63 protein-coding genes and 4 pseudogenes are annotated in these 85,831 nt (G+C 73.5%); 26 read left to right on the top strand and 41 right to left on the bottom strand.

What is annotated here, in order from left to right:
* Positions 1-110: 110 nt before the first annotated feature.
* Complete coding sequence (locus tag ACZ6D7_RS21655) at positions 111-878, bottom strand: ArsR/SmtB family transcription factor (RefSeq protein WP_469493058.1); 768 nt, start codon at positions 876-878, stop codon at positions 111-113.
* A gap of 146 nt (positions 879-1,024) precedes the next feature.
* Here ACZ6D7_RS21655 and ACZ6D7_RS21650 point away from each other — a divergent pair, with 146 nt between their 5' ends.
* On the top strand, positions 1,025-1,558 hold the full coding sequence (locus ACZ6D7_RS21650; protein ID WP_469492826.1) for a GNAT family N-acetyltransferase: 534 nt from the start codon (positions 1,025-1,027) through the stop codon (positions 1,556-1,558).
* A gap of 55 nt (positions 1,559-1,613) precedes the next feature.
* Here ACZ6D7_RS21650 and ACZ6D7_RS21645 read toward each other — a convergent pair.
* Positions 1,614-2,303 (bottom strand): annotated as a pseudogene (locus ACZ6D7_RS21645) (hydrolase); the annotation flags it as partial.
* A 216-nt stretch (positions 2,304-2,519) separates the two neighbouring features.
* Between ACZ6D7_RS21645 and ACZ6D7_RS21640 the strand changes: the two are divergent.
* A complete protein-coding gene (locus ACZ6D7_RS21640) occupies positions 2,520-2,783 on the top strand; it encodes a GlsB/YeaQ/YmgE family stress response membrane protein (RefSeq protein ID WP_469492824.1) in 264 nt (87 codons plus the stop codon).
* Positions 2,784-2,870: 87 nt separating this feature from the next.
* On the opposite strand, the gene ACZ6D7_RS21635 is transcribed toward ACZ6D7_RS21640, so the two are convergent.
* Positions 2,871-3,830, bottom strand: coding sequence for an SDR family oxidoreductase (locus ACZ6D7_RS21635; RefSeq protein WP_469492821.1), 960 nt, complete (start codon positions 3,828-3,830; stop codon positions 2,871-2,873).
* A gap of 175 nt (positions 3,831-4,005) precedes the next feature.
* Here ACZ6D7_RS21635 and ACZ6D7_RS21630 point away from each other — a divergent pair, with 175 nt between their 5' ends.
* Complete coding sequence (locus ACZ6D7_RS21630; RefSeq protein ID WP_469492819.1) at positions 4,006-4,713, top strand: TetR/AcrR family transcriptional regulator; 708 nt, start codon at positions 4,006-4,008, stop codon at positions 4,711-4,713.
* Between the two features lie 118 nt (positions 4,714-4,831).
* On the opposite strand, the gene ACZ6D7_RS21625 is transcribed toward ACZ6D7_RS21630, so the two are convergent.
* Both ACZ6D7_RS21625 and ACZ6D7_RS21620 read right to left on the bottom strand, forming a co-directional pair.
* The gene (locus tag ACZ6D7_RS21625) at positions 4,832-5,608 is read right to left on the bottom strand and encodes a GNAT family N-acetyltransferase (protein WP_469492816.1); all 777 of its coding nucleotides are present in this window, start codon (positions 5,606-5,608) and stop codon (positions 4,832-4,834) included.
* 41 nt (positions 5,609-5,649) lie between these two features.
* Positions 5,650-6,039: a MerR family transcriptional regulator gene (locus ACZ6D7_RS21620; protein ID WP_469493055.1), complete on the bottom strand. Its 390-nt coding sequence runs from the start codon at positions 6,037-6,039 to the stop codon at positions 5,650-5,652.
* Positions 6,040-6,097: 58 nt separating this feature from the next.
* On the opposite strand from ACZ6D7_RS21620, the gene ACZ6D7_RS21615 reads away from it, so the two are divergent.
* Positions 6,098-7,309 (top strand): MFS transporter, encoded by a 1,212-nt coding sequence (locus tag ACZ6D7_RS21615; protein WP_469492814.1) that lies wholly within the window; start codon positions 6,098-6,100, stop codon positions 7,307-7,309.
* A 92-nt stretch (positions 7,310-7,401) separates the two neighbouring features.
* On the top strand, positions 7,402-7,878 hold the full coding sequence (locus ACZ6D7_RS21610) for a nucleoside deaminase (protein ID WP_469492811.1): 477 nt from the start codon (positions 7,402-7,404) through the stop codon (positions 7,876-7,878).
* A gap of 64 nt (positions 7,879-7,942) precedes the next feature.
* Here ACZ6D7_RS21610 and ACZ6D7_RS21605 read toward each other — a convergent pair whose 3' ends face one another.
* A complete protein-coding gene (locus ACZ6D7_RS21605; RefSeq protein WP_469492810.1) occupies positions 7,943-8,665 on the bottom strand; it encodes a chaplin in 723 nt (240 codons plus the stop codon).
* 298 nt (positions 8,666-8,963) lie between these two features.
* Between ACZ6D7_RS21605 and ACZ6D7_RS21600 the strand changes: the two genes are divergently transcribed.
* Positions 8,964-10,550 (top strand): alpha/beta fold hydrolase, encoded by a 1,587-nt coding sequence (locus tag ACZ6D7_RS21600; RefSeq protein ID WP_469492807.1) that lies wholly within the window; start codon positions 8,964-8,966, stop codon positions 10,548-10,550.
* 6 nt (positions 10,551-10,556) lie between these two features.
* On the opposite strand, the gene ACZ6D7_RS21595 is transcribed toward ACZ6D7_RS21600, so the two are convergent.
* The 5 genes from ACZ6D7_RS21595 to ACZ6D7_RS21575 all read right to left on the bottom strand — a co-directional run bounded on the left by ACZ6D7_RS21595 (position 10,557) and on the right by ACZ6D7_RS21575 (position 30,660).
* Positions 10,557-11,333 carry an alpha/beta fold hydrolase gene (locus tag ACZ6D7_RS21595; protein ID WP_469492804.1) on the bottom strand — a complete coding sequence of 259 codons (777 nt, stop codon included), beginning with the start codon at positions 11,331-11,333 and terminating at the stop codon, positions 10,557-10,559.
* Between the two features lie 63 nt (positions 11,334-11,396).
* Positions 11,397-12,533: an alpha/beta hydrolase gene (locus ACZ6D7_RS21590; protein WP_469492800.1), complete on the bottom strand. Its 1,137-nt coding sequence runs from the start codon at positions 12,531-12,533 to the stop codon at positions 11,397-11,399.
* The gene (locus tag ACZ6D7_RS21585) at positions 12,530-14,932 is read right to left on the bottom strand and encodes a thioester reductase domain-containing protein (RefSeq protein ID WP_469492797.1); all 2,403 of its coding nucleotides are present in this window, start codon (positions 14,930-14,932) and stop codon (positions 12,530-12,532) included. The genes ACZ6D7_RS21590 and ACZ6D7_RS21585 overlap by 4 nt, the downstream gene beginning before the upstream one ends.
* Positions 14,933-15,007: 75 nt before the next feature.
* Positions 15,008-28,810, bottom strand: coding sequence for an SDR family NAD(P)-dependent oxidoreductase (locus ACZ6D7_RS21580; RefSeq protein ID WP_469492794.1), 13,803 nt, complete (start codon positions 28,808-28,810; stop codon positions 15,008-15,010).
* A gap of 140 nt (positions 28,811-28,950) precedes the next feature.
* Positions 28,951-30,660, bottom strand: a complete 1,710-nt coding sequence (locus ACZ6D7_RS21575) for a fatty acyl-AMP ligase (protein WP_469492791.1) — start codon at positions 30,658-30,660, stop codon at positions 28,951-28,953.
* 312 nt (positions 30,661-30,972) lie between these two features.
* Between ACZ6D7_RS21575 and ACZ6D7_RS21570 the strand changes: the two genes are divergently transcribed.
* Together ACZ6D7_RS21570 and ACZ6D7_RS21565 are read left to right on the top strand one after the other, a co-directional pair.
* On the top strand, positions 30,973-32,067 hold the full coding sequence (locus ACZ6D7_RS21570; protein WP_469492789.1) for a baeRF3 domain-containing protein: 1,095 nt from the start codon (positions 30,973-30,975) through the stop codon (positions 32,065-32,067).
* Between the two features lie 65 nt (positions 32,068-32,132).
* Positions 32,133-33,158 carry a Gfo/Idh/MocA family protein gene (locus tag ACZ6D7_RS21565; protein WP_469492786.1) on the top strand — a complete coding sequence of 342 codons (1,026 nt, stop codon included), beginning with the start codon at positions 32,133-32,135 and terminating at the stop codon, positions 33,156-33,158.
* A 13-nt stretch (positions 33,159-33,171) separates the two neighbouring features.
* Here the strand turns inward: ACZ6D7_RS21565 and ACZ6D7_RS21560 are convergent, their stop codons facing one another.
* Positions 33,172-33,585 carry an SsgA family sporulation/cell division regulator gene (locus ACZ6D7_RS21560; RefSeq protein WP_469492784.1) on the bottom strand — a complete coding sequence of 138 codons (414 nt, stop codon included), beginning with the start codon at positions 33,583-33,585 and terminating at the stop codon, positions 33,172-33,174.
* A 349-nt stretch (positions 33,586-33,934) separates the two neighbouring features.
* Between ACZ6D7_RS21560 and ACZ6D7_RS21555 the strand changes: the two genes are divergently transcribed.
* Entirely contained in the window at positions 33,935-35,365 is a 1,431-nt protein-coding gene (locus ACZ6D7_RS21555; protein WP_469492782.1) for a PP2C family protein-serine/threonine phosphatase, read from the top strand.
* A 63-nt stretch (positions 35,366-35,428) separates the two neighbouring features.
* Here the strand turns inward: ACZ6D7_RS21555 and ACZ6D7_RS21550 are convergent, their stop codons facing one another.
* The gene (locus ACZ6D7_RS21550) at positions 35,429-36,931 is read right to left on the bottom strand and encodes a DNA-binding protein NsdB (protein ID WP_469492780.1); all 1,503 of its coding nucleotides are present in this window, start codon (positions 36,929-36,931) and stop codon (positions 35,429-35,431) included.
* A 232-nt stretch (positions 36,932-37,163) separates the two neighbouring features.
* Between ACZ6D7_RS21550 and ACZ6D7_RS21545 the strand changes: the two genes are divergently transcribed.
* Together ACZ6D7_RS21545 and ACZ6D7_RS21540 are read left to right on the top strand one after the other, a co-directional pair.
* Entirely contained in the window at positions 37,164-38,303 is a 1,140-nt protein-coding gene (locus ACZ6D7_RS21545) for an aminoglycoside phosphotransferase family protein (protein ID WP_469492778.1), read from the top strand.
* 139 nt (positions 38,304-38,442) lie between these two features.
* The gene (locus tag ACZ6D7_RS21540; RefSeq protein WP_469493052.1) at positions 38,443-40,512 is read left to right on the top strand and encodes an N-acetylmuramoyl-L-alanine amidase; all 2,070 of its coding nucleotides are present in this window, start codon (positions 38,443-38,445) and stop codon (positions 40,510-40,512) included.
* Positions 40,513-40,522: 10 nt separating this feature from the next.
* On the opposite strand, the gene ACZ6D7_RS21535 is transcribed toward ACZ6D7_RS21540, so the two are convergent.
* The 7 genes from ACZ6D7_RS21535 to ACZ6D7_RS21505 all read right to left on the bottom strand — a co-directional run bounded on the left by ACZ6D7_RS21535 (position 40,523) and on the right by ACZ6D7_RS21505 (position 46,444).
* Positions 40,523-41,020 carry a hypothetical protein gene (locus ACZ6D7_RS21535; protein ID WP_469492775.1) on the bottom strand — a complete coding sequence of 166 codons (498 nt, stop codon included), beginning with the start codon at positions 41,018-41,020 and terminating at the stop codon, positions 40,523-40,525.
* 105 nt (positions 41,021-41,125) lie between these two features.
* Positions 41,126-42,028, bottom strand: coding sequence for a universal stress protein (locus ACZ6D7_RS21530; protein ID WP_469492772.1), 903 nt, complete (start codon positions 42,026-42,028; stop codon positions 41,126-41,128).
* A 124-nt stretch (positions 42,029-42,152) separates the two neighbouring features.
* Complete coding sequence (locus tag ACZ6D7_RS21525) at positions 42,153-42,395, bottom strand: DUF397 domain-containing protein (RefSeq protein ID WP_469492769.1); 243 nt, start codon at positions 42,393-42,395, stop codon at positions 42,153-42,155.
* An 82-nt stretch (positions 42,396-42,477) separates the two neighbouring features.
* Positions 42,478-43,644 carry a thiolase domain-containing protein gene (locus tag ACZ6D7_RS21520; RefSeq protein WP_469492766.1) on the bottom strand — a complete coding sequence of 389 codons (1,167 nt, stop codon included), beginning with the start codon at positions 43,642-43,644 and terminating at the stop codon, positions 42,478-42,480.
* Positions 43,641-44,684: a thiolase domain-containing protein gene (locus ACZ6D7_RS21515; protein WP_469492764.1), complete on the bottom strand. Its 1,044-nt coding sequence runs from the start codon at positions 44,682-44,684 to the stop codon at positions 43,641-43,643. Before ACZ6D7_RS21515 ends, ACZ6D7_RS21520 begins: the two co-directional genes overlap by 4 nt.
* Entirely contained in the window at positions 44,681-45,622 is a 942-nt protein-coding gene (locus ACZ6D7_RS21510) for a Zn-ribbon domain-containing OB-fold protein (protein WP_469492762.1), read from the bottom strand. The genes ACZ6D7_RS21515 and ACZ6D7_RS21510 overlap by 4 nt, the downstream gene beginning before the upstream one ends.
* Before the next feature lie 21 nt (positions 45,623-45,643).
* Positions 45,644-46,444 (bottom strand): crotonase/enoyl-CoA hydratase family protein, encoded by an 801-nt coding sequence (locus ACZ6D7_RS21505; RefSeq protein ID WP_469492760.1) that lies wholly within the window; start codon positions 46,442-46,444, stop codon positions 45,644-45,646.
* Between the two features lie 243 nt (positions 46,445-46,687).
* On the opposite strand from ACZ6D7_RS21505, the gene ACZ6D7_RS21500 reads away from it, so the two are divergent.
* Complete coding sequence (locus ACZ6D7_RS21500) at positions 46,688-48,307, top strand: acyl-CoA synthetase (protein ID WP_469492757.1); 1,620 nt, start codon at positions 46,688-46,690, stop codon at positions 48,305-48,307.
* 18 nt (positions 48,308-48,325) lie between these two features.
* Here ACZ6D7_RS21500 and ACZ6D7_RS21495 read toward each other — a convergent pair whose 3' ends face one another.
* From ACZ6D7_RS21495 to ACZ6D7_RS21470, 6 genes are all read right to left on the bottom strand, one after another.
* Positions 48,326-49,180 (bottom strand): alpha/beta fold hydrolase, encoded by an 855-nt coding sequence (locus ACZ6D7_RS21495; protein WP_469492755.1) that lies wholly within the window; start codon positions 49,178-49,180, stop codon positions 48,326-48,328.
* Positions 49,181-49,244: 64 nt separating this feature from the next.
* Positions 49,245-50,738 carry an acyl-CoA synthetase gene (locus ACZ6D7_RS21490; RefSeq protein WP_469492752.1) on the bottom strand — a complete coding sequence of 498 codons (1,494 nt, stop codon included), beginning with the start codon at positions 50,736-50,738 and terminating at the stop codon, positions 49,245-49,247.
* A gap of 180 nt (positions 50,739-50,918) precedes the next feature.
* Positions 50,919-51,212: a hypothetical protein gene (locus tag ACZ6D7_RS21485; protein ID WP_469492750.1), complete on the bottom strand. Its 294-nt coding sequence runs from the start codon at positions 51,210-51,212 to the stop codon at positions 50,919-50,921.
* A 358-nt stretch (positions 51,213-51,570) separates the two neighbouring features.
* Positions 51,571-53,124, bottom strand: a complete 1,554-nt coding sequence (locus tag ACZ6D7_RS21480; RefSeq protein ID WP_469492747.1) for an acyl-CoA synthetase — start codon at positions 53,122-53,124, stop codon at positions 51,571-51,573.
* Complete coding sequence (locus ACZ6D7_RS21475; RefSeq protein ID WP_469492744.1) at positions 53,121-54,230, bottom strand: NAD(P)H-dependent flavin oxidoreductase; 1,110 nt, start codon at positions 54,228-54,230, stop codon at positions 53,121-53,123. The genes ACZ6D7_RS21480 and ACZ6D7_RS21475 overlap by 4 nt, the downstream gene beginning before the upstream one ends.
* 84 nt (positions 54,231-54,314) lie before the next feature.
* Complete coding sequence (locus ACZ6D7_RS21470) at positions 54,315-55,877, bottom strand: phytoene desaturase family protein (RefSeq protein WP_469492741.1); 1,563 nt, start codon at positions 55,875-55,877, stop codon at positions 54,315-54,317.
* Positions 55,878-55,927: 50 nt separating this feature from the next.
* Here ACZ6D7_RS21470 and ACZ6D7_RS21465 point away from each other — a divergent pair, with 50 nt between their 5' ends.
* Positions 55,928-56,764 carry an NUDIX hydrolase gene (locus ACZ6D7_RS21465; protein ID WP_469492740.1) on the top strand — a complete coding sequence of 279 codons (837 nt, stop codon included), beginning with the start codon at positions 55,928-55,930 and terminating at the stop codon, positions 56,762-56,764.
* A gap of 64 nt (positions 56,765-56,828) precedes the next feature.
* Here the strand turns inward: ACZ6D7_RS21465 and ACZ6D7_RS21460 are convergent, their stop codons facing one another.
* From ACZ6D7_RS21460 to ACZ6D7_RS21445, 4 genes are read right to left on the bottom strand one after another with little or no spacing between them, the layout of a single operon-like run.
* Positions 56,829-59,072, bottom strand: a complete 2,244-nt coding sequence (locus tag ACZ6D7_RS21460) for a serine/threonine-protein kinase (protein ID WP_469492737.1) — start codon at positions 59,070-59,072, stop codon at positions 56,829-56,831.
* Positions 59,073-59,129: 57 nt separating this feature from the next.
* Positions 59,130-59,975, bottom strand: a complete 846-nt coding sequence (locus ACZ6D7_RS21455; protein WP_469492733.1) for an oxygenase MpaB family protein — start codon at positions 59,973-59,975, stop codon at positions 59,130-59,132.
* Positions 59,972-60,520 (bottom strand): hypothetical protein, encoded by a 549-nt coding sequence (locus ACZ6D7_RS21450; RefSeq protein ID WP_469492731.1) that lies wholly within the window; start codon positions 60,518-60,520, stop codon positions 59,972-59,974. Before ACZ6D7_RS21450 ends, ACZ6D7_RS21455 begins: the two co-directional genes overlap by 4 nt.
* A 4-nt stretch (positions 60,521-60,524) precedes the next feature.
* Positions 60,525-61,199 (bottom strand): hypothetical protein, encoded by a 675-nt coding sequence (locus tag ACZ6D7_RS21445; protein WP_469492728.1) that lies wholly within the window; start codon positions 61,197-61,199, stop codon positions 60,525-60,527.
* A gap of 138 nt (positions 61,200-61,337) precedes the next feature.
* On the opposite strand from ACZ6D7_RS21445, the gene ACZ6D7_RS21440 reads away from it, so the two are divergent.
* Entirely contained in the window at positions 61,338-61,571 is a 234-nt protein-coding gene (locus ACZ6D7_RS21440) for a hypothetical protein (RefSeq protein WP_469492724.1), read from the top strand.
* 180 nt (positions 61,572-61,751) lie between these two features.
* On the opposite strand, the gene ACZ6D7_RS21435 is transcribed toward ACZ6D7_RS21440, so the two are convergent.
* Positions 61,752-62,930, bottom strand: coding sequence for an acyl-CoA dehydrogenase family protein (locus ACZ6D7_RS21435; protein ID WP_469492722.1), 1,179 nt, complete (start codon positions 62,928-62,930; stop codon positions 61,752-61,754).
* A gap of 109 nt (positions 62,931-63,039) precedes the next feature.
* Between ACZ6D7_RS21435 and ACZ6D7_RS21430 the strand changes: the two genes are divergently transcribed.
* A complete protein-coding gene (locus tag ACZ6D7_RS21430) occupies positions 63,040-63,870 on the top strand; it encodes a hypothetical protein (RefSeq protein WP_469492719.1) in 831 nt (276 codons plus the stop codon).
* A 100-nt stretch (positions 63,871-63,970) separates the two neighbouring features.
* Here the strand turns inward: ACZ6D7_RS21430 and ACZ6D7_RS21425 are convergent, their stop codons facing one another.
* Positions 63,971-64,345 carry a four-helix bundle copper-binding protein gene (locus ACZ6D7_RS21425; RefSeq protein WP_469492717.1) on the bottom strand — a complete coding sequence of 125 codons (375 nt, stop codon included), beginning with the start codon at positions 64,343-64,345 and terminating at the stop codon, positions 63,971-63,973.
* A 129-nt stretch (positions 64,346-64,474) separates the two neighbouring features.
* On the opposite strand from ACZ6D7_RS21425, the gene ACZ6D7_RS21420 reads away from it, so the two are divergent.
* Positions 64,475-64,840, top strand: a complete 366-nt coding sequence (locus ACZ6D7_RS21420; RefSeq protein WP_469492715.1) for a DUF6479 family protein — start codon at positions 64,475-64,477, stop codon at positions 64,838-64,840.
* 27 nt (positions 64,841-64,867) lie between these two features.
* Here ACZ6D7_RS21420 and ACZ6D7_RS21415 read toward each other — a convergent pair whose 3' ends face one another.
* Positions 64,868-65,755, bottom strand: coding sequence for a fructosamine kinase family protein (locus ACZ6D7_RS21415; protein ID WP_469492712.1), 888 nt, complete (start codon positions 65,753-65,755; stop codon positions 64,868-64,870).
* A gap of 128 nt (positions 65,756-65,883) precedes the next feature.
* Here ACZ6D7_RS21415 and ppk2 point away from each other — a divergent pair, with 128 nt between their 5' ends.
* Together ppk2 and ACZ6D7_RS21405 are read left to right on the top strand one after the other, a co-directional pair.
* Entirely contained in the window at positions 65,884-66,687 is an 804-nt protein-coding gene (gene ppk2, locus ACZ6D7_RS21410; RefSeq protein WP_469492709.1) for a polyphosphate kinase 2, read from the top strand.
* Positions 66,688-66,794: 107 nt separating this feature from the next.
* Positions 66,795-68,750 carry a PAS domain S-box protein gene (locus ACZ6D7_RS21405; protein ID WP_469492706.1) on the top strand — a complete coding sequence of 652 codons (1,956 nt, stop codon included), beginning with the start codon at positions 66,795-66,797 and terminating at the stop codon, positions 68,748-68,750.
* On the opposite strand, the gene ACZ6D7_RS21400 is transcribed toward ACZ6D7_RS21405, so the two are convergent.
* The 4 genes from ACZ6D7_RS21400 to ACZ6D7_RS21385 all read right to left on the bottom strand — a co-directional run bounded on the left by ACZ6D7_RS21400 (position 68,734) and on the right by ACZ6D7_RS21385 (position 73,500).
* Entirely contained in the window at positions 68,734-69,711 is a 978-nt protein-coding gene (locus ACZ6D7_RS21400) for an ATP-grasp domain-containing protein (RefSeq protein ID WP_469492704.1), read from the bottom strand. The genes ACZ6D7_RS21405 and ACZ6D7_RS21400 overlap by 17 nt on opposite strands.
* Positions 69,712-70,069: 358 nt before the next feature.
* Positions 70,070-72,457 (bottom strand): phosphoketolase family protein, encoded by a 2,388-nt coding sequence (locus ACZ6D7_RS21395; RefSeq protein WP_469492703.1) that lies wholly within the window; start codon positions 72,455-72,457, stop codon positions 70,070-70,072.
* Positions 72,458-72,614: 157 nt separating this feature from the next.
* A complete protein-coding gene (locus ACZ6D7_RS21390) occupies positions 72,615-73,070 on the bottom strand; it encodes an RpiB/LacA/LacB family sugar-phosphate isomerase (protein WP_469492700.1) in 456 nt (151 codons plus the stop codon).
* Positions 73,071-73,080: 10 nt separating this feature from the next.
* Positions 73,081-73,500, bottom strand: coding sequence for a MerR family transcriptional regulator (locus ACZ6D7_RS21385; protein WP_469492698.1), 420 nt, complete (start codon positions 73,498-73,500; stop codon positions 73,081-73,083).
* Between the two features lie 28 nt (positions 73,501-73,528).
* On the opposite strand from ACZ6D7_RS21385, the gene ACZ6D7_RS21380 reads away from it, so the two are divergent.
* On the top strand, positions 73,529-74,323 hold the full coding sequence (locus ACZ6D7_RS21380) for a methyltransferase domain-containing protein (protein WP_469492697.1): 795 nt from the start codon (positions 73,529-73,531) through the stop codon (positions 74,321-74,323).
* 223 nt (positions 74,324-74,546) lie between these two features.
* Here the strand turns inward: ACZ6D7_RS21380 and ACZ6D7_RS21375 are convergent.
* Positions 74,547-74,777, bottom strand: a pseudogene (locus tag ACZ6D7_RS21375) (IclR family transcriptional regulator domain-containing protein); the annotation flags it as partial.
* Here ACZ6D7_RS21375 and ACZ6D7_RS21370 point away from each other — a divergent pair.
* From ACZ6D7_RS21370 to argB, 6 genes and pseudogenes are all read left to right on the top strand, one after another.
* Positions 74,767-74,877: pseudogene (locus tag ACZ6D7_RS21370) on the top strand (4-hydroxy-2-oxovalerate aldolase); the annotation flags it as partial. The pseudogenes ACZ6D7_RS21375 and ACZ6D7_RS21370 overlap by 11 nt on opposite strands.
* Before the next feature lie 331 nt (positions 74,878-75,208).
* Positions 75,209-77,446, top strand: coding sequence for a sensor histidine kinase (locus ACZ6D7_RS21365; RefSeq protein ID WP_469492695.1), 2,238 nt, complete (start codon positions 75,209-75,211; stop codon positions 77,444-77,446).
* 179 nt (positions 77,447-77,625) lie between these two features.
* A complete protein-coding gene (locus ACZ6D7_RS21360) occupies positions 77,626-78,324 on the top strand; it encodes a response regulator (RefSeq protein ID WP_469492692.1) in 699 nt (232 codons plus the stop codon).
* A 299-nt stretch (positions 78,325-78,623) separates the two neighbouring features.
* Positions 78,624-80,036, top strand: a complete 1,413-nt coding sequence (locus ACZ6D7_RS21355) for a Tat pathway signal sequence domain protein (RefSeq protein ID WP_469492691.1) — start codon at positions 78,624-78,626, stop codon at positions 80,034-80,036.
* A 132-nt stretch (positions 80,037-80,168) separates the two neighbouring features.
* Positions 80,169-80,834 carry an isochorismatase family protein gene (locus ACZ6D7_RS21350; RefSeq protein ID WP_469492688.1) on the top strand — a complete coding sequence of 222 codons (666 nt, stop codon included), beginning with the start codon at positions 80,169-80,171 and terminating at the stop codon, positions 80,832-80,834.
* A gap of 18 nt (positions 80,835-80,852) precedes the next feature.
* Positions 80,853-81,746: an acetylglutamate kinase gene (gene argB / locus ACZ6D7_RS21345; protein ID WP_469492685.1), complete on the top strand. Its 894-nt coding sequence runs from the start codon at positions 80,853-80,855 to the stop codon at positions 81,744-81,746.
* Positions 81,747-81,786: 40 nt separating this feature from the next.
* Here argB and ACZ6D7_RS21340 read toward each other — a convergent pair whose 3' ends face one another.
* From ACZ6D7_RS21340 to ACZ6D7_RS21330, 3 genes and pseudogenes are all read right to left on the bottom strand, one after another.
* Positions 81,787-82,317: a GNAT family N-acetyltransferase gene (locus ACZ6D7_RS21340; RefSeq protein ID WP_469492683.1), complete on the bottom strand. Its 531-nt coding sequence runs from the start codon at positions 82,315-82,317 to the stop codon at positions 81,787-81,789.
* Between the two features lie 90 nt (positions 82,318-82,407).
* Positions 82,408-82,983, bottom strand: a pseudogene (locus ACZ6D7_RS21335) (amidohydrolase family protein); the annotation flags it as partial.
* Between the two features lie 137 nt (positions 82,984-83,120).
* Positions 83,121-84,461, bottom strand: coding sequence for a lysine N(6)-hydroxylase/L-ornithine N(5)-oxygenase family protein (locus ACZ6D7_RS21330; RefSeq protein ID WP_469492680.1), 1,341 nt, complete (start codon positions 84,459-84,461; stop codon positions 83,121-83,123).
* A 257-nt stretch (positions 84,462-84,718) separates the two neighbouring features.
* Here ACZ6D7_RS21330 and ACZ6D7_RS21325 point away from each other — a divergent pair, with 257 nt between their 5' ends.
* The gene (locus ACZ6D7_RS21325; protein WP_469492678.1) at positions 84,719-85,666 is read left to right on the top strand and encodes a methionyl-tRNA formyltransferase; all 948 of its coding nucleotides are present in this window, start codon (positions 84,719-84,721) and stop codon (positions 85,664-85,666) included.
* The last annotated feature ends 165 nt before the right edge of the window (positions 85,667-85,831 follow it).

Genomic DNA, 85,831 nt, shown 5'->3' with positions numbered 1-85,831 from the left:
AGAGGAGGAGAGCCGGACGGGCGGGCGGGTGGGCGGGTGGGGGAGCGCCGCCCCCCCCCCCCCCCCCCCCCCCCCCCCCCCCCCCCCCCCCCCCCCCCCCGCCCCCTGTCTCACTGCGCCGGCACCGACCACGGCTCCTGCGGCAGCGGCCGCCCGGTCTCCAGCAGCGACTTGAGGTTGGACAGCACGGCCGGCCAGCCCAGCGACACGTCCGCGAGGTCGCGCTCGGTGCGCAGGTCCTCGTGGGTCACGGTGAGCCGGACGATGTCGGCGTGCGGCCGGATGTCGAAGGTGACCCGGGAGTACATGTCCGCGCGCCCCTCGTTCTCGGGCTCGGTCCACGTGCTCACCAGCCGGGTCGGGCGCTCGCTCTCCACGACGGTGCCGACGACGTCGGCGATGCCGGAGCCGTCGATGCGCACATGCTCCCAGCGCGAGCCGGCCCGCCAGTCGGACACGTTGCTGTGTCCCCAGTAGACGGCGGTGAGGTCGGCGTCGGTGAGGGCGTCCCAGACCTTCTCGGGCGTGCTGGCGATATAGGTGACGTAGACGAATGTGGGCTTGTCGGTCATGGCTTCCTCGGCTCGTCGCTTGACGTCGGAGAGCACGCGTAGGCGCGGGCGCTCGAACTTGTCGATCCACCGCTCCTGGATCTCGTGGAGCGGGACCGGGTTGAGGTAGTGCAGCTTCTCCCGCCCCCGCCGCACCGTCGCGACCAGGTTGGCGGCCTCCAGGACGGCCAGATGCTGCGTCACCGACTGACGTGTCATGTCGATGTGCGCGCACAGCTCGCCCAGCGTCTGCCCGTTGCGTTCGTGCAGCCGGTCCAGAAGCCGTCTGCGTGTGTCGTCGGCCAGCGCCTTGAAGACCGTGTCCATACCCGTGCCCATGCCCGGGCCCGCCCCCGGGTCGTCTCCTGATCGCACACTCAACGTTAGGCAGGCAATTACCTGCATGTCAAGGAGCGTCACGGTGGCATGATCAACTCACGGACAGGTATGGGAGTTTCACCCTCCCCTCGGCGTTGCGGCTCGAAGGGGACGGGGTCACGCTGCGCAGCTGGACGGCCGACGACGTCGACGATCTGGTCGCGGTGTACGACGATCCGGAGATCGCCCGCTGGACCCCGGTGGTGTCGCCCTTCGACCGGCAGGCCGCCCGCGCGTACCTCGCACGGGCCGAGCGGGGCCTGGCCGAAAGGCGGACCGTACAGCTCGCGATCACCACGGGCGGCGTCCGCCCCCGGGGCGAGGTGCTGCTGTTCCGCAGCGAGGCCGACGGACGGGACGCCGAACTCGCCTACGGTGTGGGCCCGGCACACCGCGGGCAGGGGCTGGCCGGCCGGGCGGTGCGTCTGCTGGCGGAGTACACGGCGTGTGAACTGCGGCCGCGGCGCGTGGTGCTGCGCATCGAGAGCGGGAACACGGCGAGCGAGGCCGTCGCCCGCTCCTGCGGGTTCCGGCTCGCGGCCGAGGCTCCGGCCCCCCGGCTGCACAAGGGCCGGGAGATCCTCCTGCGCACCTGGTTCCTGGGCGCCGGGGAACCGGACGGGGAGTGAACACGCGGGCCGGGCCGCCCCGTGGGGGGCGACCCGACCGCTCGCGCGTGAGGCGTCAGCCGACGGCGAGTGCCGTGTCGTCGATGACGAAGGAGGTCTGGAGGGTGGAGCCCTCGGTGCCGGTGAACTTCAGGGTGATGGTCTGGCCGGCATAGCTCGCCAGACTGAAGCTGCGCTGGGTGTACCCGCTCGCGGCGTTGAGGTTGGAGTAGGTCGCCAGGGTGCCCAGGACCGTGCCCGAGCTGTTGAGGACCTGGACCTTCAGCGTGTCGTAGGCCGTGCTGGTGGTCGTCTCCGCCGTGTCGATGTGGAGGTGGAAGCTGAGGGTGGCGGTGGTGCAGGCGGACGGGATGGTCACCGACTGGGAGAGCGTGTCGGTGGTCGCGGTGCCGTAGCCGGCGAGCCAGGCGTAGTACGAACCCGTACGGGGCGACTGGCTGCTGGAGTTGGTGATGACGCCGCTGGTGGCGCTCCAGGTGGTGGCGCCGGACTCGAAGCCGTTGTTGCCGAGGAGCTGGGCGGAGGTGCAGGTGCCGCCGCCGTCGCCGCCGTCGCCCCCGTCGCCCCCGTCGTCACCGCCGTCGTCGCCGCCGCTCGCGCCGGAGAGCCACTCGGTGGCGTTGAGGGCGAGGGCGGCGTTGGTGGCGCCGGTGTCGTTCCAGCCGTCGTAGAGCGTGTTGCCGGACTGGCCGGTGCCGTCGTCGATGGGTGAGCTGTCGCCCCAGAAGGCGACGCGGCCGATGCCTACACGCGTGGATCGTTTGAACGGTACATGACACAACTGCGGAATGAACATCAAGCGCGGGCAATATGCGCGGGCCCGGTCGGATACGGGCGACCGGATGCGACCCCTACGCGACCCCTACGCACCCCTACGCGACCGGATGTGACCGGAACGGGACTGCCCCACCCCCGGCCGGGAACACGCACCGTATCGGGGTCTCACAGAGGAGGGGCGGAGATGGAGATCGACGGCATCATCAGTGCCATCGTCATCGGCATCGTGATCGGCGTCCTGGGACGGCTCGTCGTCCCGGGCCGTCAGCGGATCGGCGTTCTGTGGACGATCGCCGTCGGCATCGTGGCCGCGCTGATCGGTTCCGCGATCGCCGCGGGGTTCGGCGTGGCCGACACCAAGGGCGTCGACTGGATCGAGTGGCTCATCCAGATCGGCCTGGCGGCCGCCGGGGTGATGGCCCTGGACCGGAGGAGGGCGGGGCGCTGAGGAGACCCCCTCACGGCGGTACCTCGCACAGGGTCCCGGACGGCCCGCCACCACCGGCCGTCCGGGACTCTGTGCGCTCCGGGCGGATCACCGCCCCGCGAGCAGTTCCCCATACCAGGCCACGGTGGCGTCCAGCGTCTCCTCCAGGGGAGTCGGCGCCACCCCGAAGGCCCGCTCGAACGCTGTGGAGTCCACGATCTGGGGCTCGGTGTGCTGGTAGAACATCTCCGCGTACTCGGCCATGAACTGCTCGTCGAACGGCCCGAAGGGGCGGGGCTCCTCGAGGACCACCACGTTCAGTGACCGGCCCGCCCGGCGCTCGATCATCGCGTGGATCGCGCGGGTGGTGACGGCCGGGGCGGTGGGCAGGTGCCAGACCCGGCCGTCACCCTCGGGGCGCTCGCCGAGGGTGGCCAGCCCGGCGGCCACGTCCTGGATGCTCGTGTAGCTGTGCGGCAGGTCGATGTCGCCGAGGGCCAGCACCTCGCCGCCGGTCAGGGCGCCCGGGAACGCCGCGCCGCCGAGGGAGGAGTTGAGGACACCGGGTCCGACGAAGTCGGCGGAACGGCCGAGGACCACCCGGGCCCGGCCCTCGCGGTGCGCGGCGAGGTACTTCTCGTCCAGCTCGGCCCGCATCCGGCCCTTGCGGCTCGTCGCCTTCCACGGGGTGTCCTCCGTCATCACCGCTCCCCCGGTCTCGCCGTACGGGTAGAGCGTGTCGAGGACGACCAGCCGGGCGCCTGACGCCTCGACGGCCCCGAGCACGGCGTCCTGGATCCGCGGCATCACCTCGACCTGGAGGTGGTAGCCGACGTTGACGCAGTGGTACACGACCTCCGCCCCGGCCACGGCGGCCCGCGCGCCCTCGGGGGTGCTGACATCGGCGGCGTACCGCTCCACCCCGTCGATCACGGGCCCCTCACCCTTGCGGTCGACCAGCCGGACGGGGTGTCCCCGGCGGACGAGCTCACGGGCGAGCGCGGTCCCGGCCGGGCCGGCGCCCAGTACGGCGTGCAGGGCCTGGTTCTCACGGGTGACGGCAGACATGACGATGTCCTCTCACTGGATTCACGGCCCTCAGATTTCTGATGGCCAATCGCTTCTGTTAGAGACAGTAACTCTTTCGAGAGTGCATAGCAACAGCGGCTCCTTCGGCCGTTCGTTAGGGTGTGTCACAGACGTCGAGGTGTCACACACAGACATCGAGAGAGGGGAGCCGTTCATGGCCGGCAGTACGCAGAGCCCGAGGGCGCGGTACCGCGAGCAGACGCGCGCGGAGATCAAGGACATCGCGCTGAGACAGCTCGCCGAGGGCGGTACGGCGGCGGTGGCCCTGACCCGCATCGCCAAGGAGGTCGGCCTGTCGGGCCCCGCCCTGTACCGGTACTTCGACAGCCGGGACGCCCTGCTGACGGACCTGATCCGGGACGCGTACGCCGATCTGACGGCGGCCGTCACCCGGGCCACCGACGCGCTCCCGGAGTCGGCGGCGCCACGCGCGCGGCTTCAGGCGCTGACGGGGGCCTGCCGGAGCTGGGCGGTGGCCCAGCCGCACCGGTATCTGCTGATCCAGGGCACGCCGGTGCCGGGATACACCGCGCCGCCGGACACGCTGGACAGCGCCCGGGCAGTGCTCGGGCCGTTCCTGCCGGCCTTCGCGGCGGCCGAGCCGTCGGCCTCGGTACGCCCGGTGGTGGCGCAGATGACGGAGTGGGCCGCGAAGGATCCGGCGGTGGCCCAGTGGGCCCGCACGCAGGTCCCGGCGGGCGCGGAGGGCACCGCCCTCGCCGGTGGCGTGCTCGGCTGGACGCACGTGCACGGCGCCGTCGGCCTGGAGGTGTCCGGCCAGTTCGAGGGCATGGGACACACCGGGGACACCCTGCTCACGGCCCAGATCGACGCACTGGCGGACGCATTCGGGCTGGCCTGAGGACCGGCCCGGGCGGGAAGGGGCGCGCTACGGCACGTGTGCGTACACGCACATGTACATGTACACGTACACGTACACGTACACGTAGACCTACACCTACACGTACATGTACGGGCCGCTACGGCACGTACACGTAAGGCGTCGTCGTGCTCAGCGCGGCGAAGCCGAGCCGCTCCAGGATGGGCCGGCTCTGGTCGGAGGCGTCGACCTGGAGGTAGCGGTAGCCGCGCTCCGCGGCGACACGGGCGCGGTGGGCGACGAGGGCGCGGTAGACGCCACGGCCGCGCCATTCCTCGACGGTGCCGCCGCCCCACAGGCCGGCGAACCATGTCCCGGGGATCAGCTCCATCCGCGCGGAGCTGACCGGTACGTCCCCGGCGAGGGCGACCAGGGCGACGATGCCGTCCGGGTCCCTGGCGAGCCGGGCGAGCACGAGGTCCCGCAGCCGGCCGCCGTCGAGACCGAACGCCTTCGCGTGGACCTCGGCCATGAGGTCGACGCCCGCACGGTCGGTGACCGGGACGATCCGGATCCCCTCGGGCGGCTCGACGTCGACGAGCTGGTCGGCCGTCTCGCCGATCATCAGGGTCTCCTCCGGCTCGGCCGTGAAGCCGGCCGCCGTCAGCCGTCGCCCGAGGTCGGCCGGCCGGTCGTGCCCGTGCAGCTTCCACTCGAACTCCCGGCCGAGGCCGGAGAAATACGCGACCTGCGCGGCGATCGCGGCGTCGGCGTCCGCGGAGTCCAACCCGGACCACAGGACGCCGTTCCAGCCGCCCTCACCGCCGATGTGCCGGACCAGGCCTCCGGTCCGTTCGACCCGGGCGTCAGGGCTCTCCGGGCGAGCGCCTTCGCGCATGTCCCGGTCGTACAGGGCGAGTACGGCGGCATGATCCATGGAGCCCACTCCAGCATCCCGGCGCGGCCCCCACAACGGAATTACGCCCGTCGCCCCGCGTCCGGCACGTCCGGCCGCACCGCCGCCAGATACGCGGTCAGCCGGTCGCGGTTGCGGGCCAGGCAGTCGATCCGGGCCTGGATGCGGTCGATGTGGTCCTGAAGGAGGGCGGCGGTCCCGGGGGTCAGGTGCTCGGCGGGCAGCAGGATCTCGTCCGGGCCCGACAGATACGGCAGGATCGCGCGGATCATCTCCGTCGTCAGCCCCGAGTCGAGCAGGCCCCGGATCTGCTGGACGTCCCGGACCGCCGCCTCGCCGTACGCGCGGTAGCCGTTCTCGCCGCGCTCGGGGTGGAGCAGGTCCTGTTCCTCGTAGTAGCGCAACAGGCGGGTGGGGACGCCGGTGCGGCGGGACAGCTCGCCGATCTTCACGCCGGCCTCCGGAATCACGCTTGCCTTCACACTGATGTCAACGTTCGACGATGGTCCCATGTCCACCGCCTCCCTGGTCAAGGGCACCGCCGTGCCCGCCGCCCTGCCCTGGTCGGGGCTGCTCGCCCTGTCCACGGCCGCCTTCACCGCCGTCGTGACCGAGCTGCTGCCCGCCGGACTGCTGCCGCGCATGGCACCCGCGCTCGGTGTGTCCGAGGCCCGGGTGGGCTTCCTGGTCACGGGGTACGCGGCGGCGTCGTTCGTCGCGGCGATCCCGGTGACCGCGCTGCTGCGCGGCCTGCCGCGCCGCCCGGTCCTCGTCGGCACGCTGCTGGGCTTCGCGCTGAGCAACACGGTGGTCGCGCTGTCGTCGTCGTACGGCGTCACGTTCGCGGCGCGGCTGGTCGCCGGGGTGATGGGCGGCACGCTGTGGGCGATGCTCGCCGGGTACGCGGCCCGGATGGTGCCGGCCGAGCGGCGCGGGCGGGCGATCGCGGTCGTGCTCGCCGGCATCACCCTGGCGCTGTCGCTGGGCGTCCCCGCCGGGACCGCGCTGGCCGGGCTGGTCGGCTGGCGTGCGGCGTTCGGGCTGCTGGCCGGGGTGGCGGTGCTGCTGACGGTCTGGGTGCTCCGACGGGTGCCCGGCTTTCCCGGCGAGGCGCGGGCCGCGCGCGTGCCGCTCGGGCGGGTGGCCCTGCTGCCGGGGCTCCCCGTGATCCTGTCGGTCACGTTGTTCCTGCTGCTGGGCCACCAGGTGATGTACACGTACGTCGCCCCGTTCGCGGCGCACGCGGGTTTCGGGCGTACGGACGTGCTGCTGCTGGTGTTCGGGGCGTCCACGGTGGCCGGGATCTGGGGCACGGGCCTGCTGGTCGACCGGCGTCCGCGGGCCACCCTGCTGGGCGCGCTCGCCCTGTGCGCGGCGGTCATGCTCGCACTGGGCGGGTACGCCGGTGGCCCCGCCGTGCTGCCGGTGTCGGTCGCGTTGTGGGGCGCGGCGTTCGGCGGGGTGCCCACGCTCATCCAGACGGCGCTGGTGGACGCCTCGGGGCCGGCCGCCGCGGATGTGGCGACCTCGCTCCAGACGACGGTCTACAACGCGGGCATCGCGGGCGGTTCCCTGACCGGCGGGGTGGTGCTGGAGCGCCTGGGCCCGGCGGCCCTCCCCTGGACGGCCCTCCCGCTGGTCGCGGTGGCCCTGACGGCGGTGGCGCTGGGGCGGCGGCACGCCTTTCCGGCCGTCCGGCGCGCTGACCGTCCGGCGCGCTGACCGTCCGGCGGCCTGACCGTCCGGGGCGCCGTGGGCCGGGCCGCCTAGGCTGAGGCGAGAGCAGGAGCGGCAAGCCGAGGGAGCCGTACCTCATGGTCGAGGCCACCGAGCTGCCGTATCTGCGTCGTTGTGTCGAGCTGGCCGCCGAGGCGCTGCGGGCCGGGGACGAGCCGTTCGGGTCGGTGCTGGTCGGCGGGGACGGCACGGTGCTGGCCGAGGACCACAACCGGGTGGCCTCCGGCGACCGCACCCGGCACCCCGAGTTCGAGCTGGCCCGCTGGTCGGCGGCGCGGATGTCGCCCGAGGAGCGGGCGGCGGCCACGGTCTACACCTCGGGCGAGCACTGCCCGATGTGCGCGGCCGCACATGCCTGGGTGGGCCTGGGGCGGATCGTGTACGTCGCGTCGTCCGAGCAGCTCGGCACCTGGCTGGGCGAGCTGGGGGTTCCCGCGCCGCCCGTGCGGACCCTGCCGATCCGGGAGGTCGCCCCGGGTGTGGTCGTGGAGGGGCCGGTTCCCGAGCTGGTGACGGAGGTGCGCGCGTTGCACCGGAGGTTTCACGGCGTCTGATCACGGCCGCGGGCCCCCTGTCCGGTGCGACCGGCGGGGGCCCGCGGAACTCCGCGACGGTGGGTCAGCTCTGCGCGCCGGGGCGGTACCGGCGGTACAGGAGCGCGCCGGCGAGCAGCATGGCCGTACTGCCCAGGACGGCGGGCAGGGCCTCGCTGCCCGTGTTCGCGAGCGAGGAGACGGCCCGGGGCTCCGGAGCCTGGGGCTGGTGGGCGGGCGGGGCGGGCTTGGGCCCGGCCGGCTGGGGCTCGGCGGGCTGGGGCTCGGCGGGCTGGGGCTCGGCGGGCTGGGTGTGGCGCACCGGCGGCTGCGGCTGCGGCTTCGGCTCGGCGGGCGGGGTGCGCGGGGTGGACTCCTCGGCGGGCCCGTTCACGGACTCGTTGCCGAACACCGGGTTCAGGACGCCGACGACGTTCACGCTGTTGCCGCTGGCGTTCACCGGGAGTTGCACCGGCAGCTTGACGCCGTTGCCGGAGACGACTCCGGGCGAGCCGACCGCGTCGCCCTCCGCCTTCGCCCCGGAGGACGACGTGGAGGACGACCCGGAGGGCGCGGTGGCGGTGCCCCCGCCCTTGTTCGCGCAGGCGTTGCCTACGGTGGGGTTCAGCGCGCCCACCACGTTCACGGTGTTGCCGCACAGGTTCACCGGGAGGTGCACCGGCAGCTGGATTCCGTTGCCGGAGACGACTCCGGGCGATCCGGCCGTCGTACCGGCCGCGGTGGTGTCGGCGAATGCCGGCATGGTCACTGCCGCCATCGCGCCCGAGGCGGCTGCGACGGCGAGCACACCGTTTCGGGTAACCCGTCTCATGGGTCCCTGCCTTCCAGACTTGGTCGCGGGCACTCACCCGCACCCGTTAAAACGCGGGCGAACCAACCAAGTAATGGCCAAACAACCTTTCACCCCATCGGGTGTCACCCCAGTCGAACTGATCACAAAACCACCCAATGTGCCATCGAAAACCGTGGAGGGCGGAGGAGGTGACGCACGACCCCGACTCCGGAGGCGGGCCCCGCGGGTGCCGCCTATCGTGGGGCCCGAGGCGCCGTTCCCGGTCCGCTGAAAGGCGTCCCTGGAGGCACTCATGCTGGCCACGCTGTCCGCCCGGCCCGGGCTGCGCCGGTGCGCGCTCGCCGCGACCGCCGCGCTGACCCTGGTGGGAGCGGGCCTGTGGACGGCACGGGCGGAGGGGGACGACGGTCCCGATCTGTCCCGGTTCTACGACCAGAAGGTGACCTGGTCGAAGTGCGACATCGACGGGGTGCCCGACGACCTCCAGTGCGGCAGGGTGACCGTCCCGCTCGACTACGCGCACCCCAAGGGGGACTCGCTCGACCTGGCGCTCGCCCGCTACCGGGCGACCGGCGACAAGCGGGGCTCGGTGGTGCTGAACTTCGGCGGTCCGGGCGGTCCCGGGGTGCCCGAACTGGCCTACGGCGGCAAGCCGTTCATGGAGCTGACCGACGGCTACGACGTGGTCTCCTTCGACCCCCGGGGCGTCGGCCGCTCCTCGCCCGTGAGCTGTGGCGACGGGGGGCAGGACGGGCTCGCCTCGCTGGACGACGACGCGGCCCTCAGCGATCCCCGGACGGTCCTCGCCCAGCTGAGGAAGGCGGCCGCGGCCTGCGTCCGCAACTCGGGTCCGGTCCTGCCGCACATCGGCACGGTCAACGCCGCGCGGGACCTGGACGTCCTGCGTGCGGCCCTCGGCGACAAGAAGCTCAACTTCCTGGGGTTCTCCTACGGCACCCGGCTCGGCGCGGTGTACGCCGCCCAGTTCCCGGACAAGGTCGGCCGGATCGCCCTGGACGGCGTGGACACGCTGACCGAACCGCTCACCGAGCAGGGCATCGCGGGCGCCCAGGGGCAGCAGACCGCGCTGGAGGACTTCGTCGACTGGTGCGTGGAGGACATCGCCTGCCCCTTCGGCCAGGACGCCCGTTCGGCCCGCGAGAAGGTCGTACGGCTGGTGTGGTCGCTGGACGAGAACCCGGTGCCGACGGACTTCGGGGACGAGTTCACCGGCCAGGACCTGGTGGGCGCCCTCGGGCAGGGGCTGTACAGCAAGGAGCTGTGGCCGTCGCTGGAGCGGGCGCTGGCCCGGCTCATGGAGGACGGGGACACCAGCGGGGTCGTCGCGTTCGCGACGGGCGGCCTGGCGTTCCCGGTGCGGGAACCGGGCGGCGGCAAGCCCTCCCCGCTGGTCGACCCCGAGGACGTCCCCTTCGACAACCTGCCGGCCGCCCTGATGGCGATCAACTGCGCCGACGACCCCGACCGGCCCACCGCCGCGCGGATCACCGCCGACCTCCAGCGGCTGCGGGCCGCCTACGACGAGGCGTCACCGGTCTTCGGCCGCTACCGCCTCGCCGAGGTGCTGCTCTGCTACGGCCGCCCCAAGGGCACCGACTTCATCCGCGACGAGGTGAAGGACGTCGACACGCCGGAGATGCTGCTCGTCGGCACCCGCGGCGACCCGGCGACCCCGTACCGCTGGACCGAGGAGACGGCCGAGCGGCTCGGGGACTCGGCCGTGGTGCTGGACAACAAGGGCGAGGGCCACACCGGGTACGGCTCGTCGAAATGCGTGCACCGGAAGGTCGACGACTTCCTGCTCTACGGGTCGCTGCCGCCCAACGGCAGCTCCTGCGGGGCCGAGGACGACGACTGAGGTCCGTCAGCGGGCGGTCACGAACGCGTCGATCGCGGCGGTCAGTTCGGCCGGCTTCTCCACGGGCAGCTCGTGCCCGGCGTCGATGATGCGGACGGTGGCGTCCGGGTACGCCTTGGCCATCCGCAGCATCTGCCCCACCGGAAGCTGGATGTCGTGATAGCCGTGGATCATCAGGGTGGGCACCTGGATCTCGCCCACGCGGTCGAGGACGTCGAAGGCCCGCATGGCGCCGTACAGCGTCATGACGACCTCGCGCGGCGTGTCCGCGGAGGCCTTGACGTACCCGCGGATCTCCTCGCGCGGGTATCCGGGGGCGAAGGCGCGCTGGATGTTGGTGGCGACGAACAGCTTGAAGGGCACGAGCGTGGAGACGGCCATCAGCAGGTCGCGGCCCCGGCTGAAGGCCATCTTGGCGATGGAGTTCACCAGGACCATGCGCTCCACGCGCTCGGGGTGCGCGAGGGCGACGGTCTGCGCGATCATCCCGCCCATCGAGTGGCCGACCAGGACGCACCGGTCGATCTTGAGGTGGTCGAGCAGCGCGATCAGATCCTTCGCCAGCTCCGCGACGGTCCGGACGCCCGCGCCGCCGCTCTCGCCGTGCCCGCGCAGGTCGAACCGGACCACCCGGCGCGACTGGGCGAAGTGGGCCAGCTGGTGGTCCCAGCGGTGCCGGTTCGCCGTCCAGCCGTGCACGAACACCAGGGGCACCCCGCCGCCGTCACGCGGGCCCTCGTCGTCGTACGTCAGTGCTGCGCCGTCGACTTCGAGCTGCGGCATGGGTGCCTCCTGCGGTATGTCCGGGTTACTGACGCGTACGGTAACCGGCTCACGGGGTCGCCGTCACCGTCGTTCGCCGAGGAATTCCAGGATGTGTCCGAAGACGTCGAGGGCGGCGCCCCGGCCGAGGAAGGTGTCGAGGTGGCCGTAGCCCGGGATCTCGGTGTAGCGCACGTCGAGCTGGGGCTGCCTGCGGGCGAGTACGTCGCGGCAGAGCCGCTGGGAGTCCCCCCACAGTCCGTTCTCGCTGCCGGAGAGCAGCAGGACCGGGGTGTCGATGCGGCCGGCCGCGTCCAGGGCGTTGGGCGGCAGGGCCCGGTAGCGGTGGTCGGTGTCGTTCCAGCGGACCACCGTGCGGGCCAGCTCGATCCGGCGCAGATGGGGCAGGATCCACAGCGGGGCGGGGCCGAGCAGCTCGGCGAGCCGGTCATGGGTGGCCTCGGCGAGGTTCTCGTGCACGAAGAGCGAAGCACCCGTGCCCCAGGCGGAGTTGTGCAGGATCTGGCAGGTCGGGTCCGGGCAGCTCGCGTTGCGGGAGGCCAGCGCGAACAGCGGGGTGTACCGGGAGCGCAGGCCGACCTTGCGGAAGTCGACGGGGATGTGGTCGAGGCGGCTCCTGAGCAACTCCCCCGCCAGGGACATGCGCAGGGAGGTGCGGCCGGCCCACTTCGGTGTGAGGAAGACGCCTTGGGAGACCACACCCGCCAGTCCGGGTACGAGGCCGGCCGTGAGGGACAGGGAGAGCGCGAGGGAGCCGACGCAGTGGGCGACGACGAACAGCGGCCGGTCGCCGACGCGTTCGCGGACGCGCGCGACGGCGGCCGGGATGTCGTGGAGCGCCACGTCGTCGTACGTGTACCGCTGCCCGGTCTCGTTGTAGGGCAGCCGGCTGCTGCCGCGCCAGTCGAGGAGCCAGGGCTCGTAGCCGTCGTCGAGGAGGGAGTCGACGAGGTTGCGGGTCTCGGGCAGCAGGAACATGTCGGCGGACGCGGTGTGGCCGTGCAGGAGGAGCACGGCGGGGCGGCCGCTCTCCCCGGGGTCCACGCGGGTGAGGCCGAGCCGGACGCCGTCGGGCGCGTGGAAGGGGATCTCCTCGACCCGGGCCGGGTCGAGCCGGTGGCGCAGCGGACGCAGGGCCGGGGCGGTCCTGACCCTACGGAGTGCCGGACGGGCGGTCGCGCGGGTGGTCCTGAAGATCATCGGTGGTGCTCCGTGGGGTTCGGGGTACGGCGCAGGTCGAGCAGGTCCGCGCCGGCCCGGGCGAAGGGGCCGAGCAGTCCGCGGCCCATCTCGACGCCGAACCAGGCGAGCCAGGTCAGCTTCGCCGCGCGCTTCTCCTGGCCGGTGAGGTGCGGGGCGACCCTGATGCCGTCGATCTGGTCGCGGACGTAGGAGTCGGCGGGGACGACGACCTCCCCGGCCAGCGTGGCCGGTTCGCCCTCGCGGCCGATTTCGACGGTGAGCGTACGGGTCTGACGCCACAGGTCGCGGCGGGCGCGGGCGTACTTGTGGCCCTCCAGCCACCAGAGTTCACCGTCGGCGTCCCGCAACCGGAGTCGGTAGCGCAGGAGTTGGTGCTTCAGACCGTGGTGCTGCGGGATGCCCTCGTCCGGGCGGACCCAGACGTCGCCGCCGACGACGGTGAGGGGTTCGGGGTGGACGGCCGGGCAGTCGACCCGGCCGGTGACGTCCAGCCGGCGTTCCCGTACGAGCTGGTACATGCTCGCGAGGGAGAGGGTGAGGGCCATCGAGCACGGCGTGCTCTCGGTGCGGCCGTCGAGCGGGCGCACGCTGCCCCGCGTGCTCTCCTCGAACCACAGGTAGGGCTGGTCGTCCTGGTGCGGCAGCCGGGCCAGGCCGTCGGCGGCGAGCTGCTCGAACGTCCTGAGCTGGGCCCGGGCGTCGTAGCGGGCGGCGGGCGGCAGGCCGAGGGCCTCGACGAGGGCGGCGGTGCGCTCGCCCTCGGCGGCGGGGCCGGTCAGGGTGGCCTCGCACAGCTTCAGGGCGGTGGGGCTGTTCAACACCCGGGTGAGGAAGGAGAGTTCGGGGACCGGGTCGGCGTCCAGCCGGGCCAGCGTGTCGGCCCGCCACTCGTCCCAGTCCTGGACACGGACGTGCATCCCGCCGAACGCCATGTCCCGCACGACGTCGTCGAGCGTCTGGGGGACGCCGGTGAGGTTGTAGTCGAAGCCCCAGGCGTCGGGTTCGCAGACGACGGCGGCGGCGACCCGGCTCACCCAGTCGACGGGGGCCACGTTGAGGTGGCGGAACGCCGGTACGGTCCGGAAGCGGCCGAAGGCCGAGATCAGGCCACTGCTGAGGTCCTGGGCGTTGTGGGCGCCGGTCTTCGTGTGGCCGCCGATGCCGCCGGGGCGCAGGGCGGAGACGATCAGCCCGTGGTCGCGGGCGCGGCGCAGGGCCACCTCGGCGGCCCACTTGGACTGGTCGTAGCCCGCGACGAGCCGGTCGGCGTGGGCCAGCGGGTCGTCCTCGCCCAGGGAGGTGATGCCGACCTCGTTGAAGACGGCGATCGAGGAGATGTGGTGCAGCGGCTTGGGGCGGCCGGTGGCGGCCAGTTCGGCGAGGGTGAGGGCGCCGAGGACGTTGCTGCCGCGCAGCGACTGGTAGCCGCGCAGGAAGTCGACCGCCGCCGCGACGCCGACCACGCTGTCCAGTTCCTCGGCGAGGGTGTGCCACAGCTCGTCGGACAGGCCGAGGCGGGGCCTGCGGATGTCGCCGGGGAGCACGGTCACCCGGCGGCGGATCTCCGCGTTCCACGGCAGCCGGTGGCTGCGCAGGCTCTCCCCGAGCCGGGCGGTCGCCGCGTCCTCGTCGTCCGCGCGGACCAGGCAGTGGACGTGGGCGTCACTGTGCCGGAGCAGGTCGAGAAGCATATGGCCGCCGAGGAAGCCGGTCGCTCCGGTGAGCAGGATCCGGCGGGGCGGCACGGGCTCGGGCCGGCGGACGAAGGGCAGCCGGTCGGCGAGCGCGAGGTCGGCGAGGATCTGGTCGAGGTCCTCCCGACGGGCGGTGGTGGCGGAGGAGAAGGAGGACGAGGGGGTGCTCGGGTCGGTGCCAGTGCCGAGGGCGGTACCGAAGGCGGTGCCCCGGTCGGTGTCGGGCGGCGGGAGCACTGCCGGGGCTGCCGTGGCCCCGGTGAGCGCGAGGCCCGCCGACGTGCCGACCGTCTCCAGCCAGCGTCGGGCCAGCCCGACCGGGCGGGCGTCGGCGAAGACGTCGTCGAGGTCCAGCTCCACGCCCAGGTCGCGCTCCAGCTCCGCCGCCAGCTCCACGGCGTGCACGGAGCTGCCGCCGGCATCGAAGAAGTCGGTGTCCGGGGCGAGGTGTCCCTCGGGCAGATACCGTCCGGCCGCCTCCGCGATGGCGGCGGCCAGACCCGCCACGTCCGGGACGGGGGCGACGGGAGCGAGGCCGACCGGCGTCGGCGCAGGCGCAGGCACCTGCGCCGCCTCCGGTCGCCCCTGGCCGACCATGGCCAGCAGGTCCGTCACACTCAGGCCGGGGCCCTCTCCCCCGCCCCGCTCGATCGACTCGGCGATGGCCCGCTGTCCGGCGTCCGCCGTCGCGTCCTCGTTCATGTCACGCATCAGAGCCCTTCACGATGTGCACGTTCCTGTTCCGCCCCTTCGGTCCCGCGGCGCCGCCGCACGGCGTCACCGCTGCTCCCACGACCGGAACGCCCGCAGGTGTTCCGGTGTGGCCACGGCCTCCAGCAGTTCGTCGTCCTGGTCGCCCCCGCCGAGCGCGGCCACGATCCGCCGGGCGGGCGCGTTGCGTGGGGTGCGTTCCGCCGTCAACCGGACCTTCGCACAGCCGAGTTCGTCGGCACGGTCGGCCAGCCAGGTCAACAGGCGTTCCTCGACGCCTCGTCCGAGCGCGCGGCAGCTCATCAGCCAGGCGAGGACGTCGAGCCGGTCGCCCTCGGCGCGGATCGCGAGCAGGCCGATCTGGCCGTAGTCGCCGAAGCGGTCGCGGGCCGCCGCGGTCCACACCTCGCCCCGCCGCCGCCACCGGTCGAGGTCACCTCCGTCGGCCGAGCGGGCGCGGAGGGTGAACTGGTTGGTGCGGCGGACGAGTTGCTCGGCCCGCGGGACGTCGTCGTCACCCAGGCGACGGATGTCGACATCCAGCTCCAGCTGGGCGAGGAACTCCTCGAACCCGCCCTGCTCCGCCTGTTCCCGGACGGCGTCCCGCTCCCGCTCCTGGTCGTAGAAGCGTGCTCGCAGCACGTCCTCCGCCGTGGCGGCCGCCGGGACCAGCGGCCACAACCGGACCAGGAACTCCTCCAGTTCGGCCTCCGCCGGGCAGGTCACCGCCAGCACCTCGGGCAGCGTCGACCGCATCCGGCCGATCTCGGCCGGGTTGTCGTCGAGGAAGAGGAAGCTGTCCAGCCCGAGGCCGAGCGTGCGGGCCGCCTCCGTCAGCCGGGCGGGCTTCGGGCCCCACGCGGCGGACAGGACGCTGAAGTGCTCGGCCTTCAGCAGGCTGTCGGGGCGGTCGAGGACGGCCCGTACGGTCTCCTCGTCGTTGTTGCTGACGAGCGCCAGCAGCGCCCCGGCCTCGCGCCACCGCAGCAGCCGGCGCGCGAGCGCGGCCCGGGGCCCGGACAGGTCCACGGCGTCGGGGCCGATCTCGCCGGCCACTCCGCTCCACAGGGTCTCGTCGCCGTCGACGGCGATCACCTTGGGCGCGGGCCGCAGCACGGCCCGTGCGGCATCGGCGAGGCAGAGGGCCACCGCCGCCTGGAAGGGCGGGGTGAAGGGGAGGTGGGCGAGCCGCTCGGTGCGCTCGTCGAAGGGTTCCGCCACGGTGTGGTGCCGGGTCCAGTGGCCGGCGCCGAGCACCGCGATGCCGGGCCGGTCGACGAGTTCGGCGGTGACCTCGCGTTCCCAGCGGGCGAGGCGTGCGTCCTCGCCGGACGACGGCAGGAAGCCGACGATCAGCGGCTTGCGGGTACGTTCGGCCAGGGCCCGCAGCGCGGCCGGGTACTCGGTGCGCAGCTCGGCGAGGAGCGTGTCGTCGACCGGGCCGAACCGCTCCAGGTCCTGGGCCCGCAGCAGCACCACGCCCACCGCGGTGGCGGGGTCGGCGAAGACACCGGACGGGTCGCGCAGCGCCGCGAGCACATGGTGGTAGGGCGCCTCGGCGACCGTCGGGCCACGGCCGCCGTCCCCGAGGGCCGCCGCGCACATCAGGGGGAGGTTGCCGAGGGCGAAGGTGGCGGCCAGGGCGAGGCCGCCCGAGCCCACAGTCTCCTCAGCCGGCCGGACGGCGACGACGCCGTCCTCCACCGGCCGTACGGCGACAACCCGGTCCTGCACCGGCCGGACGAGCGCGGCCGCGTCCTGCACCGTCTCCCCCAGCAGCCGCAGGAGCTCCTCCCCCAACCCGGCCGTGTCCGCCGTGTCGAGGATGTCGAGGTTGTGGTCGAGCCGGATCCGGCCCGCGTCCGGGGTCATCGTGATCATCAGGTCGAGGTCGGAGTACCCGGTGCCGGCCGGCAGCACCTCCAGCCGGTCGAGGCGGCCGCCGTGGCGGACGTAGTTGAAGTACACCTCCACCAAGGGCGCGTCGGCCCGGTGCAGGCCCTGCCGTGCCAGCGTGGCCAGCACGTCCGAGAACATGGCGCCCTTGGTCAGGAGCCGGCGCAGCCGCAGGTCGGTGCGGCGCAGGACGTCCTCGACCGGCTCGCCCGCCCGCGCCTCGGCCGGGAACGGCACCGGGACTCCGTAGAAGCCCACCGCGTCGAAGGCGTCGGCGTGGATCCGGGTGTCCACCGGTACGGCGAGCACGAACCGTTCCCGCTCGCGCAGCCGCGCCAGCAGCACGGTGAGGGTGCCGAGGCAGAACGCGGCCGGGGTGACGCCGAGCCCGCTCGCGGCCGTGGCGACCCGCTCCATGAGGCCGTCGGGGATGTGCACCGTGACACTGCCGGCCCGGTAGGAACGCTCGGCGGGGCGCGGGCGGGAGAGCGTGAGATCGAGCCGCCCGCTGCCGTCGAAGGCCTCGTGCCACGCGGCGTCGGCGGTGCCCTCGCCCGACTGCTGGGCCTGGATCAGCAGGTGGACGTCCCGGTTGGTGACGTCGGCGGGGAGCGTGGCGCCGGACAGGCCGGCGTCCGTCTCGCCCGCCACCAGCAGCAGGGACTGCAGATCGCTCACGACGTGATGCGCGCCGAGGAGCAGGATCTGGCCGTCCGTCCCGCCGTCCAGCAGCTCGAACCGCCACAGCGGGGCGGCCGTCAGGTCGAACGGCGGTTCCAGCAGGGCGCGGAGGCGTTCGCCCGTGTCCACCTCACCTGTGACGGACGTCCATCGAAGCGGCGGCTCGGCCAACTCCCGGACCACGCACAGCTGTCGGCCTCGGTCGGCGCCGGGTACGACGGACGTCCGCAGGGCCGCGTGCCGGGCGGCGAGGCGGGTGACGACGGCGGTGAGCGCCTCGCGGGTGGTCGGCGCGGTGAGGCGGAAGGCGAGCCCGACGGCATGGGCCGCCTGCGGCATCTGGGGCCGGGCACTGCGCAGCAGGCGTACGACGTCCCGGGTGACCGGCAGCAGTTCGGTCTCCGGCACCTCCTCCACCGGGGCGTCGGCGGCCGGTGCGTCGACGGGCCGGTCGGGCAGGGCGGCGGCCAGGGTGCGCGCGAGGGCCTGTATGTCGGCGGTGGCGAACACCTCGGCGGTGGGCAGTTCGACGCCCAGTTCGCGGGCGAAGGCGTTGCGCAGCCGGACCAGCATCAGGGAGTCCAGGCCGAGTTCCTTGAGCGCGGTGCCGGCGGAGACGTCCACGAGGCCGCCGGAGACCTCGCCGACGCGGGCGCGGACGTACTCCTCCAGCCAGGTGACACGGTCCTCGGCGGTGGTGGCGGCGAACACCTTCCGCACCAGGGCGTCGGTGTCGCCCGTGCCCGTGGGCGCGCCGACGAGGTCGGCGAGGAGCGGGCGGGAGCGGACCGCGTCCGGGGCGAGCGCGAGCAGTTCCCGGTCCAGGGCGAGGGGGGCGAGCTGGCGGCGGGAGGTGTCCAGCACACGGTCGAACAGTTCGCCGCCCTCCTCCGGGGAGAACGCGACCAGCCCGGACCGGCCGGTCTCGGCGGCCCGGGTGCCGGACCCGGCGACCATGCCGACGCCGGACCAGGCGCCCCAGTCGAGGCTGAGCGCCCGGCGTCCGGTGCGCGAGAGATGGTGGGCCCAGGCGTCGAGGAAGGCGTTGGCGGCCGAGTAGGGGCTCTGTCCGGCCGAGCCGAGCAGACCGGCGGCCGACGCGAACAGCACCAGGTTCTGTGCCTCGGGGGCCAGTTCGGTGAGCAGGGCAGTGCCCAGCACCTTGGGGGCGAGGACCCGCAGCACCCGCTCGTCGGTGAGGTTCGGCAGGGTGGCGTCGTCCAGGACACCGGCCGCGTGCACGATCCCGGCGAGTGGCCCGGCCTCTCGTCGTACGGCGTCCAGGGCGGCCGTGAGTGCGGCGCGGTCGGCGACGTCGGCGCGCGCGAGGTGCACGGTGACCCCGCGCCGCTCCAGGTCCCGGATCCAGCGCTCGGCGTCCGGGGCGGGCGTGCCCCGGCTCATCAGGGCGAGCCGACGGACGCCGCGCCGGACCAGCCGCTCGGCGACGACCCGGCCGAGGCCGCCCAGACCGCCGGTGACGAGGTACACGCCGTCCGGTGTGCCGCCGCCTCCCGTGTCCGGGCGGGTGCGGGCCAGGCGCGGGACGAGCCGGCCCGGCTCCCGCAGGGCGACGAGCCGCTCGTCGTCGGCGTGCCACAGCTGGGTCCACAGGGCGTCCGCGCCGCCCACGGGCGGCAGGTCGACGAGGGTGACCGCCAGCTCGGGGTACTCCTGCGCGACCGCGAGGCCGAAGCCCCAGGCGAGCGCCTGCTGCGGGTGGGCGACCTGTTCGCTGGCGCCGGCGGCCTGGGTGCCCCGGACGACGGTGAACAGGCGCGGGGCGTGCCCGCGCGGCCGATCGGTGAGCGCCCGCACCAGGTGCAGCGTGCCCAGGCAGCCCAGCCGGGCCGCCTCCTCGGCCGTGCGGGGGTCCACGACGGCCGGCGCGTCCAGCGAGGTCAGCTGCACGATCCGGGTGGGCAGGGCGTCGGCGTACGCCTCGTCGAGCAGCCGGGTCAGGTGCGCGGGGTCGGCCGGGTCGAGGACGTACCGGCCGGGCCCCTCGACGGCGAAGTCCGTCCCCCGGCGGGCGACGACGTACGGCACGGTCGTCGTGTCGAGGCGGGCGATCAGTTCCTCGGCGGTCCCGGTGCTGTCGGCGAGGATCAGCCACCCGCCCTCGGCCGGGGGTTCCTGCGCGTCCGGGCGGGGCTGCCAGCGGGTCTCGAAGAGGGCGCCGTCGAGCGGGGAGAGCGCGGCCAGCCTGAACTCCTCGGCCTCCAGCAGGAGGTGCCCGTCCTCGTCCCACAGGCGCAGGTCGAGGAGGGCGGTGTCCCCGGTGACGGACCGCAGTGCGCAGCTCACCCAGGCGGGCGTGCCGCGCCGCCCGGTGTGTCGGACCCGGCCGAAGCCGGCGGGCACGAACGCCCGGCCTTCGGGCGCGTCGCCGGGCAGTGCGGCCGTGTGGAACGCGGCGTCCAGGACGGCGGGATGGATCAGGTGCCCGGCCGAGGGCCGCTCCGTGAGCCGGCCGACCGCGGCGGTGTCCGTGCGGTGGGCCGAGTCCAGGTTGCGGAAGGCGGGGCCGTAGTCGATGCCGAGGGCGCCCAACCGGGCGTACACGGGGCCGAGTTCGACCGTCTCCGCACAGCGCTCGCGGACGTCGTCCAGGCGTGCTTGCGGGGTCGGCCCGTCGGCGACGACCGAGCCGGAGACATGGAGTTCCCAGCGCTGCCCGTCGGCGGCCGCCGCGGAGATGGTGAACTCCCGCGAACCGCCGTCGTCGGCGTGCCGCAGCACGAGCTGGAGGCGTACCGGCCGGTCCTCGGTCAGGCGCAGGGGCTGGAGGAACCGCACGTCCGCCAGCCGTACCTCGCCGCCGTCGGTGAGGGTGGCGCCCGCCTCCAGGGCCATGGTGAGGAAGGCGGCGCCCGGCAGCCAGATCTCGCCGGCCACCCGGTGGTCGGTGAGGTGGGCGAACCGGCTGTCGCGCAGGTCGAGTTCGCTCTGGAAGAGGTGGCGGCCGGGTTCGTCGCTGGCCTCGACGTGGGTGCCGAGGAGCGGGGAGGCGCCGGGCGAGCCGGCCGGGGAGGGGGCGAGCCAGTGGCGTTCGCGGGCGAAGGCGTAGGTGGGCAGGTCGAGGCGGCGGCCCCGCGGGAACAGCGCCGTCCAGTCCGGCTCGTGCCCGGCGGTGTACAGCTCGCCGAGCCGGCGCAGCAGGACGCCGGGGCCGTCCTGGCCGCGGCGCAGCGAGCCGACGGCGACGGCGTCGACACCGGCCTCGGCGGCCACCGCCTCCACGGCGGCGGTGAGCGAGGGGTGCGGGCTGAGTTCGACGAAGTAGCGGTAGCCGTCGTCCAGCATCCGGCGCACGGTGTCGGCGAAGCGGACGGGCCGGCGCAGGTTGGCGAACCAGTACGCGGCATCGAGGCGGTCCCCGTCGACCGGCTCGGCGCGCACGGCCGAGTACAGCGGGGTGGGCGTCCGCCGGCCGCGGACGCCGGAGAGGCGGTCGAGCAGTGCGTCGCGCAGGGGTTCCATGCGCGGGCTGTGGGAGGCGAACGGCGTCGACAGGGGCCGTACGGCGACACCCCGCTGCGCCAGCAGGACGCGCAGCTCGTCGAGCGCGTCGGCGTCGCCCGAGACGGCCGTCGCACGGGCGCTGTTGACCGCGCCGACGAACAGCCGTCCCGCGTACGGCGCGAGCAGCTCCTCCACCTGCGCGCAGGGCAGTTCGACGGCGATCATGCCGCCGTGTCCGACGTACGGGACGACCGCTTCGGCCCGCCCGGTCACCACGGTCACGGCCTCGTCGAGACCGAGTGCCCCCGCGCTGTACGCGGCGGCGATCTCGCCGAGGCTGTGTCCCACGACGGCGTCCGGGGTGACGCCGAGGCCGCGCCAGGCCGCGGCGAGGGAGGCGTTGACGGCGAAGAGGACCGGCTGGAGGTACTCGGTGCGCTCCAGCGGGGAGAACTCCTCCGGTGCGCGCAGCGCGTTGAGCACGGACCAGCCGGCGTGCCGTTCCACGGCCGCGTCGATCCGGGTCAGCTCCTGACGGAACGCCTCCGAACCGGCCGCCGACTCCAGTCCCATGCCCGGCCATTGGCCGCCGTGCCCGGCGAAGACGAACGCGATCTTCCCGTCCAGCTCCTCGCGGGGCGCGGCCAGCGGCGCCCGGCCGGACGCCAGCGCGTCGAGGACGGTGCGCAGTTCGCCGCCGCCCCCGGCCACGATCGCCGCGCGGTGCTCGAAGTGGGTGCGGTGCCGGGCCAGGGTGTGGGCGAGGTCGGGCAGGGCGGTGTCCGCGGTCAGCCGGGCGGCGAGCCGCGCGGCCTGCCCGCGCACGGCGGTCTCGCTCCGCCCGGAGAGCACGAACAGTCGCTTCCCGTCGGCGGGTCGGGACGCGACGACGACCGGTGCGGTGGGATCGGACACGCCGACCGGCTCGGCGGGTTCGGGTACGGCGGGCGGCCCGGCGGGTTCGGGCAGGGTGACCGGCCCGGTGGGATCGGACGCCGTGACCGGCTCGGCGGTGGGCGCCTCCTCGACGATCACGTGCGCGTTGGTCCCGCTGATCCCGAAGGCGCTGACCCCGGCGCGCCGGATCCGCTCCCCCGTGCCCGGCCACGGGCGGGCCTCCGTCAGGAGCCGCAGTCCGCTGTCGTCCCAGTCGACGTGCCGGCTGGGCGTACCGGCGTGCAGGGTGGCCGGGAGGGTCCGGTGGCGCAGCGACTGCACCACCTTGATCAGTCCGGCCACCCCGGAAGCGGCCTGGGTGTGCCCGAGGTTGGACTTCAGCGACCCCAGGTACAGCGGCCGGCCGGCGGGCCGTCCGGCGCCGAAGACCTCGGACAGGGCGTTCGCCTCGATCGGGTCGCCGAGGGTGGTGCCGGTGCCGTGCGCCTCCACGTAGTCGATGTCGGCGGGGCCGAGCCCGGACAGCTCCAGGGCGCGCCGGACGACCTGCTCCTGCGCGGGACCGTTCGGCGCGGACAGCCCCTGGCTGCGGCCGTCCTGGTTGACGGCGGTGCCACGCAGCACGGCGAGCACCTCGTCGCCGTCCCGTCGCGCGTCGCCGAGCCGCTTCAGTACGAGCATGCCGGCACCCTCGGCCCAGATCGCGCCGTCGGCGTCGTCGGAGAAGGAGCGGCAGCGGCCGGTGGCGGAGAGTCCGCGCAGCCGGCTGAACTCGACGAAGGTCTGCGGGGTGACCATCAGGGTGACGCCGCCGGCGAGCGCGAGGTCGCACTCGCCGGAGCGCAGGGCCTGGGCGGCCAGATGGGTGGCGACCAGCGACGACGAGCAGGCCGTGTCGACGGTGAGGGCGGGGCCGTGCAGCCCGAGGGCGTACGCGAGCCGTCCGGAGGCCACGCTGAGCGCGGAGCCGGTGCCGACGTACCCGTCGAGCTGGTCCAGCCGTGAGCCGGACAGGTAGTCGCTGCCGAACATGCCGATGTACACGCCGGTGGTGCTGCCGGCGAGGGTGGCGGGCACGGTCCCGGCGCGTTCCAGGGCCTCCCACGCCGTCTCCAGCAGCAGTCGCTGCTGCGGGTCCATGGCGGCGGCCTCCTTCGGGGTGATGCCGAAGAAGCCCGCGTCGAAGGAGGCGATGTCGTCGAGGAAGCCGCCCTCCCGGGCGTACGACTTGCCGGGCGCGTCCGGGTCGGGGTCGTACAGGGACTCGACGTCCCAGCGGCCGGCCGGGAAGGGGCCGACGGCGTCGCGGCCGTCGGCGACCAGGCGCCACAGGTCGTCGGGGTCGTGGACGCCGCCGGGCAGCCGGCAGGCCATCGCCACGACGGCGATCGGCTCGTCGGTGGGGGTGGCGGCGCGTGCGGGCCGCGTGTCCGCCGTCGTCCGGGGCGCGCCGCCGAGCGTGGTGTCCAGCAGATGACGGGTGAGCCGGGCGGGCGTGGGGTGGTCGAACAGGAGGGTGGCCGGGAGCCGGGTCTCGAGGCGGGCGCCGATGCGGTTGCGCAGTTCGACGGCCGTCACCGAGTCCATGCCGAGGTCGCGCAGCGGCTGGTCGGTGCGCACGGCGTCCGCCGAGCGCAGGCCGAGGACGCGCGCGGCCTCCTCGCGGACGAGGGCGAGGACGCGCTCGGCGCGGTCGGTCTCGGGCAGCGCGGCCAGCCGGGCGGCGAGGCCGCCGCCCTGCCCGGCGGCGGTCCTGGGCGCGGGCAGCAGCGAGCGCCACAGCGCGGCGCCGCCCACGGACTCCCGGACGCGGGGCAGGTCCAGGGCCCAGGCGACCTGGTGCGGCGTACCGCGCCGCAGGGCGAGTTCGACCAGGTCACGGCCCTGTTCGGGGGTGAGGGCGCGGTGGCCGAGACGGGCCATGCGGGACAGGTCGGCGTGTTCGGCGGCGAGTCCCTCGCCGGCCCAGGCGCCGAAGGAGACGGACACCCCGGGCAGGCCCTGGGCGCGCCGGTGGTGGGCGAGCTGGTCGAGGAAGACGTTGGCGGCGGCGTAGTTGGCCTGGCCGGCGTTGCCCACGACTCCGGCGGCCGAGGACACCAGCAGGAACAGCTCCAGGGGCAGGTGCGCGGTGAGCCGGTGCAGGTGGGCGGCGCCGTCGACCTTGGGCCGCAGCACCCGGGCGAGCCGCTCGGGGGTCAGCTCGGCGAGCACCCCGTCGTCGAGCAGCCCGGCACAGTGCACGACTCCGCGCAGCGGCGACGCCTCGTCACCGGCGCGGGTCAGGAGGCCGGCCAGCGCCACCGGGTCACCGACGTCGCAGGCGGCCACCTCGGCGTCGGCGCCGAGCGTGGCCAGTTCGGCGACGGTCTCGGCGGCCCGGGGGTCCTCGGGCCCCTGCCGTGACGTCAACAGCAGGCGCGGTACACCGCGTTCGGCGAGCAGCCGGGCGATGTGGCGGGCGACGGCGCCCAGTCCGCCGGTGATCAGGACCGTGCCGTCGGCGGGCAGGCCGCCGTTCTCCTCGGCGCGGGCCCGGACCAGCCTGGGCACGAGCAACGCACCGGCTCGGTGGGCGAGTTCGGGTTCGTCGGGGTGGGCCACGGCCGCGCGCAGCGCGTCCACGTCCGCGGGGCCGTCGAGGTCGAGCAGGGTCAGCCCGAGGTCCGGGTGTTCCGCGCGGGCGCTGCGGGCCAGTCCCCACAGCACCGACTGGGCGAGGCCGGGCACGCCGTCCCCGTCGGCGGCGGCGACCGCGCCGCGGGTCACCCACACCGTACGAGCGGGCGGGTCGGCGATCAGCGCCTTCAGCTCGGCCAGTGCCGTTTCCGCCAACTCGCCTGCCGTCGCGGCGAGTTCCCCGTCGGGCCGCGGCCAGAACCGTACGACGATGTCGGCCCCCGCGTCCGCGCCCCGGGCCCCGGCCGCCGTGAGCGCACGCCGCGCGTCGGGGTCGCCGACGACCGTCCACTCCCGCTCCGGCGCGTCCACCGGGTCGAGCGCCGTCCACGCCACCTCGTACAGGTGCCGCGCGTTCTCCGCCCCGCCGCTCAGGTCCGCCGGGGTGACGGCGTGCAGCCGGACGTCCTCCAGCCGGCCCGCGGGGAAGCCGTCGGCGTCCCACAGCGTGACGTCGACAGTGGAGTCGCCGGTGCGCCGTACGGACACGGTCAGGTCGTGCGTGGCGGTGCCGATCAGCGTGCAGTGCCCGACGGCCACCGGCAGTGACACCCCGCCCTCGGAGGCGTCGAACGCGGCGGCGACGTGCAGCGCCGCGTCCAGCAGCGCCGGGTGGACCGGGTAGGGGTCGGCGACGTCCCGGGTGGCGGCCGGCAGGGACAGCCGGGCGAGCAGTTCGTCGTCGCCGGTGCGCACCGCCTCCCGTACGCCCCGGAAGGCGGGGCCGTAGCCGAGGCCCACGCCGGTCAGCCGCTCGTAGGTCTCCGGGGTCCAGGCCGGTGCGGCGTCCTGTGGCCAGGCCGGGGGCGGGCCGGACGCCTCCGACGGCCGCCCGGTGCCCGAGGCGGTGGCGTGCAGGGTCCAGCCCGTGCCCTCGTGGCCGCGCGGGCGGCTGTGCACGGTGACCTCCGGCACGGGACCGTCGGTGCTCACCTCGACGGACACCTCGACCGTGCCGGTGGCCGGCAGGGTGAGGGGGGCGAGCAGGAGCAGGCCGGTGAGGTCGGCGGGTTCGTCGGGGCGGGCCGTGGCGAGGGCGGCGCGGCAGAGTTCCAGCAGGGTCGTGCCGGAGATGACGGTCCTGCCGAACACGGTGTGGTCCGCGAGCCAGTCGGCGCTGGCCGGGGACCACTCGCCCCGGAAGGTCCAGCGGGACGCGTCGGCCGACTGGAGCTGGATGCCGAGCAACGGGTGCGCGGAGCGCTCGAAGAGCCCGCCCGCGCCGCCGGTGGAGCCCTCGGGTTCGATCCAGTACCGCTGGGTGTCCCAGGCGTACGTCGGCAGGTCCGCGGGCGCCGCGCGGGGGACGAGGCGGCGCCAGTCCACCGCCCCTCCCTGGACGTGGAGTTCGGCGGTCGCGCGGTCGAGGCAGGCGGGGCCGTCCGCGTCCCGGCGCAGGGAGCCGACGACGACCAGGTCCTCGTCGACCGTGCGCACCGCGGTCGTCAGGGAGGGGTGCGGGCCGAGTTCGACGAAGTAGCGGTAGCCGTCGGCCGCCATCCGCTCCACGGTGGGTGCGAAGCGGACGGGCTCGCGCAGGTTGGTGTACCAGTAGTCGGCCGCGAGTTCCTCGGTGACGGGTTCGCCGGTGACGGTCGAGTACCAGGCGACCGGGGCGGGGTAGGTGGTGACGCCGTCGAGTTCGTCGAGGATCTCCGCGCGGACCGCTTCGACCTGCGCGCTGTGGGAGGCGTAGTCGACGTCGAGACGGCGGACGAAGACCCCTTCGTGGTCCAGTTCGCCGAGCAGGTCCCGCAGCGGTCCGACCTCGCCGGCCAGCACCGTGGAGCGGCCGCTGTTGACGGCGGCGACGGACACCCGGCCGCCGAGAGCGGCCGTCCTGGCCTCGATCTCGGCGTGGGGCAGCGCGACGACGGCCATGGTGCCGGAGCCGGACAGTGCCGTCAGGGCCCGGGAGCGCAGGGCGACGACGGCGGCGGCGTCGTTGAGGCTGAGCGCTCCGGCGACGCAGGCGGCGGCGACCTCGCCCTGACTGTGCCCGATGACGCCGTCCGGGCGGATGCCCCGGGCCCGCCACACGGCGGCCAGGGACACCATCACGGCGAACAGGACCGGCTGGACGACGTCCACGCGGTCCAGGGACGGGGCGCCGGCGTCGCCGCGCAGCACGGCCGCGACGGACCACTCGGTGAAGGGGCGCAACGCGCCGTCGCAGCGGTCGAGTTCGTCCGCGAACACCGGGTCGGCGGCGAGCAGGTCGCGGGCCATGCCGGGCCACTGGGCACCCTGGCCGGGGAAGACGAAGGCGACCTTGCCGGGCGGGAGGGTTCGGTGCGGTCCGGCGGTGCGATCGGGGTCGGGCCGGCCGTCGGCCAACTCCTCCAGGGCGGCGAGCAGTTCGGTGGGGTCGGCCGCCTGGATCACGGCCCGGTGCGCGAAGTGGGTGCGGTGGCGGGCGAGGGTCGCGGCGACGGCGCCGAGGGCGAGGTCCGGCCGCTCCCGCAGCGTCGCGGCGAGCCGCTCGGCCTGTCCGCGCAGGGCGGGCAGGGACCGGGCGGAGAGCGGGAAGAGGACGTGGCGGCCGCCGGGAGCCGCCTGCGTCCGGGGCTCCCCAGTCGTCCGGGGCGCCTCCTGCGTGCGGGGCTCCCGCGGCGTCCGGGACGCCTCGTCCGTCCGGGCCTCCTCAGGCGTCCAGGGCGCCTCCTCCAGCACCACATGGGCGTTCGTGCCACTGATCCCGAACGCGCTCACGCCGGCCCGCCGTACCCGGTCCGCGCGGCGCGGCCAGGCCTCGGCCGTGCGCTGGATCCGCAGCCCGCTCCGCTCCCAGTCGATGTGCTCGGTGGGGGTCTCCGCGTGCAGGGAGGCCGGTACGCGCTCGTGGCCGAGGGCCAGCACGGTCTTGATCACACCGCCGATGCCCGCGGCCGCCTGGGCGTGCCCGAGGTTCGACTTCAGGGACCCGACGCCGAGCGGCCGGTCGGCGGGGCGGCCGGGGCCGAAGACGGCGGCGAGCGCGCCGCCCTCGATCGGGTCACCCAGCCGGGTGCCGGTGCCGTGCGCCTCGACGTGGTCGATGTCCTCGGGGCGCAGCCCGGCGGCGTCCAGGGCGGCCCGCACCACCCGCTCCTGGGCGAGGCCGTTGGGCGCGCTCAGGCCCTGGCTGCGGCCGTCCTGGTTGAGGGCCGAGCCCTTGATCACGGCGAGGACCCGGTCGCCGTCGCGGCGGGCGTCGGCGAGCCGCTTGAGGAGCACCAGTCCGCATCCCTCGGCCCACACCACCCCGTCCGCGTCGGCGGAGAACGGGCTGCACCGCCCGGACGGCGACAGCCCGCGCAGCCGGCTGAACTCGACGTGCCCGCGCGGGGTCACCAGCAGGGTGGCGCCGCCGGCCAGGGCGAGGTCGCACTCGCCGGCCGCGAGCGCCCGTGCCGCGAGGTGCAGGGCGACCAGGGAGGAGGAGCAGGCGGTGTCGACGGTGACCGCGGGCCCCTGCAGGCCCAGGGTGTAGGCGAGGCGCCCGGAGGCCACGCTGGGCGCGGTGCCGGTGCCGACGTGCCCGTCGAGCTGCCCGAGGGAGGCCCCGGCGAGGTAGCCGCTGTCGTACAGGCCGAGGTAGACGCCCGTGTCGGTGCCGGTCAGGGTGTCGGGGACGATGCCGGCGCGTTCGAGGGTCTCCCAGGCGGTCTGGAGCAGCAGGCGCTGCTGCGGGTCCATGGCGGCGGCCTCGCGCGGGGAGATGCCGAAGAAGGGCGCGTCGAAGCGGTCGATGGAGTCGAGGAAGCCGCCGCGCAGGGTGTAGGCGGTGCCGGTGGCCTCCGGATCGGGGTCGAGGAGGCCCTGGGTGTCCCAACGGCCCGCCGGAACCTCGGAGACGACGTCCCGTCCGGCGTCGAGGATCCGCCACAGCGCCTCGGGGTCGTCGGCCCCGCCGGGGAAGTGGCAGGCCATGGAGACGATCGCGACGGCGTCGTCGGTCCGGGTGGCCGGCGGTGGCGCCGGGACGGCGGGCGCCTCCTCGAACAGCGCGTCGGCGACGGCGGCGATCGTGGGGTGGTTGAAGATCAGGGACGGCTCCACCGGCCGGCCGGTCCGCTCCGCCAGCTCGGCGGCGAGGGTCACCAACTGGCGGGATCCCAGACCGAATTCGGCGATCGGCCGGTGCGGGTCGACCGCCGCGGGGTCGAGGCCGGCCGGCTCGGCCACGGCCGAGGCCAGCCAGTCGCGGACGTCCTCGGCGGTCGTCAGGGACGGGGCGGGTGTCGCGGAGCGGGAGGCGTTCGCAGGCATCGGAAGGGTGTCCTCGTGAACGGGGGTGCGCGGCGGATTCCCCGCGCCGTGTCTCGGGCGTACGGGGTGGACGGACTGCACGCAGTCCGGGAACGGGAACGGCCGCCGGCCCGGAACGGGCGGGCCGGCGGCGGCCGTCGTCATCCGGTGGCGGGTACGCCGACCGGGGAGAGCGCGCCGTCGAGGTAGGCCGCGCGGGAGGCGCGGCGCTGGATCTTGCCGCTGGAGGTCTTGGGGATGGTGCCGGGGTGGACCAGGACGACGTCGTGCGCGGACAGGCCGTGCGCCGCGCCGATCGCGGCCCGGATCAGGTCGGCGATCTTCTCGGCCTCGCCGGCCGCCTCGGGCGCCAGCTCGGCGACGAGGACGGGCTGTTCGCCCTCGGTGCCGCTGTCCACGGAGAACGCGGCGGTGCAGCCGGGCCGCAGGGCGGGGTGGCACAGCTCGGCGGAGAGTTCCAGGTCCTGCGGGTAGTGGTTGCGGCCGTCGACGACGAGGAGGTCCTTCAGCCGGCCGGTGACGAACAGCTCGCCGTCGCGCAGGAATCCGAGGTCGCCGGTGCGCAGGAAGCGGCCCTCGCGGCCGGGCAGGGTGGCGCGGAAGGTCTCCCGGGTGGCGAGGGTGTTGCGCCAGTAGCCGCGGGCGACGCTCGCGCCCTGGACCCAGATCTCGCCGGTCTCGCCCTCGACCAGCTCCTCCTTGCGGTCGGGGTCGGCGATGACGACGGTCATGCCCGGACCGGGCCGTCCGCAGCCGACCGCGGCGGCGTCGGGGTCGGCGTTCTCGCGCGCCAGGAGGACGGGGGCGGCGCCCACCGTGCCGCCGGTGACCATGACGGTGGCCTCGGCCAGTCCGTAGCAGGGGTAGAAGGCCTCGCGCCGGAAGCCGGCCGGGGCGAAGGTCTCGGCGAAGCGGCGCAGGGTGGCGGGCCGGATGGGTTCGGCGCCGTTGAAGGCGACCCGCCAGGAGCGCAGGTCGAGTCCGTCGAGGAGTTCGGGGGTGGCGTGCTTCAGGGCGAGTTCGTAGCCGAAGTTGGGGGCGCCGCTGGTGTGCGGGCGGTAGCGGCTGATCGCCTCGAGCCAGCGGGCGGGCCGCTGGAGGAAGTGCAGCGGGGAGATGAGGGTGGTGGTCAGGCCGAGGTGGACGGTGTTCAGGACCGGGCCGACGAGTCCCATGTCGTGGTACACGGGCAGCCAGCTGACGATCAGTTCGTGCCCGTACTCCTCGATGACGTCCGGGGTGTGCCCCATGCGCTCGGTGATGATCCGCTCGTTGTCCATGAGGTTGCCATGGGTGACGATCACGCCGCGCGGGGCGGAGGTGGAACCGGAGGTGTACTGGAGGAAGGCGACCGAGTCGTCCGTGAGGCCGGGTGCGCGCCAGGCCGTGGCCGCCTCGTCGGGGATGTCCTCCGTCACCACATGGGCGACGCCGTCGAGTTCGGGCAGGAGTTCGGCCATGGCGCCGAGGGAGGCGACGACCTCTCGGCTGCCGAGGATCGCCCGGGCGTCGGCGTCGGCGATCAGGCGCTTGGTCCGGGTCAGGGCCCGGTGGTTCCAGGAGTGGCCCTGCGGGGGTATGCCGGGCACGGCGACGACTCCGGCGGCCAGACAGCCGAGGTAGGCGCAGATGAACTCCAGGCCGGGCGGGTGGAGCAGCAGGGCCCGGGAGCCGGCGAGACCGCTCTCCTGGAGCCGGCCGGCGACGGCCAGGGCACGGGTGGCCAGGCGGGCGTAGGAGATTTCCTGGATCTCCCCGTCGCAGTCCCCCGTGACGAGGTGGCGGTAGGCGGTCCGGTCGGGCTGGTGCGTGGCGTGCGTGGTCAGCAGATCGACCAGGGAACGAGCCATGTTGACGAGTCTCACCTGTCTGGATACGGAGAAGAGGGACCCTGAAGGGGAACTCTAGTTCGATTTTCAACCGCTGGGGACTCGCGACGGTCCACCACCGGATGCCCCCTCGTTCAATGTGCTACCGATGAGTAACACCCTAGCAAGTCGCCTCGCACAGCGTGTCGAACAGATGTAAACCCTACGTATCCAACAGGGTTGACGGAAATCGAGCCGGAAACCCCCTGGCCACGGAGCCCTCACGGAGCCCCCGGCGTTCAGCCGGACGGAGCACGCCATGCCCGAAGGACGAATCAGTCCTATGGTGCTCATATGGAGCACGCACTCAGCCCCGCGACACTCTCCGAACTGCGGCGCCCCCGCCCCTATCCCGCGGTGTCCGTCCTGACGCCCACCCACCGCCGGGAACCCGAGAACAGCCAGGACCGGGTCCGGCTGCGCAATGTCGTGGCCGAGGCCAAGAAGCAGCTGGAGTCCGATCCGTCGGTCACCCGCGAACGGCGTGCCGACGTCGCCGACCAGCTCGACCGCGCCCTGGCCGAGGTCGACCTGGCGCACACCGAGGACGGCCTGGTCATCTTCGCCGCGCCCGGCGAGCACCAGGTGTGGTCCCTGGCCCGGCCGGTACCGGAGCGCGTCGTGCTCTCGGACACCTTCCTCACCCGCAACCTGGTCTCCGCACAGGCCGCCGAACGGCCGTTCTGGGTGCTGTCGGTCTCCCCGGACCGCGTCACGCTGTGGAACGGCGGCGTCGACCGGGTCACCGAGCAGCACTCCGCCGGCTTCCCGCGGGCCAATGGCCGCCAGAACTTCGACGCCGAGCGCCAGGAACAGATCGGCGACCTCCCGAGCGCGTTCCGCGACGAGGACACCCGCCACTTCCTGCGTGAGGCCGACGCGGCGATGAGCCGCCTGCTGCGCGCGGACCCGCGGCCGCTGTACGTCACCGGCGAACAGGCGGCCCTGTCGGCGCTCGAGGAGATCGGCACCGTCACCAGGGACGCCGTGCACGTCCCGCACGGCGGACTCTCGCACGGCACCCCCGACGCGGTGTGGCAGGCGGTACGGCCCCTGGTCGCCGCCGAGGCCGGCAGAAGCGTGGACACGGTCCAGCGGGAACTCGAATCGGCCCTCGGGCGCAAGCGGTTCGCGGCCGGCGTCGACGAGGTCTGGCAGAACGCGCGGGAGGGCCGGGTGCGGCTGCTGGCCGTCGAGGAGAACTACCGGGTGACGGTGCGCGACGACGGCGCCCATCTGGTCCCGGCCCTGAGCGGCGACCTCGACGCCCGCGAGGACATCGTGGACGAGATCGTCGAGCAGTGCCTGGAGACCGGCGCCGACGTGCGGTTCGTCCCGGACGGCACCCTCGGCGACGCCGCCGGGATCGCGGGCGTCCTGCGCTACTGACCACCGGCCCTCTCACTCCACCGGCGTACGCTACGGCGTGATCGTCGGCTGAGAGGGAGGCGCGCGTGGGTGACCTGCTGGGCGTGGCGGTACTGGGCGCCGGACACATGGGAGCCGACCACGTACGGCGCCTCGACCGCGTGGTGAACGGGGCTCGGGTGGCCGCGGTCGCCGACCCCGACGCCGCCCGCGCGAAGGAGGCCGTCGCCGGGATCGACGGGGCCTTCGTCCATACGGAGGCCGAGGCCGCGCTGGACGCGCCGGGCGTCGAGGCCGTGCTGATCGCCTCCCCCGGGCCGGCGCACGAGGAGGCGCTGCTCGCGGCCTTCGCGCGCGGACTTCCGGTGCTGTGCGAGAAGCCGATGGTGCCGGACTCGGCGGGCGCGCTGCGCGTGGTCGAGGCGGAGGCCCGGCTGGGGCGGCGGCTGGCCCAGATCGGGTTCATGCGGCGCTACGACGCCGAGTACCGCCGGCTGAAGGCGCTGCTGGACGACGGCCGGCTCGGGCGTCCGCTGATGCTGCACTGCGTCCACCGCAACGTCTCCTCGCCGCCGGACTTCACCAGCGACATGCTGATCAACAGCTCGGTGTCGCACGAGATCGACGCGGCCCGCTGGCTGCTGGGCCAGGAGCTGACGGCGGTGAGCGTGCTGCGGCCGCGCCCCTCCTCGGGCGCGCCCGGGGGTCTGCTCGACCCGCAGTTCGTGCTCTTCGAGACCGAGCGGGGCGCGCTGGTCGACGTGGAGGTCTTCGTCAACTGCGGGTTCGGCTACCAGGTGCGCTGCGAGGCGGTGTGCGAGCGGGGCAGCGCGCGGATCGGCGACGACCACGGCCTGCTGGTGACCGCCACGGGCACGGCCGGGGCGGAGGTCCCCCAGGACTACCTGGTCCGGTTCGTGGACGCCTACGACCGTGAGGTACAGGCCTGGGTCGACGCCACCCGGCGGGGCCGGGTCACCGGCCCGACCGCCTGGGACGGCTACGCGGCCTCCGTCGTCGCCGAGGCCGGGGTCACCTCCCTGGAGAACGGCGCGCGCGTGGCCGTGGACCTCGCCGCGCGCCCGGAGCTGTACGCGGTGACCGGCCACTGAGACCGGGCCCGCGTCAGACATTGCCGAGCAGCGCCTGCAGTCCCTGGTCGACGGCGGCGCCGACATCCTCCCGGCCCGCCGCGACCACGGCGTAGCTGCGCAGCAGGAACCGGTTGAGCGCGGGGGTGTCGAACTGGAGCAGGGCCATCCCGAGCGGTGAGTGGAACTCCACGACCGTCCGGGACCGGCCGCACGGCCAGATGTGCACGTCCCCGCTCCCGGCCGGCCCGCGCAGCCCCTCCTCCAGCAGGGCGCGGGCGAAGGTCCAGGTGACGCCCTCGCCGGCCAGGGAGACCTCCGGCGGGAAGTCGAGGTACACGGCGAAGGGATCGGTGGAGGCGTAGCGGAGCGTGGCGGGAACCGGCAGCTCCTGGTCCTCCCCGGTGATCAGGCGGGCGCGGACGGGCTGTTCGAGGGTGATGTCCATGCTTGTACGACCCCGATGGGGCCCTTCGCATTACGCGGAACCACGGATGAATTATGTGACCTGTGTCACGCTGTCCAGACAGGGGAACACACGACCGTCGAACACCCGACTGACGACCACCCCAGACCCCCCACAGGTCCCTCAAGTCACGTACGCCACCTACGACTTGCACCCCCGACCGGGCGACCTTCGGACGTACCCCGGCCACCCCTTGAAGACTGTGGCATATGCCAGAAGCACCACCGAATCGTGTGTTGCCAAATCCCTTACACGGCGTCGCGCGCTGTGCAACAGTCGTAACGGCCCTTCCGTCCCCTTCGTCGGACCGTTCCCGCATCGGAGTCGCGTCATGTCGTCCCCTCGCTCCGCGGACCACCCCGCCGCCCAGCCGCCGGGACGCGGCTCGGTCGACGCGCTGATCACGCAGACGCGACGGCTCAAGGGAGACGTGGACGCCGTACGACGGGACGCGCCGGGGGACACGGCGGACCCGCAGGGGCGCTGGCAGCGCGCGCTCTACGACCTGGCGCTGCACCAGCTCAACGACCTCGACGCCCACCTGGCCCAGCTGCGGGACGGCCCGGCCGCGGCCGTGGCGGCCGCCGCGCCGGCCGCCTCCCGGCGCGGCTCGCTGCTCAGCCGGGTCGGCAGCGCGGAGTGGAACCTGCTGACGGACGACGCCGTGTGGTCCGAGGAACTCCACCGGATCCTCGGCCGCGACCCGGCCGCCCCCGCGCTCACCCTCGACGAACTGCCGTCGCTGGTCCTCGACGAGGACCGGCCGAAGCTGACGGCCATGGTGACGGACTGCCTCGTCGACGCCCGGCCCATCGACGGCGAGTTCCGCGTCGTCCGGCCGGACGGCGAGGTGCGCACCCTGCACATGATGGGCGAGCCCGTGCTCGACGCCGACGGCGCCACCGCCACGATGTGGGCCGTGCTGCGCGACGTCAGCGAACTGCGCAGCCGCCGCCGGGAGGTGCGCGAGACCCATGACTCGCTCCACCGCCACCGGCAGGACACGCAGCGCGAACACCGGCTCGCGGTCGAGTTGCAGGAGGCCGTGCTGCCGCCCTGGCGCGGCTCCCTTCGGCTCCCGCGCCAGGGCCACGGCTCCCTCGACCTCGCCGCGCAGTACCTGCCCGCCTCGACGAGTTCCCTGATCGGCGGCGACTGGTACGACGCGCTCGAACTCCCCGACGGCCAGACACTGCTGAGCGTCGGCGACCTCACCGGGCACGGCCCGGCCGTCACCTCGAGCATGGCGATGATGCTGGGCGCCCTGCGCGGCATGGCGATGGCGGGCACCGCGCCCGCCCAACTGATGTCCTGGCTCAACCAGTTACTGGACTCCACCGTGCAGCCGGCCCTGGCCGGCGCCGTCTGCTGCCGCTACCGCCCCGACACCCGCACCCTGACCTGGGCACAGGCCGGACACCCCGCCCCGCTGCTGTACCGCGACGGGACGGGACGCCGGCTGGACACCCCCGACGGCGTTCTCCTCGGCGCCACCTCGGGCGCCGTCTACGGGCAGGCCGAGGTGACCCTCGAAGCGGGCGATCTGCTCCTGCTGCACACCGCCGGACTGTTGCCGACCGCCGCACCGGGGCACGCCGCCGGACCGGGGCACACGGACACACCGCACCGGCTCCTCGACCTCGCCCCCCGCCTCCGCGAGGCGCGCACCGCACAGGACTGCCTGCGGGCCGTCGTGGCGGAGTTCGGCGCGAGCGAGCGCGAGGACGACGCCTGTGTGCTCGTCGCCCGGGTGACCCCCTAGCCGGTCGACACCTCAACCGGTCGGCCACCGGGAAGCGGGAAGCGGCTCGGAACCGCGGCTCGGCTACGCCTGGGCGCTGGTGCTGCCCCTGCCTCCCTTCGTCTTCGGCAGTGCCAGCACGATCTGTTCGCGCAGTTCGCTGATCCTCGGGTAGCTGGCGTACTCCGCGGTCAGCCGGTACATCTCGCGCAGCCGGTCCCAGGTGCGCCGGGAGGAGTTCGAGCCCATCGACACCAGGGCCAACCGGGCGTACCGGTCCGCCTGTTCGGGGTCGTCGGCGATGAAGCAGGCCGAGGCCATGGACAGATGGTCGAAGATCTTCGACCGCTCCCGCCCGTCGACGCGCAGCGCCAGGGCCTTCTCCGCGTAGTACTGGGCGTGCGTGGCCGCCTGGGGCTCGAACTCGGCCAGTGTGCGGTAGGCCAGGGCCTGCATCCCGTACAGATCCTCGTCCTTGAAGGTCTGCATCCAGGGCGGTTGTTCCAGCTCGCCCTTCTCGGAGACGAAGAGGTCCTCCGCCCGGCCGAGGGTGCGGCGCATGGCCTGGCCCTTGCCCATGGAGGCCTGCGCCCAGGCCTCGATGGTGTGGAACATCGCCCGGGTGCGGGGCAGCACGTTGTCGCCGGCTCCGGACTGGGCGAGCTTCATCAGGTCCAGGGCCTCGTCGGGCCGGCCGAGATGGACCATCTGACGGGCCGCCCGCGAGAGCGCCTCGCCGGCCCGCGGCCGGTCACCGCCCTCCCGGGCCGCATGGGCGGCGATGACGAAGTACTTCTGGGCCGTGGGCTCCAGGCCGACGTCGTGCGACATCCAGCCCGCGAGGACGGCGAGGTTGGCGGCGACGCCCCACAGGCGCCGCTGGAGATGGGTGGGGTGGTGGTAGGCGAGCATGCCGCCCACCTCGTTGAGCTGTCCCACGACGGCCTTGCGTTGCAGCCCGCCCCCGCGGGCCGCGTCCCAGGCTCGGAACACCTCGACCGAGCGCTCCAGTTCCTCGATCTCCTCCGTCCCGATGGGGGCGGCCTCGTAGCGGTCGAACCCGGCGGGGTCGGCATGGTGGAGGAGGGAGTGGTCGATGACGGGAGCGTCGGCGGAGAGGGTGGGGTCGGTGTGCAGCCAGTCGTACATGGCACTGCTGAGTGCTGATCCCGCGGCGAGCGCGGCACCCGCGCCCACCAAGCCGCGTCGGTTGAGCATGAGGTCCATTCCCGTGAATTCGGTGAGGACCGCAGCAGTCCGTTCGGGCGCCCACGGCACACCGTCGGGATGTTCCACATTCCCGCCGCCGGGCCGTTTCCCTGTACGCCCGTGCCGGACCAGACCGAGGTCCTCGATGGTCACGACACGGCCGAGACGCTCGGTGAACAGAGCCGCCAGCACCCGCGGCACCGGATCGCGCGGGATCTCTCCCATGTCGATCCACCGCCGCACCCGGGAGGTGTCGGTCGACAGCTGGGGGTGGCCCATGGCCGCCGCCTGCCGGTTGACCAGCCTCGCGAGTTCACCCTTGGACCAGCCGGCCAGGCCGAACAGGTCCGCAAGGCGGGTGTTGGGTTGTCCGCTCACGTCAAGCCCCCAGGTTCTCGGCTGAGTTGACAGTAGCCCGGGGGAAGGTGCCGGGCGACTATTCGCCAGGGTTCGCCAGGGTCCGCCAGATGGTGTGCCACTGGGCATCGGGTGTCAGGTAGGAAAGCGCCACCCCGACCCGGTCGCCGAGGGACATTCCCCAGGGTGCACCCACGAGGACCGGTCGGGGCAGCGTTCTGACATCAGGCACACGAAGGGATCTGTTTCGCCCATGTACGCAGCATCGTCCTCCGTGTCCGCCCCGCCCCGGTCGCTGCACCCCCGCCCGGGCGGCGGCGGCCCCTACCTCGCCCCCGCGCGAACGGCGGCCCCCGTGCTCGGCGCGGGCGGTGTGCGCCGCCCCGCGGGGCCCGGCACACAACAGCTGAGCGGACGGCTCGACCTGTCCGGCCCCCAGGGCGCCCAACTGCGCACGGCGATCGCCTCGGTGCACCGGATCTGCCCGGAGTTCGCCCCGGTCCAGGTGCTGCGCCGCAGCGGCCGGTCCGTCCTTCTGGTCGGCACCACCGGACGCAGCACGGCCGTCGCGAAGTGTTTACTGGACCACTCCCCCGTGTGGGCCGAGCGGATCCGGCACGAAATAGCGGCGTACCGCACGTTCGTCCGGCAGCGCCCCCCGGTGCGCGCGCCGAGACTGATCGCGGCGGACCCGGACAACTGCACCCTGGTCATCGAACGGATGACCGGCCGGGTGGCGGCGCTCCAGCGCCACCCGGCCGAAGCCCCGTCGCGCGCGGACATCAGGGCGGCGCTCGGCGCGGTCTGCCGGCTGAACGCCTGGCGGCCACCGGCCGGCACGTTCGACGCCCCGCTGGACTACGCGGCCCGGATCTCCCGCTACCACGAGCTGGGGCTGCTCACCGACCGGGACATGGGCGACCTCCAGAAGCTGCTGCACGGCATCGCGACCTCCGCGGGCCGGCAGGGCATGGGCCAGTTCTGCCACGGCGACGCCCTCCTGTCGAACATCCTGCTGTCCCCGGCCGGTCCAGTGCTGGTGGACTGGGAGCACGCGGGCTGGTATCTGCCGGGCTACGACCTGGCGACGCTGTGGTCGGTGCTCGGGGACGCACCGGTGGCACGCCGTCAGATCAGCCAGCTCGCCCAGTCCGCGGGACCGGCGTCCCGGGACGCGTTCCTGGTGAACCTGATGCTGGTGCTGACCCGGGAGATCCGTACGTACGAGACGGCCGTGCAGCGTTCGATGCACGACACGACCCCGACGGCACCGGGGCCGGCCCACCCGGGTGCCGCGCCGTCCGGCGAGGAACAGCGGCTGCTGCTGCGGCGGCTGCACGACGACTGCCAGCTGGCCCGCCGGGCCGTGCGCGCGGCGGTCGGCACTCGCTGAGGGGACGAAGGTCCGCGGTGCGTCCAAACGGCGACGCATCGCGGACCTTCGTACGTCCGATGACCGAGAACGGTGTCTTGACAAGGGAAACCCCCTGTTTGTGGGCATGATTGACGGGTTGTCGGCAAACCGGGACGACATGCGCCACGCCCCGGCGCGCCGCACTCCCCCGCCCCGCCCGCCCCAGGAGGCAGCGTTGCGAAAGCCCCTCATTCCCCCCGGGCCCCCCGGACGGCCCCTCAGATCCACCCGGAGAGCCGCAGGCGCCGTCGCGTCGGCGGCTCTGCTGCTGCCTCTGCTCGGCGCGACGCCCTCCACGGCCGCCCAGCCCTCGGCCGCTCGGTCCGCCTTCGCCGGGTCCGCGTCCGCCGAGTCCTCGGTGTACGGCCTTCAGCGGTCCTTCGTCGCCGCGGCCGCCGAGTACCAGGTGCCGCAGAGCGTGCTGCTGGCCGTCTCCTATCTCCAGTCCCGCTGGGACGGGCACGGCGGGGCGCCGAGCGTGACCGGCGGCTACGGCCCGATGCACCTCACCGACGCCGGCACCGCACTCGCCACGGCCGCGCACCACGGCACGGACACCGAGGACCCCCGCGGCGACACCGCCCGCGCCCCCCTGCACCCCGAACCGCGACTGCCCTCGCCCGAGGAGCTGCCGGCCCGGCTGACGACCCTTCCGAGGGCGGCCGAGCTGACCGGTCTGAGCCCCGAGGAGCTGCGCACGGACCCCACGGCCAATGTGCGCGGCGGCGCCGCCCTGCTCGCCGCCGCCCAGCGGGAGCTGGGCGAGCCGCTGAGCGCCGACCCGGCCGCGTGGTACGGCGCGGTGGCCCGCTTCTCCGGCGCGGACGACACCGCGACGGCCGCCCGGTACGCCGACGACGTGTACGACGTGCTGCGCACCGGCCAGAAGCGCACCACGGACGCCGGTCAGGTGATGGCCCTGGCCGCGCGGCCCGCCGTCGTCCCGGACACCGCCCAGCTGGCCCGCGCGGGTCTGCGCGCGGCGTCCGCAGCGGGCACCGAGTGCCCCACGACCGTGGCCTGCGAGTGGATCCCGGCGCCCTACGAGGAGTTCGGCGACGGCGACTGGGGCAACCACGACGTGGGCGACCGCCCGGCGTCCCAGTCGATCCGGTACATCGTCGTCCACGACACCGAGGGCGGCTGGGCCGGCGTCATCAATCTGGTGCAGGACCCCACCTACGTCTCCTGGAACTACTCCCTGCGCTCCACCGACGGCCACATCGCGCAGCACGTGAAGGCGAAGGACGTGGCCTGGCACTCGGGCAACTGGTACGTCAACGCCAAGTCGATCGGCTTGGAGCACGAGGGCTTCCTCGCCCAGCCGGACTCCTGGTACACGGAGGCGATGTACAAGTCGTCGGCCCGGCTGGTCACCCATCTGGCGGCGAAGCACGGCGTCCCGCTGGACCGGCAGCACATCCTGGGCCATGACAACGTGCCCGGCGGAACCACCGCGGCCGTCCCGGGAATGCACACCGACCCGGGCCCGTACTGGGACTGGCGGCACTACTTCGAGCTGCTCGGCAAGCCGCTGGAGGCCACGGCAGGCAAGAGCACCGGCGTGGTGACGATCCGGCCGGACTACGCCGCCAACCGGCCGGTCTACACGGACTGTGTCACCAAGGGGCAGCCGTGCGCGGCGCACGGCTCCAGCGAGGTGCGGCTGTACACCGACCACGACGAGAAGTCGGCCCTGATCAAGGACGTCGGCCGGGGCGGGGCCCCGACGACCGGTGTCAACGACATCTCGTCCCGGGTCTCCACCGGCCAGCAGTACGCCGTCGCCGACACCTGGGGCGACTGGACGGCGATCTGGTACCTCGGCCGGAAGGCGTGGTTCAGGAACCCGGCCGGGCAGCCCACGGCGGTGCCCTCGACCGGCCGCATGATCACACCGAAGGCGGGTGCGGCCAGTGTCCCGGTGTACGGGCGCGCCTACCCGGAGGCGTCGGCCTATCCGCCGGGGGTGCCCGCCCAGGCCGTGTCACCGCTGCCGTACACCCTGCCGAAGGGGCAGCGGTACGTGGCCGGCGACAAGGTCGCGGGCGAGTACTACTACGCGGTCAGCTACGACATCGGCACGCACCGGGTCGTGGTGGGCAAGGACCTGTACTACGAGATCCAGTACGGCCACCGGGTGGCGTTCGTCCGCGCCGCCGACGTGACACTCGTCCCGGCCGCCTGACGGGCGGGCCTCAGCCCTGCTGGAACAGCTCCGCCGGGAGCGGCTTCAGCAGGGCGTACAGGTCGTCGGTGATAGGGCGGTCCCAGGCGGCGATGGTCACCAGGACGTTGTCGCTGCGGTCGAACTGCACACAGGCGATCCGGCCCTCGGACAGCTTCAGCCGCCGCACGATCAGCAGGTTGTCGCCCTGCATGACGGGCATGTCCTCGACGCCGACGACCGTGACCTCCTCGTCGTTCTCCAGTGCCAGCAGCAGCTGGGCCACCTCGAAGGGGATCTCGCCCTCGGCGACCTCGCGGGCCGGGGAGCCCTCGGGGAGATTGCCGATGATCATCGCGGGGCCGCGGCCGCCGAACAGGTCGTAGCGCAGGAAGACGCCCTGGCAGGTGCCGTCGGGGGCGGGCAGCAGCCCGGCGCCGAGATTTCCGGGCCAGTCGCCCGGATCCATGGCCAGTACGTCGAAGTCGGGGCCGGCGGGGGTGGCGCTGCGGCGGCGGAGGAACGACATGCCGCCATGGTACGTGCACGGGTGCCGTCGGCGTCGTGCGGGCCGCCTGTCGTCGCCGGTGGTGGCGGGGCCTTCGCATCCCGCCCTCCGCCGCCCGGTGGTGGGTCATTCCTCGGCCGGTGCGGGGGGCACCACCGCGACCGGGCTCGCCGCGTGGAGGAGGACCGCGTGGGTGACCGAGCCCAGCATGCGGGTGGGGGCCAGGAGACGCCGGCGGTGGCGGCCCACGACGACCAGGGCGGCGTCCTTCGAGGCGGCGACGAGAAGGCCGGCGGCGTCGCCGGGGGCCGGGTAGGGCTCCACCTGGACGTCGGGGTGGCGTTCGCGGTGCGGGGCGAGGAAGCCGTCGACGAGGGTGCGGGTCTCGTGTTCGACGGCGTCCTGGTCGTAGACCGGCAGGGCGAGGTCACCGGGGGCGACCCAGCTCTGGATCGGCCAGGGGTAGGCGGCGAGCACCTGGACGCGGGCGCCGCGCAGGGCCGCCTCGGTGAAGGCGAGGCCGAGGGTGGCGTCGTCGGGGGCGTCGACCTTCAGGCCCACGACCACCCGGGCTCCGGGCTCGGCCGGCAGCACGTCGTCGACCTCGCGGCCGGGCGGGGGCACCACGACGACCGGGCACTCGGAGTCCCGGGCCGCGGTCATCCCGTTGGAGCCGAGCAGCAGGCTGGCGAAGCCGCCGCGGCCCCGGGAGCCGAGCACCAGCAGCTGGGCCTCGGCGCCCAGTCCGGGCAGCAGCGCGCCGGGCGCGCCGTCCAGGCCCAGGTACTCCGGCGGCGGCCCGTCGCCGGCCGCCGCGAGGCGGGCGCGGGCGTCGGCGAGCACCGGGTCGTCGTCGGCCGACGGGGGTACGACGACGGGGGCGCCGGGCGGGGTCCAGGCGGAGTGGTGACGGACGTGGACCACGCGCAACGAGGCGCCGCGCCGCCGGGCGGCGTCCAGCGCCCAGTCCAGGGCGCGCAGGCTGTTCTCGGAACCGTCGACCGCCACGACGACCGGCAGGGTGCTCATGGTCCTCACCTCCGGAATACGACCAGTGTCCTGCTGGGGGCCAGCCTTGCCCAGGCGGGGCCCCAGGAGGGCGTACGAGGTCGCGTGTCCGGAAAATGATCCCGGCCGACGGGTCCCGGCGGTCTCAGGTGAGGTCGAACTCCCCCTCTCGCGCGCCCGACACGAACGCGCCCCACTCGGCGGGGGTGAAGATCAGGGAGGGACTCTCGGGGCGCTCGCTGTTGCGCATCGCGACGAATCCCTCGACGAAGGCGATCTGGACATCCCCCCGCCCCTGGCTGCTGGACTGCCACTCGGCGTTGCTGAGGTCCAGCTCCGGCTTGTCCCAGCCCGTGAGCGGCTGCTGCTGGATGGTGCTCTCGGCCACGTCCGTGCTCCTCCCGGTTCGTCGTCCGCGGGCCAGCCTAGCGATCGCTCCCGGGTGCCGACAGAGCACGTGAGGCGGACTTTCAGGACTGCGGTGCCCTCGCTCCCACGAGCCACATCGAGAAGAACTGCGAGCCGCCCCCGTAGGCGTGCCCGAGGACCTTCCGGGCCCCTTCCACCTGGTGTTCTCCGGCCTGTCCGCGCACCTGGAGCGCGGCCTCGGCGAAGCGGATCATGCCGGAGGCGCCGATGGGGTTGGTGGACAGGACGCCGCCCGACATGTTGACGGGCAGGTCGCCGTCCAGTTCGGTCACCCCGGACTCGGTGAGCTTCCAGCCCTCGCCCTCGTCGGCGAAGCCGAGGTTCTCCAGCCACATGGGCTCGTACCAGGAGAACGGCACGTACATCTCGACGGCGTCGATCTCGCGGCGCGGGTCGGTGACGCCGGCCTGCCGGTAGACGTCGGCGGCGCAGTCCCGGCCGGCCCGCGGGGACACGGCGTCCTTGCCGGCGAAGAGGGTCGGTTCGCTGCGCATCGCGCCGCCGAGCATCCAGGCCGGCGGGCGGGGTGCGCGGGCCGCGCCGGCGCGGTCGGTGAGGACCATGGCGCAGGCGCCGTCGGAGGAGGGGCAGGTCTCCGAGTAGCGGATCGGGTCCCACAGCATCGGTGAGGCCTGGACCTTCTCCAGGGTGATGTCGTGCTCGTGGAGGTGGGCGTAGGGGTTCTTGAGCGCGTTGCGGCGGTCCTTGTACGCGACCAGCGAGCCGACGGTGTCGGGCGCGCCGCTGCGCCGCATGTAGGCGCGTACGTGCGGGGCGAAGAAGCCGCCCGCGCCGGCCAGCAGGGGCTGCTGGAAGGGGATCGGCAGGGACAGGCCCCACATGGCGTTGGACTCGGACTGCTTCTCGAAGGCCAGGGTCAGCACGGTGGTGTGCACCCGGGCGGCGACCAGGTTCGCGGCGACCAGGGCGGTGGAGCCGCCGACGCTGCCCGCCGTGTGCACCCGGAGCATCGGTTTGCCGACCGCGCCGAGCGCGTCGGCCAGGTACAGCTCGGGCATCATCACGCCCTCGAAGAAGTCGGGCGCCTTGCCGATGACGACGGCGTCGATGTCGGCCCAGGTCAGCTCGGCGTCGTCGAGGGCCCGGCGGGCGGCCTCGCGGACCAGCCCGGCGATCGACACGTCCCGGCGCGCCGCGACGTGCTTGGTCTGGCCGATCCCGACGACGGCCACCGGTTCCTTGCTCATCGCGGATCCCCTTCGAGTACGGCGACCAGGTTCTGTTGCAGACACGGGCCGGAGGTGGCGTGGGCGAGGGCGCGGTCGGACTCGCCCCGGTGGATGCGCGCGGCGGCCTCGCCGATGCGGGCGAGGCCGGCGGCCATCATCGGGTTGGCGGCGAGGGCGCCGCCGGACGGGTTGACGCGCACCTCGTCACCGAGGTCCAGGGCCTTGCGCAGGACGACCTCCTGGGCGGTGAACGGCGCGTGCAGTTCGGCGGTGTCGACGGGCCGGGTGAAGGCGCCGGCGCGTTCGGCGGCCAGCCGGGTGGACGGTGAGTCGGTCAGGTCCCGCACGCCGAGTCCGTGGGCCTCGATGCGGTGGTCGATGCCCCGGATCCAGGCGGGGCGCGGGCACAGCTCGCGGGCGCGCTCGCCGGCCGCGAGGATCACGGCGGCGGCCCCGTCGCCGATCGGCGGGCAGTCGCCGGTGCGCAGCGGCCGTACCTGGTAGTCGCCGTGCGGGATCTCGCCCCGGAGCTGGGCGTGCGGGTTGTCGGTGGCGCGGCTGCGGGCCGCGATCGCCGCGAGGGCGGGTTCGTCGGTGTCGCCGGAGTCGATGAGCGCCTGGGCCTGGAGGGCGGCGAGGGCGACGGAGTCGGGCCACAGCGGGGCGACGTAGTACGGGTCCAGCTGGCGGGTCAGTACGTCACGGAGAGAGCCGGGCGAGGACTTGCCGTAGGAGTAGACGAGCGCGGTGTCGGCGTCGCCGGTGAGCAGCTTGGTCCACGCCTCGTACAAAGCCCAGGCGCCGTCCGTCTCGACGTGCGACTCGGAGATCGGCGGCCAGGCGCCGACGCCGTCGAGGGCCAGGGTGAAGGAGAAGGCGCGGCCGGCCAGGTAGTCGCTGGAGCCGGAGCAGGTGAAGCCGATGTCGGCGGTCCTCAGGCCGGTCCGGTCCAGTACCGCGTGCAGGACCGGCATGAGCATCTCCACCTCGGAGTGTTCCTCGGTGGTGCGCAGGGTGTCGGTCTGCGCGAAGGCGACGACGGCGATCTCCCGGGTCACAGCAGCTCCTTGTACGTGTCGTAGTCCGCGTCGGGTTCGCCGGTGGGCCGGTAGTGGTCGGGGTGGCGGCCGTCCTCCGTCCAGACCGGTTCGACCCGCAGGCCCATGCGGACCTGGTCGTACGGGATGCCGCCGATGCGTCCGTGCAGCGCGAGGTCGGCGCCGTCGAGGGCGATGTGGGCGTAGACGTACGGCACGTCGATGTCCAGGTTCTTCGCCTTGATGTTGACGATGCAGAACGTGGTGACCGTGCCGCGCGGGCCCACCTCGACCCGTTCGGCGGTGGCGACGCCGCAGGTGGGGCAGGCGCCGCGCGGCGGGACGTAGACCTTGCGGCAGGAGGGGCAGCGCTCGCCGACGGTGCGGCGCCGCGCGAGGGCGTCGAGGTAGGCGGTCTGGGCGCGGCCGGGCGCGTAGGTGTAGTCGAGGCGGGCGGCGGCGACGATGCCGCTCACCGGGTTCTCGAAGGCGCCCGTGCGGCCGGTGAGCGGGACGGGATCGCCGTCGTACGGCTCGAAGCAGGCGATGTCGGTGATGGCGCCGGAGCGCTCCGGCGCCCAGCGGATCCGCACCCGCGTCCCGGTGCGGACGGCGTCCGGGCCGGGGGCGTCGAGGGCGTGCAGCAGGGCGGTGTCGGCGCCGTCGAGCCGGACCAGGACCCAGGCGAAGGGGGTGGCGAGGGGCTGGCCGCGGCGCGGGGCGTGGTTCCAGGCCCAGGTGGTGACCGTGCCGGTGGGGGCGACCTCGACGAGGTCGCGCAGTTCGTCGGCGGTGACGGGGTCGTACTCGACGGGCGGGACGAGGGTGCGGCCGTCGGTGGTGCGCACCCCGAGGACGACCCGTTCGCGCAGCCCGGTGAGGAAGGCGCTCTGGACGGGGCCGAGGGAGCGGGTGAAGGGGAACTCGACGACGAGGGGGGCCTTGAGGACTTCGGGCATCGGGGTGCCTCCTTGGGAGGTTCAGGCGCGCTTGTAGACGGGCGGCCGCTTCTCCGCGAAGGCGCGGGTGCCTTCCTTGGCGTCGGCGGTGTCGAAGACCGGCCAGCCGCGGGCGAGTTCGGCGGCGAGGCCGTCGGTCTCGGTCATCTCGGCGGTCTCGTACACCGACGCCTTGACGGCCTCGACGGCGAGCGGGCCGCAGGCGTTGACGCGTTCGGCGATCTCCAGGGCCTTCTCCAGGGCGGTGCCGTCCGGGACGACATGGCCGACGAGTCCGATGTCGGCGGCCTCGCGGGCGGTGTAGGGGCGGCCGGTGAGCAGCATCTCCAGGGCGTGGGTGCGCGGGATCTGGCGCGGCAGGCGGACGGTGGAGCCGCCGATGGGGAACAGTCCGCGCCGCACCTCGAACAGGCCGAAGGTGGCGGACTCGCCGGCGACCCGGATGTCGGTGCCCTGGAGCATCTCGGTGCCGCCGGCCACGCAGTACCCCTCGACGGCGGCGATCACCGGCTTGCGGGGGCGGTGGTGGCGCAGCATCGCCTTCCAGTGCAGGTCGGGGTCGGCCTTGAGCCGGTCGCGGTACTGCTCGCCCTCCATGCCCTGTCCGGCGAGGGCCTTGAGGTCCATGCCGGCGCAGAAGGTGCCGCCGGCGCCGGTGAACACGATCGAGCGGACCGAGTCGTCCTCGTCGGCCTCGATCCAGCCGTCGTACAGGCCGACGAGCATCGCGAGCGAGAGCGCGTTCTTCGCCTCCGGCCTGTTGAGCGTGAGCACCAGGGTGGCGCCCTCGCGCTGCACGGTGAGGTGTTCCGTCCCGCCCATCGCCGTCTCCCGTCCTCGTTCGGCGTCGCGGTTACGCGTCGCCGTTCCGCGTCCAGAACGAGAACAGGTTGCAGGAGGTGCGGAGGCACTTCAAGGGTTTTCTGACACTCAGTCAGATTCATTTCTGATAGTCAGTCAGATTTCTGCCGCGCGAGCCCTTCCCACTTGTCGCTCCCTTTGCTCTGATGACCGGCATCCCTCGGGGAGCCAGGGCGTCGGCCACGCGCGAGGTCAGGAGGAACGGTGGAGTACAACCTTGCCGACCTGTTCGAGTCGGTCGTCGACGTGGCGGCGGACCGTGAGGCACTCGTGTACGTCGACCATCCCGGTACGGGCGAGGAGCGCCGGCTGACCTACGCGGAGCTGGACGCGGCGGCCAATCGCATCGGCCACCACCTCCTGGACAGCGGGATCCGGTCCGGCGAGCACCTCGGCCTCCACCTCTACAACGGTGTGGAGTACCTCCAGACCGTGCTGGGCTGCCTGAAGGCGCGGATCGTGCCGGTCAACGTGAACTACCGGTACGTCGAGGAGGAGTTGGTCTACCTCTACCGGGACGCCGATCTGGTCGCGCTGGTCTTCGACGCGGAGTTCACCGACCGGGTGGCGGCCGCGCTGCCGCAGACGCCGGCGCTGCGGCACCTGATCCGCGTGGGGCCGCCCGGGGACGGCCGGCCCGGTGACGGCCTCACCGCGTTCACGGACGCGGAGGCCGGCGGCTCCCCGGAGCGCGGGTTCCCCACCCGCTCGGGCGACGACCAGTTCATCATCTACACCGGCGGCACCACCGGGATGCCCAAGGGCGTGATGTGGCGCCAGGAGGACCTGTTCTTCTCCGGGCTGGGCGGCGGCGCACCGACCGGGGAGCCGGTGAAGACACCGGAGGAGCTGGCCGAGCGGGTCGCGGCCGGCGGCTCGGGCATCACCTTCTTCCCGACGCCGCCGCTGATGCACGGCACCTCCACCCTCACCGCGTTCATCGGCTTCAACTTCGGCCAACGGGTCGTGTTGCACCGCAAGTTCGTGCCCGAGGAGGTGCTGCGGACCATCGCGAAGGAGAAGGTCAACGCCATCTCCCTGGTCGGTGACGCGATGCTGCGGCCGCTGATCGACGCGCTGGAGGGGCCGATGCGGGGCACCGACTGCTCGTCGGTGTTCAGTGTGTCCTCGTCCGGGGCGATCATGTCGGACACGGTCCGCGCCCAGTTCCGGGCGCTGCTGCCGAACGCGATGCTGCTGAACAACTTCGGGTCCTCCGAGTCCGGCTTCAACGGCACGGCGACGGACGACTCCGGCCCCGAGCGCGGCTTCCGCGTCAAGGTCAACGCCCGTACCCAGGTGGTCGATCCGGCGACGTACGAGCCGATCGTCCCGGGCGAGGCCGGCCGGGTCGCCCAGCACGGCCATGTCCCGCTCGGCTACTACAACGACCCGGTGAAGACGGCCGAGACCTTCTTCGAGAAGGACGGTGAACGCTGGGTGCTGCTCGGCGACATGGCCACGGTCGACGAGGAGGGTGTGGTCGTCGTCCTGGGCCGGGGCTCGCAGTGCATCAACACCGGGGGCGAGAAGGTGTACCCCGAGGAGGTCGAACAGGCCCTGAAGTCGCATCCGGACGTGTACGACGCCCTGGTGGCGGGGGTGCCGGACGCGACGTGGGGCAACCATGTGGCGGCGGTGGTCCAGATGCGAACGGGCGCGACGGCGCCCTCCCTGGAGGACATCCAGACCCACTGCCGCACCCGCCTGGCCGGCTACAAGATCCCGCGCCAGCTGGTGGTCACCGACACCATCCGCCGCTCCCCGAGCGGCAAGGCGGACTACCGGTGGGCCCGGGAGGTGGCGGTGGCGGCGGACGGCTGACGGGAGCGCCGCGGGCCCTCAGCCGGCCGGTGCGGCGCCGCCGAGGAAGGCGGCGACGCGTCGGACGAACCACTCCCGGTCGTCCAGCCACGGGTAGTGGCCCGCGCCCGGCTGCACGGCGAACTCGGCGTTCGGGAAGGCGTAGGCGGTGTGCCGGGCCAGAGCGGGGCGGGGGCCGCCGTCCAGTTCGCCGGCGAGGACGAGGACCGGGGCGGTCACCGAGGCGAGCGCGCCGCGCAGGGCGGGCGGGTCGTAGGCGGCCGGGTCGTGGAAGCGGTCGCCCGCCTCGTAGTTGCACTCCTCGTCCGAGGCGGCGTCGTGCGCCCGGGCGGTGGCGTCCCAGCGGCCGTAGAAGAAGGCGGCGACCCGGTCCCAGTCGGGGTCGCCCTCGCCCTTCAGCCACGCCTCCAGCGCGGGGAACGCCGCCCCGAACCACGGCTCGTCCGCGCGCAGCCGGGCCGCCGCCAGCCGGTCCTCGGCGGTGGCCCGCTCGCCCAGGGCCCACGGGATGACGGTGACCAGCGCGAGCCGGGCCACCCGGTGCGGGTACCGCGCCGCGTACAGCATCGCGAGGCTGCCGCCCGCCGAGTGCGCGAGCATGTCCATCCGCTCCAGCCCCAGATGGACGCGGAGCGCCTCGATGTCCTCCACCTGGCGGTCGCAGCGGTAGGTGGCCGGGTCGGCCGGCACCGCGGAGTCGCCGGTACCGCGCAGGTCGAGCAGGATGAGGCGGCGGTGGGCGGTGAGCCCGCCGAGGTCGCCCAGGTAGCGGGAGGCCCGCATCGGCCCGCCGGGCAGAACGACGAGAGGGTCACCCTCGCCCCGGACGTGGTGGGCGAGCCGGGTTCCGTCGGGTGCGGTGAAGATCGGCATGCCCCGATCCTCGACGCCGGCACCGGTCTCCCGCAACGGAAATCCGCGCCCGCACCCGGCCGGGTCAGGCGAACCGGTCCCGCAGCTCGCGCTTCAGGATCTTGCCGCTGGCGTTGCGCGGGAGTTCGTCCACGAAGACGACCCGCTTCGGCGCCTTGAAGGAGGTGAGCTTCTCCCGGGTGTGGGCGATGAGTTCCTCCTCCGTGACCTGCGTGCGCGGGACGACGACCGCGGTGATCGCCTCGATCCACTTGTCGTCGGGGAGGCCGATCACGGCGGCCTCGGCGACGGCCTCGTGGGTGTAGAGGGCGTCCTCGACCTGGCGTGAGGCGACCAGCACACCGCCGGAGTTGATGACGTCCTTCACCCGGTCGACGATGGTGAAGTAGCCGTGGGCGTCGCGGACGGCGAGGTCGCCGGAGTGGAACCAGCCGTCGCGGAAGGCCTCGGCGGTCTCCTCGGGCTTGTCCCAGTAGCCCTCGCACAACTGCGGGGAGCGGTAGACGATCTCGCCGGGCGTGCCGTCGGGCACGTCCACGCCGTTCTCGTCGACGACCCGGGCGTCCACGAACAGGACCGTACGCCCGCAGGAGTCCATGCGGCCCTTGTGCTCGTCGGGGGCGAGGACGGTGGCGAGGGGGCCGATCTCGCTCTGGCCGAAGCAGTTGTAGAAGCCCAGCTTCGGGAGCCGCTCGCGCAAGCGCTCCAGGACGGGGACCGGCATGATCGAGGCGCCGTAGTACGCCTTGCGCAGCCCGCTCAGGTCGCGGGTGGTGAAGTCGGGCCGGTTCGCGAGGCCGATCCACACGGTGGGCGGGGCGAAGAGGCTGTCGACGCGGCCCGCCTCGATCAGGTCGAAGAGCCGGTCCCCGTCGGGCGCGTCGAGGATCAGGTTCGTGGCGCCGGCCGCCAGGTAGGGCAGCAGGAACACGTGCATCTGCGCCGAGTGGTAGAGCGGCAGGGCGTGCGCGGGGCGGTCGCCGGCGCTCAGGTCGAGGGCGGTGATCGCGCTGAGGTACTCGTGCACCAGCGCGCGGTGGCTCATCATCGCGCCCTTGGGCAGCGCCGTCGTACCGGAGGTGTACAGCAGCTGCACCAGGTCCTCGCTGCGCGGCTCGGGACCGTCGTACGGCTCCGTGCCGGGCAGTCGGGCGAGCAGCGAGTCGTCGGCGTCGCGCAGCGGCAGCGTCCGTACGCCGTCGGGGAGCCGGTCCGCCAGGTCGGGGTCGGCCAGGACGAGTGTGCTGCCGGACTGGCCGACGAGGTACGTGAGGTCGTCGCCGGTGAGGTTCTGGTTGACGGGGACGTGGACCAGGCCGGCCCGGGCGCAGGCGAGGAACGCGATGAGGTACGCGTCGGAGTTGTGGCCGTAGGCGCCGACCCGGTCGCCGGGTTCGAGGCCCTGGCCGCGCAGGACGCTCGCCGCGCGGGAGACGGCCGTGTCGAGTTCCTCGTAGGTCCAGGTGCGGTCGCGGTACTCGACCGCGACCCGGGCCGGGGTGCGGCGGGCGCTGCGCCGCAGCACCCCGTCGACGGTACTGCCGTGTCCGGGCGTCATGCCCATGATCCTCGACGTGCCGCCGGGGCAGGTCAAGTCGTCGCGCCCTCACGGCCCGGGACGGCCGGCGGCCCGGTGCGCGCCGCGCCTTCGGCGCGGGCGGTTCCGTCCGGTGGGGCGGGGGTGCCGCGTACCTGAGGGTGAGCAGGGCGACCGCCGCCAGGGCCAGCAGGCCCGCGATCAGCAGCGCCCCCATGACCGCGGAGGGGTGGAGCGGGGCGCGCCCGGCGTAGGCCGTGGCGGTGATCGCGCCGAACACGGCCGCGTAACCGAGGGCGCCCCGAGTCCGACCACGGCGCCCGCCGCACGGTTGCCCAGCCGCCCCGCCTCGCACAGGATCGCCGGCAGCGCGAGCAGCTGGAGGCCGTGCAGACGGACGGCGTGGGCCAGTTTGGCGCTGCCCGCGGCTCCGAAGAGCACGTCGTGGGGCACGTGCCCCGTCTCGTCGAACACCTGCTCCCCGAGGGCGGCCATCGGCGCAGCGCCAGGCTGCCGGCGATGACGACGGCGAGCGCCAGGGCCGCGGGCAGCGGGCCGTCGTCCTCCGGTCGCGGGCCGAGGCGGACGGCGACCATGGCCGCCAGCAGGACGACGGCCGGCGCGAGATCGACCGCCACGGCCCGCAGCCGCGCGGCCCGCTCGCCCGGCACGACGGTCCGGCCCGCGGTGAACCGCCCCGCGCGGGCGCCCACGGTGTGTCCCCCCGCCATGCCCCGCTCCCCGTCGCTCGCCCGCCGGCCGGGGATCCGACCGTCCTCGAGTGGTTCGAGTATCCGGGGTGATGTCACGTCAGGGGAAGGAACACCGGGGGTCGCCCCGGAGGGTCCCGCCGTCACAGCGGCTTGGCGCGCCCCTCCCAGTACGGCTCCCGCAGCCGCCGCTTGTACAGCTTGCCGTTGGGGTCGCGGGGCATCTCGGTGATGAAGTCGACGCTCTTGGGGCGTTTGTAGCCGGCGAGTCTTTCCGCGCAGTGGGCGAGGAGGGCGGCGGCCAGGTCGGGTCCGGGGAGGTGTCCGGGGGCCGGTTCGACGACCGCCTTGACCTCCTCGCCCCAGTCGTCGTGCGGGATGCCGAAGGCGGCCGCGTCGGCGACCGCGGGGTGGGCGAGCAGGGCGGACTCGATCTCGGCCGGGTAGATGTTGACGCCGCCCGAGATGATCAGGTCGATCTTGCGGTCGCGCAGGAAGAGGTAGCCGTCCTCGTCGAGGACACCGAGGTCACCGACGGTGAAGAAGTCGCCGATGCGGTTCTTCCTCGTCTTCGCCTCGTCCTTGTGGTAGGCGAAGCCGCCGGTCGTCATCTTCATGTACACGGTGCCGAGTTCACCGGGCGCGAGGCGGTTGCCGTCGTCGTCGAAGACGGCCAGCTCGCTGATGGGCCAGGCCCTGCCGACCGTGCCCGGCTTCTTCAGCCAGTCCTCGGCCGTGGCGAAGGCGCCGCCGCCCTCGCTGGCCGCGTAGTACTCCTCCACGCACTCGCCCCACCACTCGATCATGGCGCGCTTCACATGGTCGGGGCAGGGGGCGGCGCCGTGGATGGCGTGCCGCATGGACGTGACGTCGTAGCGCGCCCGGACGCCCGCCGGGAGGGCCAGCAGGCGGTGGAACTGGGTCGGGACCATGTGGGTGTGCGTGCAGCGGTGGGTGTCGATGAGGCGGAGCATCTCCTCGGGTGTCCACTTGTCCATCAGGACCAGGCGGTGGCCGATGTGGAGCGAGGCGCCCGCGAACTGGAGGACGGCCGTGTGGTAGAGCGGCGAGCAGACGAGATGGACGTTGTCCTCGAAGGGCCGGATGCCGAAGATGCCGAGGAAGCCGCCGAGGTAGGCCTCCTCGGGAAGCCTGCCGGGCAGCGGGCGCCGGATGCCGCGCGGGCGGCCCGTCGTACCGGAGGTGTAGTTCATGACCCAGCCGAGGGTGCGGTCGGCGGGCGCCGACTCCGGTTGTCCGTCGAGGAGTTCGGCGTACGGACGGAATCCGGCGACCTCGCCGACGGCGTACCGCCGGCCGGCGGGCAGCCCGGCCTCGTCGGCGGCTCGGGACGCCTGGTCGCCGTAACGCTCGTGGGCGAGGAGCACCTTGGCGCCGGAGTCGGAGACGATCCAGGCGATCTCGGGGCCGACGAGGTGGTGGTTGACGGGCACCAGGTAGAAGCCGGCCTGGGAGGCGGCGAGGTACGCGGTGAAGAACTCGGCCGAGTTGGGCAGGACGACGGCGAACACGTCGCCGCGCTCCAGGCCGGCCGCGCGCAGCCCGTGCACCAGCCGGTTGGCGGCGGCGTGCAGTCGTCCGGCGGTCCATTCCTCGCCGTCGGGGGCGACGAGGACCGTACGGTCGGGGTCCGCGGTGGCCTGGGCCCAGAAGCCCACGGGAGGTGTGCTCGTCACTGGCCGCTCCTTCCGGCGATGCGGTTGACGCGGTCCACGGCCTGTTCGAAGCCTCGGGTGAGGTCGTCGAAGACGGCCTGGACGCCACGGACGTCGTTCATCCGGCCGACGATCTGGCCGACGGGGGTGCCGAGCAGCGGGTCGACCTCGTACTTCTGGATGCGGGAGACGGCCTCGGCGACCAGCAGGCCCTGGAGGGGCATGGGGAGGGTGCCGGGTCCGTGCGGGTCGTCCCAGGCGTCGGTCCATTCGGTACGGAGCTGACGTGCGGGTTTCCCGGTGAGGGCGCGGGAACGGACCGTGTCGCCGGAGCCGGCCGCGAGGAGTTTGCGGGTGAGGGCGGACGAATGCAGGTCGGCCTCGGCGGTGGTCAGCCAGAGGGAGCCGAGCCAGACGCCCTGGGCGCCGAGCGCGAGCGCGGCGGCGATCTGCCGTCCGCTGCCGATGCCGCCGGCCGCGAGGACGGGCAGCGGGTCGACGGCGTCCACGACCTCGGGGGTGAGCACCATGGAGGCGATCTCACCGGTGTGCCCGCCGGCCTCGTAGCCCTGGGCCACGACGATGTCGATGCCCGCCTCCTGGTGCTTGCGGGCGTGCCGGGCGCTGCCGGCGAGCGCGGCGACCAGTACGCCCTGCCGGTGGGCGCGGGCGACGACGTCGGCGGGCGGGGAGCCGAGGGCGTTGGCGAGCAGCCGGATCGGGTAGTCGAAGGCGACGTCGAGCTGGCTGCGGGCGACCTGTTCCATCCAGCCGGTGATGCGCCAGCCGGAGGCCTCGCCCTCGGCCAGTTCGGGCACCCCGTACTTGGCGAGGGTGTCCCGCACGAACTGCCGGTGGCTCTCGGGGATCATCGCCTCGACGTCGGCCTCGGTCACCCCCTCGACCTTCTTGGCGGGCATGACGACGTCGAGTCCGTACGGCCGTCCGTCGACGTGCTCCTCGATCCAGTCGAGGTCGCGCTTGAGGTCGTCGGGGGCGGTGTAGCGGACCGCGCCGAGCACGCCGAAGCCGCCGGCGCGGCTGATGGCCGCGGCGACGGCGGGGAACGGCGTGAACCCGAAGACGGCGTACTCGACTCCCAGGTGCTTGCTCAGCTCCGTCTGCATGGGCGCAGGATGCCGCAGTCCTCCGGACGACGGAAGGCCTTTTCTGATACACCGTCAGATTCTTGGGGTGGGGCCGTTGTCCGGTCAGGGGGCCTCCAGCACCGCCATCGCCGCGTTGTGCCCCGGCACCCCGCTCACCCCTCCCCCGCGCACCGCGCCGGCCCCGCACAGCAGGACGTTGGCGTGCGGGGTCTCGACACCCCAGCGGCCGGTGCTCTCGTCCGCGTACGGCCAGGACAGGTCCCGGTGGAAGATGTTGCCGCCGGGCAGGCCGAGGTCGTGCTCCAGGTCGAGCGGGGTCCTCGCCTCGATGCAGGGGCGGCCGTCGGCGTCGGTGGCCAGGCAGTCGGCGAGGGGTTCGGCGAGGTGCGCGTCGAGCTGGGCGAGGGTGGCCTTGAGCAGGGCCTCGCGTACGCCGTCGTTGTCCCGCTCGAAGAGCCGGGCCGGTGTGTGCAGGCCGAACAGGGTGAGCGTCTGGTAGCCCTGCTCGACGAGGTCGGGGCCGAGGATGCTCGGGTCGGTCAGGGAGTGGCAGTAGATCTCGGAGGGCGGGGCGGCGGGCAGGTCACCGGCGGCGGCCTGGGCGTGGGCGGCGGCCAGCTGCCGGTAGCCCTCGGCGATGTGGAAGGTGCCGGCGAACGCCTCGCGCGGGTCGACGGCGGTGTCCCGGAGCCTCGGCAGCCTCTTGAGCAGCATGTTCACCTTGAGCTGGGCACCCTCGGCGGGGGCGGGCGGCGCGTCGCCGGTGAGGGCGGCGAGCGCCTTCGGGGAGGCGTTCACCAGCACGTGCCGGGCGACGGCGACGCCCTCGCCGTCAGCGGTGCGGTAGGCGACCTCGGCGGTGCGGCCGTCGGTGGCGATGCGCACGGCCTCGTGGCCGGTGGCGATGACGGCGCCCGCGTCCCGCGCGGCGGCGGCCAGGGCGTCGGTGAGGGCGCCCATGCCGCCGACGGGCACGTCCCAGGCTCCGGTGCCGCCGCCGATGACGTGGTAGAGGAAGCAGCGGTTCTGCTTCAGGGAGGCGTCGTGGGCGTCGGCGAAGGTGCCGATCAGCGCGTCGGTGAGGACCACGCCCCGCACCAGGTCGTCGGCGAAGCGCTCCTCCACGGCGACCCCGATCGGCTCCTCGAAGAGCACCCGCCAGGCCTCCTCGTCGTCGACGCGGCGGCGCAGTTCGTCCCGGGTGGGCAGCGGTTCGGTGAGCGTCGGGAAGACCCGCCGGGCGACCTCGCCGGTCATGCCGTAGAAGCGCTGCCAGGCCGCGTACTCCCGCTCCCCGCCGGTCAGCCGCGCGAAGGCCTCCCGGGTGCGCTCCTCGCCTCCACCCACGAGCAGCCCGGTCGACCGCCCGCCCCGCTCCACGGGGGTGTACGACGAGATGGTGCGCCCCTGGACGCGGAACCGCAGGCCGAGGTCCCGCACGATCTTCTGCGGGAGCAGGCTGACCAGGTACGAGTAGCGCGACAGCCGGGCGTCCACGCCGGTGAACGGGCGGGTGGAGACGGCGGCTCCGCCGGTGTGGTCCAGCCGTTCCAGCACGAGCACGGACCGTCCGGCCCGGGCCAGGTAGGCGGCGGCGACCAGGCCGTTGTGGCCGCCGCCGACGATGACGGCGTCGTAGGTGTGGTGGGGCTCGTGTGCAGGCATGGATTCTTCGTAACACGATCCACGGCCTGTTGGACACAAGGGGGATCTCCATGGACGCCGAGCCTCGTGGAACGGCCGCGCTGCTGGTCAACCGGCGTGGTCAGTACCTGCTCCACCTGCGGGACGCGCACCGGCCGATCTGGGACGCGGGCACGTGGTCGTTGCCCGGTGGCGCACGGGAGGGGGACGAGACACCGGAGGAGGGCATCGCGCGGGAGCTGCTGGAGGAGACCGGGCTGGTCGTCGAGGGCCTGACCCGGTTCACCGTCGTCGACGACACCATCCAGGTGTTCCTGGGGAGTTGGGACGGGGATCCGGCGCGGATCCCGGTCACCGAGGGCATCATGTTCGCCTTCTTCGACGCGGCGACCACCGCGCGGCTGACGATGGCGCCGTGGGCGGCCGAGGTGCTCGCCCGGCACCGGGCGGACGGCACCGTGCCCGTGCGGCGAGCCGTTCCGCACGGGCTCGGTGTGCACCTCTACCTGGAGCGCGACGGCAAGGTGCTGCTCGGGCTGCGGCACCCGGACGCGGACTTCGCTCCCCTGGAGCACCACTTCCTGGCCGGTCACTGCGAGGGCGAGTCGGCCGTCGCCTGTCTGATCAGGGAGGCCCGGGAGGAGGCCGGCCTGGTGATCGAACCCGGGGACGTGGAGCTGGCGCACACCGTCCACATCAGCAACGGGCTCGGCACCCGGCCGCGGATCCAGCTGGTGTTCCGGGCCCGGCGCTGGCGGGGCGAACCCCGGCTGCTGGAGCCGGACAAGTGCGTGGGCTGGGACTGGTGGCCGCTGGACGCGCTGCCGGAGCCGACGGTCGGGTACGCGCGGGCGGCGCTCGACGGGATCCGCGCGGGACGGCCGTACACGGAACTGGGCTGGGACTGAGGGCACGGGGTGACGGGCCGGCGGCGCACCCGGGACCGGCCCCGCCCCGCCCGGTCCGGGTCCGTCACGCCCCGCCGGCCGCCCGGCGTTCCCGCAGGGCCGCCACCCTGCGGTACAGGGCGACGGCCTCCGGGCCCCGGCCGAGCTGTTCCAGGCAGTGGGCCTCGTCGCCCCGGGCGGCGAGGGTGTCGGGATGGTCGGCGCCCAGGACGCGCTCACGGGCCCCGGCCACCCGCCGGTACTCGCCGAGCGCGTCGGACCAGCGGCCGAGCCAGCCCAGGCCGACGGCGACCTCGCGGCGGCTGACGAGGGTGTCGGGGTGGTCGGCGCCCAGGACGCGCTCGCGGATCGCGCACACGTCCCGGGACTCGGCGAGGGCCTCCTCCCAGCGGCCGAGGCGGCCGAGGTTGACGCCGAGGCCGTGGCGGGCGCGCAGGGTCTCGGGGTGGGCGGGGCCGTTCACCCGGGTGCGGTCGTCGACGAGGTCGCGGTAGAGCCGCAGCGCCTCCTGGCTGCGGCCGAGGCGGCCCAGGCTGATGCCGGTCTCGTAGCGGGCGGCGAGGGTCTCGGGGTGGTCGGGGCCGAGGGCGTGGGCGCGGGCCGCGGCGACCTCGCGGTAGGTCTGGAGCGCCTCCGGCCAGCGGCCCAGCTGACCGAGGGCGTAGGCCACCTCGTAGCGGGTGACGAGGGTGTCCGGGTGGTCCGCGCCCAGCACCCGGCGCCGGGCGGCGGCCACCTCGCTCGCCATCCGGTACGACTCCTCCAGGCGGCCGAGCCGGCTGAGGTTGAAGGCGAGGTTGTGACGGCAGCGCAGGGTGTCGGGGTGGTCGGGTCCCGCCGTGCGCTCCCGGGCGGCGAGCACCGAGGTGTAGAGCTGGTGGGCGTCGAAGTGGCGGCCCAGCCGGCCGAGCACGTAGGCCATTTCCTGGCGGGTGGCGAGGGTGTCCGGGTGGTCGGCGCCCAGCGTCCGGGTGCGGGCGGCGGCCACGTGCCGGTACTCGCGCAGGGCGTCGGCGGCGCGGTCGGTCCGGCTCAGGGTGAAGGCGACCTCGTAGCGGCTGGCGAGGGTCTCGGGGTGGTCCGGGCCGAGCAGATGGGCGCGTTCGGCGGCGACCGCGCGGTGCACCTCCCCGGCCTCGGCCCAGCGGCCGAGCCGGCCCAGGCTGAGGCCGGCGTTGTGGCGGCCGGCGAGCGCGGTGAGCGCCTGCGGGGACGGGGCGTCGGGGACGGAGGGCACGGGGACGGTGCCGAGGGTCGGACGGGGGATCCACTCACCGGTCAGGGCCGCGCCGACGTCCGGGGGCGGGCCGAACGGTCCGGCGCCGGTGGCCTTGTGGCCGGTGGTCATGCCGCGGGTCCAGGACGGCAGCCGCGCGGGCCCGGCCGGGCGTGGCTCCCGCTCGGCGGGCGGCCGCAGGTCCGGCCGGGCGGTCACGACGGTCGGCACATACGCCGGGGTGGTCCGGCCCGCCGTGATCCGGCGCCCCACCTCCCTGGCGTCGTGCGGGCGTTGTCCGGGCCCTTTGGCGAGCAGGTCCAGGATGATCCGGTCGAGGTAGTCGGGCAGGTCGGGCCGGTGCTCACGGGCCGGGCGGGGCGGGGTGTCGCGGTGGCCGACCAGGATCGCCCAGGGGTCGTCGAGGTCGAACGGCGGTGCCCCGGTGGCGAGTTCGTACATCACACAGCCCAGTGAGTACAGGTCGCTGCGCTGGTCGACCTCGTCGCCGCCGATCTGCTCCGGGGACATGTAGTGCGGAGTGCCCATCGCGATACCGGTGCCGGTGAGCCGGGAGGTGAAGCCGATGTCGTGGCCGAGGCGGGCGATGCCGAAGTCGCAGATCTTCACCGTCCCGTCGGTGAGCCGCACGATGTTCGCCGGTTTCAGGTCGCGGTGCACGATGCCCTGGCGGTGGGTGTAGGCGAGGGCGGCGGCCACCTGGTCGGCGATCTCGACGACGTCGGGCACCGGCAGCGGGCGTCGCTCGTTGTCGTCCAGCAGCTGGCACAGGTTGCGGCCGTCCAGCAGCTCCATCACCAGGAACAGGACGCCGTCGGACTCGCCGAAGTCGTGGACGACGGTCACCCCGCGGTGCTGGAGCCCGGCGGCCACCCGGGCCTCGCGCCGGAAGCGTTCACGCAGGACACGCGTGAACGACGGGTCGTGGTGCGGGCCGTGCGCCTTGAGGCACTTCACGGCCACGTGCCGGCCGAGGGACTCGTCGCGTGAGCGCCACACCTCGCCCATCCCGCCGCGCCCGATCAGGTCCAGCAGCCGGTAGCGGCCCTGGATCAGTCTGTTCTCCGCCATAGTGCGCCGCCGCCCCCGTGATGTCCGGCCCTCCCCTGGCCCGTCCAGTATGGCGGTCTATGGCCCGACTTTGTACGGTGCCGGGCGCGTGGAGGGGCCGAGCCGGTCCATCGCGCGCAGGATGTGCTTGGGCGGGAGTTGCCAGCGCAGACGTGCGGGAACACAGCGCAGCAGGGTGCCGGTGACACGCAACTCCCGGGTGACGGTGGCGGGTCGGGGCGCGCGTCTGCCGTACAGCTCGTGGGCGTACGGCGGCAGGGAGGCGTACGCCAGGTGCGCCACGCGCCGCCAGAGCAGGGCGCGCGCCGGGACGAGCAGGGGGTGGGTCGGCGGGCGGAGCAGGAAGTCGTCCACCGCGCGTGCGTCGTCTCCCACGGCGAGTTCGGGGCGCGCCTTCTCGAAGTAGGCCGCCATCTCGGCCCGGTCGGCCGGTACGGCGTCGGGGTCCAGGCCCACCAGGCGGGCGCTGACCCGGTGTTCGGCGATGTAGCGGTCGGCGGCGGCGTCGGTGAGGGGGTAGCCGGAGCGGCGCAGGACGTGCAGATAGGAGTCGATCTCGGCGCAGTGCACCCACAGCAGCAGCCCGGGTTCGTCCACCGGGTAGCGCTCGCCGGTGTCCGGGTCGGTGGCCGACAGCATCCGGTGGATCCGGCGGACGCGGGCGCCGGCCTTCTCGGCGGCCTCCGTGGTGCCGTACGTCGTGGTGCCGACGAAATCCGCGGTGCGCATGAGGCGGCCCCAGGCGTCGTGCCGGAAGTCGGAGTTCTCCATGACCCCGCGGACGGCGCGGGGGTGGAGCGCCTGGAGGTAGAGGGCCCGGATGCCGGCGACCCACATCATCGGGTCGCCGTGCAGGTGCCAGGTCACGGATTGCGGAGTGAACAGCCCCGGGTCGCCCGTCATACCGGCAGTGTGCCGGGAAGATGCGCCGTTGGCGACGTCTCGTCGTCCTCGAAAAGGTCCTCGGGCAGCATGTGCCGCGCGACCTGCAGGAGCCGCTCCACCCGGACGGGAGCGGTCTCCACCTCCTTCACGAGCCAGTAGGCCAGCAGAGCGCTGCCCAGGGACTCGCCGGCCAGGATCTGCTGGTACAGCGACCAGGTTCCGGCCCGTACCGCGTCCTTGCACGCCTCGGCGAGGTCGTCGTCGTCCACGATGACGAACGACCAGAGCAGGTCCAGGAACTGGTTCCGGGCCGCCGGCGGGATGCTCGCGTCGGCGAGACCGGCCATCAGTACCCGGGCGACGGGGACGACGGTCGGCGTCGCCCAGCTCTCCTGCAGCACGTGGAACTCGATGTCCCTCGGCCTGGCCTCCTCCCGCGTCTGCGCCCGGGCCATCCGCAGCAGCTCGCCGGGGACGTGATCCGCGGACCTGCACCTGCGGCACGGGAGCGCGGACCAGTCGTACAGACCGATCTCCAGCTCCATCGCGTTCATGGTTGTCATCCCCTCAGTACTCCTGCCTCTCCCAGATGCCGCCCTTTTCCGGCACGGCACCGGACTCGAACTGGAACGGGGACGGGGACGGGTAGTCGATCTGGCAGTCCCTGCACACCGGCTTCGGCTCGGGTACCCGGGTACCGCCGTCGAACTTCACGGTGTACGCGATGGTGAAACGCACCTTCGTGGGGTCACCGCCGAGAGCCCGTACCACGTTGCCCTCCGCACAGTAGCTGGGCCCGGGCCTGCAGCCGCCCGACTGGGCGAGTGCGATGTCGCCCGTCTCGATGTTGTATCCGCCCACGTAGGTCTTGTTCGACTTCCGCTTCGAGGCGTTCTTGAGAGCGAAGTCGGCGACCTGGGACGACGCGGACTCCATCTGGCCGGCGTGGGTCCAGCCCGACGGGGCCTTCTGGATCTCCAGGGCCGGCGGGCTCTTTCCGCCCACACCGCGAGTGGAGACCCTGGTGTAGTTCGATGCCGCCTTCGGCTGCTCCGCCTTCTTCGCCGCGCCCGAGAACAGCTTTCCGAGCGCGCCCTTGACGACCTTCGCCAGGGTGCCGGGCTTGGACGCCACCTTCGCGCCGCCGCCCACACCGGAGGCACCCGGCATGAAAGGGACGAGGAACTTCCCGATCCAGTGCGCGATGTTGTACCAGGCGCCGCTGTACTCCGGGCCGCGCACAGTGTTGTAGACGCTGGCTCAGTGACCTGGCCGCCGGCGTCGGCGATCGCGGTCGTGGCGGTGGCGCCCTCCGGCGGGATCACCGTCGTGCGGTCGCCGCCGTAGATCCGCCGGGTGGTGGCGAGGAGGGTGCCGCCGTTGCCGGCGATCGCCGGAACATCCCCGGAAGCGGTCGAATTCTTCCGGGTATCCGATGCTGTGGAGGCGACGGCCGTCGTCGCGGCGACGGGCAGCAGCCCGACCGCGAGAACGGAACTGAGAGTGATCGCGATGGTTCTCCCGACGCCGCGCATACGCGCATGCGTCTGCATCTTCACATTCCCCCGCATCATGAAAAAACGTATGAAGTTGTTGCGGTCGGGGGAAATCTAACGCTCCCTACAGGGAGAGTTGGGCTGGTCAGGGGCCTGCCGCTCGGCAGACGCCTAGCGGTTCGTCCACCCGGCGCGCACCTCACGAAGGCTCCTACGAGACCCACCGCGACGGCCGCCCGGACCGTTCCAGGGTCCCGCCCGGTGGCGGGGAGGGCTTGAGGTCGCAGCAGGCGGACGGCTAGCGCCGCACCCGTGGCATCCCCAGGCCGATCCAGGAGATGATCTCCCGCTGGATCTCGTTGTTGCCGCCGCCGAAGGTGAAGATGACGGCGGAGCGGTAGCCGCGTTCGAGTTCGCCGTGCAGGACGGCGCCCGCCGAGCCCTCCTGGAGGGCGCCCGGGGCGGCGACGACCTCCATCAGCCAGGCGTAGGCGTCCCGGCGGGCCTCGGAGCCGTAGACCTTGACGGCGGAGGCGTCCTGCGGGGTGAGGGTGCCGTCCTGGAGGGCGCCGACCATCCGCCAGTTGAGCAGTTTGAGGGCGTCGAGCCTGACGTGGGTCCGGGCGAGCCGGCGGCGCACCCAGGGCAGGTCGAGGACCCGGCGGCCGTCGGCGAGCTTGGTCTCGCCGGCCCAGCGCTGGACGTCGTGCAGGGCACGGATCGCCATGGTGCCGTGTGCGGCCAGGGTGACGCGCTCATGGTTGAGCTGGTTGGTGATCAGCCGCCAGCCCTGGTTCTCGGCGCCGACCCGGTGGGAGACGGGGACGCGGACGTTCTCGTAGTAGCTGGCGGTGGTGTCGTGCGAGGCGAGGGTGCGGATGACCGTGCACGAGTAGCCGGGGTCGATGGTCGGCACCAGGAGCATGGTGATGCCCTTGTGCGGCGGCGCCTCCGGGTCGGTGCGCACGGCGAGCCAGACCCAGTCGGCGGTGTCGCCGTTGGTGGTCCAGATCTTCTGGCCGTTGACGACGTACTCGTCGCCCTCCAGTACGGCACGGGTCTTGAGGGCGGCGAGGTCGGTGCCGGCGTCGGGTTCGCTGTAGCCGATGGCGAAGTCGATCTCGCCGGCCAGGATCTTCGGCAGGAACCGGGCCTTCTGCTCCTCGGTGCCGTACTGCATGATCGTCGGGCCGACGGTGTTGAGTGCCATCAGGGGCAGCGGTACGCCGGCCTGGGCGGCCTCGTCGAAGAAGACGAACTGCTCGGTCGGGGTCAGGCCGCGGCCGCCGTACTCCTTCGGCCAGCCGACGCCGAGCCAGCCGTCGGCGCCGAGCCGGCGGATGGTGGCGCGGTAGAAGCGTTTCGCGCCGACCGGGTCGGCGTGCCGGGCGTAGGCGTTGTCCGGCACCAACTCGGCGAAGTAGGCGCGCAGTTCGGCGCGCAGCCGCTGTTGCTCGGGCGTGTGGTCGAGGTGCACGGCGCCTCCTGGCTTCCCAAGGCCGGTGTCCTGACGGCGCACACCGTAGAACGTGTTACAGAAATTGGGAATGGCGGGGCGGGAAGAGGTACGGGGAGGATGTCGTCCCATGACCGGAAACGAACTGAAGGCGCTGCTGGGGCGGGCGGGCCTGGAGGCCGCCCAGTACTGGCGGACCGAGGAGGTGCTGCCGGCCCGGGCGGCCTGGCGCCGGATCACCTCGGGCGCGGCCGCGCCCGCGCTGACCGTACGGGGCGACCGGCCCTCCGAGGTCAACGAGGCGTGGCACGAACTCGCGGTCGCGCACGGCCTGTTCGACGAGGACGGCATGTTCCTGATCGACGTGGAGGGCGACCGCCAGGTGTGCCGGCCGCGCAGCTGGACCCGGGTGCGGCTCACCGCCGGCTGGGACCTCGCCAGGGTGCTGGGCGAACGGCCGGGCGCGCAGCCGGAGTTCGTCACGATGCCGGTCGGCGGGGACACCGTGCTGGGTGTGACGACGGACCGTGACGGCGTCCGCATCACGGTCGTCGACCGGATCGCGGACCGTGGGGGCGGAGGCGCGGGCGGCGGGCGAGGCGCGAGGCGCGGCGGGGCCGGACTGCTGCCGGCCTGGACGGCGGCGGGGACGCTGCCGACGGTGGAGCGGGCCTGTACTCACCGACCGTGCGGTGCCGGGAGGCGGCGGCCGCGCTCGGGCTCGACGCCGCGGCCGCGCCGCAGCCGACGGCACTGGACGTGGGCGGCCGGCGGGGGCGGGGTGCCGAGGGACTGGCCGCGCGGCTCGCGGACCCGGAAGCGGAACCGCACGGCGGGAAGTCGGCGCGTGCGGTGCGCGACCGGGTCGTCGGCCGGCGGCCGTCGGGGCGGACCGTCGCGTTGGTCGAGCCGGAGGTGGGCCGGGCGGCGGTGGTGCAGGCGCTGGGGCTACGGGCGCTGAGGGTTCGGGTGTTTGGGGGCGGGGCGCTGGGGGGTGTCCCTGGTCGGCGTTCCGGCGCACCGGCGTAGCGCCGGCGGTGGTGGGGGTCGGCGGTCGGGGCTCAGTGCAGGGTCGCCATGAAGTCCGTGCACGCCCGGGCGCAGGCGCGGCACGCCGCCGCGGTGTCCTGGGCGCCGGGGTGCTGGTCGAGGGCGTGCGCGGTCTCCAGGCAGACGGTCCGGCACCACTCCAGCTGGACGCGCAGGGCCGCCTCGTCCATCTGGTGGTCCTCGGACAGCACCCGGCAGGTCGCGTCGCACACCTCGGCGCACATGATGCCCTTGCGCCGCAGGAATTCGTGTCGTTCCGTGCCGTCCGGATCCACGAGGCCCGCGCGCAGCGCGCAGGCGTGCGCACACACGGTGCACGCCTGCGCACAGGCGAAGCGGTCCTCCAGGAACCGGAAGAGTTCCTGCTGGGAAGTCGTAGAAGTCACGCTTGGCGGGTAGCCGGGACGCGCCGTGCCAAACCTCGGCGTCCGGACACGCTGCGCAGCGGTTTGCGTACGCCGAGTTAGGGGCAAAGCGGGGCGGTTCGCGTCCCGTTCCTGGGGTATTCAGGCGATATGAGTACCGTAAGCGTCCAGCTGGCCGCCCCGAGCGGCCTGCTCAGCCTCATGCTGTTCGTGGTCGGCATGGCGGTCATCGCCCTGCTGGCCGGTGGCTTTTGGATGGGTGCGCGCATCAAGCAGCGCGAGTCGCCCAGGCCACGCCCCGACGAACAGCCGCATCTGCCGCCCGGCGGCCCCGTGCACGAGATCCGTGAGAACCGCGAGCCGGACGAGGTACCCGTCACCCCCAAGGGCGGCCGTCCCCTCACCCCGTACGAACTGACCAACATGCAGACCCGGCCCAGTGCGTCGAAGACCCGACCGCGCTGGAGCAGGGGCAGCAGCGGTTCCTTCGGCGGGGGCGGACTGGGCGCCCACTGAGACCGGCGGACAGCGGACCGCCGTCCGTCACGGCACCCGTCGAGCGACCGCCAGGGCCTGCTCGGCGTAGGCCCGGCCGACGAGCACGGCGTGCACCAGGAGCGGGAACAACTGGTGCGCACCGATTCGGTCGGGCCATCCGTCGGCCATCGGGGCGGCCTCCTCGTAGCCCTCCCTGATCCGGTCCAGGTGGGGGCAGCCGAACAGATCCAGCATCGCCAGGTCGGTCTCGCGGTGTCCGCCGTGCGCCGCCGGGTCGATGAGCCACGCGTGCCCGTCCCCGCCCCACAGCACGTTGCCGTGCCACAGGTCGCCGTGCAGCCGCGCGGGCGGCTCGGCGGGTCCGGCCAGCCCGGGCAGCCGGGCGCAGACCCGTTCGACGACGGCCGCCTCGGCGGGCCGCACCGTGCCGGCGTCGACCGCCGCCCGCAGATAGGGCAGCACCCGGTGCTCGGCGTACCACCCCGGCCACTCCTCCCCCACGGCGTTCCGCATCGGGGCGAGTCCGATGTACGCCTCCTCGGGCCCGCCGGGCGGCGGGGCGCCGAACGCGGGCGCTCCGGCGCCGTGCAGCGCGGCCAGCTCGCGCCCCAGCCGGAGCGCGGCCCCGGGGGTCGGCGCCCCGGCCGCCACCCGCTCGCTCACCAGCCACCGCTCGTCGTACCCGTGCACCGTCGGCACCCGCACCGCCCGCGCGTCGCCGAGCCAGCGCAGCCCGGCGGCCTCGGCCCGCACCGCCCCGGGCTCGTCCGCGCGCTTGATCATCACCACCCGCCCGTCGTCCAGCACGGCCTCGGTGAGCGCTCCGGACAGCGGGCGCGTCCGGCGGACGGACACTCCGGTGAGACGAGCGGCGGCGGCACCGGGATCGGAATCGGGATCGGGATCGGGATCGGGATCGGACGGCGAGGGCACCGGACGAGCGTACGGCCGTCCCCGCGTTCCCGGCGCCGCGGCGTGACGCCGGGGACGGCCGTGTCGCGGGCGGTGATCACGTACCGTGGGCAGTCTCGGATCGACAGGTCGGCGAGGGGTGCAGGCGGATGGCCAGGGACAAGGCGGCGCGCGTGCCGCGTGCGGCGTACGAGCGCGAACTGCTGCGGCTCCAGATGGAGTTGGTGATGCTCCAGGAGTGGGTGCGGGCCACGGGGGCGCGGCTGGTGGTCGTGTTCGAAGGGCGGGACGCGGCCGGGAAGGGCGGCACGATCAAGCGGGTCACCGAACACCTCAACCCCCGCCTCGCCCGGATCGCCGCGCTGCCCAAGCCGACCGAGCGGGAGCGCACGCAGTGGTACTTCCAGCGGTACGTCGAGCATCTGCCGGCCGCCGGGGAGATCGTGCTGTTCGACCGCTCCTGGTACAACCGGGCCGGTGTCGAGCACGTGATGGGCTTCTGCACCAAGGAGGAGCACCACCTGTTCCTTCGCCAGTGCCCGCTCTTCGAGCGGATGCTGATCGAGGACGGCATCCTGCTGCGCAAATACTGGTTCTCGGTGAGCGACACCGAACAACAGGACCGTTTCCGCAGGCGGCTGGAGGATCCGCTGCGGCGCTGGAAGCTGTCGCCCATGGACCTGGAGTCCCTCAGCCGCTGGGAGGCGTACTCCCGGGCCAAGGACGAGATGATGGTGCACACCGACCTCCCGGAGTCGCCCTGGAACGTCGTGGAGAGCGACGACAAGCGGCGTGCCCGGCTGAACATGATCGCCCATCTGCTGGACTCGCTGCCGTACCACGACGTGCCCCCGCCGGTGCTGGAGCTGCCCGAGCGGCCGGAATCCACCGGGTATGTGCGGACTCCGCGCGAACTGCAGAACTACGTTCCGGATCACGCGGCAAGTCTGTGATCCGCCGTTCAGGTTCGTAAGCGAACGGACAGTAAGCGACTTCACGGAGCGGAGGCGACCGGAAAGCGCTGTGATGGCCTGAACCGTCGCGCAGGGTGAGGTGGAAGATGGCCGATGTGATGCAGGCTGGTCCGGCACGGCGCGCGAGCACCGCGGAGCAGAAACGGTGCGCCTGTGGCGCACCCGCGGAGGAGCGGGCGCCGGGCGGGGCCGAGGAGCGGTTCCGGGGTCTGCTGGAGGCGGCCCCGGACGCGATGGTCATCGTCGACGACAAGGGGGCCATCCGACTGGTCAACGCCCAGACCGAGGCGCTGTTCGGCTACGGCCGCGAGGAACTGCTGGGCCACCCGGTCGAGTTACTCATCCCGCACCGCTTCCGCGGCCAGCACACCGGGCACCGGGGCGGCTACACCGCCAACCGGCAGGTACGCCCGATGGGCGCCGGGCTCGAACTGCACGGGCTGCGCAAGGACGGCACGGAGTTCCCCGTCGAGATCAGCCTCAGCCCGCTGGAGACGACGGACGGGCTGCTGGTGTCGGCGGCCGTACGCGACGTCAGCGACCGCAAGGCGGCCGAGGCCCGCATCAACGAGCTGGCCGCGCTGGTGGAATCGTCGCAGGACGCGATCCTCGCCAATACCCTCGACGGGTACATCACGTACTGGAACGCTGCCGCCCAGCGCCTGTACGGCTACACGGCCGAGGAGGTCATCGGCCGGCACGTCTCGCTGCTGGCCCCGCCGGAGCTGCGCGGCGAGATCCGCGCCCTGCTCAAGCGGCTGCGGCACGGCGAGAAGGTCGAGCACTTCGAGACGCTACGGCTGACCAGCGCGGGCGGGCTGCTGGACGTGGACGTGACGCTGTGGCCGACCCGGGACACGCACGGCACGGTGGTCGGGGCGTGCGCGATCGTGCGGGACATCAGCGACCGCAAGCGCGCGGAGGCCGAACTGACCGCGCTGTACGAGCAGCAGCGGCACATCGCGCTGACCCTCCAGCGCAGTCTGATGGGCACGCCGCCCGCTCTGCCGGGCCTGGCCACCGCCAGCCGCTACCGGCCCGCGACCCAGGGCGCGGGGGTGGGGGGCGACTGGTTCGACCTGATCCCGCTGGGCGCCGACCGGGTGGGCGTGCTGATCGGTGACGTGATGGGCCGCGGTCTGGAGGCCGCCGCCGTGATGGGGCAGCTGCGGTCGGCGGCGCACGCGCTGGCGAAGACCGGGATGCAGCCGCGCCAGCTGATGCGGGCGCTGGACCTCTGCGTGGCCGACCTCGACGTCCCCGACCAGCTCGTCACCTGCTGCTATCTGGTGATCGCCCCGGACGCGGGCACCGTCACGGTGTGTTCGGCGGGCCATCTGCCGGTGCTGGTCGCCGGGGTCGGCCACGGCGTCAGCGCGCTGTCGTGCCCGGTCAACGCGCCGCTCGGGGTGGGTGACGTCCTGTACGAGGAGTCCAGTTCGGCGATACCGCCGGGCGCCACGCTGGTGCTCTACACGGACGGACTGATCGAGACCCCGGGCAGCGACATCGAGTTCCGGATCGACGAACTCACCGTCCTCCTCGACGAGTTCTTCACCGGCGCGCCGTCCCTGGAGGACGCGGCGGACCATGTGCTGGCGGGTCTGCTGCCGGACGCCGACGGCCACAACGACGACGTCACCCTGCTGTTCGCGCAGCTCCCGGCGGCTCCGCTGGCGGCCGTCGCCACCGACCTGCCGGCCCTCCCGGGCTCCGTGCCGGAGGGGCGCGCCTTCCTGCACAAGGCGCTCACCTCGTGGCACTGCGCCGGCGCCGCCGACGACGCCCTCCTGCTGCTGTCGGAGACGCTGACCAACGCCGTCCAGCACGCCGAGGGCCCGCTCGGCCTGCATCTGCACCGCACGGCCACCGATCTCACCGTCGAGGTCAGCGACCGCAGCCCACAGCTGCCCCAGCCGCGTCTCGCCGGCGAGGACGAGGAGTCCGGCCGGGGCCTGATCCTGGTCCGTGCCCTCGCCGCCAGCTGGGGAGTGCGGCCGACGGACGAGGGCAAGACCACCTGGTTCACGCTGAGGCTGTGAGCCCCCTGGACGGGCCGCCGCCGGCCAGCTCGAAGGCGTCCAGATGCGCCTGGACGTACGGCACGGCCACCTTCTCCACCTCCACCGCGCCGTCCACGAAGGCGGGCTGCACGTTGACCTCGAAGACCACCCCGCCGTTCTCGATCGCGAGGTCGACACCGGCGAAGGGCAGGCCGACCGAGGCGGTGGCGGCGACGGCGAGTTCACCGAGGCGGGCCGGGAGGTCGGCCGGGTCGATGTGGACGGGGGTGGCGCCCCGGCAGGTGTTGCAGGGGGTGTCGGGCTCGGGCTGGAGGTGCTCACGGGCGTGCACGACCTGCTCGCCGAGCACGAACACGCGGAACTGGTGGCGCAGGCCGTCAGCCGTGACGTTGCCCGCGTCGCGCGACAGCATCCAGTCGGTGCCGTGCTCGGCGTAGTAGGCGGTGGCCTCCGCCAGCCGCCGCTCGGTGGTGACGTGGAAGGTGTCGTCGCCGCCGGTGCCGACGACAGGCCGGGCCCAGGTGTCGCCGCCGAGCCGCTCGAACACCTCGGCCGCCTCAGGCACGGACGGATCCGACAGGACGACGGTCTCCATCTGGGCGACGCCGTCGCGGTGGAAGCGGGCGACGGTGAGGTTCTTCTCCGTCGCCGTCCGCCAGGCCTCGGGGCCGGTGCCGAGGGTCACCACGTCGTGGGTCTGAAGGAGCTCCTGAAAGGCGGCGAGATCCCGCCGGCGGTGCGGCGGGATCTCGTAGAGGAGGACGACGTCGGGGACGAAGTCCAGCCGCTCCTCGGGGACCTGGAGCCGTAACCGGCCGCCGTCCGGGACGCCGCGGCCGGATCCGCCGGCCGCGAAGTGCCGGGAGTCGACGCGGACGGGCGGTGCGCCGGTGAGCAGTTCCACGGCCTCGGCGAGGTACTCCCGGCACCCCTCGGACGAGGTGGGATCGGCGATCAGGGCGATGCTCGGTCGGGACACAGCAACCTCCAGTGGCTGTCGACGCGCGCTCGTGCCGCGGATTCCCTGATGCGCGGGCCCGAGCGGTGTCACGGATGGTGCCTGTCGCGCGGGTGGTCCTCGCACCCCGTCGCCCTGGAAGCCGCGCCGGTGTGCGGGGCCCGTACCGGGTCCGGACGGTTGCCGGGCCGGGGACGGACGGTGACCTGAGGGGTGGTGGAGCTCGCCCCGCAGGGTCCGCGGCGCAGGGCTGGCCGACCACTGTAGGCACCGGGCGGGACGGATCGACAGGGCGCACGCCCGGCCACGTTCTGCCCCGTCCCCTGCGCCGTCCGCCCCCGTCCGTGCGCCCTCGCCCGGACGCCGGTGACCTGCTGTCTCAGCCGTCCCAGGACCAGTCGGCGACCTCGGGCAGATCGGTGCCGTGGATCCGGATCCAGTCGTGGTGGCGCAGTCGCGCGTCCTCCATCCGCTGGCGTACGGCGGCGGCGCGCACCGCGAGGCCGGGGACGCGGTCGATGACGTCCATGACGAGGCGGTAGCGGTCGAGGTCGTTGCGCACGACCATGTCGAACGGCGTGGTCGTGGTGCCGATCTCCTTGTAGCCGCGCACGTGCAGGTTGCGGTGGCCGGTGCGGCGGTAGGCGAGGCGGTGGATGAGCCATGGGTAGCCGTGGTAGGCGAAGACGACGGGCTTGTCGGTGGTGAACAGTCCGTCGTACTCGAAGTCGCCCATGCCGTGCGGGTGTTCCTCGGCGGGCATCAGCCGGGCGATGTCGACGACGTTGACGACCCGGACGGCGACCTCGGGCAGGTTGCGGCGCAGCAGCTGGGCGGCGGCCAGCACCTCCTGGGTGGGGACGTCACCGGCGCAGGCGAGGACGACGTCGGGTTCGCGGCTGCCGTTCTCGGTGCCGGCCCACTCCCAGACGCCGGCGCCGCGCGCGCAGTGCGCCCGGGCCTGGTCCATGGACAGCCAGTCGAAGCAGGGCTGCTTGCCGGCGACGATCACGTTGACGTAGTCGCGGCTGCGCAGGGCGTGGTCGGCCACGGACAGCAGGGTGTTGGTGTCCGGCGGCAGATAGACCCGTACGGCCTCGGGGCTCTTGTTGAGGATGTGGTCGACGAAGCCGGGGTCCTGGTGGGAGAAGCCGTTGTGGTCCTGGCGCCAGACGTGGGAGGTGAGCAGGTAGTTGAGGGAGGCGATGGAGGCCCGCCAGGGCAGCCGCCGGGTCACGCGCAGCCACTTGATGTGCTGGTTGACCATGGAGTCGACGATGTGCACGAACGCCTCGTAGCAGGAGAACAGTCCGTGCCGGCCCGTCAGGAGATAGCCCTCCAGCCAGCCCTGGCAGGTGTGTTCGGAGAGGATCTCCATCACCCGGCCGTGACGGTCGAGGTGTTCGTCGACCTGGAGGGTCTGTGCCTGCCAGGCCTTGCCGCTGGCGCCGTAGACGGCCTGGAGCCGGTTGGAGGCGGTCTCGTCGGGTCCGACCAGCCGGAAGTCCCGTCGTCCGGCGGTGGACCGCATGACGTCCTCGAGCAACTCGCCCAGCACCCGGGTGGGTTCGTGCAGGGTGGTGCCGGGCTTGTCGACCGGGACGGCGTAGGTGTCCAGGCCGGGCAGCGGGAGTTCGCGGACGAGCAGCCCGCCGTTGGCGTGCGGGGTGGCGCCGAGGCGGCGGGTGCCCTCGGGGATCCAGGCCAGGACGTCGAGCCGGGGGCCGCCCTGTTCGTCGAACAGCTCCTCGGGCCGGTAGGAGCGCAGCCATGCCTCCAGCTGGCGCAGATGGCCGGGGTTGTCGCGGACGGCGGACAGCGGCACCTGGTGGGCGCGCCAGGTGCCCTCGACCGGCAGCCGGTCGACGTGGGCGGGGCCGGTCCAGCCCTTCGGGGTGCGCAGCACGATCACCGGCCAGCGGGGGCGCTCGCCGGCGCCGTCCTCGCGGGCGGCGCGCTGGAGGGCGGCGATGCGGTCCAGCGCGGTGTCCATGGCCTGCGCCATCGCGCGGTGGACGGCGTTCGGCTCGTCGCCGGTGACATGGATGGGGTCGTGGCCGTAGCCGCGCAGCAGCTCGTCGAGTTCGGGCTCGGGGATCCGGGCCAGCACCGTCGGGTTGGCGATCTTGTAGCCGTTGAGGTGCAGGATCGGCAGGACGGCGCCGTCGTGGACGGGGTCGAGGAACTTGTTGGAGTGCCAGGAGGCGGCCAGCGGCCCGGTCTCGGCCTCGCCGTCGCCGATCACACAGGCGACCAGCAGGTCCGGGTTGTCGAGGGCGGCGCCGTAGGCGTGGGAGAGCGCGTAGCCGAGCTCACCGCCCTCGTGGATCGAGCCGGGTGTCTCGGGGGCGACATGGCTGGGGATGCCGCCGGGAAAGGAGAACTGCCGGAACAGCCGGGCCATGCCCGCCGCGTCCCGGGTGACATCGGGGTAGGTCTCGGTGTACGAGCCCTCCAGCCAGGAGTTGGCGACCACCGCGGGGCCGCCGTGGCCGGGGCCCCAGACGCACAGCGCGTTCAGGTCGCGGGTGCGGATGACGCGGTTGAGGTGGGTGTACACGAGGTTGAGCCCGGGCGAGGTACCCCAGTGGCCGAGCAGCCGCGGCTTGATGTGCTCCGGGCGCAGGGGTTCGGTGAGCAGTGGGTTGGCCATGAGGTAGATCTGGCCGACGGCCAGATAGTTCGCGGCGCGCCAGTGCGCGTTCAGCGTCCGTAGCTCGTCGTCGCTGAGCGGGGCGGCGGACGTCTGCTGCCGGTCGACGGACATCTCGGGTTCCCTTCCGGATCGGGGTCGCTCGGAGGTGCGTGCCGGTCCGTACCTCCCACCCTCTCCCGCCGACCGCGTACCCGACAGGGCCGAACGGCCCATACGGCCCATTCCCGCCGTCCGTCAGGGGCGCGCGGCGCCGATGCCCGGTCCGGCCCTAGGCAGGCGTGCGGCCGCCGTCGAGCCCGGCGACATGGGCCACGTTGCGCCGGTCCTCGGCGTCCGGGCTGGCCTCGGCGGTGAACCAGGCGTCCAGGATCTCCTTGAGCAGCGGTTCCGAGGTCAGCCTGAGGCTCAGGGCGAGGACGTTGGCGTCGTTCCAGCGGCGGGCGCCGTCGGCGGTGTAGGCGTCGGTGCACAGGGCGGCCCGGACGCCGGGCACCTTGTTCGCGGCGATCGACGCGCCCGTGCCGGTCCAGCAGCACACCACGGCCTGTTCGGAGGTCCCGGCGGCGACGTCCCGCGCCGCCGCCGCCGAGCACACCGCCCACTGCGGGTCGGTGCCGGGGCGCAGCGCGCCGTAGGTCAGTACATCGTGCCCGCGGCCGCGCAGCTGAGAGACGAGCGCGCGGGCGACGGGTTCGTCCATGTCCGAGGAGACGGAGATCCGCATGTCAGGGAGCCTACTGACCGGAGGCGGGCACTGTCGCCCCGGGCGGCCGACGGACGTGCGCACACCGGGTGACGTCCGGGTGCTCGCAGCCGAGGGCGCACTCGACGAGGGCGAGCGCGTCCTGCGCGGCCGCGATCCGGTCACGCAGTCGCTCGGCCTGCTGGCGCAGGACGTCCCGGCGTGCGGAGGGCTCGGCGACCAGGGCGCGGATGGCGTCCAGGGACAGCCCGGCCTGCTTGGCGCGCAGGATCAGGGTGACCCGGGTGAGGTCGGCGGCCCCGTAGCGACGGCGGCCGGCCGGGTCGCGGGCGGGCGTGAGCAGACCCCTGCTCTCCCAGTGCCGCAGGACGTGCGGGGCCAGGCCGAAGCGCTCGGCGAGGGCACCGATGCTCAGGGACGCCACCCGGTCGGATCGGTCGCTTGACTTCATGCCGACATTAAGTCGCAGCCTGGCGCGCATGACCGACGAATCCGGCCACGCCGCCGCCCCTCTCCTCGAATCCGGCCATGCCACCGCCTCCCTTCTCGTACGGCTCGACGCGGCCGACCGCCTGCCAGGCGCCGCCGCCCTGCGCTCGTACTCCTACGACCTGCTCGGTGCCGCGCCCGGCACGTCCGTGGTGGACGTGGGCTGCGGCGGGGGACGGGCGGTGGCCGAGCTGTCCGGCCGGGGCGTGCGGGCGACCGGTGTCGACGCCGACGAACGGATGGTCACGGTCGCACGGGCGCGATGGCCCGGGGCGGACGTCCGGCTCGGGGACGCGTACGCGCTGCCGCTGCCCGACGCCTCGGCCGACGGCTACCGCGCCGACAAGGTCTTCCATGAACTCGCCGAACCGGAACGGGCGTTGAAGGAGGCACGCCGGGTGCTGGCGCCCGGGGGACGGATCGTCCTGGCGGGGCAGGACTGGGACACGCTGGTCGTCGACTCCGACGATCCGGCCCTCACCCGCGCCCTCGTCCACGCCCGCGCGGACCATGTCACCGCGCCCCGTGCCGCCCGCGCCTACCGCGCCCTGCTCCTGGCCGCCGGCTTCACCGAGGTGACCGTCGAGGTGCGCACGACCGTGCTCACCGGGCCGGCGGCCCTGCCGCTGCTGACCGGCCTGGCCGAAAGCGTCCGTTCGGTCCCGGCGGAGCGCACGGAGGCCTGGCTCGCGGAGCAGCGGGAACGGGCCGGGGCCGACCGCCTGTTCCTGGCACTGCCCCTGTTCGTGGCGTCGGCGACCGCACCGCACCGCACCGCACGGTGACCGCTCACGGGGCGGTGACCGCTCACGGGGCGCGGACGGCCTCCACGCCCCGTCGAACGGTCGAGGACCCGGCGGAGCCGCCCGGTATCCCGCCCGGTTCCCGTCCTCGGTCGACCCGAACACGCGCCACGTCGGTACGGCCGGGCCGGCACGGCGGGCCGGAGCCGGTCCGTAGCCGCACCCGGCCCACTGGGCTGCACGCCCCCCGCCCCCAGGCCCCGTCTCAGGCCCCTGCCCGCAGGACCCGGGACAACCCCAGGGCCGCCGTCCGTACCGCCGGGGCCAGTTGGGCGGGGCTGAAGCGGGGGCGGGGGACGGCGACCGAGAGGGCGGCGACCGTGGTGCCGCCGGCGAAGACGGGGGCCGCGATGCAGGAGACGCCCAGGGCGGCCTCCTGGTCCTCGTAGGCGAGGCCGGAGACCTGGATCTTCTCCAGGGCCATGCGCAGCGTCCTCGTCGAGGTGGGACGGCGGGGCATGGTCGGCGGCCAGGAGGACATGATCACCGACATCGCCCTGGACCTGGCGGCCGCCCGCGCGGCCGCAACGGCCTGATCCCGGTCCCAGAAAGCAGCAGAAATCGCATCTGAAACACCTCACTTTGGCCAAACACCAGTCGGTAGCGAGCGCTTACTGCTAAAAAGTGGGCCAGCCGGGCCTCCGCCGTGCACCGACCGGGCCCCCGCCGTGCACCGATAGGACAGTTTTGCCGAAGAACCCCTCCCCCTCACGCCGTCGCGCGGGCGACGACGAGCGTGCCGCTGCCGACGCCTCGCCCACCACATCGGCCACACCTGCCGCATCCTCCGTATCCGCCTCACCTGTCACACCCGCCACACCCGTCTCGCCGGACGGTCCGCGCAGGTCGCTCACGAGCAACTGGCCGGTGGCCAGGCGGCTCAGGGCCGTGCTGCTGATCCCGGTCCTCGTCGCCCTGGTGCTCGGGGGCGCGCGGGTGAAACGGTCCGTGGACACCTGGCAGGATGCCGACGACGCCGTGCGCGTGGCCGAACTGGTCCAGGCGGCGAACAAGTACGCCAGCGACGCGATCAACGAGCGTGATGTGTCGGTCATCCCGCTGGTGCAGGACGGCAAGGCGTCCGACGCGGTCGTCAAGGCCCGCGCGATCACCGACGCGGACGCGCAGGCCTTCGACCGCGCGGTCGGCCGTATGCCCGACACCCCCGGCCTGGCACGGCGGGTGGAGCTGGTGCGGGCCGGCGAGAAGCAGCTCCCGGTGCTGCGTGCCGCCGCGTTCACCGACAAGATGACCGGCGTGCAGACGGAGGAGAGCTACCACCTCGTCCAGCACCCGCTGATGGAGATCTCCAACGAGCTGGGCTTCGGCAGCAGCAACCAGGCGAGTTTCGGCCGGACGCTGTACGCCATCTCCCTGACCCAGGCGGCCGAGTCGCTGATCCGGGCCATCGGTACGCATCTGCTGGTGGAGGACCGCGACGCGCTCGCCGAGGGCGAACTGGAGGCCCAGCTCGCCTCCTTCCGCTCGTACGCCTATCTCGAGCAGGTCGCCCTCCAGGAGTACGCGGGCGCGGGCACCTCCGAGGACGTGACCCGGCTCGATCAGGCACTGGCGGCCGCGCAGGAGAAGGGCGAGCGGCAGGTCACCGAGGCCGCCGCGGCGGCCGAGGCGGCGGGCCGGACCTTCGTCGCGCCGCCGCCCATGGAGCAGATGATCAGCGAGATCTCCTCCGGGAAGCCGACCGCCGAGCTGGCCGCGCAGGGCATCACCCCGGAGAGCTTCTTCGCCGCCTCCACGCTGGGCTTCGACGCCTACCGCGGGATCCAGGTCGACCTCGCCGACACCGCGCTCGGGGGTGCCCGGGACATCGCCGACGAGGCGCGCAACGACGCGATCATGAACGCCTCGCTGGTCCTCGCGGCCGTGCTGGTCGCCTTCCTGCTCGCGGCCTGGGTGGCCCGTTCGATGAGCAGTGGCATGCGCCGGCTGAGCGCCTCCGCGATCGAGATCGCCGGACAGCGGCTGCCGACGATGATCACCCAGCTGTCCCAGGCCGCTCCCGACCGGGTCGACACCCAGGTCGCGCCGATCCCGATCACCACCACGGACGAGATCGGCGAGGTGGCGCGCGCCTTCGACCACGTCCACCGCGAGGCCGTCCGGCTCGCCGCCGAACAGGCCCTGCTGCGCGGCAACATCAATGCGATCTTCACCAACCTCTCGCGCCGCAATCAGTCGCTGATCGAGCGTCAGCTGGCGCTGATCACCGACCTGGAGGACCACGAGACGGATCCGGACCAGCTGGAGAACCTGTTCCGGCTGGACCATCTCGCCACACGCGTCCGGCGCAACGGGGAGAACCTCCTGGTGCTCGGCGGCGAGAAGCCCGCCCAGCAGTGGGACCAGCCCGTTCCGCTGGTCGACGTCGTCCGGGCGGCCTCGTCCGAGGTGGAGCAGTACGAGCGCATCAGGTTCGCCGGTCTGCCGGAGGTCCAGATCCACGGCCGGGCCGTGACCGACCTCGTGCACCTGCTCGCCGAACTGCTGGAGAACGCCACCGTGTTCTCCTCCCCTCGCTCCGAGGTCACGGTCACCGCCGCCCGGCTGCCGGACGGCCGGATCATGGTCGAGATCCACGACCAGGGCATCGGGCTGACGGCGGACGACTTCGCCGACCTCAACCACAAACTGGCCAATCCGCCGACCGTGGACGCCGGGATCTCCCAGCACATGGGTCTGTTCGTGGTCGGCCGGCTCGCCGAGCGGCACGGCATCCGCGTCCAACTGCGGCCGTCCGGAGCGGAGTCGGGCACCACCTCGCTCGCCATGCTGCCCGACTCGATCGCGTACCGCCCGGCCGGCACGGAGACGGACGCCGACACCCTGACGCTGGCCATCGTCAAGGCCCCCCGTTCCTCGCGGTACTCGGCCGCCACGCTGGCCTCCCTCGCCGACCTGGACTCCGTTTCCGGTGATCCCTTCAGCGGGTACGAGGCCTGGGACGAGCGGGCGCAACCCGCCCCTGCCGCCCAGCCCCAATCCCAGCTCGAGCCCCAGCCCCTGCCCCAGCCGCTGCCCCGTCGCGCCCCCAGGGGCGGGCGTTCCGCGCGGACGGACGAAAGCGGCAGCCGGCGGGAGGGCTGAGGCCAGCCACCCGATCCCCGTGGCCCTCCCGTGCGGAGCGCCACGGGGAACCGGACGGCCATCCTCCAGATGTGATCCACACCACCAGGAAAACGGTGCCGTTTCGATAGCGGGAGCAGTACTCTGACGCTCAAATGAACGAAACCGTTTCGTTCAGGAGCGCATGGAGAACGACAGACATGGTCTCCGTACTCATCGTCAACGACCAGTCCCTTCAGCGCCTCGGCCTGCGCATGCTGCTGAGTGCCGAGCCCGGCCTGACCGTGGTCGGCGAGACCGCGAGCGGCGCCGAGGCGGTCCGCCTGTCCCGCACCCTCCGCCCCGACGTCGTCCTGATGGACACCCACACGTCCGGGACGGACGGCCTCGACGCCGTCCGGCGCATCGCACGGCCCCCACGCCTCCCCCACCCCCTCGAACCCGTCGGCGCGACCGAGCCCGGCCCCCGGGTCCTCGTACTGACCCCGGCCGGGCACGAGGAGTACGCGTACGCCGCCCTGCGCGCCGGGGCCGGCGGCTTCCTGCCCAAGGACGCCACCCCGGACGAACTGACCGCGGCCGTCCGGGCCATGGCCTCCGGAGACGCCGTGATCACCCCGGCGCTCACCCGCGCCCTCATCGACGCCGTCCGCCGCCAGGACACCGCCCACCCCGTCACGCGGGACGTGGACCTCGACGCCCTCACGGGACGCGAACGCGATGTGCTCGTCGCCGTCGCGTCCGGCTGGTCCAACGCCGAGATCGCCTCCCGGCTGTCCATCGCCCCCACCACCGTGAAGTCCCACGTCAGCCACATCCTCACCAAGATCGGCGCCCGCGCCCGGGTCCAGGCGGTGGCCTTCGCCTACGAGTCCGGCCTGGTGCACCCGGCCGCCTGAGCCGCCCCGCAGCCGCCCTCGCACCCGTCCTCGCCGCCCCCCTGACCCTCGCCCCGACTCACGGCCTCGTTCCCGACCGCCGGGAGCGGGGCCCCGGCGTTCCCCAACCGGCCTACCGGGCACAGGCGTTGACCCGCACCCGGCCCGACAGCAGAATGAGCCCGCGCGGCTTGAGAGCGCTCTCAGAACGCCTCGCACCCGCCTCTCCCATCTCACCTGTCTCTCCACCTCCCCCACCCTCTTCCCCCTCTTCCCCCTCTCCCTCTTCTCCCGCTTCCCCACCTCCCCGAAGGAGACCCATGACCGGCAGCCAAGGCCCGGCCATCAGCCGCCGTGCGCTCATCGGGACCGGCCTCGGCGTCGGCGTCGCGGCCCTCACCGCGGCCGGCGCCGTTCCGGCCCACGCCGGGGAACCGGCGCCCGCCGCTCCCGCCCAGCGCCCGGCGTCCACCAGCGACGCCGGCCCGCGGCGCCGGGCCGCCGCCTTCCTCGCCGCCGCCATGGACGCCTACCCGGACCACGGCACGCTCCGGCTGGCGCAGAGCTACACCGACCAGGCGGGCCTGTTCAGCACGGCGTTCACCTACGACAACGCCCTCACGATCCTGGCCCTGCTCGCGTCCCGCACCGAGGACGGCCGGAACCGGGCCACGGCCCTCGGCGACGCGCTGCTCTACGCCCAGGCGCACGACCCGGTGTACGACGACGGCAGGCTGCGCCAGGCCTACAACGTCGGGCCGTACACCTTCTACGACGGTGTGCCGCAGCCCGACGGGTTCGTGCGGGCGGACGGCACGGCCAATGTCGGCACCCAGTTCGGCTTCACGGGGACGGCGGTGGGCGACATGGCCTGGGCCGGGATCGCGCTGAGCACCCTCGCCCTCCGGACGGGGAAACAGCGGTTCCGTACCGGCGCCGTACGGATCGGCGAGTGGATCGAACGGGTCGGGCGCACCGACGAACCGCTCGGCGGCTACAAGTTCGGGGTGGACGGGGCCGATCGGCGGCTGCCCTTCACCTCGACCGAGCACAACACCGACCTGGTCGGCCTGTTCGGACAGCTGGCCCGGCTCACCGGCGACCGGGTGTGGCGGGAGCGGCGGGCGCGGGCCGAGACCTTCGTCAGGAGGATGTGGGAGCCGTCCGGCGGCTTCTTCTACACCGGCACCAACGACGGGGTGACGATCAACAAGTCCCCGGTCCCGGAGGACGCCCAGACCTGGACCTACCTCGCCCTCGCCGCCCGCTCCCATGCCCGGTCGCTGGACTGGGCGGTGGCCGAGCTGGCCGTTCTGGACACGGCCGAGCGCCGCAACAGCACGGTGCCGGCAGGGCAGTCGTACGAGGGTGTCACCTTCAGTTCGGCGAGTCGGCTGGCGGACGAGGACGCCCCGATCGCCGAGGGCCAGCCCCGGCCGAACCGTAACGGCGTGTGGTTCGAGGGGACGGCGCATCTGGCGCTCGCCCTGCGCACCCGGCGCGCGCGGGGCGACGAGGCGCGCGCCCGGCGGCTGCTCGCCTCCGTCGAGCGCGCCCAGGATCTGCTCGGCGGCGGCCAGACCCTCGGCGGCGGGGCGGCTGCCGCGCGCTCCGGGATCGTCTCGGCGAGCAGTCCGCTCGACACCGGTTTCGGGTTCGGTTACTACCCGTACCGGCACACCGGGGCGACCGCCTGGTACCTGCTGGCGGCAACGCGCAGCAACCCGTGGTGAGCACGCGTACCGGGCGGTGTCCGGCACCCGCGTAGCACCCTCAACCCCCTTACAAACCACTAAGGTTAGGCTAAGCTAAGAAAATCAGGAGGGGGCTGACACACCGGCACGTCGCTCGGGAGGGAAGGGTCCATGGGATTACCGGCCATCGAGTCGTACCCCATGCCGGACCGCTCCTCCCTCCCCGTACCGCACCTCTCCTGGACCATCGCCCCGGAGCGGGCCGCCCTGCTGATCCACGGCATGCAGAACCAGTTCATCGACGCGTTCCCGGCCGGGTGTTCACCCGTGCGGGAACTCGTCGAGAACGTCGCGGCGCTGCGCGGGCTCGCCGGGGCGCTCGGCATGCCGACCGTCTTCAGCGCGGAGCCGGTCGACCTGCGCGACGGCTCCCGGGGGCCGGGGGCCGAGACGTTCGGCGCCCCCGAGCCGGACGGCACGGCGGTGATCGAGCGTCTCGCGCCGCGCCCCGGCGAGCATCTGCTGCGCAATGTGCGACCCAACGCGTTCCTGCGCAGTCATCTCGGCCGGCTGCTGCGCTCGCAGGGCCGGGACCAACTGATCGTCTGCGGGCTGTACGCGCACCTCGGCGTCCTGCTCACCGCGGCGGACGCCGCCATGAACGACATCCAGCCCTTCGTCGTCGCGGACGCCGTCGCCGACTTCTCCGCCGAGGAGCACTCCATGGCTCTGCGGTGGGTGGCGCGCAGCGGTGTGGTCCGTACGACGGACGGGCTGCTGCGTGAACTGCTCCTGCACCGGGGGCGGCGCGACACCGGTTCGAACGGATCAGCCTGAGCGGACGGAGCAGGACACGTGGGACACACGGGCGGCGTGATCGTCGTCAAGTTCGGCGGCAACGCCATGGTGGACGGAACCCTGCGGCAGACGTTCGCCGAGGACGTCGTGGAACTGCGGCGGGCCGGGCTCCGTCCGGTCGTCGTGCACGGCGGCGGACCGCAGATCAGCGCGATGCTCGACCGCCTCGGTCTGGAGACGCGCTTCGCGGCGGGTCTGCGGGTGACCACTCCGGAGACCATGGACGTGGTGCGCATGGTGCTCACGGGCCGGGTGCAGCGCGAACTGGTCGGTTCCATCAACGCCCACGGCCCCTTCGCCGTCGGTATGACGGGCGAGGACGCGCACACGATGACCGCGGTCCGGCGGCCGGCCTTGGTGGACGGCCGACAGGTCGACATCGGTCTGGTCGGCGAGGTCGTGGAGGTGAACGCGGACACCGTGCGGGCCCTGCTGGACCAGGGACGCATCCCGGTGGTCTCCCCCGTGGCGCGCGGCACGGACGGCGAGGTCTACAACGTCAACGCCGATCTCGCCGCGTCCGCGCTGGCCTCGGCCCTGGGCGCCGAACGGCTCGTGATGCTCACCGACGTGGCGGGGCTGTACGCGGACTGGCCGCACACCACCGAGGTGATCGAGCGGCTGACGGCCGATGAGCTGGAGGCGCTGCTGCCGGGGCTGGCCGACGGGATGCTGCCGAAGATGGAGGGGTGCCTGCGGGCCGTGCGGTCCGGGGTGCGCCGGGCGCAGGTGCTCGACGGCCGGGTGCCGCACGCCGTGCTCAAGGGCGTCCTCGGCGACACCTCACCCGGCACCACCGTCCTACCCGGCCCCGGCACCACCGTGGTACCCGGCCCCGACCCCGCTGCCCAGCTCGGCCTCGAGGCCGGCGCCGGCGCGGAGGCCCGCTGAGCGGCACGGCCGTCGTCCGCGTACGGCCCCGCCGCGCCGTTCACAGGATCCGGGCGAGCACCCGGGCGTTGCGGCGCGGGTCCAGGGACGCGGCCCAGGCCGCCGGTGCCGTACCGGGGGACGCGGGTCCGAAGCCGTACCGCAGGAAGAGGCCGCCCCCGCCGACGGTGGCCGTGAACAGCGCGCCCACCGACCGGGCGCGCGCCCGCGCCACGGCGGCGCGCAGCAGCCCGGTGCCGACGCCGTGCCCCTGCCGGTCGGGCGCGACGCAGAAGTTGTACAGCACACCCGACGGCAGGTGTCCGCCCGTGGAATCGGCCGCGTGGACGTGCAGGGCGAGACATCCGTCGAGGGTGCCGTCGGGGGCCTCGGCGACGACGAAGTCCGCCGCCCGGGAGGCGTAGAGGGCGGTGGGGCGCTCGCGCAGCTCTCCCGTGCGCACGAACGGCCGGGACAGCGCGGCGAGCGCCTCGGCGTCGTCCGGGCGCGCGGGACGTACGGCCGACAGGACCGGGAGCGGAGCCGGGAGCGGAGCCGGGAGCAGGGTGGGGGGCGGCGTTGCGGTGGTCAAGGTGGTCCTTCCGTGTCCTGCGCGCTCCTGTGCGCAGCGGTGGCCCGGCGGGCGGGAGGGGGTGCGCTCACGCCCGCCGGGTGCGGTCGTTCAGGCGGTCCTGGGTGTCTCGCGGCCGTCGACGTACGTCGCCACCACGTCGATGTCGCCGATCCGCGAGGGCTCGACGCGGCGTGGGTCGTCGCCCAGGACGACCAGGTCGGCGCGTCTGCCCGGGGTGAGGCTGCCCAGGCTGTCCTCCCCGTGGCAGGCGCGGGCCCCGGCGACGGTGTACGCGTACAGGGCCTCCTCGACGGTGACGGCCTCCGCCTGGCCGATCACCCGGCCGGACGCGGAGGCCCGTTCGACCATGAACTGGACGGCGCGCAGCGGCGATCCGTCCGCGACGGGGCGGTCGGAGCTGCCCACCAGCGGGATGCCGTGGTCCAGGAACCCTCGGCCCCGGTAGAGCCACGGGGCCCGTTCCTCGCCTCTGACCGAGGCGTAGTCGTCGCCAAAGCGGCGCAGGAAGGTGGGCTGGACGACCACGGTGACACCGAGCCGGGCGAAGCGCGCGAGCTGGTCGGGGCGGATCAGCCCGGCGTGCTCGATCCGGTGCCGTGCCTCGGGACGCGGCCGGATCCGCTGGGCACGTTCCAGCGCGTCCAGGGCGAGGTCGGCGGCGCGGACCGGGCTCCGCCGGCGGAGCCGCCGAAGGGATGCCACCCGGGTCACGGCCGCAGGGGTCACGGCCGCAGGGGTCACGGCTCCTGGAAGCGGAGCCATGACCCCTGCGAGCCCGAAGGCCCCAGGCGCCGCGGCCCCTATCGGGCCGTCCCGATCCCGTCCGTCAGCGGCTCGGCGGGTTTCAGGCCGCGGGCCAGGATCGAGTCCAGGATCTCGCCGACCCGGATCGCCGTGTTGGACAGCAGGGACGAGGTGATGCCGTGGGTGTGTTCGGTGCCGCCCTGGAGGTAGACACCGCAGTGCAGTTCGGGGCTCGCCGCCACCCGGTAGTCGCGCTCGACCCGGACCCGGCCCTCGTCGTCGCGCCGGCAGAGCCCGGCGACCTCGCCCAGCAGGGCCAGCCCGTCCGCGGGCCGGTACCCGGTACCGAAGACGATGACGTCGGCGTCGAGCGCGGTCTCCTCGCCGGTGACCAGCGAGCGGACGGTGGCCCGGACCTTCTCCGGGGTCTCGACCACGCCGGTCAGCCGGGACACGTTGTGGAAGCGGAGCCGCTCGGTGCCCAGGACCTTCTCCTGGTACACCCGCCGGTACAGGTCCTCGATGAGGTCGATGTCCACCACCGAGTAGTTGGTGTTCCCGTGATAGTCCATCAGTTTTCGCTTGACGTCCTCGGGCGCGGAGAAGTACTCGTCCACCGCCTCGGGGTCGAAGATGCGGTTGGCGAAGTTGCTGTCGTCCGCGGGGCTGTAGCCGTAGCGGGAGAAGACGGCGTGGACCTCCGCGCCGGGGAAGCGGCGGTGCAGGTAGGCCACGTTCTCGGCGGCGCTCTGGCCGGCGCCGACCACGATGAACCGGGCGGGGTCGGTGCCCTCCAGGGCGTCCACCTTCCCCAGCAGGTCGGAGTTGTGCCAGATGCGGTCGGTGCGCTCGACGCCGTCCGGCATGCGCGGCCGCAGCCCGGTGCCGATGACGAGGTTGCGGGCCCGGTGCACGACGAGGCCCTCGCCGGCCCGGACGGTCACGTCCAGGTACTCCACCACACCGTCGCGGACGACGGGTTCGACGCCGATGACCTCATGGCCGTAGGAGACCATGTCGTCGACCTGCGCCGCCGCCCACTCGAAGTAGTCGTGGAACTCCATCCGCAGCGGGAAGAAGTTCTTGTGGTTGACGAAGTCGATCAGCCGCCCCTTGCTCTGGAGATAGCTCAGGAAGCTGAACTCGCTGGTCGGGTTGCGGAGGGTCACCAGGTCCTTGAGGAAGGACACCTGCATCGTGGCGTCGTCGATCAGCATGCCCCGGTGCCAGCCGAAGCGCGGCTGCTGCTCGAAGAAGTGGGCGGTGACGGCCTCCTGCCTGCCGACGCGTGCGTTGTGCTCGGTGAGAGCGATCGCCATGGCCACATTGGACGGACCGAAGCCGATGCCAATGAGGTCGTGTATCAGTGGTGCGTCGTCAGGAAGAACCGGAGACATGTCACTCCCATCGTGCGGGGCAGCCGTGGTCGAGGCGCTGGAAGTAGCGGGAGGAGGGCACGCTTCCGCGAGACCCACTTAACTTAGGGAAGCCTAAGCTTATCTCGTGAAGCTGTCGACGGGACGAAACGGACACCCTACGGCTGTTCGAATTTCTGACACCGCGTCATGAGGCCTCCTGGTGCGCGGCATTGCCCTGTTAGGTAAGCCTTGCTTTACTTGGCTCCGTCCCATTGCTGCCCAGAGGAGGATCCCCCATGCGGGTCGTCATGTTCGGTTATCAGACCTGGGGCCACCGCACCCTCCAGGCCCTGCTGGACTCCGAGCACGACGTGGTGATGGTCGTGACGCACCCCAGGAGCGAGCACGTCTACGAGCGGATCTGGAGCGACTCGGTCGCCGACCTGGCCGAGGAGCACGGCATCCCCGTCCTCCTGCGCAACCGGCCCGACGACGAGGAGCTGTTCGAGCGCCTCAAGGACGCCGACCCGGACATCATCGTCGCCAACAACTGGCGGACCTGGATCCCCCCGCGCATCTACGACCTCCCCCGCCACGGCACGCTCAACGTCCACGACTCGCTGCTGCCGAAGTACGCCGGCTTCTCCCCGCTGATCTGGGCCCTCATCAACGGCGAACCCGAAGTCGGCGTCACCGCCCACCTGATGGACGAGGAGCTCGACGCCGGCGACATCGTCCTCCAGCAGGCCGTGCCGGTCGGGCCGGCGGACACCGCGACCGACCTGTTCCACAGGACGGTCGACCTCATCGCCCCGGTCACCACGGGCGCCCTCGCCCTGATCGCCTCGGGCCGCACGGAGTTCACCCGGCAGGACCGTTCCCAGGCCAGCTTCTTCCACAAGCGGTCCCTCGAGGACAGCCGGATCGACTGGAGCTGGCCCGCCGAGGACCTGGAGCGCCTCGTGCGCGCCCAGTCCGCCCCGTATCCGAGCGCCTTCACCTTCCACCGGGGCAAGCGCCTGGAGATCCTCTCCGCCGTGGTCTCCGAGGGCCGCTACGGCGGGACGCCGGGCCGCGTCTTCTACCGCGAGGGGGACGGCGTGGTGATCGTCGCCGGAGCCGACGCCCGCACCGGCCGCAACCACGGGCTGGCCATCACGCGCGTACGGACCGAGGACGGCCGGGAACTGGGCGCGACCGAGTACTTCACCGCCATGGGCGGCTACCTCACCGCCCGCCCCTGACCGCCCTCGCCCCCGCGCCGGCCGGTCCCGACACGGTCCCGGGGCCGGCCGGCCGGACCGGGGGGGGGGGGGGGGGAGCCGTCGCGCTGGGTCGATGTTCGCCTCCTGGGAGCGAGGGCGATACCGCAAAAGCCCCCCATCGGCGCTCCTACAATTCCGTCTTCG

The organism is Streptomyces sp. NPDC041784 (genome assembly GCF_055591025.1).
Note: the sequence above shows the minus strand (reverse complement) of the source record. Positions and strands in the feature narration are given on the sequence as shown.

Excerpts from the sequence above, each read along its gene's own strand:
- ACZ6D7_RS21655 (WP_469493058.1), bottom strand. The coding sequence starts at position 878 with ATGGACACGGTCTTCAAGGCGCTGGCCGACGACACACGCAGACGGCTT.
- ACZ6D7_RS21640 (WP_469492824.1), top strand. The coding sequence starts at position 2,520 with ATGGAGATCGACGGCATCATCAGTGCCATCGTCATCGGCATCGTGATC.
- ACZ6D7_RS21635 (WP_469492821.1), bottom strand. The coding sequence starts at position 3,830 with ATGTCTGCCGTCACCCGTGAGAACCAGGCCCTGCACGCCGTACTGGGC.
- ACZ6D7_RS21630 (WP_469492819.1), top strand. The coding sequence starts at position 4,006 with ATGGCCGGCAGTACGCAGAGCCCGAGGGCGCGGTACCGCGAGCAGACG.
- ACZ6D7_RS21625 (WP_469492816.1), bottom strand. The coding sequence starts at position 5,608 with ATGGATCATGCCGCCGTACTCGCCCTGTACGACCGGGACATGCGCGAA.
- ACZ6D7_RS21615 (WP_469492814.1), top strand. The coding sequence starts at position 6,098 with ATGTCCACCGCCTCCCTGGTCAAGGGCACCGCCGTGCCCGCCGCCCTG.
- ACZ6D7_RS21610 (WP_469492811.1), top strand. The coding sequence starts at position 7,402 with ATGGTCGAGGCCACCGAGCTGCCGTATCTGCGTCGTTGTGTCGAGCTG.
- ACZ6D7_RS21600 (WP_469492807.1), top strand. The coding sequence starts at position 8,964 with ATGCTGGCCACGCTGTCCGCCCGGCCCGGGCTGCGCCGGTGCGCGCTC.
- ACZ6D7_RS21595 (WP_469492804.1), bottom strand. The coding sequence starts at position 11,333 with ATGCCGCAGCTCGAAGTCGACGGCGCAGCACTGACGTACGACGACGAG.
- ACZ6D7_RS21590 (WP_469492800.1), bottom strand. The coding sequence starts at position 12,533 with ATGATCTTCAGGACCACCCGCGCGACCGCCCGTCCGGCACTCCGTAGG.
- ACZ6D7_RS21585 (WP_469492797.1), bottom strand. The coding sequence starts at position 14,932 with ATGAACGAGGACGCGACGGCGGACGCCGGACAGCGGGCCATCGCCGAG.
- ACZ6D7_RS21580 (WP_469492794.1), bottom strand. The coding sequence starts at position 28,810 with ATGCCTGCGAACGCCTCCCGCTCCGCGACACCCGCCCCGTCCCTGACG.
- ACZ6D7_RS21575 (WP_469492791.1), bottom strand. The coding sequence starts at position 30,660 with ATGGCTCGTTCCCTGGTCGATCTGCTGACCACGCACGCCACGCACCAG.
- ACZ6D7_RS21570 (WP_469492789.1), top strand. The coding sequence starts at position 30,973 with ATGGAGCACGCACTCAGCCCCGCGACACTCTCCGAACTGCGGCGCCCC.
- ACZ6D7_RS21560 (WP_469492784.1), bottom strand. The coding sequence starts at position 33,585 with ATGGACATCACCCTCGAACAGCCCGTCCGCGCCCGCCTGATCACCGGG.
- ACZ6D7_RS21555 (WP_469492782.1), top strand. The coding sequence starts at position 33,935 with ATGTCGTCCCCTCGCTCCGCGGACCACCCCGCCGCCCAGCCGCCGGGA.
- ACZ6D7_RS21545 (WP_469492778.1), top strand. The coding sequence starts at position 37,164 with ATGTACGCAGCATCGTCCTCCGTGTCCGCCCCGCCCCGGTCGCTGCAC.
- ACZ6D7_RS21540 (WP_469493052.1), top strand. The coding sequence starts at position 38,443 with ATGCGCCACGCCCCGGCGCGCCGCACTCCCCCGCCCCGCCCGCCCCAG.
- ACZ6D7_RS21535 (WP_469492775.1), bottom strand. The coding sequence starts at position 41,020 with ATGTCGTTCCTCCGCCGCCGCAGCGCCACCCCCGCCGGCCCCGACTTC.
- ACZ6D7_RS21530 (WP_469492772.1), bottom strand. The coding sequence starts at position 42,028 with ATGAGCACCCTGCCGGTCGTCGTGGCGGTCGACGGTTCCGAGAACAGC.
- ACZ6D7_RS21520 (WP_469492766.1), bottom strand. The coding sequence starts at position 43,644 with ATGAGCAAGGAACCGGTGGCCGTCGTCGGGATCGGCCAGACCAAGCAC.
- ACZ6D7_RS21510 (WP_469492762.1), bottom strand. The coding sequence starts at position 45,622 with ATGCCCGAAGTCCTCAAGGCCCCCCTCGTCGTCGAGTTCCCCTTCACC.
- ACZ6D7_RS21505 (WP_469492760.1), bottom strand. The coding sequence starts at position 46,444 with ATGGGCGGGACGGAACACCTCACCGTGCAGCGCGAGGGCGCCACCCTG.
- ACZ6D7_RS21495 (WP_469492755.1), bottom strand. The coding sequence starts at position 49,180 with ATGCCGATCTTCACCGCACCCGACGGAACCCGGCTCGCCCACCACGTC.
- ACZ6D7_RS21490 (WP_469492752.1), bottom strand. The coding sequence starts at position 50,738 with ATGACGCCCGGACACGGCAGTACCGTCGACGGGGTGCTGCGGCGCAGC.
- ACZ6D7_RS21485 (WP_469492750.1), bottom strand. The coding sequence starts at position 51,212 with ATGGCCGCCCTCGGGGAGCAGGTGTTCGACGAGACGGGGCACGTGCCC.
- ACZ6D7_RS21475 (WP_469492744.1), bottom strand. The coding sequence starts at position 54,230 with ATGCAGACGGAGCTGAGCAAGCACCTGGGAGTCGAGTACGCCGTCTTC.
- ACZ6D7_RS21470 (WP_469492741.1), bottom strand. The coding sequence starts at position 55,877 with ATGCCTGCACACGAGCCCCACCACACCTACGACGCCGTCATCGTCGGC.
- ACZ6D7_RS21465 (WP_469492740.1), top strand. The coding sequence starts at position 55,928 with ATGGACGCCGAGCCTCGTGGAACGGCCGCGCTGCTGGTCAACCGGCGT.
- ACZ6D7_RS21460 (WP_469492737.1), bottom strand. The coding sequence starts at position 59,072 with ATGGCGGAGAACAGACTGATCCAGGGCCGCTACCGGCTGCTGGACCTG.
- ACZ6D7_RS21455 (WP_469492733.1), bottom strand. The coding sequence starts at position 59,975 with ATGACGGGCGACCCGGGGCTGTTCACTCCGCAATCCGTGACCTGGCAC.
- ACZ6D7_RS21450 (WP_469492731.1), bottom strand. The coding sequence starts at position 60,520 with ATGACAACCATGAACGCGATGGAGCTGGAGATCGGTCTGTACGACTGG.
- ACZ6D7_RS21430 (WP_469492719.1), top strand. The coding sequence starts at position 63,040 with ATGACCGGAAACGAACTGAAGGCGCTGCTGGGGCGGGCGGGCCTGGAG.
- ACZ6D7_RS21420 (WP_469492715.1), top strand. The coding sequence starts at position 64,475 with ATGAGTACCGTAAGCGTCCAGCTGGCCGCCCCGAGCGGCCTGCTCAGC.
- ppk2 (WP_469492709.1), top strand. The coding sequence starts at position 65,884 with ATGGCCAGGGACAAGGCGGCGCGCGTGCCGCGTGCGGCGTACGAGCGC.
- ACZ6D7_RS21405 (WP_469492706.1), top strand. The coding sequence starts at position 66,795 with ATGGCCGATGTGATGCAGGCTGGTCCGGCACGGCGCGCGAGCACCGCG.
- ACZ6D7_RS21395 (WP_469492703.1), bottom strand. The coding sequence starts at position 72,457 with ATGTCCGTCGACCGGCAGCAGACGTCCGCCGCCCCGCTCAGCGACGAC.
- ACZ6D7_RS21390 (WP_469492700.1), bottom strand. The coding sequence starts at position 73,070 with ATGCGGATCTCCGTCTCCTCGGACATGGACGAACCCGTCGCCCGCGCG.
- ACZ6D7_RS21385 (WP_469492698.1), bottom strand. The coding sequence starts at position 73,500 with ATGAAGTCAAGCGACCGATCCGACCGGGTGGCGTCCCTGAGCATCGGT.
- ACZ6D7_RS21380 (WP_469492697.1), top strand. The coding sequence starts at position 73,529 with ATGACCGACGAATCCGGCCACGCCGCCGCCCCTCTCCTCGAATCCGGC.
- ACZ6D7_RS21360 (WP_469492692.1), top strand. The coding sequence starts at position 77,626 with ATGGTCTCCGTACTCATCGTCAACGACCAGTCCCTTCAGCGCCTCGGC.
- ACZ6D7_RS21355 (WP_469492691.1), top strand. The coding sequence starts at position 78,624 with ATGACCGGCAGCCAAGGCCCGGCCATCAGCCGCCGTGCGCTCATCGGG.
- ACZ6D7_RS21350 (WP_469492688.1), top strand. The coding sequence starts at position 80,169 with ATGGGATTACCGGCCATCGAGTCGTACCCCATGCCGGACCGCTCCTCC.
- ACZ6D7_RS21330 (WP_469492680.1), bottom strand. The coding sequence starts at position 84,461 with ATGTCTCCGGTTCTTCCTGACGACGCACCACTGATACACGACCTCATT.
- ACZ6D7_RS21325 (WP_469492678.1), top strand. The coding sequence starts at position 84,719 with ATGCGGGTCGTCATGTTCGGTTATCAGACCTGGGGCCACCGCACCCTC.